The organism is Gaoshiqia sp. US2 (assembly GCF_059705485.1).
Genome location: NZ_AP048550.1, coordinates 1,383,683 through 1,499,025 on the forward strand (window position 1 = coordinate 1,383,683; position 115,343 = coordinate 1,499,025).

The 115,343-nt window shown below is 46.8% G+C and carries 103 protein-coding genes and 1 tRNA gene (1 of these 104 cut by a window edge); 57 read left to right on the top strand and 47 right to left on the bottom strand.

What is annotated here, in order from left to right; all coding sequences use genetic code 11:
- On the top strand, positions 1-1,467 hold the 3' portion of the coding sequence (locus AC6H3C_RS05340) for an efflux RND transporter permease subunit (RefSeq protein ID WP_497519644.1). Its footprint begins 1,758 nt before the window's first position; only the last 1,467 of its 3,225 coding nucleotides appear in the window; its start codon lies beyond the left edge, outside the window; its stop codon occupies positions 1,465-1,467.
- On the top strand, positions 1,454-2,746 hold the full coding sequence (locus tag AC6H3C_RS05345; protein ID WP_497519645.1) for a TolC family protein: 1,293 nt from the start codon (positions 1,454-1,456) through the stop codon (positions 2,744-2,746). Before AC6H3C_RS05340 ends, AC6H3C_RS05345 begins: the two co-directional genes overlap by 14 nt.
- Positions 2,747-2,764: 18 nt before the next feature.
- Here the strand turns inward: AC6H3C_RS05345 and yiaK are convergent, their stop codons facing one another.
- Together yiaK and AC6H3C_RS05355 are read right to left on the bottom strand one after the other, a co-directional pair.
- A complete protein-coding gene (gene yiaK / locus AC6H3C_RS05350; protein WP_497519646.1) occupies positions 2,765-3,784 on the bottom strand; it encodes a 3-dehydro-L-gulonate 2-dehydrogenase in 1,020 nt (339 codons plus the stop codon).
- A gap of 130 nt (positions 3,785-3,914) precedes the next feature.
- The gene (locus AC6H3C_RS05355) at positions 3,915-4,706 is read right to left on the bottom strand and encodes a 3-keto-disaccharide hydrolase (protein ID WP_497519647.1); all 792 of its coding nucleotides are present in this window, start codon (positions 4,704-4,706) and stop codon (positions 3,915-3,917) included.
- A 326-nt stretch (positions 4,707-5,032) separates the two neighbouring features.
- Between AC6H3C_RS05355 and AC6H3C_RS05360 the strand changes: the two genes are divergently transcribed.
- A complete protein-coding gene (locus AC6H3C_RS05360) occupies positions 5,033-6,070 on the top strand; it encodes an ATP-dependent 6-phosphofructokinase (RefSeq protein WP_497519648.1) in 1,038 nt (345 codons plus the stop codon).
- A gap of 10 nt (positions 6,071-6,080) precedes the next feature.
- On the opposite strand, the gene AC6H3C_RS05365 is transcribed toward AC6H3C_RS05360, so the two are convergent.
- Both AC6H3C_RS05365 and AC6H3C_RS05370 read right to left on the bottom strand, forming a co-directional pair.
- A complete protein-coding gene (locus AC6H3C_RS05365; RefSeq protein ID WP_497519649.1) occupies positions 6,081-6,794 on the bottom strand; it encodes a response regulator transcription factor in 714 nt (237 codons plus the stop codon).
- Between the two features lie 2 nt (positions 6,795-6,796).
- Entirely contained in the window at positions 6,797-8,164 is a 1,368-nt protein-coding gene (locus AC6H3C_RS05370; RefSeq protein WP_497519650.1) for a sensor histidine kinase, read from the bottom strand.
- A 293-nt stretch (positions 8,165-8,457) separates the two neighbouring features.
- Here AC6H3C_RS05370 and AC6H3C_RS05375 point away from each other — a divergent pair, with 293 nt between their 5' ends.
- The 5 genes from AC6H3C_RS05375 (at position 8,458) to AC6H3C_RS05395 (ending at position 15,205) form a co-directional block, all read left to right on the top strand.
- The gene (locus AC6H3C_RS05375; RefSeq protein ID WP_497519651.1) at positions 8,458-9,549 is read left to right on the top strand and encodes a DUF1573 domain-containing protein; all 1,092 of its coding nucleotides are present in this window, start codon (positions 8,458-8,460) and stop codon (positions 9,547-9,549) included.
- Between the two features lie 92 nt (positions 9,550-9,641).
- The gene (meaB, locus tag AC6H3C_RS05380) at positions 9,642-10,766 is read left to right on the top strand and encodes a methylmalonyl Co-A mutase-associated GTPase MeaB (protein WP_497519652.1); all 1,125 of its coding nucleotides are present in this window, start codon (positions 9,642-9,644) and stop codon (positions 10,764-10,766) included.
- A gap of 129 nt (positions 10,767-10,895) precedes the next feature.
- The gene (locus AC6H3C_RS05385) at positions 10,896-11,993 is read left to right on the top strand and encodes a redoxin domain-containing protein (RefSeq protein ID WP_497519653.1); all 1,098 of its coding nucleotides are present in this window, start codon (positions 10,896-10,898) and stop codon (positions 11,991-11,993) included.
- A 159-nt stretch (positions 11,994-12,152) separates the two neighbouring features.
- Positions 12,153-13,544: a dihydrolipoyl dehydrogenase gene (lpdA, locus tag AC6H3C_RS05390; protein WP_497519654.1), complete on the top strand. Its 1,392-nt coding sequence runs from the start codon at positions 12,153-12,155 to the stop codon at positions 13,542-13,544.
- A 314-nt stretch (positions 13,545-13,858) separates the two neighbouring features.
- Positions 13,859-15,205, top strand: a complete 1,347-nt coding sequence (locus tag AC6H3C_RS05395) for an OmpP1/FadL family transporter (RefSeq protein ID WP_497519655.1) — start codon at positions 13,859-13,861, stop codon at positions 15,203-15,205.
- Positions 15,206-15,305: 100 nt separating this feature from the next.
- Here AC6H3C_RS05395 and AC6H3C_RS05400 read toward each other — a convergent pair whose 3' ends face one another.
- On the bottom strand, positions 15,306-16,541 hold the full coding sequence (locus tag AC6H3C_RS05400; RefSeq protein WP_497519656.1) for a serpin family protein: 1,236 nt from the start codon (positions 16,539-16,541) through the stop codon (positions 15,306-15,308).
- A gap of 134 nt (positions 16,542-16,675) precedes the next feature.
- Here AC6H3C_RS05400 and tnpA point away from each other — a divergent pair, with 134 nt between their 5' ends.
- From tnpA to AC6H3C_RS05415, 3 genes are all read left to right on the top strand, one after another.
- Entirely contained in the window at positions 16,676-17,098 is a 423-nt protein-coding gene (tnpA, locus tag AC6H3C_RS05405; protein ID WP_497516157.1) for an IS200/IS605 family transposase, read from the top strand.
- 392 nt (positions 17,099-17,490) lie between these two features.
- Positions 17,491-18,045, top strand: coding sequence for an RNA polymerase sigma factor (locus AC6H3C_RS05410; RefSeq protein WP_497519657.1), 555 nt, complete (start codon positions 17,491-17,493; stop codon positions 18,043-18,045).
- Positions 18,042-19,433, top strand: coding sequence for an outer membrane beta-barrel protein (locus AC6H3C_RS05415; protein WP_497519658.1), 1,392 nt, complete (start codon positions 18,042-18,044; stop codon positions 19,431-19,433). The genes AC6H3C_RS05410 and AC6H3C_RS05415 overlap by 4 nt, the downstream gene beginning before the upstream one ends.
- A 75-nt stretch (positions 19,434-19,508) precedes the next feature.
- On the opposite strand, the gene AC6H3C_RS05420 is transcribed toward AC6H3C_RS05415, so the two are convergent.
- The 16 genes from AC6H3C_RS05420 to AC6H3C_RS05495 all read right to left on the bottom strand — a co-directional run bounded on the left by AC6H3C_RS05420 (position 19,509) and on the right by AC6H3C_RS05495 (position 34,139).
- Entirely contained in the window at positions 19,509-19,823 is a 315-nt protein-coding gene (locus AC6H3C_RS05420; RefSeq protein ID WP_497519659.1) for a heavy-metal-associated domain-containing protein, read from the bottom strand.
- Positions 19,824-19,826: 3 nt separating this feature from the next.
- Positions 19,827-20,306 carry a DUF302 domain-containing protein gene (locus tag AC6H3C_RS05425; RefSeq protein ID WP_497519660.1) on the bottom strand — a complete coding sequence of 160 codons (480 nt, stop codon included), beginning with the start codon at positions 20,304-20,306 and terminating at the stop codon, positions 19,827-19,829.
- Between the two features lie 65 nt (positions 20,307-20,371).
- On the bottom strand, positions 20,372-21,250 hold the full coding sequence (locus tag AC6H3C_RS05430; RefSeq protein ID WP_497519661.1) for a protoheme IX farnesyltransferase: 879 nt from the start codon (positions 21,248-21,250) through the stop codon (positions 20,372-20,374).
- Positions 21,247-22,185: a cytochrome c oxidase subunit II gene (coxB, locus tag AC6H3C_RS05435; protein ID WP_497519662.1), complete on the bottom strand. Its 939-nt coding sequence runs from the start codon at positions 22,183-22,185 to the stop codon at positions 21,247-21,249. The genes AC6H3C_RS05430 and coxB overlap by 4 nt, the downstream gene beginning before the upstream one ends.
- A 5-nt stretch (positions 22,186-22,190) precedes the next feature.
- The gene (locus AC6H3C_RS05440; RefSeq protein WP_497519663.1) at positions 22,191-22,475 is read right to left on the bottom strand and encodes a cytochrome C oxidase subunit IV family protein; all 285 of its coding nucleotides are present in this window, start codon (positions 22,473-22,475) and stop codon (positions 22,191-22,193) included.
- A gap of 14 nt (positions 22,476-22,489) precedes the next feature.
- Positions 22,490-23,107 carry a cytochrome c oxidase subunit 3 family protein gene (locus AC6H3C_RS05445; protein WP_497519664.1) on the bottom strand — a complete coding sequence of 206 codons (618 nt, stop codon included), beginning with the start codon at positions 23,105-23,107 and terminating at the stop codon, positions 22,490-22,492.
- Positions 23,108-23,119: 12 nt separating this feature from the next.
- Positions 23,120-24,733 carry a cytochrome c oxidase subunit I gene (locus tag AC6H3C_RS05450; RefSeq protein ID WP_497519665.1) on the bottom strand — a complete coding sequence of 538 codons (1,614 nt, stop codon included), beginning with the start codon at positions 24,731-24,733 and terminating at the stop codon, positions 23,120-23,122.
- 8 nt (positions 24,734-24,741) lie between these two features.
- Positions 24,742-25,551, bottom strand: coding sequence for an SCO family protein (locus AC6H3C_RS05455; RefSeq protein ID WP_497519666.1), 810 nt, complete (start codon positions 25,549-25,551; stop codon positions 24,742-24,744).
- A 180-nt stretch (positions 25,552-25,731) separates the two neighbouring features.
- Positions 25,732-26,454 (bottom strand): sulfite exporter TauE/SafE family protein, encoded by a 723-nt coding sequence (locus AC6H3C_RS05460; RefSeq protein WP_497519667.1) that lies wholly within the window; start codon positions 26,452-26,454, stop codon positions 25,732-25,734.
- Between the two features lie 11 nt (positions 26,455-26,465).
- Positions 26,466-26,915: a FixH family protein gene (locus AC6H3C_RS05465; protein ID WP_497519668.1), complete on the bottom strand. Its 450-nt coding sequence runs from the start codon at positions 26,913-26,915 to the stop codon at positions 26,466-26,468.
- Positions 26,905-28,332 carry a cytochrome c oxidase accessory protein CcoG gene (gene ccoG / locus AC6H3C_RS05470; protein WP_497519669.1) on the bottom strand — a complete coding sequence of 476 codons (1,428 nt, stop codon included), beginning with the start codon at positions 28,330-28,332 and terminating at the stop codon, positions 26,905-26,907. The genes AC6H3C_RS05465 and ccoG overlap by 11 nt, the downstream gene beginning before the upstream one ends.
- A gap of 49 nt (positions 28,333-28,381) precedes the next feature.
- Positions 28,382-29,008, bottom strand: coding sequence for a cbb3-type cytochrome c oxidase N-terminal domain-containing protein (locus AC6H3C_RS05475; RefSeq protein WP_497519670.1), 627 nt, complete (start codon positions 29,006-29,008; stop codon positions 28,382-28,384).
- 18 nt (positions 29,009-29,026) lie between these two features.
- Entirely contained in the window at positions 29,027-29,203 is a 177-nt protein-coding gene (locus AC6H3C_RS05480; protein WP_497519671.1) for a cbb3-type cytochrome c oxidase subunit 3, read from the bottom strand.
- A 3-nt stretch (positions 29,204-29,206) separates the two neighbouring features.
- Positions 29,207-31,348, bottom strand: coding sequence for a cytochrome-c oxidase, cbb3-type subunit I (ccoN, locus tag AC6H3C_RS05485; RefSeq protein ID WP_497519672.1), 2,142 nt, complete (start codon positions 31,346-31,348; stop codon positions 29,207-29,209).
- Positions 31,349-31,358: 10 nt separating this feature from the next.
- Positions 31,359-31,571: a cbb3-type cytochrome oxidase assembly protein CcoS gene (gene ccoS, locus AC6H3C_RS05490; RefSeq protein WP_497519673.1), complete on the bottom strand. Its 213-nt coding sequence runs from the start codon at positions 31,569-31,571 to the stop codon at positions 31,359-31,361.
- 153 nt (positions 31,572-31,724) lie between these two features.
- Entirely contained in the window at positions 31,725-34,139 is a 2,415-nt protein-coding gene (locus tag AC6H3C_RS05495) for a heavy metal translocating P-type ATPase (RefSeq protein ID WP_497519674.1), read from the bottom strand.
- 177 nt (positions 34,140-34,316) lie between these two features.
- Between AC6H3C_RS05495 and AC6H3C_RS05500 the strand changes: the two genes are divergently transcribed.
- The 15 genes from AC6H3C_RS05500 (at position 34,317) to AC6H3C_RS05570 (ending at position 49,255) form a co-directional block, all read left to right on the top strand.
- Complete coding sequence (locus AC6H3C_RS05500) at positions 34,317-34,538, top strand: DUF4492 domain-containing protein (protein WP_497519675.1); 222 nt, start codon at positions 34,317-34,319, stop codon at positions 34,536-34,538.
- A gap of 7 nt (positions 34,539-34,545) precedes the next feature.
- Positions 34,546-36,120, top strand: coding sequence for a cytochrome ubiquinol oxidase subunit I (locus AC6H3C_RS05505; RefSeq protein WP_497519676.1), 1,575 nt, complete (start codon positions 34,546-34,548; stop codon positions 36,118-36,120).
- On the top strand, positions 36,120-37,250 hold the full coding sequence (locus AC6H3C_RS05510; RefSeq protein WP_497519677.1) for a cytochrome d ubiquinol oxidase subunit II: 1,131 nt from the start codon (positions 36,120-36,122) through the stop codon (positions 37,248-37,250). The genes AC6H3C_RS05505 and AC6H3C_RS05510 overlap by 1 nt, the downstream gene beginning before the upstream one ends.
- Positions 37,251-37,721: 471 nt before the next feature.
- Entirely contained in the window at positions 37,722-37,919 is a 198-nt protein-coding gene (locus tag AC6H3C_RS05515; RefSeq protein WP_497519678.1) for a transposase, read from the top strand.
- A 76-nt stretch (positions 37,920-37,995) separates the two neighbouring features.
- Positions 37,996-38,955 carry a sensor histidine kinase gene (locus AC6H3C_RS05520; RefSeq protein ID WP_497519679.1) on the top strand — a complete coding sequence of 320 codons (960 nt, stop codon included), beginning with the start codon at positions 37,996-37,998 and terminating at the stop codon, positions 38,953-38,955.
- A 39-nt stretch (positions 38,956-38,994) separates the two neighbouring features.
- Positions 38,995-39,639 (top strand): response regulator, encoded by a 645-nt coding sequence (locus AC6H3C_RS05525; protein ID WP_497519680.1) that lies wholly within the window; start codon positions 38,995-38,997, stop codon positions 39,637-39,639.
- A 115-nt stretch (positions 39,640-39,754) separates the two neighbouring features.
- Positions 39,755-41,086: an alginate export family protein gene (locus AC6H3C_RS05530; RefSeq protein ID WP_497519681.1), complete on the top strand. Its 1,332-nt coding sequence runs from the start codon at positions 39,755-39,757 to the stop codon at positions 41,084-41,086.
- Between the two features lie 21 nt (positions 41,087-41,107).
- Positions 41,108-42,049 carry a PstS family phosphate ABC transporter substrate-binding protein gene (locus AC6H3C_RS05535; RefSeq protein WP_497519682.1) on the top strand — a complete coding sequence of 314 codons (942 nt, stop codon included), beginning with the start codon at positions 41,108-41,110 and terminating at the stop codon, positions 42,047-42,049.
- 12 nt (positions 42,050-42,061) lie between these two features.
- A complete protein-coding gene (gene pstC, locus AC6H3C_RS05540) occupies positions 42,062-42,949 on the top strand; it encodes a phosphate ABC transporter permease subunit PstC (RefSeq protein WP_497519683.1) in 888 nt (295 codons plus the stop codon).
- The gene (locus AC6H3C_RS05545) at positions 42,946-43,800 is read left to right on the top strand and encodes a PstA family ABC transporter permease (protein ID WP_497519684.1); all 855 of its coding nucleotides are present in this window, start codon (positions 42,946-42,948) and stop codon (positions 43,798-43,800) included. Before pstC ends, AC6H3C_RS05545 begins: the two co-directional genes overlap by 4 nt.
- Positions 43,801-43,804: 4 nt before the next feature.
- Complete coding sequence (locus AC6H3C_RS05550) at positions 43,805-44,638, top strand: phosphate ABC transporter ATP-binding protein (RefSeq protein ID WP_497519685.1); 834 nt, start codon at positions 43,805-43,807, stop codon at positions 44,636-44,638.
- Entirely contained in the window at positions 44,628-45,359 is a 732-nt protein-coding gene (locus AC6H3C_RS05555; protein WP_497519686.1) for a LuxR C-terminal-related transcriptional regulator, read from the top strand. The genes AC6H3C_RS05550 and AC6H3C_RS05555 overlap by 11 nt, the downstream gene beginning before the upstream one ends.
- 142 nt (positions 45,360-45,501) lie before the next feature.
- Entirely contained in the window at positions 45,502-46,461 is a 960-nt protein-coding gene (gene cysK / locus AC6H3C_RS05560) for a cysteine synthase A (RefSeq protein ID WP_497519687.1), read from the top strand.
- A 324-nt stretch (positions 46,462-46,785) separates the two neighbouring features.
- Positions 46,786-48,225, top strand: a complete 1,440-nt coding sequence (locus tag AC6H3C_RS05565; protein WP_497519688.1) for a TrkH family potassium uptake protein — start codon at positions 46,786-46,788, stop codon at positions 48,223-48,225.
- Between the two features lie 70 nt (positions 48,226-48,295).
- Positions 48,296-49,255 carry a calcium/sodium antiporter gene (locus tag AC6H3C_RS05570; RefSeq protein ID WP_497519689.1) on the top strand — a complete coding sequence of 320 codons (960 nt, stop codon included), beginning with the start codon at positions 48,296-48,298 and terminating at the stop codon, positions 49,253-49,255.
- Positions 49,256-49,280: 25 nt separating this feature from the next.
- On the opposite strand, the gene AC6H3C_RS05575 is transcribed toward AC6H3C_RS05570, so the two are convergent.
- The 6 genes from AC6H3C_RS05575 to rsfS form a co-directional block, all read right to left on the bottom strand.
- Positions 49,281-50,027, bottom strand: a complete 747-nt coding sequence (locus AC6H3C_RS05575) for a CDP-alcohol phosphatidyltransferase family protein (RefSeq protein WP_497519690.1) — start codon at positions 50,025-50,027, stop codon at positions 49,281-49,283.
- Positions 50,024-50,683 carry a phosphatidylserine decarboxylase family protein gene (locus AC6H3C_RS05580; RefSeq protein ID WP_497519691.1) on the bottom strand — a complete coding sequence of 220 codons (660 nt, stop codon included), beginning with the start codon at positions 50,681-50,683 and terminating at the stop codon, positions 50,024-50,026. Before AC6H3C_RS05580 ends, AC6H3C_RS05575 begins: the two co-directional genes overlap by 4 nt.
- A gap of 98 nt (positions 50,684-50,781) precedes the next feature.
- Positions 50,782-51,591: a phosphatidate cytidylyltransferase gene (locus AC6H3C_RS05585; RefSeq protein ID WP_497519692.1), complete on the bottom strand. Its 810-nt coding sequence runs from the start codon at positions 51,589-51,591 to the stop codon at positions 50,782-50,784.
- A gap of 36 nt (positions 51,592-51,627) precedes the next feature.
- On the bottom strand, positions 51,628-52,260 hold the full coding sequence (locus tag AC6H3C_RS05590) for a LutC/YkgG family protein (protein WP_497519693.1): 633 nt from the start codon (positions 52,258-52,260) through the stop codon (positions 51,628-51,630).
- Positions 52,261-52,267: 7 nt separating this feature from the next.
- Positions 52,268-54,289 carry an ATP-dependent zinc metalloprotease FtsH gene (gene ftsH / locus AC6H3C_RS05595; protein ID WP_497519694.1) on the bottom strand — a complete coding sequence of 674 codons (2,022 nt, stop codon included), beginning with the start codon at positions 54,287-54,289 and terminating at the stop codon, positions 52,268-52,270.
- Complete coding sequence (rsfS, locus tag AC6H3C_RS05600; protein WP_497519695.1) at positions 54,290-54,673, bottom strand: ribosome silencing factor; 384 nt, start codon at positions 54,671-54,673, stop codon at positions 54,290-54,292.
- A gap of 124 nt (positions 54,674-54,797) precedes the next feature.
- On the opposite strand from rsfS, the gene AC6H3C_RS05605 reads away from it, so the two are divergent.
- The 5 genes from AC6H3C_RS05605 (at position 54,798) to AC6H3C_RS05625 (ending at position 60,692) form a co-directional block, all read left to right on the top strand.
- Positions 54,798-55,541 carry a biotin--[acetyl-CoA-carboxylase] ligase gene (locus AC6H3C_RS05605; protein WP_497519696.1) on the top strand — a complete coding sequence of 248 codons (744 nt, stop codon included), beginning with the start codon at positions 54,798-54,800 and terminating at the stop codon, positions 55,539-55,541.
- Between the two features lie 55 nt (positions 55,542-55,596).
- The gene (locus AC6H3C_RS05610; protein WP_497519697.1) at positions 55,597-56,628 is read left to right on the top strand and encodes a galactitol-1-phosphate 5-dehydrogenase; all 1,032 of its coding nucleotides are present in this window, start codon (positions 55,597-55,599) and stop codon (positions 56,626-56,628) included.
- A 30-nt stretch (positions 56,629-56,658) separates the two neighbouring features.
- Positions 56,659-57,783: a Gfo/Idh/MocA family protein gene (locus AC6H3C_RS05615; protein ID WP_497519698.1), complete on the top strand. Its 1,125-nt coding sequence runs from the start codon at positions 56,659-56,661 to the stop codon at positions 57,781-57,783.
- A gap of 35 nt (positions 57,784-57,818) precedes the next feature.
- Positions 57,819-59,183 (top strand): GntT/GntP/DsdX family permease, encoded by a 1,365-nt coding sequence (locus AC6H3C_RS05620; protein WP_497519699.1) that lies wholly within the window; start codon positions 57,819-57,821, stop codon positions 59,181-59,183.
- A gap of 120 nt (positions 59,184-59,303) precedes the next feature.
- Entirely contained in the window at positions 59,304-60,692 is a 1,389-nt protein-coding gene (locus AC6H3C_RS05625) for a S41 family peptidase (protein ID WP_497519700.1), read from the top strand.
- Positions 60,693-60,710: 18 nt separating this feature from the next.
- On the opposite strand, the gene AC6H3C_RS05630 is transcribed toward AC6H3C_RS05625, so the two are convergent.
- The 6 genes from AC6H3C_RS05630 to pyrE all read right to left on the bottom strand — a co-directional run bounded on the left by AC6H3C_RS05630 (position 60,711) and on the right by pyrE (position 65,523).
- On the bottom strand, positions 60,711-61,307 hold the full coding sequence (locus AC6H3C_RS05630) for a response regulator transcription factor (protein WP_497519701.1): 597 nt from the start codon (positions 61,305-61,307) through the stop codon (positions 60,711-60,713).
- A gap of 3 nt (positions 61,308-61,310) precedes the next feature.
- Positions 61,311-62,021 (bottom strand): hemerythrin domain-containing protein, encoded by a 711-nt coding sequence (locus AC6H3C_RS05635; RefSeq protein ID WP_497519702.1) that lies wholly within the window; start codon positions 62,019-62,021, stop codon positions 61,311-61,313.
- Positions 62,022-62,195: 174 nt separating this feature from the next.
- Complete coding sequence (gene selD / locus AC6H3C_RS05640; protein ID WP_497519703.1) at positions 62,196-63,227, bottom strand: selenide, water dikinase SelD; 1,032 nt, start codon at positions 63,225-63,227, stop codon at positions 62,196-62,198.
- On the bottom strand, positions 63,220-64,251 hold the full coding sequence (gene mnmH / locus AC6H3C_RS05645) for a tRNA 2-selenouridine(34) synthase MnmH (RefSeq protein WP_497519704.1): 1,032 nt from the start codon (positions 64,249-64,251) through the stop codon (positions 63,220-63,222). Before mnmH ends, selD begins: the two co-directional genes overlap by 8 nt.
- A gap of 36 nt (positions 64,252-64,287) precedes the next feature.
- Positions 64,288-64,737 carry a hypothetical protein gene (locus AC6H3C_RS05650; RefSeq protein ID WP_497519705.1) on the bottom strand — a complete coding sequence of 150 codons (450 nt, stop codon included), beginning with the start codon at positions 64,735-64,737 and terminating at the stop codon, positions 64,288-64,290.
- A 153-nt stretch (positions 64,738-64,890) separates the two neighbouring features.
- The gene (pyrE, locus tag AC6H3C_RS05655) at positions 64,891-65,523 is read right to left on the bottom strand and encodes an orotate phosphoribosyltransferase (protein ID WP_497519706.1); all 633 of its coding nucleotides are present in this window, start codon (positions 65,521-65,523) and stop codon (positions 64,891-64,893) included.
- 33 nt (positions 65,524-65,556) lie between these two features.
- Here pyrE and AC6H3C_RS05660 point away from each other — a divergent pair, with 33 nt between their 5' ends.
- From AC6H3C_RS05660 to AC6H3C_RS05670, 3 genes are read left to right on the top strand one after another with little or no spacing between them, the layout of a single operon-like run.
- A complete protein-coding gene (locus AC6H3C_RS05660; RefSeq protein ID WP_497519707.1) occupies positions 65,557-65,838 on the top strand; it encodes a hypothetical protein in 282 nt (93 codons plus the stop codon).
- A 2-nt stretch (positions 65,839-65,840) separates the two neighbouring features.
- Positions 65,841-67,202, top strand: a complete 1,362-nt coding sequence (locus tag AC6H3C_RS05665; RefSeq protein WP_497518526.1) for an IS5 family transposase — start codon at positions 65,841-65,843, stop codon at positions 67,200-67,202.
- A 26-nt stretch (positions 67,203-67,228) separates the two neighbouring features.
- Complete coding sequence (locus tag AC6H3C_RS05670; protein ID WP_497519708.1) at positions 67,229-67,681, top strand: NUDIX hydrolase; 453 nt, start codon at positions 67,229-67,231, stop codon at positions 67,679-67,681.
- Here the strand turns inward: AC6H3C_RS05670 and AC6H3C_RS05675 are convergent.
- The 9 genes from AC6H3C_RS05675 to AC6H3C_RS05715 all read right to left on the bottom strand — a co-directional run bounded on the left by AC6H3C_RS05675 (position 67,669) and on the right by AC6H3C_RS05715 (position 76,671).
- Positions 67,669-69,084: a peroxiredoxin family protein gene (locus tag AC6H3C_RS05675; RefSeq protein WP_497519709.1), complete on the bottom strand. Its 1,416-nt coding sequence runs from the start codon at positions 69,082-69,084 to the stop codon at positions 67,669-67,671. The genes AC6H3C_RS05670 and AC6H3C_RS05675 overlap by 13 nt on opposite strands.
- Entirely contained in the window at positions 69,077-69,559 is a 483-nt protein-coding gene (coaD, locus tag AC6H3C_RS05680; protein ID WP_497519710.1) for a pantetheine-phosphate adenylyltransferase, read from the bottom strand. The genes AC6H3C_RS05675 and coaD overlap by 8 nt, the downstream gene beginning before the upstream one ends.
- A gap of 382 nt (positions 69,560-69,941) precedes the next feature.
- Complete coding sequence (locus tag AC6H3C_RS05685; protein WP_497519711.1) at positions 69,942-71,105, bottom strand: sigma-54-dependent transcriptional regulator; 1,164 nt, start codon at positions 71,103-71,105, stop codon at positions 69,942-69,944.
- A 33-nt stretch (positions 71,106-71,138) separates the two neighbouring features.
- The gene (locus AC6H3C_RS05690; RefSeq protein ID WP_497519712.1) at positions 71,139-72,053 is read right to left on the bottom strand and encodes a Ppx/GppA phosphatase family protein; all 915 of its coding nucleotides are present in this window, start codon (positions 72,051-72,053) and stop codon (positions 71,139-71,141) included.
- 217 nt (positions 72,054-72,270) lie between these two features.
- Positions 72,271-73,614 (bottom strand): ABC transporter permease, encoded by a 1,344-nt coding sequence (locus AC6H3C_RS05695; protein ID WP_497519713.1) that lies wholly within the window; start codon positions 73,612-73,614, stop codon positions 72,271-72,273.
- Between the two features lie 4 nt (positions 73,615-73,618).
- On the bottom strand, positions 73,619-74,545 hold the full coding sequence (locus tag AC6H3C_RS05700; protein ID WP_497519714.1) for an ABC transporter ATP-binding protein: 927 nt from the start codon (positions 74,543-74,545) through the stop codon (positions 73,619-73,621).
- Between the two features lie 172 nt (positions 74,546-74,717).
- Positions 74,718-75,179 (bottom strand): META domain-containing protein, encoded by a 462-nt coding sequence (locus AC6H3C_RS05705; protein ID WP_497519715.1) that lies wholly within the window; start codon positions 75,177-75,179, stop codon positions 74,718-74,720.
- A 48-nt stretch (positions 75,180-75,227) separates the two neighbouring features.
- A complete protein-coding gene (locus AC6H3C_RS05710; protein WP_497519716.1) occupies positions 75,228-75,743 on the bottom strand; it encodes a hypothetical protein in 516 nt (171 codons plus the stop codon).
- 16 nt (positions 75,744-75,759) lie between these two features.
- Positions 75,760-76,671: a lysophospholipid acyltransferase family protein gene (locus tag AC6H3C_RS05715; protein ID WP_497519717.1), complete on the bottom strand. Its 912-nt coding sequence runs from the start codon at positions 76,669-76,671 to the stop codon at positions 75,760-75,762.
- A 108-nt stretch (positions 76,672-76,779) separates the two neighbouring features.
- On the opposite strand from AC6H3C_RS05715, the gene AC6H3C_RS05720 reads away from it, so the two are divergent.
- The gene (locus tag AC6H3C_RS05720; RefSeq protein ID WP_497519718.1) at positions 76,780-77,544 is read left to right on the top strand and encodes a glycerophosphodiester phosphodiesterase; all 765 of its coding nucleotides are present in this window, start codon (positions 76,780-76,782) and stop codon (positions 77,542-77,544) included.
- A gap of 43 nt (positions 77,545-77,587) precedes the next feature.
- Here AC6H3C_RS05720 and AC6H3C_RS05725 read toward each other — a convergent pair whose 3' ends face one another.
- Positions 77,588-78,454: an N-acetylmuramoyl-L-alanine amidase-like domain-containing protein gene (locus AC6H3C_RS05725; protein WP_497519719.1), complete on the bottom strand. Its 867-nt coding sequence runs from the start codon at positions 78,452-78,454 to the stop codon at positions 77,588-77,590.
- 117 nt (positions 78,455-78,571) lie between these two features.
- Between AC6H3C_RS05725 and AC6H3C_RS05730 the strand changes: the two genes are divergently transcribed.
- The gene (locus AC6H3C_RS05730; RefSeq protein ID WP_497519720.1) at positions 78,572-80,269 is read left to right on the top strand and encodes an arylsulfatase; all 1,698 of its coding nucleotides are present in this window, start codon (positions 78,572-78,574) and stop codon (positions 80,267-80,269) included.
- 126 nt (positions 80,270-80,395) lie between these two features.
- Here the strand turns inward: AC6H3C_RS05730 and AC6H3C_RS05735 are convergent, their stop codons facing one another.
- Together AC6H3C_RS05735 and thiL are read right to left on the bottom strand one after the other, a co-directional pair.
- Positions 80,396-81,931, bottom strand: coding sequence for a mucin-associated surface protein (locus AC6H3C_RS05735; RefSeq protein ID WP_497519721.1), 1,536 nt, complete (start codon positions 81,929-81,931; stop codon positions 80,396-80,398).
- A gap of 66 nt (positions 81,932-81,997) precedes the next feature.
- Complete coding sequence (gene thiL, locus AC6H3C_RS05740; RefSeq protein ID WP_497519722.1) at positions 81,998-83,041, bottom strand: thiamine-phosphate kinase; 1,044 nt, start codon at positions 83,039-83,041, stop codon at positions 81,998-82,000.
- A 144-nt stretch (positions 83,042-83,185) separates the two neighbouring features.
- Between thiL and sufB the strand changes: the two genes are divergently transcribed.
- From sufB to AC6H3C_RS05765, 5 genes are all read left to right on the top strand, one after another.
- Positions 83,186-84,631 carry a Fe-S cluster assembly protein SufB gene (sufB, locus tag AC6H3C_RS05745; RefSeq protein ID WP_497519723.1) on the top strand — a complete coding sequence of 482 codons (1,446 nt, stop codon included), beginning with the start codon at positions 83,186-83,188 and terminating at the stop codon, positions 84,629-84,631.
- 67 nt (positions 84,632-84,698) lie between these two features.
- Positions 84,699-85,448: a Fe-S cluster assembly ATPase SufC gene (gene sufC / locus AC6H3C_RS05750; RefSeq protein WP_497519724.1), complete on the top strand. Its 750-nt coding sequence runs from the start codon at positions 84,699-84,701 to the stop codon at positions 85,446-85,448.
- The gene (sufD, locus tag AC6H3C_RS05755) at positions 85,448-86,815 is read left to right on the top strand and encodes a Fe-S cluster assembly protein SufD (protein ID WP_497519725.1); all 1,368 of its coding nucleotides are present in this window, start codon (positions 85,448-85,450) and stop codon (positions 86,813-86,815) included. Before sufC ends, sufD begins: the two co-directional genes overlap by 1 nt.
- 330 nt (positions 86,816-87,145) lie before the next feature.
- On the top strand, positions 87,146-88,822 hold the full coding sequence (locus AC6H3C_RS05760; RefSeq protein ID WP_497519726.1) for an LVIVD repeat-containing protein: 1,677 nt from the start codon (positions 87,146-87,148) through the stop codon (positions 88,820-88,822).
- Positions 88,823-88,983: 161 nt separating this feature from the next.
- Complete coding sequence (locus AC6H3C_RS05765) at positions 88,984-90,204, top strand: aminotransferase class V-fold PLP-dependent enzyme (RefSeq protein ID WP_497519727.1); 1,221 nt, start codon at positions 88,984-88,986, stop codon at positions 90,202-90,204.
- 41 nt (positions 90,205-90,245) lie between these two features.
- Here AC6H3C_RS05765 and AC6H3C_RS05770 read toward each other — a convergent pair whose 3' ends face one another.
- On the bottom strand, positions 90,246-90,461 hold the full coding sequence (locus tag AC6H3C_RS05770; protein ID WP_497519728.1) for a DUF6132 family protein: 216 nt from the start codon (positions 90,459-90,461) through the stop codon (positions 90,246-90,248).
- Between the two features lie 102 nt (positions 90,462-90,563).
- A complete protein-coding gene (rbr, locus tag AC6H3C_RS05775; protein WP_497519729.1) occupies positions 90,564-91,139 on the bottom strand; it encodes a rubrerythrin in 576 nt (191 codons plus the stop codon).
- 211 nt (positions 91,140-91,350) lie between these two features.
- Between rbr and AC6H3C_RS05780 the strand changes: the two genes are divergently transcribed.
- The 16 genes from AC6H3C_RS05780 to AC6H3C_RS05855 all read left to right on the top strand — a co-directional run bounded on the left by AC6H3C_RS05780 (position 91,351) and on the right by AC6H3C_RS05855 (position 115,180).
- On the top strand, positions 91,351-91,773 hold the full coding sequence (locus tag AC6H3C_RS05780) for a SufE family protein (protein WP_497519730.1): 423 nt from the start codon (positions 91,351-91,353) through the stop codon (positions 91,771-91,773).
- Positions 91,774-91,784: 11 nt separating this feature from the next.
- Positions 91,785-92,090, top strand: a complete 306-nt coding sequence (locus AC6H3C_RS05785) for a metal-sulfur cluster assembly factor (RefSeq protein WP_497519731.1) — start codon at positions 91,785-91,787, stop codon at positions 92,088-92,090.
- A 98-nt stretch (positions 92,091-92,188) separates the two neighbouring features.
- Positions 92,189-93,154, top strand: coding sequence for a tRNA epoxyqueuosine(34) reductase QueG (queG, locus tag AC6H3C_RS05790; RefSeq protein WP_497519732.1), 966 nt, complete (start codon positions 92,189-92,191; stop codon positions 93,152-93,154).
- Between the two features lie 52 nt (positions 93,155-93,206).
- A tRNA-Gly gene (locus AC6H3C_RS05795) sits at positions 93,207-93,278 on the top strand.
- A 749-nt stretch (positions 93,279-94,027) separates the two neighbouring features.
- Positions 94,028-94,441, top strand: coding sequence for a DUF4469 domain-containing protein (locus AC6H3C_RS05800; RefSeq protein ID WP_497519733.1), 414 nt, complete (start codon positions 94,028-94,030; stop codon positions 94,439-94,441).
- Positions 94,442-94,545: 104 nt separating this feature from the next.
- Entirely contained in the window at positions 94,546-95,562 is a 1,017-nt protein-coding gene (locus AC6H3C_RS05805; protein WP_497519734.1) for a tail fiber domain-containing protein, read from the top strand.
- Positions 95,563-95,572: 10 nt separating this feature from the next.
- Complete coding sequence (locus tag AC6H3C_RS05810; protein ID WP_497519735.1) at positions 95,573-96,013, top strand: T9SS type A sorting domain-containing protein; 441 nt, start codon at positions 95,573-95,575, stop codon at positions 96,011-96,013.
- Positions 96,014-96,017: 4 nt separating this feature from the next.
- Positions 96,018-102,455, top strand: a complete 6,438-nt coding sequence (locus tag AC6H3C_RS05815; RefSeq protein ID WP_497519736.1) for an FG-GAP-like repeat-containing protein — start codon at positions 96,018-96,020, stop codon at positions 102,453-102,455.
- 56 nt (positions 102,456-102,511) lie between these two features.
- A complete protein-coding gene (locus AC6H3C_RS05820; RefSeq protein WP_497519737.1) occupies positions 102,512-103,522 on the top strand; it encodes a DUF4240 domain-containing protein in 1,011 nt (336 codons plus the stop codon).
- A 9-nt stretch (positions 103,523-103,531) separates the two neighbouring features.
- On the top strand, positions 103,532-105,478 hold the full coding sequence (locus AC6H3C_RS05825; RefSeq protein WP_497519738.1) for an RHS repeat-associated core domain-containing protein: 1,947 nt from the start codon (positions 103,532-103,534) through the stop codon (positions 105,476-105,478).
- Positions 105,479-106,265: 787 nt separating this feature from the next.
- Positions 106,266-108,269: an RHS repeat-associated core domain-containing protein gene (locus AC6H3C_RS05830; protein WP_497519740.1), complete on the top strand. Its 2,004-nt coding sequence runs from the start codon at positions 106,266-106,268 to the stop codon at positions 108,267-108,269.
- Entirely contained in the window at positions 108,235-108,864 is a 630-nt protein-coding gene (locus tag AC6H3C_RS05835) for a hypothetical protein (protein ID WP_497519741.1), read from the top strand. Before AC6H3C_RS05830 ends, AC6H3C_RS05835 begins: the two co-directional genes overlap by 35 nt.
- A gap of 233 nt (positions 108,865-109,097) precedes the next feature.
- Positions 109,098-110,138 (top strand): putative sugar O-methyltransferase, encoded by a 1,041-nt coding sequence (locus AC6H3C_RS05840; RefSeq protein WP_497519742.1) that lies wholly within the window; start codon positions 109,098-109,100, stop codon positions 110,136-110,138.
- Positions 110,139-110,588: 450 nt separating this feature from the next.
- Positions 110,589-112,601 carry an alpha amylase C-terminal domain-containing protein gene (locus tag AC6H3C_RS05845; RefSeq protein ID WP_497519743.1) on the top strand — a complete coding sequence of 671 codons (2,013 nt, stop codon included), beginning with the start codon at positions 110,589-110,591 and terminating at the stop codon, positions 112,599-112,601.
- Complete coding sequence (locus AC6H3C_RS05850) at positions 112,598-113,602, top strand: GSCFA domain-containing protein (RefSeq protein ID WP_497519744.1); 1,005 nt, start codon at positions 112,598-112,600, stop codon at positions 113,600-113,602. Before AC6H3C_RS05845 ends, AC6H3C_RS05850 begins: the two co-directional genes overlap by 4 nt.
- A 180-nt stretch (positions 113,603-113,782) precedes the next feature.
- Complete coding sequence (locus tag AC6H3C_RS05855) at positions 113,783-115,180, top strand: IS1380 family transposase (RefSeq protein WP_497515887.1); 1,398 nt, start codon at positions 113,783-113,785, stop codon at positions 115,178-115,180.
- Positions 115,181-115,343: the final 163 nt, after the last annotated feature.

Consider the following 115,343-nt stretch of genomic DNA (forward strand, 5'->3'; position numbering starts at 1 on the left):
GTGGTTTGGGAAGTGAACGAAGACCTGAAAAAGGATTATAACGATACGGTTGATATCATCGAGTATTGCATCTTGAACCTGGGATCCGGGTTCGACGGGAAGGAAAGTGGCGCTCATACCGGAAATTTATTTGTGTCTCCGCGAAGTTCTGAAGAAACGGGAATCAGTTCTTACGAGATCATTCAACGGGTGAGGACAAAAATCGGTCCGGTTCTCGAGGCGGTGAAATACGCGATTGGTTCCCGCAGCCGTTTCGGTGATCCGGTATCTATCGGGCTTCAGTCGCGGAATGTCGAAGAGCTGGATCATGCGCAGACTTACCTGCTCGAACGCCTTCAGGATTTCCCCCAGCTCAAAGATGTGGTAAATAATAATGCTCTTGGCAAGCAGGAAATCCTGCTGACCCTGAAGCCGAAAGCCTATATGCTTGGCTTCAACGAGCAAACGATTGCCGAACAGGTGAGGCAGGGATTTTATGGAGGACAGGCGCAACGCTTGCAGGTGGGCCGCGACGAACTCCGGGTTTGGGTGCGTTACCCTGCACACGACCGGGAACGGTTGGGACAGCTCGAACAAATGAAAATCAAAACGCCATCGGGCGAATATCCCCTGATTGAACTGGTGGACTACGAGATGAAACGCGGACCTGTAAATATTCAGCGCTTTAACGGCCGCCGCGAAATCCGCATCAACGCCGACCTGGTTGATCCGGATGCATCGGTGACCGAAATCCTGGAACAAATCAGGGCCGAGGTCGTCCCCGAGCTGCTGAATCTGTACCCGGGAATTCACATCGAATACCAGGGACAACAAAAAGAAAGTCAGCGAAATATGAAAGATTTGCTGATTTATTTTCCGCTGGCGTTTTTGACGATGATTTTCATCCTCATGATCAACTTCCGGTCGTTCGAACAGCCCATGATCATCTTAATTATGATCCCGATATCCATTTTAGGCGCCATTTGGGGGCACGGTATACACGGTAAGCCCGTTTCAATCCTCAGTTTGTGGGGAATCGTTGCCTTATCGGGCGTGGTCATCAATGATTCGGTGGTGTTCCTTTCTAAATTTAATCTGCTGATCGAAGAAGGGGAAAAAGTAAGAGAGGCTGTTATAAGAGCAGGAAAAGCGCGTTTGCGACCGATCATTTTAACAACGCTGACCACTTCGGCCGGTCTGTTCCCGATCGTTTTGGAGAAAAGTTTCCAGGCACAGTTCCTCATTCCGATGGCCATATCGCTGGTTTACGGTGTCGCATTTGGCACCTTCTTTATCTTGCTGTTTTTCCCGGCATTAATTATCGTTCTGAACGATATCCGGAGGTTATTACGGCAATGGTGGACAGGAAAAGAGATACAACCCGAAGAAGTTGAAATTGCCTATATCAATGCGCAACGGAGATACAAAGGCAAAACACAGGAAGAAATTAATGCGGACAAAAAAGACAGATATTATGACAAGATATAGCGTCCTTTTCATCGTGATGTGCCTGGCCTTGTCCGGTTTCGGGCAGCGGGACCTGAGTTTGACCGATGCGGTAAAGATTGCCCTGGAAAATAACTACGATTTGAAAATGGTCCGTCAGGATCAGCGTATGGCCGAAATCAGGAACAACTGGGGGACCGCCGGGCGTTATCCTTACATCAATCTTTCGGCTGAATCCAGGAACAGCATCAACGATAATGATACCGACGACTTTATTCAAAACCAATATATTGGAACGGCCGGTATTAACTGGACGCTGTTTGATGGTTTTTCGGTAAGGATTAGTAAACAACGCCTGGACGAACTGGAGGAATTGTCGAAGCAAAATACGGGGATCATGATCGAAGGAACCGTTCAGGCAGTCATCCTGGCCTATTATACCGTTTTGCTCGAACAGGAGAAACTTGAGGTTTATCGCGGGGTGATGGAGCTCTCCGAAGATTTGTATAAACGCGCCGAGTTGAAAAAAGATTTTGGCACGGCGGTTACCTACGAAGTGCTTCAGGCAAAAAATGCTTTTCTGACGGATAAATCTTCATGGCTGATCCAGGAGGTAGCGTGTAAAAATGCGCTTCGCAATCTGAATTATTTACTTGCGGTTCCGGAGAATCAAACCTATCAGCTGACCAGTGATTTCTCGGCCATACCGGTAGAGTATGCCCTGACTGACCTGAAAGAACAAATGTTGACGAATAATAAGAGCCTTAAAAATCAGTATATTAATCAAAGTTTATTGAAGAATGCAGTGGCTCTGGCAAAAAGCGATTATTACCCGACCTTGTCGTTTAACGGAGGAGTAAGCGGCAGCCGGACCGGGGTGGATTACGACAGCCGGGGGATAAGCTGGAATACGGCAGTGAATTATTACGGGAACTTCACCCTCAGTTTTAACCTGTACAGCGGGGGAAACCGCAAGCGGGCCAGCCAAATTGCCGGGATAGAGCAAGAAGTGGGCCTGGTGGAGCTGGAACAAATGAAACACGAGCTAAGTAATCAACTCAGCAATCTGTTTGAATTTTATCTGGTGCGGAAGGAATTATTGAAAGTAGCAGCTGAAAACCTGTCTACCGCCGGATTAAACCTGCAAATTAGCCGCGAGAAATATGAGAGCGGGGCCATCAATTCGTTTAATTTCCGCGATGTTCAAAATATATACCTGAATGCGGCCTTACGCGAACTGGAGGCTGTCTATGATTTTATTGATGTTCATAGCTCGCTTCTCCGGATGACCGGGACCATCATCCAGCAGTACAGTTTTTAAAACAAACCTTTTTTTTCGTTACAGGTTGTTTATTTTTTTCCAGACCTCAGGATGAACCGGAATTCCTTTTTCCAGGTTTTCCTTTCTGGTTTTAACAACTTGCTGACCGGGATAACGAACTTCCGTTTGTTCGTCAACGGTGAGCGACGACAGCAAATCGTTGATCATGTGTTGCAGGCTTTGCTGAATGAGGGGATAATTTTGCAGTTTCTTCAAGTCAATCGTCAGGTAAACCTGTGAAACCCCGTATTCAACCGGACCCTGCCTGCTGATTTCGCTCGTTGAAAGACCTGCCGACAGAATGGTTGCCAGCAGATCGAGCATAAAGGATAAGGCAGATCCTTTCCAAAAACCGATGGGCAAAGTCCGCCCGGTTTCCAGTATTTCTGCCGGATCAGTCGTTAGCTCCCCGTTTTTGTTAAATCCTCCCGGGAAAGCTAACTGCTCTCCCTTGCCGGCGAGTACTTCCAGCTTTCCGTATGAATATTGAGACATGGCCATATCGAGTACAATGGCCTCGTCGCCATATGGCAGGGCAATTACCAGCGGATTATTGCCTAGGCGGCTTTCCCGGGCTCCCCAGGCCGGCAGGTTGGCGATGGTGTTGGTCCAGCCAATAAACACGAAACCTTGTTTGGCACAATGCCAGCCGTAAGTTCCGCCGCGCATCCAATGGTTGGTGTTTTCCAGGGCGACCAGTCCCATGCCATGCTTTCGGGCCAGTTCCATGCTGCGTTCGGCAGCCAGCATCGCGTTGATCGGACCCGGGCCCAGCTGCCCGTTCCATTGTTCAATGTTGCCGGCTTCGGCGATTTTTACCGGAACGGCGTTCGGATTGATGTAGCCATCGCGGATATTTTCAATAAATCGCGCAAAACGGTTTACCCCATGCGAATAAATCCCGTCAATACTGTTTTCGGTGAAAATTTGGGCACACTGCGATGCTCGTTCCGAATTAAATCCAAGCGTGAGCAGGATTTGATTAAACCGATCCTGCATGTCGGAAGCGCAAATCCGTATCGTTGGTGGTCGGCTCATTGTTGTGTTCGTGTTTGATGTTTAAAATTACACCGGTTTGCCGGCGTCCCTGGTTTTTAACTGATGGTTTTCGAAGATAAAAAAAGGGCTGCTTATGCAACCCTTTTGTCGTTGAGCTATAGATAGTCTCTTATAATTCTCTGATTTTGATGTTTTTGAACCAAACATCATCGCCATGATCCTGCAGGGCGATGAAGCCTTCTTCGGCAACATTGGCCCAGTTTTCGTTCAAGCCGGGGAATTTACTGTCGGCAACCAGGGTATTCCAGTCATCGGTCCATAAATGATATTCCACCACCGTTTCACCGTTTTGTTTGTGAATCACGGTGCCTTTGTAGCAGATAATTTCAACCGAGTTCCATTCTCCTGCGGGTTTGGTATTTTGTGGTTTTGCAGGAATCAGGTCATAAAGCGAACCTGCCTGGCGGTTACCGTCTTTCCCTAAGAATGAATCCGGGTGACGTTCGTTGTCGAGGATTTGCATTTCAGGGGCCGTTTTCCAAATGGGCCATTCGGGAACTTCCTGACCTAGATAGAAGATACCGGAGTTACCTCCTTCTGAAATCTTCCACTCCAGCTTCAGGTTAAAGTTTTTGAATTTTTTGTCAAAAAGGATGTCGCCGCCATCAGTTGCGCCGGCCTCGCCTTTACCCGAGCCCTGGCAGTACAGGGTACCGTCAACGACTTCCCATGCGCCGGGCATAGCAGTTTTGTTCACACCGCGCCAGCCGTCTGTGCTTTCTCCGTCAAATAACAGAATCCAGCCGGCTTCTTTTTCAGTAGTTGTTAACGCGTTATCAGCAGCAATTTCTTCAGTGGCTGATTTTTCATCAGTGGCAGATTCAGCTTTTTTTTGTCCGCTGTTGCAGGCCACAGATAAAAACAAAATTCCGGTCAATAGGAGCGAAAAAAATTTTCTCATTGGTAATTAATTTTAGGTTATCACTTTAGATTAACTGAAAATCTAATTTTCATACGAAATTATAAAAAACTTCTGAAGATCGGTATAAAAACCGTTCCGGGACGCAATTCCTACTGTAATTTTACATTGCAGCTCTCCCGATGACACTTGGAACAGATTTTTCCCGAATGATGCTGCTAACGTACATGCAGTAAGCCGGTTTGAAATGACTGACCGTGGATTTGCGTTCTGAAATGGATGAAAAGTATGAAAAAGAGAATTTGTTTTATTAATTTCGGTGAGAATTAGCCTGACTTGAACGTATAAATCTCCAAAATGACAGAATTATGAAAGCAGGAAAACCAAGGCGAATAGGAATATTAACCGCGGGAGGTGATTGTCCCGGGCTGAACGCTGCAATCAGAGGGGTTGGAAAGACAGCTATTGTTCAGTATGGAATGGAAGTGATTGGCTTTACTGCCGGTTATTCCGGACTGATTGAAAAGGAGTATGTCGAATTGAAAGAGTCAAACCTGTCGGGCATCCTGACGTTGGGGGGGACCATCCTGGGAACCTCGCGTGAGAAGCCTTACAAGTTTGTCAAAGAAGGAGACAATGAAAAGCCTGCCCTGATCAGGCAAAATTACCACGAACTGGGACTGGATGCTTTAGTGTGCATTGGCGGAAACGGAACCATGAAAACAGCGGATTGTCTGCGCGAAGAAGGGCTGAACGTGATTGGCATTCCCAAAACAATTGATAATGACGTTTGGGGAACCGATGTGACATTTGGCTTCGACTCGGCCCTGCTGATAGCCACTGAGGCGATTGACCGGCTGCACACAACTGCCAACTCGCATCAGCGGGTCATGATTATTGAGGTGATGGGGCATCATGCCGGATGGATTGCCTTATACGCGGGAATGGCCGGTGGGGGAGATATTATCCTGTTACCCGAACTGGAATACAACATCCGTTCTGTTTGTAAAAAGATAGAGGAACGGTATGAAAACCGGAAAACGTATTCGATCGTTGTGGTGGCCGAAGGAATTGACCATCCGAAAAACACCTCTGCTGCCAGTTATTTATCCGAGGCGATTGAAACCTATACCGGCATCGAGACCCGGGAAACCGTGCTGGGGTACATTCAGCGAGGGGGAAGCCCCAGCCCGATGGACCGGATTTTAGCTACCCGTTACGGCGCTTTTGCCGCTCAATGTATTGCTGAGGGCAATTTTGGGACCATGGTTGCTGTGAGAAATAATGAACTGACGACGGTCCCCCTCGCTGAGATCAGCGACCGGTTGAGGCTTGTTGAAAAAGATCACCCGCTGATCCAAAAAGCCCGGAAAATGGGCGTTTCGTTTGGCGACGAATATTTGTAGAAATATGCGATTACCTTTTCTCAATGGATGCATTAAACCTGAAGCCGATGCCGTGCAGGTTTATGATCTTAATATTCGGATCGTTTTTTAAATATTTACGAAGCCGGGAGATGAATACATCCAGGCTTCTTCCCAGGTAATAATCGTCAGATCCCCAGACGTTTTTCAGAATATCCGATCTGCTGAGTACCGAATTTGAATTCTCACAAAAGTACCTGAGCAGTTCGGCTTCTTTATAAGTCAATGTTCGTTTTTCGTTGGCCGACTGGAGACTCAGGTTGTCAAACAGAAAATTGAAATGGCCAACTTTGTATATTTTGGTTTCTTCAGTTCCTGAAGTGTCGGCGGGGAGACTGCGTTTCATGAAAACCCGGATACGCATCAGCAATTCTTCCATGCTGAAGGGTTTGGTAATGTAATCATCACCGCCAAGCGCGAAACCGTTAATTTTGTCCTCCGTCAGCGATTTGGCCGTCAGAAATAAAATCGGGATCCGCTGATCCTGTTCGCGCACTTTTTTTGCCAGCGAGAAACCATCCAGTTTGGGCAGCATCACGTCGAACAGGCAAAGGTCGAAGGCTACTTGTTTAAACATGGTAAGCGCCTTTTCTCCGTCTTCAACCGCCGTAACTACGTAGCCTGCCTCTTCCAGGTTGTCGCGGATGATGAAGTTCAGGGTTTTGTCATCTTCGACAAAAAGAATTTTTTTTCCGGTAAAATCCATATTTATACAGGTATAGATAGTGTAAAAATACTGCCTTTGGGCGAATTATCCGATACATTTATTTTCCACCCGTGCCGGTCGGTGATTTTTCTGACGTAGTCGAGTCCGAGACCAAAGCCTTTTACATTGTGAACGTCTCCGGTCGGGATGCGGAAAAAGCGTCCGAAGATTTTTTTGCGGTATTCTTTGGGAATGCCCAGGCCATTGTCGGCAAAGCTTATCTTAATGTGGTTTTTCTCAACGGTTTGGATGATGACGACGCGGGGAACTTCGTCGCAGTACTTGAACGCATTATCGAGAATATTAAAAATAACATTGGCAAAATGCAGCCTGTCTGCCTGGATTACCGCATCCCGGTCGTTGGCATCAAATTCAATTTCGTATTGGTGCCCGTTCTGACTGGTTTTAAACTCCTCAATGGTTCTTTCGATGAACTCTGCCAGCTTGATTTCCCGTAAATCCAGTTGTATCCTTTTCTTCTCGATGGTCGCCATTTGCAACACTCTTTCTACCTGCGATGAAAGGCGTTGGGTTTGTTCCCCGATTATTTTTGAATATTCTTCGAGCCGCCGGGGATGATTGATAATCTTAGGGTCGGCCAGCACTTTGGCCGACAGGTCGATGGAGGCAATTGGCGTTTTGAATTCGTGGGTCAGGTTGTTGATGAAATTTTTCTGGATTTCGCTCAACCGGCGCTGTTTGAAAATCACATAAATGGTATAGCCGAAAAACAGAATGACAATGAGCAGAAAACCGTTTACCACATACCAGGTGTGGATTTGACTGCTGTAATATTTTGACCGGTTTGGGAAATAAACGCCGAAATAATAGGTATATTTTTCGCAGGTTGGAAGACTGCAATTGGATTTTTTGATCGATTTCAGTTGATAATGGTTCTCAAAAATTTCCTCATCTGCGGTACACCCGTTGCTTTGTTCCGAATGAATATTTTGCCGGTTCAGGCTGTCGTTCTTCTCGGTAAGCGAAATTCCGTAAACCATTTGATTATTTTCGCAATCGTAAATGGCGTATTCGAATTCAAGTTCAATGTTGTTGTTCTTAAATTCTTTGATCAGAAAATGCTCGAGCAGGCCCGGGTTAATCACATCGTTTACATTCACCACGTAATAGTTGTTCGAAATTTGGTCGACGGCCGCAGAAATATCATGGTTGTTGGGGTAACCTAATGTTTTTGCATTGTATTCATGCAGATGCCGGGCAACATTTTTAAGCGCCAGCGTGGCTGAATCGTGGAATTTCTTTTCGTTAATATTAACCGTGTTCTTAAAGAAAAAGAACTGGATCAATAATATTCCAAGCATCGAAAAAGTTGCCAGAACAATGACGACCCTGATTGTATTTCTTCCCATATTTATCGCGATACGCTTACTTGAGCAGTACGAAACTAATCATTTTTTTAAAGATAAGTGTGTGTTAACAAGTCGTTAACAAAAGTTTATTGCAATTAACAACACAAAATATTCAGCTTTTTTAGCTTTGTATAAATGTTCGGTTATTTGAATCAAGAGTTTTATCTTTGACAAAAATAAATTACAACAAAGACCAGGGGCAATCATTCAAAAAAAAGCTGGAAAATTGGTTGTTAGGAAAAAGCACAAGCCAAAATTTGACATAACTTATCAAACTGAAAAAATATATTACTATGAAAGTGAGATTTATTTTTTTCGTTCTGCTGGCATTCCTGATTTCAGGAAATGTGAGCGGACAATCGGCTCAGGCCAAGATTGTATTTGAGAAAATTGAGCATGATTTTGGCACCTTTAAGGAAGATGCCGGTCCTCAGTCCTACAGTTTTAGTTTTTTAAACAACGGGGCGACTCCGCTGATCCTGAATAATGTTCAGGCATCGTGTGGTTGCACGACTCCGGAGTGGACCAAAAAGCCGGTTGCACCCGGAGAGAAGGGACTGATTAAGGTGAGTTATAATCCCCAGAATCGTCCCGGCCCGTTTAATAAAACCATCACCGTTTCTGCCAACGGCGATATTCCCAGAACGATTCTCCGGATCAAAGGAAATGTGGAAGCCCGTCAAAAAACGCTTGCCGAGGTCTATCCGCGCGAAATCGGTCCGGTCAGGGCGAAGTCCAACCACATCGCCTTTGTTAAAATCAATGAAAATCAGGTGTTGACTGATACCCTGGAAATCGTCAATGATTCACAAGCTCCCGTGACACTCGATTTTAAATCGCCCCCGGAGCATTTGAACGTAAAGGTGGTTCCGGCTGTTTTGAAACCGAACGAAAAAGGTCATATCGTGGTTGCCTACGATGCCTCTAAGGTGGGCTCTTATGGTTTTGTGATGCACCGCATTTATTTAAATGTTGACGGTAAATCCGATTACCGGAATTCGATTGGCGTTTCAGCGACCATTGAGGAAGATTTTACCTCCTTATCGCCGGAAGAACTGGCCAGTGCCCCGGTTGTTTCGTTTAACGAGGATGCGCACGATTTTGGCGACATCAAAGAAGGCGACAAGGTTGAATATGTGTTCACCATTAAAAACCTGGGGAAACGAGATTTGATTATCCGAAATGTAAAAACATCGTGCGGCTGTACAGCGGTAACTCCCGAAAAGAAAGTCATCACAGCAAATGAATCGGTGCCGTTGAAAGTTGTTTTTGACTCGAGCGGGAAGCGCGGACGACAAAATAAAGCCATTACCGTCATTACAAACGACCCCAAAAACCCTACCAGTATATTACGGGTATCAACCAACATTCAAAGCGCAGGATAAATTAATTTACGTATACCTACCTGAGCCGCTTCAAATTTTGGAGCGGCTTATTTTTTTATCATGCCTGATGTTTTACCTTCGTAAAAATTTTTATGATGATTGGTGATAAAGAGCACGACCATATTGAAAATGATGAGCAATACAAAGGCCTCACCGTTAATCCGGGTATCGATCGGCCCGAACCATTTAATGAAGATTCGATTCAGCGCTTTCTTAAAAACAGACGTAAACCAACCTTGGCGGCAGATGCTTACGTTACCGGTATTCTCGAAGGAAACATAAGCCTGCTTAGCCAGGCGGTTACCCTGGTCGAAAGTTCAAAAAAAGAACATCAGCAAATTGCCCAGGAAATCATACTGAAATGTTTGCCGTACAGTGGTAAGTCTGTTCGTATTGGTATTACCGGTGTTCCGGGTGTGGGGAAAAGTACATTTATTGAATCGATGGGAAAATACATTACCTCGCGGGAGCACAAGCTGGCCGTTTTAGCGATCGATCCGAGCAGTGAACGGTCGAAGGGCAGTATTTTGGGCGATAAAACGCGCATGGAGGAACTATCTTCCGATCCGAATGCTTACATCCGCCCCTCTCCTTCAGCCGGATCGCTGGGTGGCGTTGCCCGGAAAACACGCGAAACCATCATCCTTTGCGAGGCAGCCGGGTATGATGTTATTTTTATCGAAACGGTAGGCGTGGGTCAAAGTGAAACCGCGGTACATTCCATGGTCGACTTTTTCCTTTTACTGATGCTGTCGGGGGCCGGCGACGAGTTACAGGGGATCAAACGCGGAATTATGGAAATGGCCGATGCCATTACCATTAACAAGGCCGATGGCGATAATCTGGAACGCGCGGAGATGGCCCGGGTCCAGTACATGAATGCCCTGCATTTGTTTCCTCCAACCGATTCGGGTTGGAAACCCCGGGTACTTACCTGCTCGGCCATAAAAAAACTGGGCATCGATGAAATCTGGAAAACAATCAATGATTATCTTAGTCTCGCGAATGCCAACGGTTATTTTCAGTACAAACGTAATGAGCAGTCAAAATTCTGGATGTACGAAACGATCAATGAAGAACTGAAAATAAACTTTTACCGGAATCAGGATATCAAAAAGGTCATCCCTGAATTGGAACAACAGGTATTGAATGAGGAATTAAGTTCTTTTGTGGCAGCAAAACAATTGTTGGAGACCTATTTCCGTTCTGTAAAATAATTGGGGTGAACTCTGTACCGCCTTATCGTGCTGTTGAACGGGGATGAGTTCGTGTTTAGGACGGTGGAAGTTTGTTCCATGCTATTAATTTCGGGTTTCTGGAATACTTTAAAATTAAAATTTATACGGATGAAAAATTTAGGTTTGCTGTTTGTCGTGATGATTTTCCTGGCGGCCTGCCAGAGTAATTCTGCCAAATACCGGATTACCGGAACCATTGCCGGTCTGGATTCCGGGATCGTTTACCTGGTGAAAGCCGAAGCCGGTCAGGCAGTGACGCTTGATACCGTTAAACTCGTGAATGGAACATTCAAACTGGAGGGCGAAGCAGGCGTTACGGAGTTACACTATTTGCGTTTAAACGAACGCGATTATTTTGCACAATTCTTCCTCGAAAATGCAAAAATTAAGGTTGAAAGTTATAAGGACAGCCTTCGGGCAACCAAAGTCACGGGTTCGCCCACAACCGATGTCTTCAATAGCTATCTCGACGAGTTGAATGTGATGAATGAAAAGATGAACGAATACCAGCAGCAATTTGCCAGCGCTGCGGCATCGGGTAATCAGCAGGAAATGGATCGGATCCGTATTGATGTGGAAGCCGCATCGGATAATATGACCGTTTTTGCCAAGAATTTTGTTCGCGAAAACAGCAATTCGGTGGTAGCTCCGTTTATTACGCTTACCCAGTTGGCCAGCCAACTTGAGTACAACGACCTGAAATCATTGGTTGACGGATTTTCAGCCGAGTTGGGCGAATCGGTTTATCTCAAACAATTGAACGAGATATTGAGTGTGCAATCAAAAACGGCTATTGGTGTTGAAGCTCCCGATTTTACCATGAACGACCCGGATGGAAATCCGGTTAGCCTGACATCGTTACGAGGAAAATATTTATTAGTCGACTTTTGGGCGTCGTGGTGTGGCCCGTGCCGGCAGGAGAATCCAAATATTGTGGCTGCCTATAAGAAATATAAAGACAAAGGTTTCGATATCCTCGGGGTGTCACTCGACCGCGACAAGGATGCCTGGCTTAAAGGAATTGCCGACGACCAGCTGACCTGGCACCACGTGTCGGACCTGAAATACTGGCAAAACGAAGTTGCCCAGTTGTATGGGGTGAATTCAATCCCTCATTCCGTTTTGCTTGATAAGGATGGTGTTATCATTGCAAAAAATCTGCGAGGGCCTGCATTGGAAGAAAAGCTAAAAGAATTGATGCCATAAAACAGAGAGCCGGTTGATCACCGGCTTTTTTGTTTAAATAGGGTTGATTTGATGACTTTTATTCTTTTAAAACCGGTCAGGCTTTGCGTTTTTGCAAAACATTTTAGGTGCTGGCGTGTTTTGTTTTAAATCGCATAAAAAAATAAAGATCCAAAAATTATGAATTACGATGTATTAGTCATAGGGAGTGGTCCGGGCGGATATGTTGCCGCCATCAGGGCCGCCCAACTTGGCATGAAAGTAGGGGTCATAGAAAAAGAAAACCTGGGTGGCATTTGCCTCAACTGGGGCTGTATCCCTACCAAATCGTTGCTCAAAAGCGCCCAGGTATACGAGTATGCCAAACACGCCGCTGATTACGGCGTTTCTGTTTCAGGTGAAATAAAACCTGATTTTGGAAGCATGATTGGCCGCAGCCGTGGCGTTGCCGATGGAATGAGTAAAGGAATTCAGTTTCTTTTGAAAAAGAATAAGATTGATGTGATCAATGGGTTTGGCCGTTTAGCAGGGAAAGGCCAGGTAGAGGTAACTGCCGGCGACGGGACGAAAACCAGTTATCAGGCCAAACACATTATTTTGGCAACCGGGGCGCGTTCGCGCGAATTGCCCAACCTGAAACAGGATGGTAAAAAAATTATTGGTTACCGCCAGGCGATGAACCTGCCCAAACAGCCCAAATCAATGGTGGTGGTTGGTTCGGGTGCTATTGGCAGCGAATTTGCCTATTTCTACCAGTCGATCGGAACAGAGGTTACCCTGGTTGAGTTTTTACCCAATGTGGTGCCCAATGAAGATGAAGAAGTATCGAAAACGCTGGAACGTTCATTCAAAAAAATGAAGATGAAAGTGATGACTGATGCTTCGGTCGAATCGGTCGATACTTCAGGCAAGTTGTGCAAAGTGACCATCAAAACGAAAAAAGGCGAAGAACTGGTTGAAGCCGAAATCGTGCTGTCGGCCGTTGGTATTGATGCGAATATCGAAAATATTGGTTTGGAAGATTTTGGTGTTGTGGTGGAGAAAGGCAAAATCAAAGTTGATGACTTTTATCGCACCAATGTGGAGGGGATTTATGCTATTGGCGATATTGTTCACGGGCCGGCATTAGCACATGTGGCTTCGGCCGAAGGTATTACCTGCGTTGAGAAAATCGCCGGGCTAAACCCGCATCCGGTTGATTACGGCAATATTCCGGGCTGTACGTATACCATACCTGAAGTCTCGTCGGTTGGTTTGACGGAGAAGAAAGCAAAAGAAGCCGGTTATGAAATCAAAGTGGGTAAGTTCCCGTATTCGGCCAGCGGTAAAGCAAGCGCTGCCGGTCAGAAAGATGGTTTTGTCAAGTTGATCTTTGATGCAAAATACGGCGAACTTCTAGGAGCGCATATGATCGGAGGGAATGTCACCGAAATGATTGCCGAGCTGGTTGTGGCTAAGCGACTTGAGATAACCGGGCATGAACTGATCAAATCGATTCACCCGCATCCAACCATGAGCGAAGCGATTATGGAAGCAGCCGCTGCCGCTTACGACGAAGTGATTCATATCTAAGAATATCATTTTGGCAAGAGGTTGTCCGGTAGGTTCATGTTAATGTGCTTACCGGCAACCTTTTTTTATTCAAATCTTCCTGCTCTTTCTTTTCATCGAAATCACCTTACGGTCTCTTTGTCATTAGACGGGAGAAATCAGCATAATGATCTTTCGCTCAAAAAACATCGGTATAGGCAGCCGGTTTTTAAGGTGCAAAAATAGAAAAAACGAATACATTGTTTGAAAAGTCATAATTAGTTGATTTTCAGCATAAAAGTTTTGGTCAATAGTAAAAAAAGTTACTTTTGCCAAACAACTAATCTTGCGACCTTATGAAGAAAATTAAATTAGCGCTTTTTTTAGGCTTATTGAGTGTTACTTTTAGTTACGCCGGCGGTATTTTAACAAATGCCAATCAAAGTGCGCAGTACGTGCGTATGTTATCGCGCAATGCCTCCACGCAGCCGGATGCCGTTTATTACAACCCGGCAGGTTTGGTAAAGCTGGAAAACGGATTCCATTTTTCGTTAAACAATCAAAGTATTTTTCAAACAAGAACGATTGAAAATAGCTTTCCGCTGTTAAATCAGTCGACTTACGACGGAGGTCTCACTGTTCCGGTGTTTCCTTCAGCTTTTGCTGTTTATAAAAAAGACAAATTAGCATTGTCGTTTGGTTTTGGAGTTAACGGAGGCGGGGGTACGGCCGAGTACAAAACCGGTTTGCCTTCATTTGAAATTCCGTTTTCGACCTTGCCAACGGTGATTTCGGGTTTCGGCATCCCAACAAGTAATTACTCAGCTGATCTTTTTTTTAAAGGATCGTCGGTGTTTCTTGGTTTTCAGTTAGGGGCATCGTATGAGATCAATGAAATTCTCAGTGGATCAATAGGCATCCGTTACCTTAATGCCGTGAATACCTATGATGGCCATATTCATAACATCCTGATTAATCCACAACATCCGCAAATTAACCCGAACGGGAGTTTTATGCCTGCGACTGATTTTTTCACGGCTATCGGTCAACCGGGCTATGCCGCCTTAACGGCTGATAAAGATGTTGATGTAAAACAGACCGGGAAGGGATTGATCCCAATTTTGGGATTGAATATTAAACCCGGTGAGAAACTTAACATCGGTATGAGGTATGAGTTTCGGACGAAACTGGAAATGACGAACGAAACAAAAGTTGACGGAACCGGTCAATTTCCGGATGGGGCTAAGTTCAGAAACGATATTCCGGCGATTCTGGCCGCAGGGGTTGATTATCAGTTGTTCAGCAATATGAAGATCTCTGCGTCATACTCCAATTATTTCGATAAAAATGCCGATTGGGAAGGAAAAGAAGAAAACGTTGACAAAAACCTTTACGAACTGGCGCTGGGAATGGAGTACCGGATTTCTGAGATCACAACCATCAGCGCCGGTTATATGTATACCAAAACCGGTGTGGGACGTGGTTTTCAATCGGACATTAGTTTTAGCCTGACCGGCAATTCGGTGGGGATGGGATTGATGTTCAAGGTGAATGAACGAACAGATCTGGATTTGGGCATGCTTTATACAGCCTATGCCAGTAACTATAAAGAAAGTAATAACCAGGGAGTTCCTTTCAAAGAATCGTACGATAAAACAAACCTGGTTTTTTCAATTGGTTTGACCTATCATCTGTTTATATAGAAATAAGCTTTGAGCCCATATCGGGAAGAGGCCGTCTGAAAATTTAGAACTTTTCAGACGGCCTCTTCCTTTTTATACCGGATGATTGAGATCAGTTTATTTATTCCAACGGATTGGTTACTTTCCCGATAAACAGGATGGCATTGGTGTCTTTTTCGCGGATAGCAAAAACAAAGGGGTGATCAACGGCAAACACGGGGTCGGGTCCGGCCGAGGTGGTTCCGACGATCACGGCGGTGACGGCTGCTGCCTCAGTTCCTTGTTCATCAACTTTCAGATAGGTTTTATGAAGCACATCAGAAACGAATAAGTCGTTTGCATCGGAAATCCCGGTAAAATTTGCGAGCGACGGAGAGAAAGCATCAGTCATACCCAATGTTTTCAGTGTCTCTGCCAGACTTTTCTTATACGAGAATTCAAATTTGGGAAGAAAAATCTTCTTGTTGTACCCGTGCATATTGCTTAACCAGAAGGACAGGTCTTCCTGGTTCAGCAACCTGGCGACATCGTCGGCCGAATAGCCTGATTTTGGAAGGAAAATAAGCATGGAGTATTTTTCGCCGCCATACGGAAGTTCAATCAGCTCAAATTGAGATTGATCGGTGTATCTGAATGTTTCTTCGGCCACCATGGTCGGAACAGATAATTCCCGGCCATCTTCGAGAAAAAAGACCCGGTTTCTGGTTTCCTTCTTATCAAATTGATAGGTCCAGATGCCTTTAAAATAGATGGCATTTAGCAGGTACAGCACATCATAAGGCGAAACCTGGTCGAGGATGCTCTCAATTTTATTGTTGGTGTTAAGTTTCACCCAATCGTTTACTGTTTTTAAAGTCGCCGCCGCGTTCGAAAAATCCAGGTCCTTGACTTCGGCCTGGTAATAAACCTTGTTGGTTTGCAGGAAGCTTGATTTGACCGAAAAGTTTTGGTTGTAAAAAATCGCATTGGCAATTTCAAGATTCACCCGGGGATCATGTGAAACCAGCGCATCAACCAGGTTCTGATAGGCTTTGTTGATCTCATCAGGAGTAAATCCGTTTTTGTGTAATAAGGCTTCCATCTGGGCTTTTGTTTCTCCTTCGGCGCCGTTATAAGCCATGGCTAAGGCCAGGGAAACGCTCAGTGGCGAAATCATCAGGTTCGAATTAGCGGCTTCTTCATCAAGCAGCTGTTGAAAAAGCCCAAGACCAAATTGATTATCGGCATCAATGATTTGCGCGGATTTCAGGTCAAGCTGAATAGTGGTTGGCGGTTGGTCGACCGGTTCATCATCATGGCAGGAAATAGCCAAAAATAGCATCAAAAGGGTCAGTAAGCTGCCAAAAATCTTTTTCATCCGTAAAGTTTTTAGTTCAAGTTAAAAACCCACGTTCTCTGAACGTGGTCAGAGACGTTCCACGGGTTTGCCTGTAAAACGACTCATATTTACCTTTAGAAGGTTGTCCCCACAACCAAAGAAAGGAAAAAACAATGAGTCGTTTTAAGAAGTTGTCGCATGCGATCTGGCATTGCATGTACCATATCGTATGGACCCCTAAATATAGGTATAGAATATTGAAGGGAGAAATCAAAATTGAAGTGGAACACTGCATCAAGGCTTTCTCGGAGCAGAAAGGCTGTATTATTGAGGAGTTGAACGTACAGGAAGATCACGTACATCTGGTTTTGATGGTTCCGCCGAAAGTCTCTATTTCTGACATGGTTGGGATTTTTAAAGGACGAACAGCAATTCGGCTGTTCAACAAATATAAGAGCTTGAAGAGCCGCCCCTATTGGGGCAATCATTTCTGGTCAAAAGGCTACTGTGTGGATACAGTAGGACTGGATGCGGAGATGATCAAGAGGTACGTCAAGTATCAGGAAAAGAAAGATAAACGAGAAGAAGAAAAGTAGTCATTAACCTGTGGGGACAACAACTTTTACCTTCTTTGAGGGTAAAAGCAAATTACCCCTTCCAGGGGTTATCCCAAAGCCACATCCTTTGGGTGTGGATTTTTACTTCTGTGTTTCTGTTCTGTCGTTTATCTGCAAAAATACTGCCATGATTTTCAAATTCTCAGGCTACGGGATTCGATTCATCATGGCATTTCATCGGAATCCGGTTCTCGTGACTTTTTACATATAGATGATCAGAGAGTTCCATTGTTGCGTTACCGGTTAATTTTTTTTAATTGTTTACGCAACCATTGCGCACAGGTTCGCATCTTCGCTTGAGAAGAGATGTACAAGTTAAACCGTGAATTGCCGAAATAAGGTAATTTTACACTTAGCTAATTGATTTAACCTTGGAAGACCTCAGTCAACTCATAAAAGATTGTGCTGCTGGAAAACCGAAGGCTCAGGCCCGTTTATACCAGTTATTTGCACCAAAGATGTATGGGGTTTGTATGCGCTATTGTAAAGATCAGACCGAAGCTGAGGATAACTTACAGGACGGATTTATGAAGGTCTTTGAAAAAATTGGAACATTTCGGCATGAGGGCTCATTCGAGGGCTGGATCAGGCGGATTATGGTGAATGTCTCCCTCGAAAAATACCGGAAGCAACATTTGTTATACCCGGTGGAAGATATGGCTGTTTATGATACCCCGGATTTTAAAGATGAAATTATTTCGGAGATATCGGCCAACGACCTGATGAAACTGATTCAGGAGCTTCCTCCCAGATACCGAATGGTTTTTAACCTGTTCATTTTTGAAGGGATGAATCATAAAGAAATAGCGGATGAGCTGAAAATATCGGAAGGAACGTCTAAATCTAATCTGTCCCGTGCCCGGATAATTCTGAAAAAAAAAGTCGTGATGAATTTTGAAAAGCTGGAAAATAATTATTCTGCATGATAAACAACGATAACATATTGGATGAGCTAATCCGTTCAAAATTAGACCAATTTGAACAGAGTCCGCCGGCATATGTTTGGGACCGGATCCGCGAGAAGCAGAACATGCAACGGAAGAAACGGCTGTTTATGGTTATTCGGATCAGTGGGGTTGCGGCTGCTGTGTTGTTAGCCTTTGTACTTGGCTGGCGACTGCAAAATAACCGGCATGAGGAATTTCCAGATACGGTCGTTGAACAAATAAGCAATCAATTGCCTGATCAGGCGACGCCCGGGGTCATTGAAAAACCAGGCGGGATATCCGGGCCTTCAGCCGGGCAAGGTTCGGTAACTGAAATTCAGGAACAGAGACAACCGGTGTTGTTAGGACAACTAAAATCAGAAAATGAGACTTCGCCGTTAACGGTGCAAGCGATAACTGAAAGTCGCGAGTCGTACCGGGCATTGGTTCCGCGCGATGCCAGGCTTGAATCACAAAGCAGCATTCAACGGGTCAGCTTGGCAGAAATGAACAGCGATAAAGAGGATGAAACCGACCGCTTGTCGGCATCCGATTTGGCCATGATCGAACTAAATCAGAAACAGCTGACCACACTGAAAGTGGAAAAAACCGCCAAATCCTGGGATGTGGGGGCTATGGTTTCGCCGGTTTATGCGGTTAATCAGAGCTCATACGATGCAGTTTATGCCAGCAATATGACGCATCCGGGCTCGACTAAAAACATGCAGTTGGGAGGGGGCGTTTCCGTTGGTTATTCTACCGGCAAGCGGTGGAGCATCCAGAGCGGTTTGTACTATAATCAATTGGGGCAATCTTCTTCGAACAGCCCTTCGCGCGAAAGTATGAATTTCGTGTCTGATGCCCTGGATAAAAGCTATTTAAATACAGGTGTACAGGTTGAAAAAGGAATCATGCAGATTAATGCGTCAGCGGGAGTGGTTGAACTGGATAATTTGCCGGACGGCACCAGTTTGTCTGTTTCGCCCGAATCGAGCTTTTCCTCCGGTCGGGAAGTAATGCTGACCAGCGCCAGTTTCGACCAGCAATTTGAGTACATGGAGATTCCGCTCCTGGTTCGTTACCTGGTGATCGACAAAACCATCGATGTTCAGCTCTTAGGCGGGCTAAATACCGGTTTCCTGATCGGCAACAATACTTATATGGAAGACGGAAGCGGGCAAAACCGTATTGGCAGTACGAAAGATATGAACAAGATCAACTATTCCACCAGTTTCGGTTTTGGATTGGCTTACGGGTTTACCGAGAAGCTTCAGTTGCGTATTGAACCGCAGCTGAAATATTACCTGGGCTCCCTGTCCGATAACCCGTCGGTTAATTTTAAACCCTATACCATTGGGGTTCACACCGGTTTGAGTTACCGTTTTTAAAGAACAGACTGTACGGGACTGATCGGAACCAGATCACCGGATAGTTTGGTTGATGAATGCATTTACCCGGAAAGCTTACTTATGCCCGGTTACCGTATAACCTCGTTTTTCGATGGCTGAAATAATCTCTTTTTCGGTCGTTTTTTCCGGATCAAATGAAACAAGGGTTGTCGAATCTTCGTGGTTCGCTTCCACCAGGCTGACGCCTTTCAGTTCGCTGACACTTTTCTGGACCGACATCTCGCAGTGGTCGCAGGTCATTCCTTCTACATGAAATACGATTTCAACCTGCACTGTTGCAGTAAGGGTTTCAGCTTCCTTTACCGTTTTTTGTCCGCAGGACAGGAGCAACACGACTGCCGATAGCAGAATCACCGTTTTTATGGTCATTGCTTATTTTTTAATGACTTGTTCAAGAATTTTTTCACTTCCGGCGCCGGCTTCGTTCATCACGGCTCTCGCTTCGCTTCCGAGTAGTTTGGCCATGAAGTTGGCGTTCATCCGGGCAATGTAGGTTTTGCCGTCGGCTTTTTCATAAATCGCGATACGGCAAGGCATCATCGACGAAATATGCCGGTTGGCGTCGTCGTCCAAAATCCTTACGGCAAGATCCGGTTTGCAAACAGAAAAAACAGTTACCGGCTTCACGGCAAACCCGTTTTTCGACATGGTAGCCTGTAAATCGTACTGATGAGGCATGCTCCAGTTATTTTCTTTACTGGCCTGTTCAATCAGTTCCTTCGTTTTTTCAAAGTCGAATTGACTTTCGCTCACGGTAAACATCATCTTTGGCGCCATCAGTAAAATGAAGACCAAGCTGATGATCAGACCGGTAATTATTCCTGTTAAAAACATAGGTGTACCTTTTTTCATGATTAAAACGATTGAATATCCAACCATATAGATATTTCAATGAAACATTCGTAGCAGGCAAATGTTCACGAGCGAAACAACAAGCTGTCGACAATCAGGGCGATCATCATGAAGAGGTAGAGGAAGTTCAGCTTGAAAAATGCCGGACGAACACGCAGGTTCTTTTTTACCAGGATCTCGGTGCTTAAGGTAAATGTCAGGTAAAAAATATAAAAAATAAGAATGAATATGGCTACGTGGCCAATCATGATTTTTACGGCAATGATTAAAGCAGAAGCTATGGTTGCCAATACCCAGGTAAAACTCAATCGCTTAATCTGGTTTTCGGTAAAATGATCATGCAGGCTGGGATACCCTGCCAGTTTGTATTCTTTGCCGAACATAAGTAAAAGCAGCCAGAAATGAGGAATTTGTCCAATAAAAAAGAAGGTGGCTACCCAAAAGATAACCGGGTCGGTAAGCGAACCTCCGGCAGCCAGCCAGCCGACATAGGGTGGAAGTGCCCCAACCAGCGAACCGGGCACCACGGCAAAGGCGGTGATTTTTTTTAACGGCGTATAAAACGCATTGTACGAAACGAGGGTGATCAGGCTGGCGATCCATGCAATAACCGGCTGATGAGTCAGTAAAACCAGGCTACCTAACAGCAAATACATCAGGGCGGTGACGACTGCGAAACCGGTGCTGACCTTTCCCGATGGGATCGGACGCATCCGGGTGCGGGGCATCAGGGCATCCGTTTTGTACTCCTGCCAATGGTTGATGGCGCTTGAGCTGCATGAAATCAGAAATACCCCCAGGGCCAGCCATAAACCGGATGGACCGATTTTGCCCGTCTGCAGGGCGAAGCCGGTTAGGGCAGATAAGGCGACGGGTAACGAAATCCGCACTTTGCCCAGTTCCAGTATAATTTTGACATAAGCGTGGATACTCAGTTTCGTCATTGTAATGTTTTCAGGTACTCAATGATTAATGCCACATCCTCTTCCGATAACTGCCCCTGGTACGATTGCATCAAACCCTTGTTGAAGCCGGCGGCTATGTCGGCCCCCGGATCGAAAACCGAATGTTTGATGTATTCGTCATCGGCCACTACTTCCCGTTTCTCCCGGCCGGTTGTTACCGACCTGGTGCTTCCGTATAAACCTTTAAAGGAAGGACCGATCAGTTTTGATCCGTCGAGTGTATGACAGGCCAGACAGCCAATGTTGGTCATAATCCTTTTTCCGGCAGCCGAAGGCGAATCAACTGCTGCAACCTTGATGGTGGTATCAACATACCATTTTTCAAAGTCTTCTTCAGGCATCACTTTCACCCAATTGTACATATACGAATGTTGTAAGCCGCAATATTCGGTGCAGAACAATTCATAGGTACCTTCTTTTTGTGGGATAAACCACATGAATTTGTCTTTCCCCGGAACCACATCTTCTTTTACCCTGAAAGCCGGGATATAAACCGAATGTAATACATCCAGGGCGACCAGGTTTAGTTTTACCGGCCTGTCTTTAGGAATAAATAAGGTATCTGTTTTTTTCCCGTTTTCATATTCAAAGGTGAAGTTCCACATCCGGGCAATCACGTCGATCTCAAAACTGTCTTCCGGAGCTTTGGTCATAGGTTTCCAACCCGCCCATCCGTAGTAAAACATAATCAGAACCAGGATAGTAGGGATGACCGTCCAAACGATTTCGAGCGTGTTGCTTCCTTTGATTTGGGTGGCTTGCGGGTTCCGTTTCTTATTGTAACGGTAAATAAACCAGATCATCGTTGCCGTTAAGCCGATCAGGAAAAAAAATGAAACGGCCAGGATAATTATAAATGCCCGGTCGACACCGGAAACAAAATTGGAAGCTTGTGTGGATGCTAATATATACATAGTCATTATCTGAATGAGTAGTCGAAAAAGGTGATGATGATTACAGCCAGAAAAAGCATAAATACAAATCCTACCATCAGGCGGATGTACGGTTTGTCATACTTCAGGTGCATAAAATATGTCAGTACCAGGTATGATTTTACCGAAGCAAAAACCAGCGCTGCTGCAACGGTTAATTCTCCCAATTCAATTCCTGTGATCATAACCGACAGGAAGGTGAAGACTAACAAGGCCAGCAGAATAAAAAAGTATGTCCGGTATGAGATGATGTGATGTTTTTCGTTTTCCATACTTCAACCAGGTATTAATGGATTAGATAAAATAAGGGGAACAGGAAAATCCAGATCAGGTCGACCAGGTGCCAGTAAAGTCCCGAGTTCTCGAGCAGGGCCGATCGTTCGGCATGTACGGTTCCTTTCGATACTTTGGCCAGCGTAACGCCGATCAGGATTAAGCCGATGATGATGTGAAGGGCGTGCAGGCCGGTCATGACAAAGTACAAGCCAAAGAACAGGATCTCGCCCTGGCTGAGGTTTTCCAGCATCTGTTCCGATCCGGGGAAAATGCCGTGGTCAAATTTGATTCCCCATTCAAAATACTTGTTGATTAAAAAAACCAGGCCGAGGATGAAGGTAATTTCGAGCAACAAAATAGTTGTTCCTTTATGCCCCTTTTGAATGGCAGAAGTCGACATGGCAATGGTCATACTGCTGATGAGCAGGATCACGGTGTTGATTGCCCCGATCGAAGTATTTAATTCTTCGGCTGCCAAATGAAAGGCTTCCTGGTTCATGAAGCGGTAAACGGAATAAACGATGAATAATCCGCCGAAAAGGAGCAGTTCTGTAAAAATAAACAGCCACATCCCTATTTTTGAACCTTCGGCATCGTAATGTTCATCGTGATGGATAACTTGTGACATAGGTATTCGTTTTTAGTATTCGTAAGGTCCGTCTTTTTCCCGGTAAACAGGGATGGTCTCAAAATTTTCTACCGGAGGGGGCGAAGGAACGGTCCACTCCAGGGTTTTTCCTCCCCAGGGGTTCTCAGGCGCCGGCGCCCCGTGTTTTGCCGACCGGAACAGGTTGATGATGATGATCACTAAACCAAAAGTCATCACCCATGAACCTAAAGTGGATAAAATGTTGGCCGAGTGGAATTGTTCCAGATAATCGTAATACCGCCGGGGCATCCCCAGGAAGCCGAGATAAAACATGGGCGAATACAGGGCCAGAAAACCGACAAAGAATGTGATCCAACCGGCATTGGCCCAGGATTTATCATACATGCGTCCGAAGATTTTTGGGAACCAGTAGTGAATAGCGCCGAAAAAGGAGAAGCCTACGCCGCCAAAAACGATAAAATGGAAATGGGCAACAACAAATGCCGTGTCGTGCAGGTAAACATCGGTGGCCAAAGCGCCAAGAACCAGGCCGGACAAACCGCCGATCATGAATACAAAAATAAAGGAGGCTGCCCAGAAAAACGGTGTTTGCACATTGATAGACCCTTTATACATGGTGGAGATCCAGTTGAACACTTTAATCGCGCTTGGAATGGCCACTAAAAAAGTTAATAACGAGAATGTATACTGGGCGGTCCCGCTCATGCCCGAAGTGAACATGTGGTGCCCCCATACAAAGTAGCCTACAAAAGCAATGGCCAGTGTTGAGCCGACGATGGCTTTGTACCCAAAAATATGTTTTTGTGCAAAGGTCGGGATGATCTCGGAAATGGCGCCCATGGCCGGTAAAATCATAATATACACGGCGGGATGCGAGTAAATCCAGAATAAATGCTGGTACAGGATCGGGTCGCCACCCAATACCGGGTCAAAAATCCCGATCCCGAAGATTCGTTCCAGGGAAACCAATACCAGCGTGATGCCAATCACCGGTGTGGCCAGCAGTTGTATCCAGGCTGTTCCGTAAAGCGTCCAGGGGAAAAGCGGCATCTTGGTCCAGGTCATTCCGGGCGCCCGCATCCGGTGGATGGTCACAATGAAATTCAAGCCCGTGAGGATGGATGAAAAGCCCAAAACAAAGGCGCCAAATATGGCCGGCAGGAGGTTCGAACCGGTTTTGAAACTGTAGGGCGCGTAAAAGGTCCAGCCCGTATCAGGTGATCCGTCGCCAAAAATCAGGGAGGAAATCACCAAAAATGCTCCGGCAATATACACGTACCACGAAAGAAGGTTCAACTTGGGAAAGGCTACGTCTTTGGCGCCGATCATGATCGGCAGTAAAAAATTACCAAACACGGCCGGAAGCCCGGGAACAACAATCATGAAAATCATAATCACCCCGTGAACCGTAAATACGGCATTGTAATCTTTGGCTTCCATGATGGTCTTTCCCGGAGCGATCAGCTCCAGCTTCATGGCGAGACCCAAAGCCACACCAACCAGAAAAAGCGTCATCATGGAATACATGTACAGCAGGCCGATCCGTTTGTGGTCGGTCGACAAAATCCAACCCAGTATGCCTTTGTACTTCCCTTGGTAATCGAGATAACTTACATCATGGGGTATTTGAGAACTTGCTTGCATAAAAATAGTTAGTTTGTTATTTTCTTCTTGGGTTTCAAAATCAGGTACAGGAAAATAAGCGCTGCAAAAAACAGGATCAGCGTGCCGGATATTTTGGTGACATTCAATACGTATGTCTGGCCAACCGGATCGTAGGAGTAACAATATTGCAGCAGTTTATTGATGGTTGGCCCCGATTGTCCTTTGCCGGCTTCAACGATGGCCATTTTAAATTCGAAGGGTAAAAAATAAAGTCCGTTGAGGTAACGGGTAATCTTCCCGTCGGGGCTGATCACCATCACCGACGCGGCGTGTTGAAAATCGTTGCCGGTGCGTTTATACCTGAAACCAACGGTTTGGGTCAGTTTGGCAATGCTGGCACTGTCGGATATGAAATATTTCCACCCCCCTGCAATTTCTTCTTTTTTATCTGTCAGGTTGAGGTAGTTCGTTTTTTTCCGCAAGGCCAGATCAAGGGTTTCGGTCGGATCGAAACTGATGGTGAGCACCTGATAATCCACTCCGGCTTTCAGGTCCGATTTATTCATCACATCAGCCAGGCCTTCCATCAGCGGGCTGCAAATTCCCGGACAACGGTAATACACCAGGTTCAGGATGGTGGGCCTGTCAATCAGGCTGGTCAGAGTTACTTTCTGTGAATCTTCTCCAACAATATAAATGTCATCAGGCAAATAGTCGTCCAGGTGTTCAATCACGCCAATCTCCGGCTCCCTGCTGCGGTCGTCAATCAGCGATGACTGTCCTGCTGCTCCCGAAAACAGGAAAAGCAAGATACCGATGATTAAGAATTTGGGGTTTTGCCTTTGAATTTTAGCCATTTTGATTTTTGATTTTATTCAAAATAAATTGACCCGTTTCAATTTCATGATAAGAAACCCTTAAGCACTGTTGAATGTTTAATGAAAATGAATAAAAACCGAAAATTTTCAGTTTTAATCGGCTTACATTCCCCGCTTCTTCGTGATAAATCAATTTAGGCGAAATGAAGAACGGTTTGGCTAATGACAACAACTTTCCTCGTGAACGACTTCGGTTTTTGGGGCTAACTTTTCACTTTTGGGACTCACGTAAGGGATACCCAGCGAAAGGCCGCGCAGCACGAACAGGATTCCCAGTAAGACCACAAAGTAGGGCACAAGCTTACGCATCTTTGATCTTAAGCCGGCGCTGATGGCGCTTCCGGTTAGCGAAACCGCCAGCAACATCGGGATGGTACCCAATCCGAACAAGGCCATAAACAAGGCGCCGCCAATCACCTGGTTGGTGTTGATGGCTCCGGCAACAGCCACGTAAACCAACCCGCAGGGAAGCAGGCCGTTCAGTAAACCGATCAGAAACAGCGACGACCAGTTGTGGCTCCTGAAAAGTTGTTGCAGGTTGCTGATCAGCCGGGCGGCATAACCTGTGAATAAGTTGCCGATGCTGATCTTCTGCCTGAAAAAATAAGGAAACAGAACGCTCAGGATCATGAGGATACCTAACAGGATCGAAGTCCATTGCTGAAATCCGGCCACTTGAATACCCCTTCCCAGCAGGCCAAACAGGATGCCTAACAGGGCGTAGGTGAGGGTTCGCCCGAGGTTGTAAAGTATTCCGCCACTGATTTTCGACAGCCAGCTGTGGCTTCTAAGTGGAAGCGCCACCGCGATGGGGCCGCACATGCCAATGCAATGAAAACTGCCAAGCAATCCTAAGGTTAAAGGTGTGATTAAATCAGCCATCTTATTTGATTTTATTCGTTATGGAAACTTTGCTCGAAGTAATAAGCCTTTTCTCCTGCTGTCCAGTCCAGTTTCAGGGTATAGCGGCCCTTGGGTAATTGTTCCAGTCGCATATGTTGCCTCAGGGCCGTATCGGGATTCAGGGGAAAGTTGAGATCGTAAGCTTCGTTCGCCGGGCTGTAGATGCGCAATTGGCCGGTAATCGTTTTTCCTTTAAACTCGTCGGGTAGTTGCAGGGTCAGCCGGTGGTCGCCATAGCTGAAGCCAGGTTTCACCAAAAGTTGATTGGCATTCCTGATCCGGTCAATTTGTTCCTGGTAATTGACTGATTTTTGGTAATAATCTTTTTCTACCAGGTAATCGTCCTGCCGGGTGGCCAGGTACACCAGAAACAGCATGCCCGAAATCATCAGGATGATGGCGATGACAATTCCTGTTCCCCAATTGATACTAATCTTCATAGGTTTGTTTTTTATCCAATGAATTTGGTCCCACAAAGCCTGAACTGATCTTATCCGTCAGCACACCTTCCTTGTACACCCCAATGATGATCCGGGTGCTGGAACTTTTCAGGATCGGTTTATTTAAGATGATGAGCAGGTTTCGTGAAATCAATTCTCCCGGCTTAACCACAAGTGGGTTGCCCAGAACCCTGATTTCGCCTTCCGGTTCCAGCAACTGCAAGTCGAGCGTCGCGGCCGTATTGGTTTTATTGATCATTTGGAGGTTGTACAAATTGCTGTATGCCTCTTGCCCGTGTTCCTGAAACAGGGTTCCCTGCATGCGGATAATGGTGGTTTCCACTTCGCTGCGGTCGATAAATGCAAAACCGGCGACGCCAACTAAAATGAAAAGGACTACCGAATAGGCCAGCGAACGGGCATTCATCAGTTTGCCGGTTCCTTCCCGGATTGAGCGTTCGGATGCGTAACGGATGAGGCCGGCGGGTTTGTTGATGGTGTACATCACGGCATTGCAGGCATCCATGCAGGCCGTGCAATGAATGCACTCCAGTTGGGTGCCGTTCCGGATGTCGATGCCGGTGGGGCAAACATCCACACAACGTTTACAATCAATGCAGTCGCCTTTTTCCTCGTGTTTTCCCCGTCCGCGAGGTTCACCGCGTTTGTAATCGTAGGCTACCACGATGGAATTCTGATCGAGCATCACTCCCTGCAGCCGTCCGTAGGGGCACACCAGGGTGCAAACCTGTTCGCGAAACCAGGCGAAGATGAAATAATGGGCTCCGGTGAATGCCAGAACAGCCAGAAAACTTCCCGTGTTGGGAAACGGCCAGCCTTGCAGAAGTAAGCTCACTTCCCGGAAGCTGATGATGTATGCTAAAAAGGTGAGTGTGCTGAAAAATGAGATCATCAGGAAAATACCGTGCTTCAGGATCCGTTTGAATGCCTTCGCCGGGTTCATTTCCTGCCGGGCCAATTCGCGTTGTTTGTTCCGGTTACCGTCAATCAGGTATTCAACCGGACGGTATAAAAACTCCATGAAGATGGTTTGCGGGCAGGCCCATCCGCAGAAAACACGTCCGTAAATGACGGTAAAAAGAATGATGAAAACCAAAAAAGTAAGCAGGATCAATACGAGCAAGTGAGCGTCCTGCGGATAGAAGGTCTGGCCAAACAAGGTAAGATGCCTGTTGGCAAAGTCGAGCAGGACCAAGGGCTGGTGGTTCATTTTCAGGTGGGGGGCGAGGTAGAAAAACAGTAACAGCAGGTAAGCTACCACGCGGCGGTAGTTATAAAGTTTTCCCTTGGGCATTTGCGGAAATACCCATACCCGCTTCCCGTCGTTGCCTACCGTCGAAATACGGTCGCGAAAGGTGACTTTCCTGAATTCTTCGGGTTTTTCCATGTGCTCCATACCGGCTTGTTTTTTGATTATATCTGTATTTGGCTAACCGGACTGTAAGCTATTCGGTTGTTTCGGGATTGTATTTTTCACCTTCGGGCGCTTTCGGGTTAGGTGGATTGCTGCCTTGCAGCGACCGGATATACGTAATAACATTGTGAATTTGGTCACGCGACAGCTGATCTTTATAGGGGATCATCCCTTTTTCGATCACCCCGTTTAGCACCACCTCTTTCATATTTTCATAACTTCCTCCATGAATCCAGTATTCATCCGTCATGTTGGGGCCAACCAAACCTTGTCCGAACTTGCCGTGACAAACCGAGCAAATCCGGTCGAAGGTCAGTTTTCCGTCGGCCATTATTTCGGCTTCCGACTTTGGTTTGACTTCGGCCACCGCGCTGGTTTCGATTGCGAGTTGTCCTTTGTCCCTGCGGGCCGCAGCCATTTCTTCGCGGTATTCTTTTTCCTGGATAATGCTTTCATCTTTAAACACAAACACCAGCATCAGGTAGGAGAAGGCGAAAACAATGGTCGCGTAAAACAAATATTTGAACCAGGCCGGGATGCCATTGTCGAGCTCCCGGATCCCGTCGTATTCGTGTCCCCCGATGAACTTTATTTTGGATAAATCGTCGTATTCTGCTGGTTTATTGGCGTGTTGCTGTTGATTCTTTTCTGTTGTCATAAGGCTGATTTTTTCAGTTCAACTTGTTTGCTCCTTGTTGTCATCCAAAGGTAAATGACTGAATCGTCGGGTCTTTTCTTTGTCCATCTTTACCGTGTGTATGGCTACCAGGATAAAGAAGATAAAGAAGATAAAAAAGCCAATAATCGCATATATACCGACATGCTCAATACTTCTGAGTGTTTCTCCGATCATGGCTTATTTGTTTTCGGGTTTAACCATAATGTCGGTGCCCAGCCGTTGGATATAGGCGATCAGCGCGATGATTTCCTTCGTGCTTTCCGTTTCAATACCGGCTTCGCGCAGGTTTTGTGCAATTTCTTCGGCCTGGGCTTTCAGGTCGTCGTTGGCCTGCATTTCGTAGTTGTCGGGGTAGGGGACGCCCAGCTTTTTCATGACCCTGATTTTGGCAGGAGTTGAACTTAGGTCGATTTCCTTTTTGGCTAACCAGGGATATTTGGGCATGATGGATGCTTCGTTCATCTTTTGCGGGTCGATGAAATGGTTGTAATGCCAGGCATTGGGTTTGTAAATCCGGCCGGTTTTTACCCCTTCGCGCGCCAGATCGGGGCCGGTACGTTTGGAGCCAAACTGGAACGGACGATCGTAGATGAACTCGCCGGCCTTTGAATATTCGCCGTATCGTTCGGTTTCGGAGCGGAAGGGCCTGATCATTTGCGAGTGACAGGTGTAACAACCTTCCCGGATATAAATGTCGCGCCCCTGTAACTCGAGCGGCGTATAGGGCTGCACCGTCGCGATGACCGGCACATTGGACTTGATCAGGTACGAAGGCACAATTTCAAAAATACTGCCGATCAGGATGGCGATGGTTGCAAAGATCAGGAAACGAATCGGTTTGCGTTCCAGAAATCCATGCCAGCTTTCGTTGGTTGTTTTTGGCCCTTCCGGGTTGACCAGCGCCGGGGCCTGTGCTTCTTCTTCGGCCAGGAACTTACCTGATTGCGCCGTTTTTACCAGGTTGAAAACCAACAGCAGGAAGCCGCTCAGGTACAGGATGCCTCCAAAAGCGCGGATGGCGTACATGGGGACCAGCTGGGTGACGGTTTCCAGGAAGTTTGGATACATCAGGTAACCCTCGGGCGTAAACTGTTTCCACATCAGGGCCTGGGTGATTCCGCCAATATACAGCGGGACGGCATAAAAGATAATAGCCAGGGTTGCCAGCCAGAAATGCACGTTGGCCAGCCTCACCGAGTATAGTTTGGTGTTAAAGAGCCGGGGAAACAGCCAGTACAGCATGCCGAAGGTGAGCAGACCGTTCCAGCCCAGGGCGCCGATATGGACGTGCCCGATGGTCCAGTCGGTGAAATGGCTGATGGCATTTACCGATTTGAGCGACAACAGCGGCCCTTCAAACGTGGCCATACCGTAGGCTGTAAGCCCAACTACGAACATCTTCAGGATCGGGTCCCTGCGAACTTTGTCCCAGGCGCCTCTTAAGGTAAGCAAGCCGTTAATCATGCCTCCCCAGCTGGGGGCGATCAGCATCACCGAGAAGGTGGTTCCGAGGGCCTGAAGCCAGTCGGGAAGCGAGCTGTAAAGCAAGTGGTGCGGGCCTGCCCAAATGTAAATGAAGATGAGCGACCAGAAATGGATAATCGATAATTTATAGGAGTAAACCGGGCGGTTCGCGGCTTTCGGTACAAAATAATACATCAGTCCCAGGAAGGGGGTGGTCAGGAAAAAGGCCACGGCATTGTGGCCGTACCACCATTGCACCAGCGCATCCTGAATTCCTGCGTAAACCGGGTAACTCTTAAAGGCGCTGACCGGAATTTCAATCGAATTGACCACATGCAGCACGGCAACGGTCGCCCAGGTAGCGATGTAAAACCAGATGGCTACATAAATGTGACTTGTCCGGCGTTGCAGCAAGGTGCCAAACATGTTGATGCCAAAAACAAGCCAAACCAGGGTGATGGCAATGTCGATGGGCCATTCCAGTTCGGCATATTCTTTTCCGGTGGTGAACCCGGCCAGCAGGGTAATGGCGGCGGCCACAATAATCAGCTGCCATCCCCAAAAGTGAATTTTTCCCAGTAAATCGCTGTACATCCGGGTTTTAAGCAGGCGTTGCATGGAGTAATACACGGCCGTGAAGATGGCATTTCCCACGAAGGCGAAAATGGCGGCGTTCGTGTGAACCGGGCGGGTCCGGCCAAAGGTGGTAAACTCCAGGCTGAAATTCATTTCAGGGATAAAAATCTGAAGGGCAACAATGACTCCCATCAACAGGCCAACCACCCCCCATACAATGGTTGCGATGGCAAAATTGCGGGAAATTTTGTTGTCGTAACTAAATTTTTCCAATTCCATATCAGTTGATTTATTTTATATCATCGGTTTTTTCGTTTGTTTTTTGTTGTGCTTCCCCCGGGGAGGAACCCTCTTCGCTTGTTGGCATATCGTCAAAAAGCATACGCACGGAAGGCGTATACGAATCATCAAACTGCCCCGAACGCACAGCCCAGATAAAGGCTGCAAGAAAGGCTGCTGCCACCAGGATACCGATAATCACCAGGAAGTATAAAACAGACATAAGGCGTTTTCCGTTTAGGGTTCAGTTTAAAGGGTTTTTATAACTTGTTTTGGTAATTGATCCGTAAAACAAGCCAATGTCCAAATAACAAGCTTCGTTAAACATTGTTTTTTCATCACAATTCTTTTTTTTCACAAAAAACAAACAATCGGTTTACAGTTTGGCCCGCCTGGCGGTAAATCGTACTGAGAATGTGGCAAATGCAACCACCGATACGGAGCTGAGCGGCATCAGGATGGCCGCGATGACAGGCGATAAATTTCCCTGTACCGCAAACGAAATCCCGATGAGGTTATACAGAAACGAAATCAGGAAGCTCAGCTTCACAATTTTCATGCTGGTACGGGTAAACCGGATGAACTTGTTGAGTCCGGCAAACTTGCCGGCCTGTAAAATGGCATCGCATGCCGGTGTGAAATGGTAGATGTTATCGGCAATGACCAGCCCTACTTGACTTTCGTTCAGGGCGCCGGCATCGTTCAGCCCGTCGCCGATCATCAGCACATTTTTGCCATTGGTCTGCAAATTACGGACATAGTTGAGCTTATCGGTCGGCGACTGGTTGAAGTTCAGCCGGGCATGATCTTTAAAAAGCGGCAGCAGGTTGTCGCGTTCCGACTCATTGTCGCCGCTGATCAGGTGCAACTCAGCCTGTTTGCCTAATTGCTCAATGGTTTCGGACAAACCTTCCCGGTATTTGTTTTCAAACTGAAAATGGCCCAATACCCGGTTCTTGATATAAACCCAAACCTGTGTTTTTAATTCTTCGCCGTCGGTTTTTTCGCCGGTTACGAAATACCTGGAACCGATGTTGACCTTTTCACCCCGAATGGTTCCGCTGATGCCCAGGGAGGGCAGTTCGGTATAATTTTCAACTTCAAAAAGCTCATCCTCCTGAAGGCGCTGATAGATGGTCTTACTCAGCGGGTGTGTGGAATGGTAAGCCAGCGAGCGGATCATCTGCTGTTGTTCCCGGCTTAATTTTTCGCCCCTAAACTGAACCTTTGCCTGTTGGGAGTGGGTGATGGTTCCGGTTTTATCGAAGACCACCGTATCGGTTCGATAAAGTTTTTCAATGACGTCGGCGTTTTTCAGGTAAAACCCTTTCCTTCCGAAATAGCGCATGGTGCTCCCGAAGGTAAACGGCACCGTGAGGGCCAATGCGCAGGGGCAGGCAATGATCAGCACCGACGTAAAGGCAAATACCGCCTTGCCGTGGTCGGTCGGAAACCAATAGATGGCCGCCGCCAGGGCAATAGAAATCACAATCAGGGTAAAATACTGACTGACCCGGTTGATGATGCTGGTCATCGAAGTTTTACGGGCCGTTTCGTCCTGTTCGCTTTGGTTCCAGAGTTGGGTGAGGTAGCTTTGTTCCACTTCTTTTTGCACCAGGAGCTCAATGCCGATGCCGGTTTGCCTGCCGCCGGCAAATACAAATTCTCCTTCATTTTTCGAAACCGGGATCGACTCGCCGGTAACAAAACTGTAGTCGATGCTTCCTTTTCCCTTAAAAATAACCGAGTCGGCCGGGATCAGCTCCTGGTTACGCACCAGGATCCGGTCGCCTGCACGGAGCTCTTCCAGCGGGATGGTTTCCCGTCCTGCATCGGTGAGTTTGGTTACGGCTACAGGAAAATAGGTTTTGTAATCGCGTTCAAAGGTTAGGGCTTCGTAGGTAATTCCCTGGTACCATTTTCCGCTGAGCATAAAGAACACCAGGCCAGTGAGTGAATCGAAATAACCAATCCCGCTTTGCGTGATCACTTCGAAGCTGCTTTGAATAAACAGCATCAGCAGGCCGAGGGCAATGGGCGTATCGATACTGATGACTTTGTTTTTCAGTCCTTTCCAGGCTGTCAGGAAATAGTCGCTGGCACAGTAGAATAAAACCGGCAGGCTTAAGGCAAAGCTGAGCCAGCCAAAAAACAGTTGAAAATGACTTTCCAGCTGTTCTTTACCGGGCAAATATTGCGGAAAATGGTACAGCATGGTGTTGAGGAAGGCGAAGCCGGCAATCCCGATCTTTGTGAGCAGGACGCGGTTGGTTCGGGTAGCGCGCGATTGCTCCCGGTCTTTCCGGCTGATTTCGGGAACGTAGTGGATGGAAACCAGCAATTCGACCAGTTTTCGCAGGGAGATCGTATCTTCCTTATAGGTGATGCTCACTTCTTTCTTCGGAAAGTTGACCGACGACTGAATGACTCCCTTGTGGAGGGTATGCAGGTTTTCGAGCAGCCAGATACAGGAAGCACAGTGTATGCCGGGGATAAAAAAGCGGATTTTCGCGATGCCCGAATCCCTGAAGTCGAGCAGTTTCCGGCCGATTTCAGGCAGATCAAGAAAAGCGTACTTGTCGTCGGTAACATGTTCCGTGGTATCCAGTTTAATGCCCGGTAACTGCGCGATTTCGTAATATTTGCCCAGTTTACTGGTATTTAACAACTGATATACCGTTTGGCAACCGGTGCAGCAAAAGGCTTTATCGTCCCGGATCACCGGGTGTTTGCCGCAGTCGTCGCCACAATGGATGCAGACGGTTTGTGTCGGGTTGATTTTTTCGGGCATGAATTTTTTTTTGACCATTAACAGTTGATCATTCCAAAGGTTGTAAAAAATGATGAGGAATCCGGTTTATTTTCAGCCTCCTTTTGTCTATCTTCAGTCATTCTAAAAATGAATGATATTCAACAATGTGTTGTCAGGATTGTTTTTTTTGATTTAACATGATCATAAATGATAGATATGAAACAAAATATTTTCCGGAGGGTTGGGCGTTTTTATATGGATGGATTCAGGAATATGAGCGGTTGGGGAAAGCAGGTGTGGCTGGTGATTCTGATCAAACTGTTTATCATGTTTGTTATTCTGAAATTGTTTTTCTTTCCTAATTTTCTGAAAACCAATTTTGATACCGACGAACAGCGCAGCGAACACGTATTGGACAACTTGACAAATACAAAATAAAAAACACATGTTAGAAGCAATCGACTTATCCTTAGTTAACTGGTCGAGGGCACAGTTTGCCCTTACCGCCATGTATCACTGGGTTTTTGTGCCGCTTACCCTGGGCCTTACCGTCATCATTGCGATGATGGAAACCTTGTATGTAAAAACAGGAGACCCTGAATGGAAAAAGATTACCAAGTTTTGGATGACCCTTTTCGGCATTAATTTCGCGATTGGGGTGGCTACGGGGATTATCCTCGAGTTTGAGTTTGGCACCAACTGGTCGAACTATTCCTGGTTTGTGGGCGACATTTTTGGCGCGCCGCTGGCCATCGAGGGTATTTTGGCCTTTTTCATGGAATCGACCTTTATTGCCATCATGTTTTTTGGCTGGAACAAGGTGAGCAAGAAGGTTCACCTGGCAGCTACCTGGCTCACGGCCATTGGCGCCAACCTGTCGGCCTTGTGGATTCTGGTGGCCAATGCCTGGATGCAAAGCCCGGTTGGCATGCAGTTTAACCCCGAAACAGCCCGTAACGAAATGGTTAATTTCTGGGAGGTTTTGTTTTCGCCGGTTGCGGTCGATAAGTTTTTGCACACGACTTCCTCTGGTTTTGTGCTGGCGGCTATTTTCGTGATTGGCATCTCGGCCTGGTTTTTACTGAAAAAGCGCGAACTGGTGTTTGCCCGGAAGAGCATCGCCATTGCCGCGGTTTTTGGGTTAGTTTCGTCGGTTTACCTGGCTTTTACCGGCGATAGTTCAGCCAGGCACATCGCTCAAAACCAGCCGATGAAGTTTGCGGCTTTCGAGGGATTGTACAACGGGAGCGAGGGAGCCGGGCTGATTGCCCTCGGTTTTATGTCGACCACCGATACCGACCCTTCCAACGAAAACCTGATGGACTTCAATTTTAAAGTGGAGATACCGAACATCCTTTCGTACATGGCTTATATGGACTGGAATGCGTTTGTTCCGGGGGTGAACGACCTGATTGACGGGAATGAAAAGCAGGGAATCATGTCGGCAGAAGAAAAAATTGAACGTGGCAAAACAGCCATTCTGAAACTAAAGGAATTTAAAGAAGCGAAAAAGGCAGGCAACGAAGAGCAAGCCCAACGGCTTAAAGCCGAGTTTATGGACGAAGATTTCCAGAAAAACTATTTCAACTATTTTGGATACGGTTACATTACCGATCCGAATATGCTGATTCCCAATGTGGCGCTTTCGTTTTACAGTTTCCACATCATGGTGGGGCTGGGTTTCTATTTTATCCTCTTCTTCGCCTTATCGCTGCTTTATGTGGTGAAGGGCACTTTAGACCGGCGGCGCGGCTTTTTACGCCTGGCCATCTGGACGATCCCACTGGCTTACATAGCCTCTCAGGCCGGCTGGATTGTGGCCGAAGCGGGCCGCCAGCCCTGGGTAATCCAGGACCTGATGCCTACCGTGGCAGCCGTTACCCAAATCAGCGTCAGCGCCGTGCAGGTGACCTTCTGGCTGTTTGCAGCCATTTTTACCATTTTGCTGATCGCCGAAATTAAGATCATGCTTCGTCAAATTAAAATCGGACCAAAAATCACTGAAGGAGGGAACAAATAATGTTTGAAAGTTTATCACATCTGGCATTACAACAATACTGGTGGATCATCGTGTCGCTGCTGGGGGCCCTGTTTGTTTTCCTGACTTTTGTGCAGGGCGGGCAAACACTGATTTACACCATCGGCAAAAACGAAAATGAACGGACGCTTTTGGTGAATACGCTGGGCCGGAAATGGGAATTTACCTTTACCACCCTGGTGACCTTTGGAGGCGCTTTTTTTGCGTCCTTCCCCCTGTTTTACGCTACCTCGTTCGGAGGAGCCTACTGGGTTTGGATGGCCATCCTGTTTTTCTTTGTCATCCAGGCGGTGTCGTACGAGTACCGCAAAAAGCCCGGTAACCTGCTGGGCGCCAAAACCTACGAAATCTTCCTGATCCTGAACGGCGCTTTCGGGACCATCCTGGTTGGAACGGCTGTGGGTACTTTTTTCAACGGCGCCATGTTCAGCCTCAATGATATGAATAATGTGCTCTGGCAAACCCCTTACCGCGGACTCGAAGCCGTGCTTACCTTTCACAACGTGGCCCTGGGCCTGTCTGTTTTTTTCCTGGCAAGGGTGTTGGGCGCGCTTTATTTCATCAATTCGGTGGATGACGGGCAGATTTATGCACGGGCAAAAAAACAGGTGCTTTACAATGGGCTTCCGTTTTTGGTGTTTTTCCTGTATTTTCTGGTCTGGTTGCTGTTAAAGGACGGTTATGCTTACCATGCGGCTACCGGCGAGGTGTTTATTGAAAAATTCAAGTACCTGCACAACCTGCTGCAAATGCCCCTGGTTGCTTTCATCCTGCTGGTTGGCGTGGCGGGTGTTTTGTGGGGAATGGCTGATGCCGTTTTCAAAAACGGTTCAAAAGGTATTTGGTTTGCAGGCGGCGGCACGGTGCTGGTGGTTTGGATGTTGTTCCTGACGGCCGGCTTCAATCAAACGGCTTTTTACCCCTCGTTGTACGATCTGCAATCGTCGCTGACCATCGAAACGGCCTCGTCGAGCCATTTTACCCTGACGGTCATGAGTTACGTGTCGCTGTTTGTGCCCTTTGTGGCAGCCTATATCTGGTGGTTCTGGCGGGCCATGAACAGCAAAAAGATTGATGCGAAAGAAATCAGTGAAGAATCACATTCCTATTAACATTAAACCACTTCGTATATGTACTGGAGTTCTATCTTATTATTTCTCACCTGGCCGGCTCTGATCGTCTTATCCTGGTTCCTGGTGAAACTGGTGATCAGAAAATACAGCCAGGTATTTGAAAAGATCGAAGAGTAAGTTTCGGTTTTTATTAACAATTTCACTTTTTTTGTACGATTTGGATTTAAGCCGAATGTATCAAAACCGGTGGTGAACAAATGTTTTTTACCAACGAACGAAACCCCTGTTGTGATGAATTAAAAGTCAAGTAGTGGTGAATAACTTACCAGATATTTAACAACATCTTCTTTTATAGTCAGTTTTTGTTTATTTGATCTACGAAACAATAAGCTTGTTTTCAGTTTAAATTAACATGATGAGGCAACGTAAACGCAACAGAAAAAGGGGATTCGATTATTCGTCGGCCGGAATTTATTTTCTGACGGTTTGTTGCAAAAATCGCATTCATTGATGGGGGCATTTAAAACCACATCGTCCAAACAAATTCATTTGGCCGGAAATGTCGTGTTCGGATGGCAACGGTCGTTTCACGACCACATAGTCCGGTCGTCCGAATCGTACGAACGTATTGATGCTTATATTACCCAGAATCCCGCCAAATGGGACGATGACCAATTGAATAAACCCGAAAACCAGAATTCTGGTTAGTATCGACTGTTCTTTTAACTTCGCTAAATTTGCTTGTTTTTCCATAGCTTTGCTATTCATTAACCAACCCGCCGTTATGATTCTGAAAATCGCCTTGTTGCTGTCGGTGTTGTTCCAGTTGGGGGCAACCATCATCGCGGTCAGCCTGATTCGCCGTACCCGCTACAATATCTCCTGGATCCTGATTTCGGCCAGTCTGGTGCTGATGGCCGTGCGCCGTTTTATCGATTTCTCGGCGCTTTTTATGGCGGTCAATCTGTTTCCCAAGGAAGAATTTAATGTGTGGATCGGGGTGGTGATCTCGCTGTTGCTGTTTATTGGCGTCATTTTTATCCGGAAGATATTCAACCTGCAGGACCGGATTGACCAGCTGAAAGCGGAAAACGAATCGCGGGTACTGTCGGCGGTCATCCAGGCCGAAGAAAAAGCGCGGCGTAGTTTTGCCCGCGACCTGCACGACGGGCTGGGACCGGTGCTGTCGGCAATCAAAATGAACCTGAGCGCTGTTGATCCCGACAAGCTCGACCAACCCAACAAAGCCATCGTGCAGCGTTCGTGCCTGGCCACCGACGAGGCCATTGTTTCGTTAAAAGAAATTTCGGATAACCTGAGCCCGCACCTGCTCACCAATTACGGCCTGATAAAAGCGGTGGAAACCTTTGCCGACCACTTGCTGGAAGGAACCGGCATTCAATTCGATCTGCAACCGGAACTAAGCGAGTCCCGGTATACCTACGAGTTGGAAATCAGTCTATACCGGATTATTTCCGAATTGTGCAACAACAGTGTGAAACATGCTTCGCCCAAACAGATACGGATTTACATTGGCGACGACGAGCAGCAGATCTGTCTTTCGTATGCCGACGACGGTTGTGGTTTCGATGCCGGGAAATACATCGAAGGAACCGGGCAACCCGGCATGGGGCTCGAAAATATTTTCTCGCGCACCAAGTCGCTGAAAGGGCGCTATCAGTTAGACACGGCCCCGGGAAAAGGTTTTTCAATCGATATCATGATTCCTGTACTGAAAAATTAAGGGCATCGCTTCGTATGCCAATTCGTAAAAAAATAAACGATGAAGAAACTAAACATCTATCTGGTCGACGATCATTCTCTTTTTCGGGAAGGGCTGAGCTTTTTGCTTTCCAGTTCAGATTTTGTTGATCAGATTTACGAAGCTGAAAACGGGAAGAACTTCATTGAAAAGCTGAAGGCAAATCCTGCCGATCTGGCTTTGCTCGATATCGAGATGCCCGTGATGAACGGAATTGAAGCGGCAAAACAAGCCAGGGAAATTTGTCCTGATCTGAAGATCATTGCCCTGTCGATGTATTCGGACGAGAATTATTACACCAGCATGATCGAGTCGGGGGTGAATGGTTTTTTGCTGAAAAACTCAAATTTTTCGGTCGTAAAAAAAGCCATTGAAGAGGTCATGCAGGGAAAGAGTTATTTCTCGTACGAGATCATTCAACTGTTGGTAAAACGGATGGGCCGAAACCCCGAAGAGCAGAAGCTACCGGAAATAACTGACCGCGAGGCCGAGGTGTTGGTCGAGATCTGTCACGGCCTATCGAATAGCGAGATCGCCGACAAGCTGCAAATCAGCAAACGCACGATAGACAAGCACCGGGAAAACCTGCTCGACAAAACCAAATCGAAAAACACCGTATCGCTGGTCCTTTACGCAATTAAGAACGGGTACTTTCAGATACAATAATAACTTTTACTGACCGGCATACGCTTAATAACGTAGATCGAATTTAGGTTTTAAGGCTGTTTCTGCTCTTGCAGTGTTCAGATAGTTTTGTCGTGGAACAAACAATAAATTGACCATGACAACAACGAAAACAAAACGAACGATAACCAAGATCACTTCGCATTACCGGAACAAATACGTATTATCAGGTATTCTGCTCCTGTTGTTTTTAGCGGGTTCACCCGCTCTTTTTGCCCAGTTCAAAATAGATGCGCAATACCGTAACCGGTTTGAATTGCGCGATGGATATCAAAAACTGGCTGTCGATGGGGCTACGCCTGCCGCCTTTATCTCGCAACGGACACGCTTGTCGTTTAGTTATGAAACAGAAGAGCTGAAAGTGCGATTTACCCCTCAGGATGTCCGGGTATGGGGTGATGAACAACTGGCCAGCTCTACCGGAGTGTTTGGCGATTATTCGTCGCTTGACCTGTTTGAAGCGTTTGTGGAAATTAAAACCGGCGATGCGGGTTGGCTTTCGGTTGGCCGGCAGCAGCTGGTTTACGACAATCAGCGTATTCTTGGCGCACGAAACTGGAACCAGAACGGAATTGCTTATGATGCTGTTGTGTATAAATGGCATCCGCAAAACTGGGATGTCCATTTTGGAGGCAGTTGGAACTCCACGGGCGAAAACTCCTCCGATAATTATTATGATCCTGCGCGTATCAAGGCGCTCAGCTATGTCTGGGCCAAACACAGCCTGGCCGAAAACTGGGACCTGTCATTATCACATGTGGCTTCGGGGGCAACCAGGTCGGAAACAGAGAACAAGCTTTATTTTCGGCAGACGACCGGTTTGTATTCCACGTATAAAAACGGCGACCTGAACTTGTGGGGGAATGTGTATTATCAGTTCGGAAAAAGTCAGGTCGGGGAAAAAGTGAACACCGTATTGGTTGATGCCGAAGCCAGTTACAAACTGGGTAAATTAACGCCTGGTATTGGACTAAGTTACCTTTCGGGCAATCGTAAAACAGGAGCAGAACAAGGCACAGATCATTTGTTTAACATCCTGTACGGGGCGCGCCACCGGTTTTTCGGAGGGATGGACTATTTCCGTAGCTTCGATTCGCATACCAAACAAGGAGGTCTGGCCGATTACTACTTATTTCTGGACTATAAATTATCGAAAAAGACCAGCCTGAAAAATACCGGGCATTATTTCTGTCTGGCACAAACCAACCCCACAACTTCTGATCGCAAAAAACTGGGTTACGAAAACGATTTAACACTGAAACACAAGTTTGCCGGCTGGGGAGAATTGGAAAGCGGTTATTTCTTCTATCTGCCCACGGGCTCGCTAAAAACCATACAGGGAGTTGACAACGACAAATTTTCGCAGTTCATCTACCTGCAACTAACGGTTACTCCCTTGCTTTTCATAAGCGAACGAAACCAATTGTAATTACTAAAAAAAATCAATCATATGAAGACGGGAAGTTTATCATTGTTACTGGCATTGGCCATCATCTTTTCAGCTTGCTCCACGGGCGGAAAGAAAGCACAAACCATTAGTCTTTCGGGGGCATTTGCGCTGTACCCGCTGGTAATCAAATGGACTGAAGAATACCAAAAGGAAAATCCGGCTATCCGCTTTAATGTTTCGGCGGGCGGGGCAGGTAAAGGAATGGCCGACGCTCTGTCGGGTACGGTTGACCTGGGGATGTTCTCCCGTGAAATTTCACAGGAAGAAATAAATAAAGGTGTTTGGTGGGTTGCCGTGACTAAAGACGCGGTGATCCCTACCATGAACGCGAACAGCCCCGTACTGGAAGCAGTTCAGCAACGCGGGCTTACCCGTGATGAGTTCCGTAAAATTTTCATCACCGGTGAAGTTACTAACTGGAGCCAGTTGCCCGGTATTGAAACCGATCTGGCTATCAATGTGTTTACCCGTTCGGATGCCTGCGGTGCCGCCGAAACCTGGGCCGCTTACCTGGGTGCAAACCAGGAAAACCTTCAGGGAATTGGTATTTTTGGCGACCCCGGCCTGGCCGATGCCGTAGTAAAAGACGGAAAGGGGGTAGGTTTTAATAACACAATCTACCTGTACGACCTGAGAACAGGAGGGAAAAATCAGGGCATCGAAGTCATCCCGATCGATGTAAATGAAAACGGTGTCATCGATGCCGATGAGGCATTCTATGACAAATTTGACCAGGTACTGGCAGCCATTGCCGGGGGGAAATATCCTTCGCCGCCGGCACGGGAACTTTACCTGGTTTCGAAAGGTAAACCGGAGAACCAGGTTACCATTGATTTTTTGAACTGGGTGGTGACCAAAGGGCAGGCGTTTATTCCCGAATCGGGTTATGTGCCGCTGTCCAGGTCAATCCTGGATGAGCAGATTTCAAAACTCAATCATTAAACCGGTGTTTTCATGAATCGAAACAGGAGACTGACAGATTTGATTGTCAACATCTGGATGCGGGGTGGGCTGTATTTATTACTGGCCATCCCTGTTCTTATTACAGCCGGCTTGTATTGGAAAGCGGCTCCCTTGTTGGGCAGTCATTCGCTGACCGGCTTGATTTTTTCGGGTAAATGGTTCCCGATGAAAGGCGAGTTCGGGTTTATGCCTTTTATTTACAGTTCGGTTTATGTTACCGTGCTGTCGTTTATACTGTCGGCCCCCTTGTGCCTGTTTGCCGCCGTGTACCTGACCCAATTCGGGAAAAGGCGTTTGCTGAACATCATGCTCCCGGTGATTGATATTCTGGGAGGCATCCCGTCGGTTGTTTACGGGGTGTGGGGCGTACTGGTGATTGTCCCGGCTGTTTCGGCTTACGTAGCTCCGTTTTTTGGCGCTGCCAGTTCCGGGTACAGCCTGCTGGCCGGAGGTATTGTGCTGGCGGTCATGTGTATTCCGTATATGCTGAACATGCTCATCGAAGTGTTTCATACCATTCCGGTAGGGATGAAAGAAGCCTCGTTGTCGCTGGGGGCCACGCATTGGGAAATGGTAAAACATGTGATCATCAGGAAAGGTTTTCCGGGCATTATTTCCGCCTTTGGCCTGGGTATTGCCAAAGCATTTGGCGAAACCATCGCGGTGTTGATGGTAGTCGGCAATACGTTCGGCGCTTCTCTTTCCCCTTTCAGCCCGGGCTATCCGTTACCGGCCTTAATTGCCAACAATTACGGCGAAATGATGTCGATCCCCGATTACGATTCGGCGCTGATGTTTGCGGCCCTGCTGTTGTTTGTGATTATCCTGATCATTAACCTGTTTTTCAGGTATTTTATTCATAAAACAGAGAAGTCATGAGAAAGTGGAGATTGATAGAAGAATGGATATTTAAGGCGGTTTCCTTTCTGGCGGCCTACTCCGTTATTTTTATCCTGTTGTTCCTCCTGTTTGTTGTTTTCAATAAAGGAGTTGGCGCCCTGTCGTGGGATACAATCACCAAACTGCCCAGGGGAGGATATTACTTTGGAGGCGAAGGAGGAATTTTGAATGCCATCGTCGGCTCGTTTTACCTTTCGGTTGGCGCTACGGCGATGGCTGTTTTTATTGGCTTACCGGCGGCCTTATTTATCAATGTGCAACTGATCAGGTTCAAGCGGACACAAAACACCATTCGCTATTTACTCGACGCGCTCTGGGGCATCCCTTCCATTGTTTACGGGGCTTTTGGTTTTGCCGTGATGTTGTTTTTCGGGCTGAATGCCTCGCTGCTGGCCGGCACCATTACGGTGGCTTTGCTCATCACTCCGATTCTGGTGCGGGCTTTCGACGAAGTGCTGAAAACCATTCCGGTCGAGCTGCAGGAGGCATCCTTCTCGCTGGGCTCAACCCGCACCGAAACTGCTATGAAAGTGTTGTTCAAACAAGGCTTTGCCGGATTTATTACGGCCCTGTTGCTGGCTTTTGGCCGCGGGATTGGCGATGCCGCCTCGGTCCTTTTTACTGCAGGTTACACCGACAATATCCCGGTAACACTGGACGAACCGGTAGCAACCTTGCCCCTGGCTATCTTCTTTCAGCTTGGTTCACCCATCGAGGAAGTCCGTCAACGGGCCTACGCGGCTGCGGTAGTCCTGACTTTTTTTATTTTGGTGATCAGTGTTTCGGCACGATTGCTATCCAAACGGTATTCAAAAAATATAATAAAATAGCGTAATGATGTTTACAGAACAGGTATCCGATTATACAGAAACCAATATCGCTAAAACAAAATCAGACATGGGAAAAACGGGGACTGAAAAACCAATTATTGAAATCAAAGGGTTAAATGTAAAAACCAGGCAAGGCGAAATCCTGAAAAACATCTATCTGGATATTCCCCGGAATAAGATTGTTGTTTTGCTCGGGCCTTCGGGTTGCGGAAAAACTACCCTGCTTAAAAGCCTGAACCGGCTGACCGACCTTCACAAGGAACTGGAGGTTAGCGGCGAGGTGTTCATCGACGGGAAGGATATTCTGAAAGCCAGCCAGGACCTTCCGGTGATGAGACAAAAGATGGGTTTGTTGTCCCAGCGGCCATTCCCTCTACCGGTTTCCATCTATAAAAATGTGGCATACGGATTAAAGCTGAAAGGCATCCGCGACAAGAAACTGATTGCTCATGCCGTGGAAGCCAACCTGAAACGGGTGGGTTTGTGGGAAGAGGTAAAAGACCGGCTAAACAGCCCGGCCACCAGCCTCTCAATCGGGCAGCAACAACGCTTGTGCCTGGCCCGCGGCCTGGCCGTTAAGCCAACAATTATCCTGGCCGACGAGCCTACATCGGCGCTTGACCCGATCTCGACCAGAACCATTGAGAACCTTTTTAAAGAACTCAAAAAACATTACACGATTATTCTGGTTACCCATGTGCTTCGCCAGGCTGTCCGTTTAGCCGACCACGTTGTATTTATGTATTATGGCGATATTATCGAACAAGGTCATCCGGATGATATTCTGAAAAACCCGAAAACAGATATCCTGAAGAGGTATCTGACGGATGGAAACTAAAAAAACAGTTACATTTGGTTATCCGTTTAAACTGTTTGCGCGTACATCCGGAGAAATTATGGAAGATTTTAAAACACACATCGTGATCGCCGATACCCAGTTTCTGGTGGTTGAGGCCTTAAAAACCGTGTTGGGCGAAGATGAACGTCTGGCGATTTCGGGAGTGGCCCATAACCGGTACGAATTGAATAAGTTGTTCGAGAAAGTGGTGGCCGACCTGTTGATTACCGATACAAACCTGTTCGGTTATTCCGGCATCGACGAACTCAGGTCCATCAAACATTTCAACCCCGGATTGAATATCCTGGTTCTTACCAATCACCTGACCAAAGATGAATTCCAGACGCTTACCCGTGTTGGGGTGAACAACATCATTTATAAAACAGCCGGGCGCGAAGAGATTTTAACGGCTGTAGAGTTCTCGGTCAGGGGTAAAAAATTCTACGGCAGCGAAATCCTCGATATGATTACGGCCGAAAAGGAAAACCGGCAGGAACCGGAGGCGCCTGTTCACTTAACGCAATCGGAGTTGGACATTGTACGCCTGATTGCTACCGGCTTGACCACCAAAGAAATTGCTTCGCAAAAATCAATCAGTATTCATACCGCCAATACCCACCGGAAAAATATTTTCAGAAAACTGAACGTGAACAATGTTTCTGAATTAATCATGTACGCCATCAAAGCGGGTTGGATCGACTCCATCGAATATTACATCTAAGTTTTTTGCGGGATCTTATCGCCTAAACAGGGTAGACGATATACCTAAAACATGGTATTTACATAGACGAAAGTTCTGTGCAATTTTGTAAGATGAAAATCAATATCGTGTCAGGTCAATCGTAAATTAAGAAAACAGATATATGGCAAAGATTGCAAAAACATTAACCGATTTAATTGGAAAAACGCCCTTGCTGGAGTTGTCCAATTTTAATGCAGAACATCAGCTCGAATCGCAGTTGATTGCAAAACTTGAATCATTTAATCCCGGCGGAAGCGTGAAAGACCGTATTGGTTACGCGATGATTGCCGATGCCGAAGAACGGGGAATCCTGAAACAAGGCTCGGTTATTATTGAGCCCACCAGCGGGAATACCGGTATTGCGCTGGCATTTGTAGCCGCGGCCAAAGGCTATCGGCTGATCCTGACCATGCCCGAAACCATGAGCCTGGAGCGCCGGAGTTTACTCAAAGCGCTGGGCGCCGAACTGGTGCTTACCCCGGGCAAAGAGGGGATGAAAGGAGCCATCGCCAAAGCGGTGGAGATTTCCGGATTGACCCCGAATTCGTTTATCCCGCAGCAATTTAAAAACCTGGCCAACCCCGAAATTCACCGCCGTACCACGGCGATCGAAATCTGGGACGATACGGATGGCGAGGTCGATATTTTTGTTTCGGGAATCGGTACCGGAGGCACCATTACAGGGGTGGGCGAAGTGCTGAAACAACGAAAACCATCGGTGCAGGTCGTTGCCGTTGAACCGGTTGATTCGCCTGTCCTTTCGGGCGGAAGCCCGGGGCCGCACAAAATACAGGGTATTGGGGCCGGTTTTGTGCCCGATGTGTTGAACACCGCCCTGTTTGATGAGGTTATCACGGTATCGAATGAAGATGCGTTTAAAACAAGCCGCCAGTTAGCCCGTTCCGAAGGTTTGCTGGTGGGGATTTCTTCCGGCGCCGCGGCCTGGGCAGCCTTGCAGGTTGCCAAACGCCCGGAGAATAAAGGCAAAAAAATCGTGGTTGTACTTCCCGATACCGGCGAACGATACCTGTCGACTGTTCTTTACCAGGTTGAAGAAGCAACGGCAGAAGCAAGTCATTAATTCAAAGCGTATAGATAGTTTGGTGATTTGAAATACAATTTGAACAATTTGATCCCGGCAGGCAATTGGTTGCTTCCGGGATTTTTTTATGGACTGAGTTTTATTTCGTCTTCGGGTTGCTGAACAGGACAGCCGGAAAACAAGCGGTTTCCTGCGGGCTGACGGGCAGGAAATTTTGCCGGTTGATTTGTTTTTTGACAGATTTAAAATAAAAGTTGTGTTATATTTGATCGGTTTTGTTTTTTACGGGACTTAATGAGAAGAGATTATTCTACCGGTAGCTGTTTTGCGTGGATAAACCGGTAATTTGGTTTAATTAATAACATGAACTTTAAAGCTGTTTCCCATATTCTCATGCGGATCATGGTTATTTCAACCATTTCGCTGTTGGCCTGCGTGCCGGTGGCGATTCTGTACCGCGAACCTGTTTTCCCTTTTATCTATTCGGCAATGACGGCTTCAGCCCTGGCGGGCCTTCTGTTTCTTTTCGGAGGAAAATTACCGGGGCTCGACTCCTTTACCCGGCGCGAAGCTTATTTATCGGTTTCATTTTCCTGGATGGTAATCTCCCTGATCGGGGCCATACCCTATCTTATCAGCGGGGCAATTCCCAACCTGACCGACGCCATTTTTGAGTCGGTTTCCGGCTTCACAACCACCGGTTCTTCGATACTGACAGATATTGAAAACTTGCCAAAATCCGTTTTGTTTTGGCGAAGTACCACTCACTGGATCGGCGGACTGGGCATTATCGTGCTGGTGATTGTGATTATGCCTTCGCTCAATATTGGCGGGTATAACCTGTTTACCCTGGAATCGTCTTTTCAGGAAAAGATTCAGCCAAAAATAAAATCGGTGGGCCGCCGGCTGTTATACATTTACCTGGTGCTATCGTTAAGCGAAACGCTTCTGCTGCTGGCTGGCGGTATGAACCTGTTCGAGAGCGTGTGTCATACCTTCGGAACGGTGGCCACCGGGGGATTTTCGCCAAAGAATACCAGTATTGGGGGTTATTCGCCTTACATTCAGTATGTCGTGATGATTTTTATGATGCTTTCGGGGATGAACTTTGTCATTCATTATTACCTTGTAAAACGGGAATTTAAGAAGATCAGGCAAAACGAAGAACTGAAGTTTTACCTGATGGTCATTCTGCTTTCAGGCTTTATTATTACCGGGATTTTATATTTCCAAACCGACCGGTCATTCGAGCCGGCATTCCGGGAGTCGTTCTTCCAGGTTATTTCCATCATCACCTGCACCGGCTATGCATCGGCCGATTATTTGCTTTGGCCGGCTTTGGGAGGCGTTCTGATTTTCGGGTTGATGTTTTTTGGCGGCAGCACCGGTTCAACTGCAGGTGGAATAAAAATGGCCCGCCACCTGGTTTCAATAAAAAATGCATACCGGAGTTTCCGCATGATGATTTCGCCCAATGCCGTCATTCCATTGAGGATTAACAGCCGGTCGATGAGTACGGATGAAAACAACGGAATCTTAACCTTTATTCTTTGGTATTTTTTTATTTTCGTCATGGGAAGTATGCTGCTGATTTTTTTTGGGAACGACCTGGCCACGGCGGGCAGTTCGGTGGCAACAGCCATGGGAGGCATTGGCCCGGGTTTCGGGACTGTTGGTCCGGCCAGTAACTTTGCCCACCTGTCGGAGGCTTCGAAAGTAACGATGGGATTTTTAATGATTATTGGACGCCTGGAGATTTACACGGTCATCATGTTGTTTACGCCCTGGTTTTGGAAAAACTAACCGGAGTAAACAGCGAATTTGCCTCCGCAAAAAGAGAAGTGTTGATTGGTCATATTTAAAATGAAATAGCATGTTGATACAGGTATTGCTCTTGGTGGTTGGATTTGCCTTGTTGATTAAAGGAGCTGATTGGTTGGTATCGGGCGCTTCGGCGCTGGGAAAGAAATTTAATATTTCCGATCTGGCGATTGGCTTAACGATTGTTGCTTTCGGGACCTCGGCACCCGAGTTGGTAGTGAATGCCATCGCTGCATTCGAAAATAAACCCGAACTGATTTTTGGAAACGTGATTGGCAGCAACAATATTAACCTGTTTGTTATTCTGGGCCTTACCGGGCTGATTACCCCGCTGGTCGTTAAATCGAGTACGGCCTGGCGCGAAATTCCCTTGTCGTTTGGCGCAATTGTGATCCTTTTCCTGCTGGCCAATAACTTGTTCCTGTACGGTTCGCCCTGGCTTTCGCGGATCGACGGGCTGATCCTGATGTTGTTCTTCTTCTTGTTCCTGTTTTATGTGTACCGGCAATTGAAATCGGATAGCATTCAGCCGGAAGATGGCGTAAAAGACCTTACGAACCTGAAGATTGTATTTTTTGTACTGATCGGGATCGCCGGTCTGGTGGGTGGAGGAAAGATGGTGATGAACAGCGCCGTGGCCATTGCCCAAAGCCTGGGGGTCAGCGAGAAGATTATTGGCTTAACCATTGTGGCACTGGGAACTTCGCTGCCTGAATTATCCACCTCGGTAGTGGCTGCCCTGAAAAAGAATGTCGACATTGCCGTGGGCAACATTATTGGCTCCAATATCTTCAATATATTTCTGATCCTGTCGGTCAGCTCGCTCATCCGGCCCATAACGTATAACCAGTCGTTTAATACCGACCTGTATTTATTGGCCGGAGGAACCTTGTTTTTGTATGTGGCTATGTTTACCGGCGGACGAAAAAAACTGGACCGTTGGGAAGCAGCGTTTTTATTAATTGCTTACCTGGTATACACCTGGCTGTTAATCCGGCAGGAGATTCATTAGCCGGATTTTTTAACCATGTTGTTTGTTACGCGGTCAGCTTTTGGACTAAGGCGATCAGGATGTAACTGATGATCATTAATGGTAAAGCATACAGTTGCAGGGTCGCCAACAGGAGCACGCACAATCCGGCAAACAAAAAACGGACCTGATTCCCCTGCCATTTCAGGTGTTTGAATTTCATGGAAAACATCGGGATCTCTGAAATCATCAGGGCCGAAAGTGCCACCATCACCGTTAATAAGTTAAACCGGTTCAGGATGAGTTGGCTGACAAGGGTATTTGTCCCGAGGTCGAGCACTAGGGCCAGCGCGGCATAAAGCAGGGCATTTGCCGGGATGGGAAGTCCCAGAAAGTTTTCACTTTGCCGGGTGTCGAGGTTGAACTTAGCCAGGCGGAATGCGCCCGATACGGGGACAAGTACCACGGAAAACAGGAAAATCCATTGCAATGTATTGGCCTGGATTTCTGCGATTGGCCGGTTCACCTGGAACATGGCCAGTTCGAGCATGGTCATCAGAATGGCGGCAGGCGCCAGCCCGAACGAGATCAGGTCGGCCAGTGAGTCCAGTTGCTTGCCGATTTCGGAATAACTTCCCAGCAAACGGGCTGCCAGTCCATCGAGAAAGTCAAATACAGCGGCGGCTCCGATACAAATAGCGGCCCAACCCAATTGTCCTTCAATTCCTAAAAATACGGCAACACAACCGGCTGCCAGGTTTAATGCCGTAATAAAATTCGGCACCCAATAAAACAGATTTCGTGCGTTATTCATTCGCTTAATTCTCCAATGATCGTTTGTGATCCGGTAACTTTGTCTCCCAGTTTAACCTTCAGCTTGGTATCGGTGGGCAGGTATAAATCCACCCGCGATCCAAAACGGATAAAACCCATTTCAACCTCCTGGGTTACTTGTTGTCCTTCGTGCAGAAAGTTTAAGATTCGACGGGCCATGGCGCCGGCAACCTGGTTTGCCATGATTTCCCGGCCGTCGGTTAGTTGAATGGCTGTGCAAAACCGTTCGTTTTCATCGGCCGATTTATCTTTAAATGCAGCATAAAACTCACCTTCCTTATGTTTCAGATAAGTCACTTTCCCCGGAACCGGAGCCCAGTTAATGTGAACATTCAGCGGCGACATGAAGATTGATACTTTTAAACAGGTCTTTTTCAGGTATTCTTTTTCTTCACATTCCTCAATGATACAAATTTTACCGTCGGCGGGCGACAACACGAGCTTGTCGTTAAGCGTCACTTTCCTGCTTGGATAACGGAAAAACTGAAGCACCAGCGCTAACATGACCAAAGTGGCCAATAAAAGTAAGGTATGGAATACCTGTATGGAAATGAACAACCAACCGATAAAGTTAAGGGCAACGACCAAAAAGATGGTGTTACGAATAATTTTTTTTCCCGCCGGATGAAATCTCATGATGTAATTTGTTTCGTTGGCGCAAAAATAAGGAAATAAGGATTAAACACGAAGCCGGGACGAATAATGTGGCAATTTAATTTCGAGGATGAATCTAATCAGATGATCCGGATGTAGAGAACCAACACCGGGATGGCAAAAAGCAGCGAGTCGAACCGGTCGAGAATGCCGCCATGCCCGGGAAAAAAGCGGCTGCTGTCTTTCACTCCAAACTGCCGTTTTAACATGGATTCGGACAAGTCGCCAAAGGTTGCGGCAATCACGGTGAGCAACGCAATGATCAACCAGTGGACTATTGCGATTTCAGGGATAAAGCCCGAAATCAGCCAGCCGGCTGCCATCGCCGCCAAAGCGCCGCCAATAGCGCCTTCCCATGACTTTTTAGGAGAAATACGCTCGAATAAACGGTGTTTCCCGAAACTAACGCCAAATAAGTATGCGCCCGAATCGTAAACCCAGATGATCACCAGTAAGGCAACCATCAGCCGGGGTGAATAGCTTCCGTCGCCGGAGAACACCAGAAAGTTGCTCAGGCCCAGGGGGACTGCCGTGTAAAAAAATCCGCAAATCGTCGCCGAAATATTCTGAAGGGATGATTCGTGGGCCTGGTATAATTCAAAGACAAAGGTCAGGAGGAGAACGGGGATCAAGGTCAGGTAAAATATAGGCGAAATCAGTTGCGAGGCGATCAGGAACGAAAGAACAAAAAATAAAATTCCCGATACGAAGCCAATAAATTTATTTGGTTTGAGCGGGCTGTTTTTCAGCAGACCGTAGTATTCAACCAGACAACCGGCAAGAATAAGTAAGAAAAGCCCGGCAAAGGAATATTTATGGAGGAACAAACTTGCAAGGATAACTGTAACGACAACAATGCCGGTCAGGGAGCGGATGATGAGGTTTTTCAATTTCTTAGTTTTTTGAAGATATCAAGAGCCAATTCCTTAAAAGGGTTCGTCGCACAAAAGTACAAATAAATTCCGGGGGCCGTGCATTCCCATCACCAGCGTTTTTTCAATATCGGCGGTCCGGCTGGGGCCGGTAATGTTTGTGATCATCGACGGAAGATCATTCCTGTATTTCTCCTGCAACTGTTCGAGCGCGTTGTCCAGGTACTTGACCAGTTGTTTTTGATGGGCAATCACGATATGTGTTTCAGGGAAAACGTGTAACCTTCGTCCTGAATAACCGGCAGAACTGACCAAAACCGAACCCAGGTGCGCCACTAAAAACTCGCAGGGGGTAATTCCAACCTGCACGTTTTCGAATTCTTCTGTGGCATCCTGGTAAGCCAGTTTCCCATGTAAAGCTTGTTTCAGTGTCGGGTCGAGGCAGAAAACAGCATCACGGTTTTCCTGTTTGACCAGGGCTTCAACCTGCGAAACGGCTTCGTTCAGGTCTTTGGTTCGGACAACCTTTCCGCCAACCAGTTCCAGGTTTTCCTGAAACCAGTCGGCCAGGCTTTTATCCGTATCCAGGTAAATCGGCGATTCAAAATCAGGCCTGGCCGGTTGATCTGTTTTTCGTTGATCTCCGGCTTTTTTCAGCCTGTTCAGTATGTTTTCCCGCGATGACATAGGTGTTTTATTCGATTTCTTTTGGTTCGGTGACTTCGGTTTTTTGTGTATCGCCGCTTCCGTTGTCGCCCAATTGTTCTTCTTTGGCCCAGGGGCGTTTCCCAAAGATCTCTTCCAGGTCTTCGCCAAAAATAACTTCTTTTTCAAGTAGTTTTTCCGCCAGCCGTTGATGTCCTTCCCGGTGGTCTCTCAAAACCTGAAGTGCTCGGTCGTATTGTCTGTCAATCAATTCTTTTGCTTCGGCGTCAATTAACTCAGCCGTCTTTTCGCTGTAGGGTTTGGTAAAGCCAAAATCGCTTTGCCCGGTCGAGTCGTAAAAACTCACATTGCCTACTTTATCGCTCATACCAAAAATACTGATCATGGCATAGGCTTGTTTGGTTACCTTTTCGAGGTCGTTTTGGGCGCCCGATGAAATGCTTTCAAAGACCAGTTGTTCTGCAGCGCGACCGCCAAGGGCCGAGCACATCTCGTCCAGGAGCTGCTCTTTGGTGGTCAGCGACCGTTCTTCGGGCAGATACCAGGCAGCCCCCAGCGCTTTTCCGCGGGGTACAATGGTTACTTTTACCAGCGGGTGGGCATGTTCGAGCAGCCAGCTGATGGTGGCATGTCCGGCTTCGTGGTATGCAATCCGTCGTTTTTCGTCTTTCGAAATGATTTTATTTTTCTTCTCAAGTCCGCCGATGATCCGGTCAACGGCATCCAGAAAATCCTGTTTGGTGACATGCTCGCGGCTTCTGCGGGCCGCAATCAGAGCGGCCTCGTTACAAACATTGGCAATGTCGGCCCCGGAGAAGCCCGGCGTTTGTTTGGCCAGAAAATTAACCTCCACTTCGCTTGCCAGTTTGATGGGGCGAAGATGTACCTGGAAGATTTCGCGGCGTTCGTTCAGGTCGGGCAGTTCCACATGGATTTGCCGGTCGAAACGTCCGGCGCGCATCAGTGCCCGGTCGAGGATATCGGCCCGGTTGGTGGCAGCCAGGATGATGACCCCGGAATTTGTATCGAACCCGTCCATTTCGGTTAACAGCTGGTTGAGTGTATTTTCACGTTCGTCGTTTGACCCCATATTCGGGTTTTTGCCACGGGCGCGGCCAATCGCATCAATTTCATCGATAAAGACAATACAGGGCGCTTTTTCTTTGGCTTGTTTAAACAGGTCGCGTACGCGCGAAGCTCCCACGCCGACAAACATTTCCACGAAGTCGGAGCCCGACATGGAGAAAAACGGGACATTGGCTTCGCCGGCAACTGCCTTGGCAAGCAGGGTTTTACCTGTTCCCGGAGGGCCAACCAACAAGGCTCCTTTCGGAATTTTACCGCCCAACTTGGTGTACTTGGCCGGGTTTTTCAAAAATTCAACAATTTCTTCGACTTCCTGCTTGGCTTCGGCCAATCCGGCGACATCTTTAAAAGTGGTATTCACTCTGGAGTCTTTGTCGAATACCTTTGCCTGCGATTTGCCCACGCTGAAAATATTCCCCGCGCCGCCTGCGCCGCCGCCGCCTTTGCTCATCCGGCGAAAGATCCACCACCAAATCCCGATAATCAGCAGGAAAGGCAGGATCCATCCGATCACTTCACTAAAATAATTGTGGACGGTTTTATATTCAACGGTAATGCGGTCGGTATCCTTAAAGTCTTCCTGGGCCGAACGCAGGTTATCTTCAAACGTTTCGACCGACCCGATGGTGAAAAAGTAGTGCGGCCCGAATTTGGACGGAGTATTGAACCCCTGGTTCAGCTTGTCGGCGTAATCGGGATAGCTGTCATCTTTCAGATAAATTTGAGCTTCTTCCCGGTTAATCACCACGATTTTGGCAATATCGTGGTTTTTGAGCATCGTATTTTTTACTTCCTGCCAGTTTGTCTCAACGGGTCCGCCTCCAAAGCTGAAATACCGAATTGCCAGGAAAACGATGATCACGATCCCGTAAATCCAGTATGGATTAAATTTTGGCGGTTTATTTCCGGGTTTAAAGTTCCCCATATTTGGTCGTTGATTAGTATGATTTGTTTTTTTTGCCATCTATTTCAAGTTTTCGATATTAATTTCTTCAACTGCTGCGTCGGCCCAAAGGGTTTCGAGGTCGTAAAAACTTCGTGCTTCGCGCTGGAACACATGAACCATGACATCTGCATAGTCAAGTAAAATCCAGATCGCGTTTTTGTATCCGTCTTTGTGCCAGGCTTTTTCTCCGGTCATTTCGGCAACGGTGTCTTCAACCGATTGTGCAATGGCATCCACGTGTGTATTGGAATTTCCATGACAAATGATGAAATAATTGCATTCGGAGTGGTTTATCTTTGTTAAATCAATTTTGACGATATCTAATCCTTTTTTTCGATCAATGCCTTCGATAATGGCATTCACTAACTCTTCCGCATCCTTCTCTTTTTGTGTTTTACTCATAAAATCTATTTAGAAATACAAAGATAAATTTTTTCATTTATTTTGGTGTTCAAAACTATCACGGGTAATAACCTGAGGATTAAAAAAATAGTTTAGTCTGGATTGTTAAAAAACTTAAATAGTTATGTCTCCCGAAATCGGTCATACCATTGTGCGTATTGAAAGTACCCCAAGTACCAATAACTATGCCACCAGTCAAGTGCGTGATAATGAAGTGGAAGCAGGTACTGTCTTTTTGGCATACCGCCAAACAGCCGGTCGCGGGCAACTGTCGAATGTTTGGGAAAGCGAGGCCGGGAAGAACCTGACTTTTTCTGTTTTTCTTCGTCCCGGCTTCCTGGATATCCGCCGGCAATTTATGCTGGCCAAGGTGGTGTGCCTTGGTCTGGAGGCTTTTTTGAGTGAATTTACCGGCCAGGTGACGATTAAATGGCCGAATGATATTTATGCCGGCGACCGGAAAATTTGCGGGGTTCTGATCGAGAATGCGATCATGCACGGGCAGATCAGTCAGTCCATTGTAGGGATTGGGGTAAATATCAATCAAACCCGATTCCTGACGGATGCACCCAACCCGGTTTCGTTGAAAATGCTGACCGGACAGACTTATGACACGGATGAACTGCTTACCGGCTTGCTACAGAAGATCAGCTGCTTCTACCGGAAACTGGAGAATGGCTGTTACCGGGAGTTGGATGAGGCCTTTCTTCAAAAGCTTTACCGGCTGAATGAATGGCACACATACCGGGACGAGACGCATGAGTATACCGGGAGAATTATTGGACTTAATGAAATCGGCCAGTTAAAAATTGAAGAAAAAGGCGGCCTGGTGCGCGAGTATCACTTTAAGGAAGTGGCGTATCTGTAAGTTCGGATTCAGGCTTTGATTTTGTACATTTAAAACCGAAACATTTAATCATTATATGAAAGCGCTGGTTCTTAAAGCATATCATTGTTTTGAATTTAAGGAAGTTGAAAAGCCGGTTATTGCCGGCGACGAGGTGTTGTTGAGGGTGAAAGCAGCCGGCATTTGCGGCAGCGACGTGCATGGCATGGATGGCAGCACAGGCCGGCGGATTCCTCCGGTAATCATGGGGCACGAGGCGTCGGGCCAGATCGTCGAAGCAGGGAAAAACGTCTCCGGCTGGTCGGTTGGCGACAGGGTTACCTTTGATTCGACCATTTACCGGCTGGATGACTGGTACACGCGGAAAGGTTTGTACAACTTGAGCGACAACCGGGTGGTTCTGGGCGTTTCGTGTGCCGATTATCGCAGGCACGGCGCTTTTGCCGAGTTTGTTGCGGTGCCGCAACATATTCTGTACCGCTTACCCGATGAGGTGACCTACACACAGGCCGCTATGGTGGAACCGGTTGCCGTGGCCATGCACGCCCTGTCGCTGGCAAAGCCCGAGCTAAACGACACCGTGGTGGTTGTAGGCGCAGGGATGATCGGATTATTTCTGATCCAGTTGCTGAAAGTGGCCGGTTGCGGAAAAATCATCGCTGTAGATCTGGATGACGATAAGCTGAGACTGGCGGCTCAACTGGGAGCAACACACTGTTTTAACAGCAGGCAGGTGAATGTACCTGCTGAATTACTGGACCTGACAAACGGACGCGGAGCCGATCAGGCCTTTGAGGCCGTGGGAATCGCGCCGACGGTGCAACTGGCCCTGGCAAGTGTCAGGAAAGGCGGAACGGTTACTTTGCTGGGAAATCTGACTCCGGACATTGAATTCCCGCTTCAGACCGTGGTGACCCGGCAATTGAAAGTGCAGGGCAGCTGCGCCATTTGCGGCGAATATCCGGTAGCGCTCGATTTAATTGCCGCCGGAAAAGTGAATGTGGATGCCTTGGTCAGCGCCGAAGCGCCGCTGAGCGAGGGGGCAGACTGGTTTAAACGTCTGTATGAGAAAGAAAAAGGACTTGTTAAAGTGATACTGAAACCTTGATTGACAGAATACCCTAATTGAAGTTAACTGATGACTAAAATACGAACCGCCATTATCGGCCCGGGCAAGGTAGCCCATTTACACGCCGTAAACCTGGTAAAATCGCCGAATGCCGATTTGGTTGCTGTTTGCGGAAGAAACCTTTCCAAGGCGCAGGCCTTTGCCGGTGTTTACAACATCAGGGCCTACGACGATCTGGAAACGATGATCCGAGAGGAAAAAGCAGAGGTTTTGATCGTTTGTACGCCGCATCCGTATCATCGCGATCCGGTGGTGAAAGCCGCAGAGATGGGCGTGCATTGCCTGATTGAAAAACCAATGGCCAGCTCCCTGCAGGATTGTGATGCCATGCTGGAGGCAGCGGAACAACACCGGGTAAGCCTGGGTGTAATCAGCCAAAGGCGTTTTTATGAGCCGGTAAGACGCATGAAAAAAGCCATCGATGAAGGCAAAATAGGCACCCCTGCCCTGGGAAGCATCCTCCTCCTGGGTTGGCGCGATGAGGCTTATTACAACAGCGATCCCTGGCGCGGTAAATGGGACACCGAAGGCGGAGGCGTGCTGGTGAATCAGGCGCCTCACCAACTCGACCTGTTTCAGTGGCTGATGGGCCCGGTTGAGCAGGTTTATGCGGTTACCCGGAATCTCAATCACCCTTATATTGAAGTGGAAGATACCGCGCTTGCAGTCGTTCAGTTTAAAGGAGGCGCAGTTGGCAGCATCCTGTTAAGTAATTCGCAAAAACCCGGCATTTACGGAAAAATTCATATCCACGGGAGCAACGGGGCTTCGGTTGGCGCACAAACCGAAGGCGGAGCGATGTTTATCGCGGGGCAATCGTCGGTGCTGGAACCTCCGGTAAATGATCTTTGGACGGTCGCCGGAGAAGAAAATTTACTTGAACAATGGAAGCAGGAAGACCGTGATTTTTTTAACCGGATTGATGCGGCAGCATATTACATCGGCTTGCAGATTGAAGATTTTCTGGACGCGGTGAAAACGAAACGCCAGCCCCTGGTAACCGGCGAAGAAGGACGGAAAACCGTTGAGCTGTTTACCGCCATTTACCGCTCTAACCGCGACCAGGCGCCGGTCAGGTTTCCGCTTTCGCGCGAATCGGGGCCAGATTTTGACGGGCGGATGAAACGAGAATAACAGGAGGAACTTTCTAACGAGCTAAACCAACCAACATGAACGAAATCTTATTAATTGCCGGAATCGTTTTTGCTATACTGCTTTTGTTATTTCTTGTATTGAAGCTGAAAATCCACGCATTCATTTCGTTATTGATTGTCAGCATTGCTGTCGGGCTTATGGCCGGGATGGACTTCAACCTGATTATTCAGAGTATGAAAGACGGGATGGGCAATACCCTGGGTTTCGTTGCCACGGTTGTTGGCTTGGGCGCAATTTTCGGACAGATGCTGGAGTCATCGGGCGGAGCAGAGGCCATTGCTCAAAATTTGATCAAACATTTTGGCGATAAGAGGGCCTCGTGGGCCCTGGTACTTACCGGCTTCATTGTCGCCATCCCGGTGTTTCTGGATGTGGGCTTCATCATTCTTATTCCCATTGTTTACGAGTTGACAAAACAATCGAAACGATCAATTTTGTATTATGCCATTCCGCTTTTAGCCGGTCTGGCAGTCACCCATGCCTTTATCCCCCCAACACCGGGGCCGGTTGCTGTGGCCGAAATTCTGGATGCTCAATTGGGCTGGATTATCATCATGGGATTTGTTATTGGTTTACCGACAGCCATTATTGCCGGTCCGGTTTTCGGGAAATACATCAGCAAAAGGATTCACGTAGCGGTTCCGGACTATTTTTCGGAAAAAGAACCGGCGACCCGGCAAAAAAACTTGCCTTCATTTCGAACCATCATATTGATCATTGCCTTGCCCTTACTCCTGATTGTCGCCAATTCAGTGGCCGAAGTGCTCTTCAGTAAAGGGATTCTGCAAAACCGGACGGTTTATCAGACCATCGGTTTACTGGGGCACCCGTTTACAGCGCTGATTATTTCAACCTTACTGGCCATGTACGTTCTCGGCATCAAGCGCGGCTTTAACAAAGACCAACTGATGAAACTTTCCAATAAAGCGCTTGGACCGGCCGGTCTGATTATTCTGGTGACCGGAGCAGGAGGCGTATTTAAGCAAATTCTGATCGACAGCGGAGTGGGGGCCATGTTAGCTGAAAAGCTGGCCGGTTCGGCCATGCCGCCGCTGGTGCTGGCTTACCTGATTGCCGCGCTTGTGCGGATTATACAGGGATCGGCAACGGTTTCCATGATTACAGCTGCCGGGATGATGGCCCCCATGATCGGTCTGTTCGATCTCAGCCAAATTGATAAGGCGCTGATTGTGATTGCGATTGCTGCCGGCTCAACCATCCTTTCACACGTAAACGACAGCGGTTTTTGGCTGGTTGGAAAATACCTCGGCATGAATGAAAAAGAAACCTTACGATCCTGGACGATCATGGAAACCCTGATTTCTGTTGTAGGCTTTCTGATGGTTCTGCTGATGAGTTTCCTGCTGCGGGGGGCCTGATTCTGCTGTTCCCAAAGATGAGGAATAAAGAACAAGTATAATTTTATCAGTTAAAGTTACGTTTCTTTATTGCGCGTATCTATTGAAATCATAACTTTACAGTACACTAATTTTTTTGTCATGAAGAAGTTTTCGTATCGGTTATTATTGGTTTTTCTCGCACTGCCCCTGGCATATTCCTGCAAGGATGATGATAATGATATCGAAGAAGAACCCATCCCGGCGGAGGTGCTTGTACGCAATACCTGGATCAAAGAAAACATGGAGGATCTTTATTTCTGGAATAATAAAATTCCGAATATTGATGAGAAGAAAGAGGCCGATTCGGAGGAATACTTCTATAAACTGGTGTATGATGCAGAAGACGATTGGTCGTGGATTACGGATGATTACCCTTCTCTGGCGGCCGAATACAGCGGCGTTCCGGTCACGATGGGCTATGCCCCGGCTTTTTCCCTGCTTCAGGATAATACCAGTGTTGTGATCGTTGTGAAGTATGTTTACCCGGGATCGGATGCTGCCGGTGCCGGATTGAAACGGGGCGACCTGATTATTTCAATCAACAATACCAATCTGAATATCAGTAACTATTACAGCTTGTACTCGGGCAAGAGCTACTCGGTACAACTTGGCGCGATAAGTAATGGTATCATCAGCCCAACGGGAACCTCGTTGAGTATGACAGCCCGTGTTACCACGACAAACCCTTCCATTCATCATGAAGTGATCACGGTAAACAGTCACAAAATAGGTTATTTAGCTTATGTGGAGTTTGTTTCAGGTGATCAGAATATGTTTCTAAACTCGCTGGATAATATTTTCACCGAGTTTAATACAAGCGGGATTACCGACCTGGTGGTGGATTTACGGTATAACCCCGGGGGAGAAATTGATGCCGCGGCTTACCTGGCGTCTGCTATTGCCCCTGCCAGCGTGGTGGCTGCCAAAGACGTGCTGGTCAATATGAGATATAATAATGATTTGCAGGCTTATCTCGAATATTACAGTACAAAATATGCTCATTATTTAGCCTACCGGTTTACCGAGGTCGGGGCCAATGCAAACCTGCAACGGGTTTATTTTCTGGCAACCGATCGCACCGCATCGGCCAGCGAATTACTGATGACCGGTTTGGAGCCTTATATGGAGGTGATTCATATTGGTGAAGCGACCTACGGAAAATATGCCGGCGCATGGGTGATGGCGGACGACGATGAACAGTGGGCGATGATCCCCATCGTGATGAAATATGCCAATAAAAACGGCTATACCGACTTTGTAAACGGCTTACAGCCGGATTATGCCATGGAAGACTTCCTTGTCGGGGCTGTTCCCTTTGGCGATCCGTCAGACCCGATGCTGGCCAAAGCCATTCAACTGATCACGGGCGAAACGGCGGTTGCCTCGGTGAAGTCGGCAAAAATGGAGATGCCGCTGCAACCAATCTTTCCGAAAGAAGAACTGCTGAAACAAAACCTGATTGTTCCCCGCATCGGGTTCGAAAAGTAAAATTCCGTTTTCAGGCAATCAGATCAATTCTTCCGGGTTGATATCGGTCATATCAATCAGGTTGTTCATAATGGCATACATGGTGAGGCCGGAGATTGATTTGATGTTGAGTTTTTCGGTAATATTTTTCCGGTGCGAAATGACCGTATGGATACTGATATTCAGTCGGTCGGCAATTTCTTTATTGGAAAAACCCAGCGCGATATGCCTGATCACATCCTTTTCGCGGATCGTCAAATCGCCGTTTTCGGGCGGACTGATTTTTTGTTTACTGGCTGATTTTCGGATCACCTGGATTAGTTTCTGAATCTGCAGGGCCGATGAAAGTTCGTTTAACTCATATTCGTGTTGTAAATCAGGCTGATTGGTTTTCCCGGTAAAACCGACGAGAAAGACCTGGTTGTGTTTCCGGAGTTTTTCTTCCACCTCCGCCGGAATCTTCTGTCCGGTTTCGTGGATGACAATGATGAGGTTATTACTGATCGCTAAAAACGAAGACAGATCATGCACCGAGCCCAATTGGGTAATCTCCATGTTAAAATATTCCTGAAGGATCAAGGCCAGGCCTTTCCGGATTATTTCAGAGGGATGAATAATAAATACGTTCTCTTCCATGCTTTAGCGATATGACTCATCTTTTAGTTCTTCTTCAAGCTTGATCACCTGCACGATCAAAATGTTGTCCTCGATCCGGGCGTGGTCGTACAAATCTTTTTCGAACTGGAATAAGGCAAATAAAAACTCATTCATGTCGTTGGAATTGTATCCGGGTTCCAGGTATTTGATAACCAGATTTTTCAGGTCGCTCAGCTTTTCCTCCACATTGGTGTGTTGTTCTTCATAGTCGTGAATGGAGGTATGATTGTCTTTCAACTTTCTGTTCCCGAACAAATCGATGATATACGGAAAAACCTTTTCATCCTCAAGCTGAAGGTGGGCGAGCAACTCGGTTTTGTATTTCTGGTAAAACGAGCTGATCATTTTCAGGCTCGAACAGTTTTTTTTGCAACTGAGTAATACCTGATTCAGAAGTCGTTCGATTTTTGGCAACACATAACTGATGTAATATGCATGAGTATTCTTCAGGTAATCAATGATTAAAACAGGCGGGAACGACAGCAGTTCGCTTTCAGGGAAGTAATTCTCGTCGTTGTAAGTGTTTACTATGGCCAGAAAAAAATCGGTATTAATTTCCTGGTTATGACATACTTCGGCTATTGTTTTTTCCTTGAAGCCCAACCGGATGCCGAACCGGTTTATAACCGGAAGCAAGTTGTAGTTGCCGGCAACCAGCGAACTCATTTTATCGTCTCTTTTAAAAATCTTCATGGTTGTTTTTCAGTTTGATTTTTCATGCGCCACCTGCGGCGCTGAAACGGATGATTAACCTTTTTAATAACAGTTAAACTGCTTATTGGTTGAATAACCCCTGACATGACGGATTCTTTTTCGGGCATATAGCCGCCGGTAAATGCCTTTATCTTTTTATCATTCAGGATAAGGCTAAATTAAGATAATCAGTTTGTCGGTTTGCGGCGTAAGGTACCCAAAGGCGACAGCCTGAATCTGATGCCTGGTCAGCAATTGCTCTACCTGGTTAACCGCGCCGGGATCAACCGCGATCAGGAGGCCGCCGCTGGTCTGCGGGTCGCAAAGAATTAATTTTTCGTGTTCGCTGCGCAGTTGAATGTGGTGTCCGTAACTGTCCCAGTTGCGGTGGGTGCCGCCGGGGATGCAGTTTTGCGCGATATAGTCGTCCAGTTCCGGGAAACGCGGGATCTTGTCAAACTCAATCAAAGCCGAAAGTTTGCTCCCTTCACACATCTCGGTTAAGTGCCCCAGTAAACCAAAGCCGGTAACATCGGTCATGGCTTTAATACCGTTTATTTCGGCCAGTTCTTCTCCGATGCGGTTTAGCTCCGACATCGAGTTGGGCGCAATGCAGGCATGTTCGGGTTTCAGTTTTCCTTGCTTTTGGGCTGTTGTGAAGATGCCTACGCCAAGCGGTTTGGTCAGGTAAAGTTTACAACCTGCCGTGGCTGTGTTGTTTTGTTTCAGGTTTTTGAGCGACACCTGCCCGGTAACAGCCAAGCCGAAAATAGGCTCGGGACTGTCGATGCTGTGTCCTCCGGCCAGGCAAATTCCGGCCTCTTTGCAGGCCTGCCGTCCGCCGTCCATCACTTGCTGCGCTATTTCGGGAGCCAGCTTGTTAACCGGCCATCCCAGAATGGCAATGGCCAGCAGGGGTTTTCCGCCCATGGCGTAGACATCGCTTATCGCGTTGGTGGCCGCAATTTTTCCAAAGGTAAACGGATCGTCGACGATGGGCATAAAAAAGTCGGTTGTGCTGATGATGGCAGTTCCGTCGCCCATATCATAAACTGCCGCATCATCGCGGCTTTCGTTGCCAACCAGCAAACGGGAGTCGTGGACAGGCTCAATCGTTTGATGCAGGATGGCGCTTAATACCCGTGGCGATATTTTGCAGCCGCAGCCTGCGCCATGACTGTATTGGGTGAGTTTAATGTCATTCATTGCCGTAAAAAAAGTTTAGAATTAGGTCTGCATTTTCGTGTGGGTTGGTGCTTTCGAGAGCGATGTAGCTCACTTTTGACGGGTTGCGCAAACCAATCCCCTTCAGATAAGATTTGTCGTAGTAATGGAGGGTTCGTTGAACCACTTCGCGATAATTTCCGTCTTCCAAAAACCGGATAGCTTCTTTCGTCGCGAGACCTCCCAGCCGCTTCGAAATCCGTTCAACGGAGCAGGCCAGCTGTGCCGTCGGGCAATTTCCGTATTCTTCAACTAACAGATCGATACGCTTCGCTCTGGGAATATCCAGAAAACAGACCGTTTGTTCCCGCATTTGATTAAACAGAGTGATCGGAATTTTCACACACCCGATGTTGTGGCTTTCATCTTCCAGCCAAATTGGTTTTTCGGGATCTAACCGTCGGAACTCATCATGCAGATTATTCTCGAACTGCTCGGTTGTGGGTTGTGCCGGTTGATTGATTCCGCCAAAAGCCGAACCTTTGTGACTCGCCAATCCTTCCAGGTCGATCACCTGCAGGCCTCTTGCTTTGAACTCTTTCAGCAGGTTGGTTTTTCCGCTTCCGGTATATCCGCCCAGAATCCGAAGTTTAAACGGCCGGGCAAAAAAGTCGAGTACGTAGTTGCGATAGGCCTTGTAACCGCCTTCAAGCACATAAACCTGCCCGAACCCGTTATCTGCCAGATGTTGCGTAAAAGAAGAGCTGCGCATGCCACCCCGCCAGCAATGAACAACAAGGGTTTTGCCGGGCGCGGCTTGCGCCGACTGACGGATGAACTGATCCAGCTTCGGGGTCACCAGACGATAGGCCAATTCAATCGCCTGATTAGGTGATTGCTGAACGTAAACGGTTCCCACCTCGGCCCGTTCATTGTCCGAAAACAGCGGAATATTCACCGCGCCGGGGATATGTCCTTTCTGATGTTCACCGGGTGAACGCACATCAACCAGAGGCAGATGCCGGAACTGCTCGTAGTATTGATGAATGGTCAGTCGTTGGATCATATTGGAGGCAGATGTTTGGCGTTTATCATTTCAGGTTTAGCGGTAGGGGAGTTTGGTCAGCATGTCGGCCAGTTGGTTGATCCCGTCTTCGAGCTTTTTATTCACCATCATTTTGATCATCATGCTCATCTCGGCATGCAAGGTCAATCTCATTTTCGACTGGGAGGGCGATTCGGGCAACAGCTGGATCCAGAATGTGATGCCGATGGGTAGTCCGCCCGAACTCGAAATCTTAATCGTGTTTGTAGGTTCTCTTTCGATGATCCGGATCTCGGCCTGTCCCAGTCCCGAAATATTGAACCGGCAGGAATCGGCGTCTGATTCGAAATTGCTGATCGTAATTTGTGGTACCGACTCGTTTATTTTTGACAGCAGGCCCTCGTTTACGTATTGCGACAGGTTTTCGAAGTTTGACAGGTAGTTGAACACCACCTCCTGGTTTTGCTCAACGAGTTTAATATCACTTACGTATTTTTGAATGCTCATGGTGTTTAAAATTAAATGATGCAAAGGTTTGAAAAAAGCCTTAAAGCAGCTAACCCGGCCTGTGATTTTCTTTCTGTTTTAGCTGGTATAAACAAAAAAATCCCCGACAGGGCCGGGGATGTCTGTATCGAATAAAAAAATCATTCTTCGGAATTATTTCCCCCAGTTGGCCGGATCTTCCCGCCATTTGTTCAACGACTCTACCTGGGATTCTTTGATCTCACCCGACTCCAGGGCCACTTCAATTAATGTTTTGTAACGGCTCAACGTTGTCAGTTCGATGCCGGCTTTGGCAAAGTTTTCTTTGGCAACCGGGAAATTGTAGGTGAAAATCGCCAGCATACCCAATACATCGCCGCCAAAGTTAGCAATTGCTTCCGCTGCTTTCAGGCTGCTTACGCCGGTTGATACCAGGTCTTCAATGACTACGACTTTTTGCCCTACTTTCAGGTCTCCTTCAATCAGGTTTTCCAGACCGTGGTCCTTCGGTTTCGCGCGCACATAGATAAATGGCAGGCCAAGTTCCTGAGCCACCAGCATCCCGTGGGCGATGGCGCCGGTTGCTACCCCGGCAATGACTTCGGTTTCAGGATATTTCTCACGGATCAGTTTTACAAACTGATCGCGCACGAACGTACGTGCTTCGGGGTAGGACAACAATTTCCGGTTGTCGCAGTAAATCGGAGCTTTCCAGCCTGAAGCCCAGGTAAAAGGATTTGAAGGTTGGATTTTTATTGTGTTAATTTGTACGAGCTTTTTCGTTACTTCCAGGTGGATGTCTTGCATAATGTTAAATGTTTAATACTGAATTCATCGCAAATGTACAAAGTTTTTTTTAATGAGTATCTGCTGTTGCTGAGGTCTGAAATTAATAATTCATTTAAAGATAACATTTATCAAAATATTGATATTGAGGATTTTGAAGATTTTTTCAGGCTGATTTCGGATTTAGATCGGCAGGAATATGCTAAAGAGTCAAACGTGAAAAATCAAAATAATGCTTCCACATTGTTGATAATCAATACAATATTGTTGATTAAATTTGATTTTGGGGGAGTAAAATCTACCGGATTTTTGCCAAATTTGAGAAAAAGCTGGTAGAAATGATAGGTCAAAAAGAAAAAAATCCGCAATTAAGTATGTTCCGGGTCCCGTTGAAACAATTTATTGATGAAAGCCATGAACTGGTTCAACTTTCCGGGAAAATAGACTGGAAAAGTCTGGAGAATGATTTGAGTGTTTATTATTGTGCCGACAACGGGCGTCCATCTGTCCCGATCCGGTTGATCGTTGGGGTTGTCATGTTGCGCAGGATGTATAACCAGAGCGATGAAAGCGTGCTTGACCGTTGGATCGAAAACCCGTACTGGCAATATTTCTGCGGAGAAGTTTATTTCCGTCACGATTTTCCGTTCGACCGGACCGAGTTGATCAAGTTTCGCAGGCGTATCGGGGAAAATGGAGCCGAACAGATTTTGAAGGCAACAGTGGATTTGTTTGGGAGCAAAGAAATCCGGGAAAAAGAAGTTTTAATCGATACCACGGTACAGGAGAAAAACATCACCTTCCCCACCGATGTAAAACTTCAGAAGAAAATCATCGAAAAGTGCCGGAAAATCTCAAAGAAAGAAGGCATCCACCTGAGGCAGACCTACCAACGCGAATTAAAGCAACTGCTGATCGACCAGCGCTTCCATGACCATCCCCGGAGAAAGAAGAAGGCGTTGGCCGCCAGGCGAAGGATAAAAGTGATTGCGGGAAAGATTTTTCGTGACCTGGAACGCAAGATGGGAGAAGCCCAAAAAATGAAATACCAAAACCAGTTCTGTATTTTTAAACGGGTACTGACCCAAACCCGGGGTTCGAAGAACAAGGTTTACAGCATTCATCAACCACAGGTCAGTTGCATTGCCAAAGGCAAAGAACACAAGAAATACGAATTTGGGAACAAAGTATCAATCGTAAAGACCCGTCAATCGGGAATCATTATCGGGATCATAAGCTTTTGCGGAAACCCCTTCGATGGAGATACCCTCTCTCCCCAACTGACGCAAGTGGAAAGGATCACCGGTCACAAGCCCGAAACAGGAATTGTTGACAGGGGATACCGGGGCCGCAAACAAGTAAATGGCACACAAATTATTTGCCCGGGGAAACCACTTGAAAGCCACAACAAATACCAACGACAAAAAACAAGGCAACGCTTCAGGGCCAGGGCCGGGATAGAACCCGTCATTGGCCACGTGAAACACGACCACCGGATGCTTCGGAATTATCTGCTCGACCAGATTGGGGACAATATGAACTCAATCCTGGCAGCAGTCGGTTTTAACCTGAGAAAAATGCTCCGGAGGTTAAAATCCGAAGCAAAAAATATTTTTGAGCTATTTGAAAACTTAGTTTTTCTCTTCAACAGAAACCTGATTTTTACGCTTTTTGAAAAAATGAGGGTTTTTCACGTTTGACTAAAGAACTTATTTTTAGCTGTTTAATGGATGAAAACTTATTGAATGAATTGCCTCAAAAGATGTCGTATATCCGGGCTGCCGGCGGTTTGGTTAAAAACGATAGCGGGAATATGTTATTCATTAAGCGGTTTGGTCGATGGGACCTGCCTAAAGGGAAAGTTGAAAAAAATGAATCGCTTCAGCAGGCGGCTATCCGCGAAGTAAAAGAAGAATGCGGTTTGGATCAGGTACAGATTCTTCGTCAATTGCAAAACACCTATCATATTTATCAGTCGCCTTACATTAAAGGTACGAACAAGCTGGTTTGGAAAGAAACAAGCTGGTTCGAAATGCTTCATGCCGGAAACGGGCGTACTTCGCCGCAGGTGGAGGAAGATATCGAAGAAGTTCGCTGGTTCAGGCAGGATGAACTGGGCGAAGTGTATGCGTCGACTTACGGCAACCTGAAAGAATTACTTTGTTCTTACCTGGCCTGATTCCGGAATTCTTCCCTTTGTTTTTGTTTCAGCAAGCCTGAGAATTGCCGGTCGAATCCGTCAAGCGGGTTAAGGGCCGGCGCCAGTTCCAGTTTTCCGCCCGGCGTAAGCAGGTAGGCGGCAGGGAAGGTGCGTACCCGGTATTTGTCGGCCTCCGCTTTTGAACAGCTGAAAAATTGCCCCGGCCAGTTTTGTTGCAGGATCAGGTCCTTTTTACTCAGTTCGGTTTCGGGAATCAGGTGTAAGATCTGGATCTGCCCCGCCAGCGCTTCCGGAAAACTTTTAAGATGATCGAGATGTTGCCTGCAAATCGGATTGGTAACGCTGGTAAAATGCAGGTAAATATACTTTCCGCGGTATTCCGAAAGCCGGTGTCCCTTGCCGTCAAGTTCGGTGAAGCTGATTTCGGGCCCTTCCGTTCCGGGGAGCAGGTAGGTTAGTTTTGATTTCAGCAAACGGGCCGTTTGTTTGTGCGATGCAGGCCAGTTGCTTTGAGCGATTTTATCCAGTAAAGCAATCAGGCTTTTTTGCGGAAACTGGCCTTGGTAAAAGGCATCATGAATGGATTTCAGAATAACCAGCCGCGACAGGTTTTGGTCCCAGCCCTTTTGGGTGAGCATAAAGTTTTCGATGCCGTTTAAATCGGCCCTTCCAACCAGATTTCTGAACTCGTCGCCGCCGATGGTATTGGACAGTATGGCAAAATAATTGGTGAACAACTGCTCAAACAGCCGGTAACAGGTCGGAATTTGCAGATTGGGCCTGTGTTTTACAAAACAAGCTGCTGCAAACGACTCATTTCGTCCCTGGTGAAGCGCGTATTCGGCCGAGGCTATGCGGTAAAACGTATAGTCTTCGAAATAGGCATGGCCCGAATCGGGAAATTGTTGGCGCAGTTTGGTTTTCAGCGAATCGACTGCAGCCGGTGATTGATCGCGGAATATCCGGTTGAAATGGATATTTTCCTGGGTCGAATAAGCCTGTTCAAACGACTGGACCATCCGGTTCAAATCATTTGATCCGGCATGTTGCAAACCAAAAGGAACGATGTTGGCCCGGAAAAAGGGGTTGCGCCTCTCTGCTTCGCTCACTGGCTGTAACGGCGGAAAAACCAGTTGGTAGCTTTTTCCCGGTTCCAGGTAAATTTGTGCCTGCCAGCTGTCAAAGTCGGCCATGCACAAGCTTGTTTCATCCAGTTGGAACGTTGTATCAAACGAGCCATCGGGTTTAAGGTTTAGCTTGACCAGAGACTTAATCGTTCCCGATATCGGATCTTCGCTCCGGTAAATTTCGATGGTTCGTCTCTGGTAATCCGGGGCATTCCCCAAAAGGCGGACCGTGTTCTGACTATAAGCCGGGAAGGCAAAAAAAATGAGCAGGTAAAACAGAAACAGCTTATTCATCTTCTTTAAAAAATTCATCCATATTCAACCCTTTGGGTAAAAACATGCTGGCATCGCCGCCATGCAGGATGATATCGCGGACGATGGTCGAGTTTACCGGCGTATGTTCGGGCATCGTTAGTAAAAAAACGGTTTCGATTTGCGGGTGCATTTTTTTGTTGACCTGCGCGATGGCCCGTTCATATTCAAAATCGGCCGAAGTACGTAAGCCCCTTAAAATGTAAGCGGCCCCTACCTTCTTGCAAAAATCAACGGTGAGGCCCTCGTGCGGCATCACTTCAATCTTGGGTTCATCGGCAAAAACCTGGCGGACCCATTTCAGCCGCTTTTCGAGTTTAAAAAATGATTGTTTGTTGGAGTTGTAGCCAATCATGATCACAATCTTGTCGAACATGGGAATGGCCCGGCGGACAACGCTTTCATGTCCAATGGTAAAAGGGTCGAATGAGCCCGGGAATATGGCAATTTTATCCATGTGTTCTGTTTTTGTTCAATCACCAAATATAAATGATAATATTCGGAAATTTCCGAATATCCTTGATTTAATTGGACCAGCAGTCGGATTATACAGGCGTGTTGAATCGGATTGACGAAACCGGGAAAATAGGGAAACCTCTGAATAACGGTTAGTGATCCGGTAATCGACCGGAATTAGATGTTAAAAAATACGCCATGACAACAACATATAACTTTCCGTACTCAGAGGTTTGCTTTTCAATGTTTTTTGCAGAACCGGCGTTTTCTGCTTTGTTGACTTATAACAATAAATCTTCGAAGTTGTTTTTCGTTTTTTGGAAAATTCCCTGATTTTTCCGGTTTATTTCAATGAATATCCTGCTTTTGTACACAACAGCCAATTATTGGAGGGGCGCGGCAAAAGCCAAAACATCGTCGCCCGTGATTATTTTATCACAAAGGATGATTAAACGCTCAATCACATTTCTGAATTCGCGGATGTTCCCGGTCCAGGTTATACTTTGCAACCTGCTGATGGCATCGGGAGTGATCTTTTTAACAGGCATACCGTATTCCCCGCAGATTTGGGTAATAAAATAGTTGGCCAGTTCCGGAATATCTTCTGCCCGCTCGTTTAACGAAGGCACCTGGATCAGGATCACGCTCAAACGGTGGTACAAGTCTTCGCGGAAATGTCCTTTGTTGATTTCCTCGCTGATATTTTTGTTGGTTGCCGCTACCACGCGAACATTCACCGCAATTGGCTGGTCGCCTCCAACCCGGGTGATGATGTTTTCCTGAAGCGCCCGCAGCACTTTGGCCTGCGCCGAAAGGCTCATGTCGCCAATTTCATCGAGAAACAGCGTACCGCCGTTGGCTTGTTCAAATTTTCCTTTACGTTGTTTTACGGCGGAGGTAAAAGCTCCTTTTTCGTGGCCAAACAGCTCGCTCTCTATCAATTCGGAGGGAATGGCGGCACAGTTTACCTCGATAAAAGGTCCGGCAGAGCGGTTGCTTTTTTCGTGCAAGCGCCTGGCAACAAGTTCCTTGCCGGTTCCGTTGGCGCCGGTAATCAGCACGCGGGCATCGGTTGGGGCCACACGGTCGGCCATATCGGTAATCTTTTTGATAGCAGGCGAACTCCCGACCATCTCGTACTTTTTGCTGACTTTCTTTTTCAATACTTTGGTTTCGGTCAGCAGGTTCGACTTGTCCATGGCATTACGGATGGTAATCAGCAGGCGGTTCAGGTCGAGGGGTTTCTCAATAAAATCAAAAGCTCCCTTTTTGATCGATTCTACGGCCGTGTCGATATTGCCATGTCCGGAGATCATGACTACCGGGGCGTCCAGCGATAATTCCTGTACTTTGCCAAGTACCTCCAATCCGTCCATTCCCGGCATTTTGATGTCGCATAATACTATATCGTACTCGTTTTTGCGAATAAGCTCGAGTCCCTGGTTCCCGTCTTCGGCCAAATCAACCTGGTACTGTTCGTATTCAAGGATGTCTTTCAGTGTATTGCGGATACTCCGTTCATCGTCGATCACTAATATTTTTGACATGTGCGTGCTTTTTATTGAATTATTTGTTCAAAATTAATGATTAATCCATTCGTACAAAACGCCTTCCCGGAGGGCAAAGTCGGTTTGTATCATTTCGGTCGGTTTTAAGCGGGTAAGAACAAGCCAGATAAAAAGGAACGACGGTACAATCATTTCTACCCTCAGTGGTTCCATCCCGGTCATTTTATCGCGTTGGGCTTTGGTGGAGTGAATGATTTGTTTGGCAATATATTGAAAGTCAGCCGGGCTGATAGGTTGCTTTACCCGTTGTTTGCTTCCCGGCGGCGTTTGGTCAATCAGGTCGGCCAGCGTGTCAAATGCTCCGGAGCAACCGATCAAGCGGGCAACTTCGGTTCCGGCAAGTTGTTTCCAAAGTTTGCTCAGGCCATTTTCAAAATAGGTTTCAATGGCGGCAATCTCATTTTCACTGATCGGATCGGAAATAGAAAACTGTTCCACCACGCGGGCCATGCCCAGCGGAAAGCTTTCTTTCCAGTAGATCTCGTTGTTTTTGGTTTGAATAAATTCGTTGCTCCCCCCGCCAATATCCAGGATGAGCGTATGATCGGGGATGGAACCGAAGGCGAGTTTTACGCCCTGGAAAATGAGTCGCGCTTCTTCTTCACCCGAAATGACGGAAAGCGGCATCCCCGTTTCTTTTTCTATATGTGCGGAAAACGCTTCCTGGTTGGCGGCATCGCGAACCGCCGAGGTGGCAATCGTCACCACCCGGTCGGCGCCAAATGTAGCGATGGTTTCCCGGTGTTGGTTCAGCGCGGCTGTTGCCCGCGAAAATGCCTCCCGGCTTAACAAGTTCTTGTCAATTCCGTCTTTGCCCAGTTTTACGCCCAGCTTTCCCTGGTATAAAATCCGGTAGTTCTTTCCGTTAACCCCGGCAATCAGCAAATTGCAGGTATTTGTTCCCAAGTCGATGACGGCCAGTTTCATGTTATTTGAAATTCATATTGGTGCAAAGATACAGTTTGACGGCACAGTCCATCTGTTTTTGCATTTTTTGTATCCTGACCTGAGAAAATGAAAAAAAGAAAGCCTTCCGTCATCAGAAGGCCCTCAGAACTATGTCAATGTAAAATGAAGATTTCTTGTTCGTTAATCTTCAACAAGATAAATAAAAGATTTCAAATAAATACTTTTTTATCCGATTTTAATTCCGATAAAATAACCATTTAACAATTTCTTTAAGATTGACTTTCTTTCCGTACATTAAAATGCCGGTTCGGTAAATTTTACCGGCCATCCAGATTGTTCCCCAGATCGATACCAGTAAAATGCTCATCGACAGCAGCAATTCCCAGGCGGGTACACCAAAAGGCACACGAACGGTCATGATAACCGGGGAGGTGAGCGGGATCATAGAAGCCCAGAAGGCCAGTGTTCCTTCCGGATTTTTGATCACGGGAAACAGGATGATGATCGAAAAGATCAAGGGGATGGTGACGGGCATCATGAGCTGCTGCGCATCTTCTTCGTGATCGACAGCCGAGCCGACAGCTCCCAGTAACGATGCATACATCAGAAAGCCTCCCAGAAAAAAGAACAGAAAGCATCCCAGAATCAGCGGCAGGTTTAAGCTGCTGATCATGTCGACAATTTCAATCACCATATTTTCCTGCGTAGCGCCGGCCTCTTGCAGGGCCACGCCCGATGTATCCATCAGGTTCTGTGATTGCCGGATTGCCTGGGTTTCATCTATCCCCGCAAAGGTCTGTACCCCGGTGATAATTGCCGCAAAAATAAGGATCCAGAACAACAACTGAGTTAAGCCAACCAGTCCTATACCGATAATCTTTCCAAACATCAGTTGGGTGGGTTTTACCGATGAAATGATCACCTCGACAATCCGGTTGGTTTTTTCTTCCATCACCCCGCGCATCACCATAGCGCCGTAAATAAATACAAACATGTAAATGATGAAACCGGCGGCGTAACCAACCGCCATGGCAATTTCGGTCGAACTTTTCACCTGGGCGCCCTGGTCGTCCACCTTGATGGTCTCGAGGTTAATGTTGGTTTTGGTGGCTGCCAGTTTATGATCCAGGTCGGGAATGCCCGATTGTTCGATCACTTGTTGCCTTTTGTCGTTTTCGATGATGCTGCTGAGTTTCTTCCCGATCATGTTTTTAACATCAATGGTCACCTGTTTGTCTGAAAACAGCTGCGCCCGGTTGATGGTCAGAATGTTGGGCGGGACAAACAACACGGCATAGAATCCATTTTGTTTAATGTTTTCTTTTAGTTTGAGGTATTCCTGTTCCGGCACAAAATGAAACCGGGTATAATCGGTGTTGTCCAAACGTCCCAGGAAAATGCCTGTTGCGTCGTAAACCGCGATGGTCCGTTCTTCTTTGTCGTCCTGCATGGCCAGCCAGGCCGGAAGCACCGTGAAGGCGGCGAAAAGAAAAGGAACCAGCAGGGTTAAAATAATGAATGATTTTTTCCGGACGCGGGTCAGGTATTCGCGTTTTAAAATGATCAGTCCTTTGTTCATGGCCTTAATTTTTTTGATTAGCTTGTTCGACAACCTGGATAAATACCTCGTTCATACTGGGGATTACCTCGCGGAAGGCGCTTATCTCCATTATCTTCATCAGTTTTTGCAACAACTCGTTATTTGTTTCACCCCGGGTCTCCTGAAATTTTACGTGCTGGCGGATTCCCCGTCTTTCATGTTCAATCAGTTTAAATCCGTTGGAGGAAAAGAGGAGGGAAACATCTTCGGTTTCGGCGGTCTCAATCTCGAAAATGCCCTGTTTGTAACGTTCTTTGATGTCGAAAATGTTGCCGTCCAGTATTTTTTGTGATTTGTTGATCAGGGCGATGTGGTCGCAAACTTCCTCAACCGAGGCCATGTTGTGGGTTGAGAAGATGATGGTCGCGCCATTTTCTTTCAGATGGAGGATTTCATTTTTCAACAGGTTGGTGTTGATGGGGTCGAAGCCGCTGAAAGGCTCATCAAAAATCAGTAATTGCGGTTTGTGGATGACGGTGGTCACAAACTGAACCTTTTGCTGCATTCCTTTCGAAAGTTCTTCTACTTTTTTGTTCCACCAGGGTTGAATTTCGAATTTTTCAAACCAAACCTTCAGACTTTTCAGGGCATCGTGCCGCGACATGCCTTTCAGCTGAGCCAGGTACAAGGCTTGTTCGCCTACTTTCATCTTTTTATAGAGCCCGCGTTCTTCGGGCAGGTAACCAATCGATTCGATATCGGTTGATTTGAACCTGCGCCCTTTGAAATACAATTCGCCCGAGTCGGGGGCGGTAATTTGGTTGATAATCCGGATTAGGGTCGTTTTGCCGGCTCCGTTGGGACCCAGCAGCCCAAAAACAGACTGCTCTTCCACCGAAATACTGACCTGGTCGAGCGCCCGGTGCCCGGCATAATCTTTTACAACTTCAGTCGCTTTAAATAGTTCCATACATGAGGTTTTTATTTTTCCGGTTTCGATTCAGTTCAAAATTAAGTAAAATACCTGTCGGGTTGATTTGTTTTTTCGGCAAACAATCGTTTTTTTCGGATGAATAGTTCCCACCGGAAATTTCTTCATTCTGAAAAGATCAAATTGAATTATACGGTGGAGTGCTGATGAATCATTCTGATGCGCGAAAAATTAATTTGTTACGGGCGTTCTCCAAAAAGAGCAATTTGTTTTCTGTCCGAAATTGCCAGTTCTTCTCCCGGAGCATCGTTAGAAACCGGTTTTCCAGGTCGAGGTTCAGGCAGGCTTTCTTCGTAGAGATAATCCGGCTGATATAAAGTGAATCACCGGCGATTTCAAGCTGCCCGTTAAATTGATTACAACCGGCAAATCCTCCCAGACGGTTTTGTTCAGGCTGAAATTCGACATAGGGTTTCCGGATATCATCGGGAAGCAGCTGTCCATTGATTTGTTCCAATTCCCAGCGAGTGTTTTCGAGCGCCCCCTGCGACTGAGCGTCGGGATCTTTTTCCCGCAGATCGGTTTCAGCTGTTTTCTTCAGATGAAAAAGTTGTTTTCCTCCCGCGCAGCACTGGATGGCCAAAAACACGAAGAATAAATAAGTGAGCCGCATGGTGTTTTGTCGTTTGGGATAGCCTAACGCAAAATGTGAGCCAAATGATCAGTCTCCGATCGATTTGATGGCCAGTTTTAATTCACGTTCGGCCAGTTTAATCTGTTTCCGGGTATCGCTGAACAAGTCGAGTGTTTGATTGATTTGTATAGCCACGGATGAAAAGACTGTTTCATCAAAAATCAGATTGAGCTTGTTTTGTGTTTCGAGCAATGACTGACTGGCCAGACGGAGGTACCTGGCAGCTTGTTCAGCTTGCCGGGACGTTGCCGGCTGATTAAACTCTTTGGCCGAGTAGGAGGCGTCGGTAGCCTGAAATTCGGCCTTTTTTGCGTAAACATATAAACTGTCCATTCCGGTGAGCGCATCAAAACTATGGTATTTGATTTCTTCCAGATCGGCGGCCCCGTTGTACAAGGAAAAATAATCGGCAACCTGTTGACTGTAATTCCAGGCTTGATGGGTTAAGTTTAACGATTTTTGCAACTCGGTTGCCAACCGATTCTGGGCATAGCTTCCGAATCCAAGCAAAAAAAAGACCAATATGCTTACAAGTTGTTTCATATTTAAAGAAATGGTTCTAATCAGTCTGTTTCTTCCGGTCGATTAACGGGATATGTTCCGGCCGCTTGTGTTTCCATCTCCGGTGCGACCACAGCCAGAATTCAGGGGCCTCCCGGATGTATTTTTCCATCATATCCACATAAGCCAGTAATATGGTTTCTTCACTCACTTTCGCCGGTTCGGGGATTAGTTCAATCAGTTCGACCTGGTATTTACCACGGGCAAGTTTTCTGGTATGGTGAAAGAACACCGGCTGGTTGGTCTTAATGGCTATTTTCACCGGGCCGGCAAAGAAGGGGGTTTCCTGGTTCAGAAAGGTTGTCCAGAACTGCGCGTTTTGAGGCGGAGTTTGGTCGGCGGCCAGAACCAGTGCACCAGGTCGTTTGGCGCTGTTAAATTGCAGCGCCTTTCGTGCCGCTTGCTGCATCGGGATGGTCTGACTGCCAAAACGTTCGCGTACGTTCCGTAAATAATCATCCATTTCCGGATTGTTGCGTAACGGATTGAAGACCACCACCACCTGGTGACTTACTTTCCGTTGCATGCTGCAGCTCCACTCCCAGTTATTGTAATGCATACCCAGCGCAATGAAACTCTTGCCTTGTTTGTAATAGGTTTCTGTTTGATCAGGCGGTAGTAAAACGATTCGTTCATCCAATTGTTTTTCCGTCATATACCCGAGTTTCAGCGATTCCAGAAAAAGGTCGCAAAAATGGCGATAATAGTTTCGGGCGATTTGTTTAATCTCCGTTTCTTCTTTTTCCGGAAATGAATTATGCAGGTTGGCGTAAACCACTTTCCTGCGATAACCGATCAGTTGGTAGATCACGACAAACAGAAAATCCGACAGGATATAAATCGCTGAAAAGGGTAACCGCCCCAAAGCTTTTAGAAAAAGAACAACAGAAAGGTTCAGTACTTTTTTCATACAAATTTTATGTTGTCTGCAAAAATAGGTTTTTTTCAGGTAGGGTCTGATTTTTGTTTTCAATGAAAAAGTGCATCTTTAACCATCAATATCAATAAATCGAAACGTATGAAACGAATATTTTTTTTAGCCTTCATGTTGACAGGTTTTATCAGTTTTTCGCAAGTCGCCTATATTGCCCACCGCGGAGCCTCGTACCTGGCGCCTGAAAATACGGTGGCTTCGGCCAATCTTGCCTGGGAACTCGACGCCGATGCTGTTGAGATTGACATCTATCTGACGAAAGATAACCGGGTGATGGTTTGTCACGACCGTTCGACGAAACGGACTGCCGGGGTCGATCTGAAAATCAGCGAAACGAATTCGGACGAATTACGAAAACTTGATGTGGGGAGTTGGAAAGACGCGCGCTTTGCCGGCGAAAAAATTCCTTATATAGAAGAGATTCTCGAGACAGTTCCCGCCGGAAAAAAATTGGTTGTCGAAATTAAAGGCGGCAGTGAAGTGTTGCCGGCGCTCAAAAAAGCGATTGATGAAAGCGGTAAACTTGAGCAGATCATTTTTATTGGCTTCGGTTGGGAAACCATTATTGACACGAAAAAGACTTTCCCCGGAAATGCCTGTTACTGGTTGAGTTCGGTTGAGGAGGATGTGCTGAAACGACTTGGGCAGGTGGCCGAATTTGGGCTGGACGGACTGAACCTGAGTTACAAAATCATTCATCCGGATTTAGCGCGGCAGGTGAATGAATCGGGCATCGACTTGCTGATCTGGACGGTAGACGATCCGGAAGAAGCAAAACGGCTGGTTGGCTTAGGTGTGAAAGCGATCACGACCAACCGCCCCGGCTGGCTGAGAGAGCAGATACAGTAGGGCGTTGCTGAAACGGGTTCCCCAAACGGGTAGCTAAGTTGGCTTACTCAGGTCTTGCAATCATTATTCCGGAGTACGATTTTTTATTCAGAAGCAAGTCGGAAAGCGGTTCTTCAGAAATAACCACTTTTTCGAGTGCAGATGAGGCATGTAATAAGTGAATGCGTCCGTTCACTTCGGTCAAAATACCGGTGTGCGAAATATCGAGTCCGGCAATCGTGGTTGCAAGACCTACCAAATCGCCTTCTTTTAAATCTGCTTCACGACCGGTTACTTCTTCTTTTTTCAGGAAAAAATATTTTCGGGACGAAATCCCGGCTTCCTGGTCGGCAATCAACGGAATAAATTCAGGGTTCTCCTTCAATACTTCATAACTGTTCGGGTGTGTCGACATGAAATTGACATGAAGGTCAACCGGCGATCCAATTTTCACCGCAGGTTCCGAAACCAACCCTTTCATCCGGTTGTCGTAAATCCAGTCGCTGAAATAATGCAGGCGCGAACAATATCCTTCCCGTTTCCCGCCCCGGTAACGGATTTTTTCAAGCTCTCGGGCAAAACTGTCAAAATCCGCTTTTCCGGCTTTAATGGTCCGGGCCAGGGCCAGGCAGGTTTCGACAAAGGTCGTACAATCCAACTCTCTCAGGTTGATCACCAGTTTTTCATCCGGTCCGTTTTCCAGCGTGTGGGCGACATAGGGCGTCTCCAAAAAAGTTTTTCCGATTTCAGAAATCAGCTCGCCCACCGGTTTATTCTGGTCGGCCGAAAAGCGGCTGAGTATTTCCTTCACCAGAAGGCTGTCTTTTGCTGTTGCGATCAGTTCTTCAGGTGGATTAGTTGTTTCCTTCAGTTTGCTTTGGCAGGCTAAACCTGCTGCAACCAGGCAGAAAAGGAAAATGGTGATTTTCATATGATTAAATTTTTGATGAAAATACGAAATAAAACAGATTGTTTTTTAAACCGAATTTTCCCGATACATTTATGGTTACGATTTTTTGAACGTCACTTTATTAACATATAACCAAACATGAACGTCTGTAATCATCATTTTAAACGTCGTCGGGGGCATCTTTGGGCCTCCCTGCTTGTTGGAAGCTTGTCTCCGGCGATGGCGCCGGCAGCGTCCGGTGAAAAACCGAATATGATAATTATTCTTGCCGATGACATGGGCTGGTCGAACCCCGGTTGCTTTGGTGGGGTGATCGAAACGCCGAACCTCGATCGTTTAGCTGCAGCCGGTGTACGTTTCAACCAGTTTTACAGTGCCGCCCGGTGCTGTCCTTCCCGTGCAAGTTTGTTGACCGGCCTTTCTCCCCATGAATCCGGCATCGGGCATATGACCTTTAAGCGAACCGGCAATAAAACATCGGTGATTGCCGAGCGGTTGGAATTTCCGTATGCTTACCGCGGCTGGCTGGGCGAGAACATTCCTACCCTGCCCGAAATGCTGAAAACAGCAGGTTACAGCACCTATATGACCGGAAAATGGCACCTGGGCTCCGGCGATCCCGCTACCTGGCCCAAGCAGCGCGGGTTTGACTATTTCTATGGTTTTCTTGAAGGCACTTCGGATTATTTTAAGCCCTCGGACCTTCAGCGCGACAACCGGTTTATTAAGCCGGAAGGTGAGAATTATTATACGACCGATGCGTTTACCGACGAGGCCATAGCGTATTTGAAAGAACACGAAATGAATAGAGAAGAGGAGCCGTTTTTCCTCTATCTGGCCTACAATGCCCCTCATTTTCCGATGCAGGCCATGCCCGAAGATTTTCAAAAATACCGTGGACGTTTTAAAAAAGGCTGGGATCGTTTACGTGAAGAAATTATTGCCCGGCAAAAAGAAATGGGATTAATTCCGGAAAACACGGCATTGGCGCCCCGGCCCGATGCCAGCGGCAGGCTTGGCAGCAAAGGAGGCCCGGTTCCGGCATGGGAATCGTTAAGCCCGGCCCAACAGGATTCGATGGACGCGATTATGGCTACTTACGCCGGCATGGTTGACCGCGTTGACCAGAATATCGGGAAACTGATTGCCTTTTTGGAAGAAACGGGCGAGTTGGACAACACGCTCATCTTTTTTCTTTCCGACAATGGCGCTGAAGCAGAAAGCCCTGTATTTGGAGATTTTAAAATGAATGATCTCGGACAATACGGAACAGGAGGGAAAAACTACGGCCGCGCCTGGGCCACTTTTTCAAACACGCCGTTCCGCGAGTACAAACACTTTACCCATCAGGGAGGAATCCAATCGCCGCTGATTGTGCACTGGCTGGCCGGCATAAATGTTGAGCTGCAGCGTGGAGTCATGAACCAGTACGGGTTTCTGCCCGATATCATTGAGACTTGCCTGGATGTCGCTTCAGCAACACGCCCTGCCATGATGAATGGCCAACCGGTACCTGTAAGCGACGGCAGAAGTTTAAGAGGAGTATTGCAGGGAAACGACTCGCCCATACACACCCAGCCGATATGCTGTGAACACGAAGGCAATATTATGGTCAGGGATGGCGAATGGAAACTGGTCCGGTTCTTTTCTGAGCCGTGGGAATTGTATCAGGTGGAAACCGATCGCAGCGAGGCAAATAACCTGGCCGGGCAACATCCGGAAGTCGTTGAACGGCTTAGTGAGGCATTTGACGAGTGGGCAGGGCGGGTAGGCGCACTTCCGTGGACTGAAGCCAAAAATTATTCGGTATATCCTCCGGGGAAATATAATTTTTAACCGGGAATGAACTTAAAAGTCGATGAAAGTATGAAATAAAACAGCCTTCTCTGTCAATCGGCAGAGAAGGCTGTTAAAAAAATATTCTGATTTTATATGCGATCAATAGTCTGTAATAGATGTCATCTATCGGCGGGTCGATCTTCCGTTTGACGAATTTTTGGTATTACTGCTTTTTGTTGTATCCGAGCTGCTTCTGCTGGTTGAATTGCCCGAACTGCTTCTGCTGCTTGAACTACCGGTATTGACGGTGCTTCTTTTTTGGCTCGAAGAACTTGGCGTGCTTACCGCTTTTTGTGTTGCCTGTGGTTTGGAAACTGAACTTGTCGACCGTTGAGTGTTACCGGGTTGGGTGTTTTGTCTGGTCGACGAGCTGTTTACAGCCCGGTTTTGGTTGCTTGTGGCAGCCTTTTGTGAAACATCAGTCTTTTTACCGGCAGGTGACGTTGTAACATTTCTGTTTGTTGTACCTGTGGCTGGCTTGCGGGAAGCATTTGTCCCCTGGCTGGCGGCCGGGTTGCTGCCGGTCCGGGCAGGAGCCGTCGATGTTTTGCGCGAAACATCTGTACTTTTTGCAGCAGGGGTGTTTGTACTGTTCCTGTTGCTTACACCCGTAGTTGTTTTGTGGGAATCACCGGTTCTCTGATTTCCAGATGGGCTTGTCGTTGTTCGCCCGTTTACAGAGGTTGCCGACCGTCTTTCGGCGCCGGAACCGCTGTTGACAACTGACCTGCTGTTTCCTGATTGTGAATTATTTGTCCGGCTGTTGTTTACCGATGTCGTTGTCCTCCTGCTGTTTTGTTCCGAAGCGGTTCTGGCATACAGCGCTTCTCCTTTTCTTCTCAGGTCGGGGCGGGAATAGGTATTCCGGTAGTGTCCTTCCCTTATGTTGGTCGTTACTCTTGGCGAATAGGTCCGTACGTTGCGGTAATAATGGTCGTTATACCGGTGATATCGATGATAGTTACAGGTACGGTAATGCCCGTAGTAATGATGGTGCCAATTATAGTGGTAGCCGTAATAGTAGTGCCAGTAATACGGGCGCCATGGGCTCCAGTAGGTCGGGTAATAGCCCCAGTACCAGGAAGAATGCCAGCGAACATAACCGGGGAGAAAAATAAACCTGACTACCGGCCAGGCGGCAACTTCGTAGGTTGTGGTCCTTACAACGGTCGTATTTCTGTTGTTATACGAATTTCCGGCATAACCTGGATTTGGCGTTTCCTCAACGTTATCAGCGTAGTAGGGCTCAATGATGTAGTTCCTGCCGTAAAGGGCTTCATCTCCGACAAGCTGTATTTGTACCGATCCGTCTCTGAAACGCTGAACCGTGAAAACGGCCACATCCTGAGTTTCGTTCCTGCTCAATGCTGTCCGTAAAACGATGGTGTGAACATCGCCGTCAACATAGTCGAACACCATCAGGTAATCAACCTGATGATCTCCGTTCAGGTCGAGATTGTTAATTCTTGAATTCTCGTCATTCAGGCTTCTTTCAAAAGCTTCGAGGGTCTCTGACTCCTGGAACAGTTTCATCACTGCATACAGGTTGAGGTTATCGCCCGGCAAACCCAGATATTCATCGGGGTAGTTTTGCGCATCGGATGTGCTCCAGAATGCGACCAGCAGGCTAAGGATGGATGTTATTACAAACTTTTTCATGACTTTGAGTTTTAAAAGAGTTGTTTCTTGATAAGGGTCATGACAAAACTCATACCAGTATTGAATTTATCCTTTCTTTAGCGGGTTCCACCCCTGTGCCTGCAACGGAATTTCGCTGCCAAGCCCGATAACCAGCCTGGCTCCTTCGCTTTCAGCGGTGATGTGCCCGATAACCGTGATGTCGGGGTCGTTCTTGATTTTGTCGTGGTCGGCTAAGGGAATGGTAAATAATAATTCGTAATCTTCGCCGCCGTTCATGGCTGCAACCAACGGGTTGATACTCAGTTCTTCGGCAAAACGTTTGGTTTGGAAATCAAGCGGGATTTTTTCTTCGTAAATCCTGCAGCCGGCCTTCGATTCTTTACAAATATGTAATAAGTCAGACGAAAGTCCGTCGGAAATATCGATCATGGCAGTGGGAACAATACCCAGTGTTTTCAGCGCGTTAATCACATCTCCCCGGGCTTCCGGTTTAAGCTGCCGCTCCAGGATATAATCATACCCTTCCAATTGGGGTTGTACGTTCGGACTAACTTTAAATACTTCATTTTCACGCTCAAGCAATTGCAGCCCCATATAAGCGCCGCCCAGGTCGCCCGAAACGCAGATCAGGTCATTCGGTTTTGCCCCGCTCCGGTAAACCGCTTCACCTTTACCGATCTCGCCCAGGGCCGTAATACTGATCACCAAACCGGTCAGTGAACTGGTGGTGTCGCCGCCAATCAGATCGATCCCGTATTTTTCACAGGCCATATAAATACCGGCATACAGATCGTCCAGGGCCTCCACCGAAAATTTACTGGAGATGGCCAGCGAAACCGTAATTTGCCGTGGTTGGGCATTCATGGCAAACACGTCTGATAAATTGGACATAACGGCTTTGTACCCCAAATGTTTCATTGGTACATACATCAGGTTGAAATGGATGCCCTCCACCAGCAGGTCGGTGGTAACAACTACCTGTTTGTCGCGATAGTCCAGTACGGCAGCATCGTCGCCTATTCCCTTAATTGTTTCAGGATTCTTTATTTTTATGGATCTGGTCAGGTGGTCAATCAGCCCAAATTCGCCGAGGCTTGAGATTGGAGTTGCTTTTTTATTATTATCCATTTTTTAAATATCAGACTTGTAGGTGTGAATTAATCATTTGCAGCCGCAAAAATAGCTTTACTTCATTATCTTTGCAATTATTTTTAAACAGACTGTATTCATGTTTGTTATAGGATGCGGAGAGAAAACAGAAAATAGAGCGATATGGAAGAACAAAATAAAATATTGGAAGATGTCACTTCCGGCGAATATAAATACGGATTTGTTTCCGACCTGGAAATGGATACCATTCCCAAGGGACTGAGTGAAGATGTCATCCGGATTATTTCAGCAAAAAAGGAAGAACCGGAGTTTATGCTTCAGTTTCGCCTGGAAGCTTTTCGGAAATGGCAAAAAATGAACATGCCGGATTGGGCTTATTTGAAAATACCACCCATCGATTTTCAGGAAATTATTTATTATGCCGCCCCAAAAAAGAAGTCGGAATATGAAAGTTTAGATGAAGTAGACCCCGAGTTGATTGAAACGTTCAACAAACTGGGAATTCCGCTGGAAGAGCAAAAAATACTGGCAGGCGTGGCAGTTGACGCGGTGATTGACAGTGTTTCGGTGAAAACCACCTTTAAAGAAACCCTGGCCGAGAAAGGCATCATTTTCTGTTCGTTCAGCGAGGCCGTCAAAGAACATCCCGACCTGGTGCAAAAATACCTGGGGATGTCGGTTCCCGTAACCGATAACTTTTTTGCAGCTTTGAATTCGGCCGTTTTTTCCGACGGTTCATTCTGCTATATTCCCAAAGGGGTAAGATGCCCGATGGAGCTGTCTACCTATTTCCGGATTAATGCCGCGGGAACCGGGCAATTTGAGCGAACCCTGATTATTGCCGACGACGACAGTTACGTGAGTTACCTCGAAGGCTGTACGGCTCCGATGCGCGACGAAAACCAGCTGCATGCAGCTGTTGTCGAAATCATTACCCTCGACCGTGCCGAGGTGAAATATTCAACCGTGCAGAACTGGTATCCGGGAGATAAAAACGGGAAAGGCGGGGTGTATAATTTTGTGACCAAACGAGGCGTTTGCCGTGGTCATTCTTCAAAGATCAGCTGGACCCAGGTGGAAACCGGTTCGGCCATCACCTGGAAATATCCGAGTTGTATCTTAATGGGCGATTATTCAGTGGGAGAGTTTAACTCGGTGGCCGTTACCAATAATTACCAACAGGCCGATACGGGAACAAAGATGATCCATATTGGGAAAAATACCAGGAGTACGATTATTTCCAAAGGTATTTCGGCCGGGAAGAGCGACAACTCTTATCGCGGATTGGTAAAAGTATTGCCCGGGGCCATTCATGCCCGTAATTTTTCGCAATGCGACTCCCTGTTGCTGGGGTCGACCTGCGGGGCGCATACCTTCCCCTATATCGAGGTCGGAAATAAAACATCCATTGTCGAGCACGAAGCGACCACCTCAAAAATCGGTGAAGATCAAATCTTCTACTGTAACCAGCGGGGAATCTCCACCGAAGATGCCATCGGAATGATCGTAAACGGGTATGCCAAAGAGGTGTTGAATAAATTGCCGATGGAATTTGCTGTGGAAGCGCAGAAGTTGCTCCAAATCAGCCTGGAAGGAAGTGTTGGTTAAACCGTTTAAAATAGAATACCGGGTGTCGATACGGTCGAAACCCGCCATATGAAATAATATAATAAACATGCTTACAATAAAGAATCTGAAAGTTGCCGTTGAAGGGCAGGAAATTTTGAAAGGAATCAACCTCGACATCAAACCGGGCGAGGTACATGCCATCATGGGGCCAAATGGTTCCGGCAAAAGTACGTTGGCCAATGTGTTGGCCGGCAGAGAAGATTATGATATTTTGGAAGGTGAAATCACATTCATGGGTGAAAACCTGTTGGAACTGGCGGTCGAAGAAAGAGCTAAAAAAGGCTTGTTCCTCAGCTTTCAGTATCCGGTGGAAATTCCCGGTGTGCCGATGGTTAATTTTCTGAAGACCTCTGTAAACGAACATCGTAAATATAACGGGCTGGAACCTTTAAGCGCGGGCGAGTTTTTAAAATTAATGCGCGAAAAAAAGGAAATGCTCCACCTGAATTCGAACCTGACAAACCGTTCGGTAAACGAAGGTTTTTCAGGTGGCGAGAAAAAGAAAAATGAGATTTTCCAGATGGCGATGCTCGAGCCCAAACTGGCCATCCTTGATGAAACAGATTCCGGTTTGGATATTGATGCCATGAAAATTGTGGCCGAGGGGGTAAATGTCTTAAAAAGCCCCGAACGTTCAGCGATTATCATTACGCATTATCAGCGTTTGCTCGACTATATTGTCCCTGATTTTGTCCATGTGCTGTATGGAGGGCGTATCGTTAAATCAGCCGGGAAAGAGCTGGCCCTGGAGTTGGAAGAGAAAGGATATGACTGGATTAAAAAAGAACATGTTTAATGATGACCCAATCCGTAGCAAATAAACTAACCGTTAGCGGGAAATATACAGAACTGTTTCACGCCAGCCGTAGCATGTTGGATGAAGGCTCGTCTCCCTTGTTCAACCGGATGCGCGATGTGGCGATCAAACGTTTTGAGAAAACCGGTATTCCGGGCTTCAAAAACGAAAATTACAAATACACCAACCTCGAACGCGTATTCGACAAAGAATACCGCCACCTGTTTACCTGCGAAGAAGTTGATGTCGATCTCAATGAGGTATTTCGATGCGATGTGCCTCAACTGGATACACACACCATTTTGCTGATTAACGGCTGGTATTACGCAGGTAACCAAAAACCCGAAGGTTTGCCCGAAGGCGTTGTGGTTGGAAGCATTCAGCAAACTGCCCTTGAACGTCCTGAACTGGTAAAGGATTACCTGAACCGCCAGGCCGGACCTTCGGACGATCCGCTCGTGGCGTTGAATACCGCTTTTGCAAAAGATGGATTCTTTTTATACGTACCCGATCAGGTGGCGCTCGAAAAACCAATTCAGGTCATTAACCTGCTTCGTACGCAGGATGCCTTGTTCTCCACACAACGAAACCTGATTATTGCCGGGACAAACAGCCAGGTGAAAGTGGTTTTTTGCGATCATACCCTCAATGCCGTTGATGTTTTGGCAAATAATGTCACCGAAGTTTTTGTCGGACGCGATGCCGTGGTTGATGTGTACACCATTCAAAACCAAAATAATCAGGCTAATTCGGTCAATTCATCCTTTTTCAAACAGGAAGAAAATTCAAATCTGTTGACCAGTCTGGCTACGCTGCATGGCGGACTTGTCCGGAACAACCTGAAAATAAGTTTGGATGGAGAACATGCCGAAGCGAATGTGTTTGGCATGTCGTTTACCGACAAACGGCAGCATGTCGATAATTTTACCAACATCGAGCACAACAAGGCACATTGCATGAGTAACCAGCTTTATAAAAATGTGTTGGATGAAGACTCCGTTGGCGCGTTTACCGGCCGGATTCATGTGGCGCGTGATGCTCAGAAAACCAATGCATTTCAGCGAAACAACAATGTTCTGCTGACTGACTCGGCCAAAATGAATACCAAGCCGCAGTTAATCATTGACGCCGATGATGTGAAGTGCAGTCATGGTGCAACCGTCGGACAAATAGATGAAGATGCGTTGTTTTTCCTTCGTGCCCGTGGAATTAATGAGTTTGATGCCCGTTTGATGCTGATGAACGCCTTTGCACACGAGGTGGTCCAGGAAATACGGATTGACCCCTTGCGCGACCGGATTGACGAATTGGTTGAAAAACGACTGCGCGGCGAGTTGGCCCGTTGCCATTCGTGCGATAAATATTGAACGAAACTTCAGAATACAGACCGTGAGCCTCCAGTGATTGAGGCTTTTTTTTACTCTAACAGGAACCGGGGCGGCTTTCATTTTTCAGGAAGCGCCCAAAGCCGTATTTGTGCGCTTTCATTATCTGGTTTTAAGGGGGTTACCTTTTTTGCACCCGAAGAATAAAAGATGTGTAAAATGCAGATAGTTGCCGGCGGTTCTTTTTATTTTGACGGAAAGAACCGGCTGTTGTTGATTCGGAAATAAAAGTTTAATTTTATTGGCGAATTGTAATTTATGGTTATTTTACAATAAAGGGGCTTTCAATACTTTCATCTAAAACTTGATCTTGTGAAAAGATTTACCTTGATTGGTCTGGTGTTTTCCCTGCTCGTCTTATTCAGTTGCGAACGTGACGATGTGAAGGGTGATAAAATCCGGGAAGGGAAGGATGCGGTTATTATTCTTCGTGAAAACCTGGGTGACCGGGTTAGCAAAGAGAATGCCGGTGTTGTTTCCCTGATTGGTCCGAATACCGTGATTTCTTATGGCGAATTAAAATCTGCCACGATCGGTTCGGAAGAGGTGGATGATCCGGCCAGCGATTTGCCGTTGGTTCTGGTGGCCGAAGTAGCTGCTCCTGAATATCAGGGCACAACCTTACGGGCGACCCATGTTGTGTTGAATGGTAACTATGCGTATGTTTCGTATAACCTCGAAGGTGACAATTATCTTGGAGCGATTGACCTGATAGATATCAGCGATCCGGATAATCCTCAGTTGGTTGAAAGCGCAATCCTTCCGAAAACAGATATCAGCTCAATTGCTTATGCTGATAATACGCTTTATCTGGCAACGGCCAGTCTCGAATTTGTGGAGGAAAGAGATGACCGGGCGCTGCTGATTCAAATGAAACTGGATGGCGGATTCTTCACCGACGATCTGGAGTTTATGGAAATGACCGGTTATGTTGCTACCGATGTAACGGTGGGCAACAATACTTTATATGGTGTTTCGGGCGATAACGGACTGCTTGGGGCGTATAGCCTGACGGACCATAAGCTAAAATCAAGCGTAAGTCTTGCCGACCTGAGGGCCGTTGGTTTGGTTGACGGGCAGGTGGTTGCCTTGAGCGGGGCCGCGGGGATCCGGGTGTACGACGCCTCGTTGAATGAAACGAAACAGATTGCAACCAGTTTGGATGTGCCTCATGCCAAACGGACTGTCGACTTTTACAGCGGAAATGTACTGGCCGCAGAAGGCTTCCACGGAGTGGGTGTATACGACCTGACAAGCGGAGCGAAACGAAATACCGTACCCATAGCCCGACCGAATGGGCTGGAGGCCAGCGAAGATGAAATTGTCAGTAATGCCGTATCAGTGAACAACAACCACATTTTTATGGCAAACGGCGCTGCCGGCGTTGCCGTGATTTCGATGGTTTCGGGCGATATCGAACAGGTAGTCGACTTTGGAAGTATTGCGCTGCCCGGCTCGGCAAACTATGTGAAAAGCGAGGGCATCTATGTTTTTGTCGCCGATGGTTTCGGGGGGCTCCAGATCTTAAAAATGTTAGCCGGCGATACCGGCGATGAAGACGATGAGCCGGCCGTTGCCTGCGACTCCTACCCGCTTTATGAAGGGAACAAGAACCTGATGGTAAATACCGACTTGAGTTACCAGGGAACTGCCGCCCTGAATCATGTGGAGATCAATTCAAATGCAAGCCTGACCTGGTGCGGAACATTGGGCGTTGGGCAACACATCGTGATTAACAGTTACGCAGTTTTGCACGTCATTGGCGAACTCGCGCAAGGTGAGAAAAACCAAAATTTCTACATCAATCAAAATGGTACGCTGAGGGTGGAAGGAGATGTCACCATTTACGGTAACCTGGTCTTACACAGTTATTCAACGGTCGAATTTATTGGCCCGAATTCATCAATTACCATTCACGGTACGGTTACGAAATCAGACAATGTCTCCATTATTGGCGATTTTACCGATCACAGCAATAAATTGAAATAGAACTTCTGCCTTTTTAGGAGGAAAAGATCCATCCGTGAAGGTGGATCTTTTTTTTGTGGCTGAACAGGGATGGTTGAATAATTGCAAAAAACATTAGTTTTGTGGTGCTGTTATTAGGTTTAGGGGGAACATTCCCTTTAAACCTGTTAAAATGAAACACGATGACACTCGATATTTCTGCAATACGTAAAGATTTCCCGATCTTGGATCAACTGGTTTACAATAAACCGCTCATCTACCTTGATAGCGCCGCTTCGTCACAGAAACCGGTTCAGGTTTTAAAAAAAGAAGAGGAGCTGCACCTGAAGTATTACGGGAATATTCATCGCGGCGCCCATTTTCTGGCAGAACGGGCCACGGTGGATTATGAGGATGTTCGCGATCAGGTGACCGACTTTATTCATGCTTCTTCGCGTGAAGAAATCATTTTTACCAAGGGAACAACCGAAAGTATTAACCTGGTTGCTTTTTCCTTTGGCGAGGCGTTTATCGGACCGGGCGACGAAATCATCATCTCGGAGATGGAGCACCACGCCAACATTGTGCCCTGGCAGTTAATGGCCGAACGAAAAAGAGCAAAAATAAAGGTATTGCCCTTTTCGGATGAAGGCCGGCTGAAGATTGAGTTGCTGGATAAACTGATCACCCGCCGGACCAAACTGATTGCTGTTGCCCAGGTGTCAAACACGCTGGGAACCGTTAACCCGGTAAAAGCAATCATCGAAAAGGCGCATAAAAAAGGGATCAACGTATTGGTCGATGGCGCTCAGGCGGTAAAACACATGGCTGTTGATGTGCAGGATATGGATGCTGATTTTTATGTGTTCTCGGCGCATAAAATGTATGGTCCAAATGGCGTAGGCATTCTGTACGGTAAAAAAGATCTGCTCAATCAGATGCCTCCTTACCAGGGTGGAGGTGAAATGATCTCGGAGGTTAGTTTTGAAAAAACCACCTTTAACGAACTGCCCTATAAGTTTGAAGCAGGTACGCCGCATATCACGGGGGTGATTGCTTTTGGCGAGGCGATCAGGTATTTGCAGCAACTCGGTATTGACGAGATCGCCAGGTACGAACAAAGCTTGCTGGAGTACACCACGCGCAGGCTGCTCGAAATTCCCGGAATGATTATTTACGGTACGCAAAAAGAAAAGTCGGGCGTGATTACCTTTAATATCGAAGGTATCCATTCCTTCGATTTGGGAACGATGCTCGATAAAATGGGAATCGCCGTGCGTACCGGTAGGCTCTGTGCCGATACGGTTATGCAGCATTATCAGGTAAGCGGAACGGTCAGGGTGTCGTTTGCCGTGTATAATACTTTCGACGAGGTTGACCAGTTAATCATGGCATTAAATAAGCTGGTACCCATGCTGAAATAAAACAACAGAAATTTTTTTGTCCCTGCTGCTTCATCTGTTTCCTAAACGGTCGGGTCTTCTTTCTTTTCTTTTTTACGGAAGATGTCGCTGATTAAAAAACCAAGCACACCGCCGTACAGCGAGCTGGTGTGCCAATTCGACCGGATCGGGCAGGTCCCCGAATTGCAACCAATGTAATACCAGTAAAGGAAACCGGCCAGTGCGCCAACGGCCATGCCAAGCAAGCTCCATTTGTATTTCAACAAAAACTTCTTCATTGTAGTCAATATTTGGTACAAAGAAAACCGATTTTTTTATATAGCCGTCATGTGGCATACGAATGAAAAAAAAGCGGATGTTTTGGCTCATCCGCTTTTTTATTAGTAGTTGGTTGCTTCTATCTCAAAGAAAGCCTGTTCGTGGTCGCAGGCCGGGCATTTCTTTGGCGGCTTGGCCGATTCGTGCAGGAACCCGCAAACGCGGCATTTCCAGGTTACTTTGCCCTCGCGTTCAAACACTTTTCCCTGCTCCAGGTTGTTGAAAAGTTTCAGGTAACGTTGTTCGTGGTGCTGTTCAATTTTGGCGATGGTTTTAAATACCACGGCAATTTGTTTAAAGCCTTCTTCTTCGGCAACACGGGCAAATTCAGGATAAAGCTCCGACCATTCTTCATTTTCACCGGCAGCGGCAGCTTGCAGGTTTTCCAGGGTGCTGCCCACTTTTCCTGCCGGGTAACTGGCTGTAATTTCAACCACACCGCCTTCCAGAAAACTGAAAAAACGGTTGGCGTGGGCTTGTTCATTTAACGCGGTTTCCTCAAAAAGAGCAGCAATTTGTTCCAAACCTTCGCCGCGGGCTTGTCGGGCAAAAAACTCGTAACGGTTTTTCGCCTGAGATTCACCTGCAAAAGCTTTCAGCAGGTTCTTTTCGGTTTGTGTTCCAACTAATGAACTCATAATTATTTGCATTTAAGGTTAAATTTCCGTCGATTTCCGGAATATGAAAATAGTGAAATAGGAGCAACAAAGTACGGCTAAAGCGGTATTTAGAATCATTCAACGATCGTCCTTAGTTTGTATTTTTCTTAATTTCTCATGATCACCGGCCTGCACATAGGAGGTGTTTCCTAAAAAATTACGACATTTGTGTCCTTTAAATTATTTAGACATGACCATTGAAGAAATTCAGGAAGAGATTAATGAAGAGTTTTCAGCTTTTGAGGACTGGATGGATAAATACAGCTACCTGATTGAGTTGGGAAACGACCTGAACGAATTGGACCCGAAACTAAAAAACGATCAACACCTCATCAAAGGATGCCAGTCGCGGGTGTGGCTGGTGCCCGAGTTTAAGGATGGGAAAATTTATTTCCAGGGGGAGAGCGATGCCGTGATTGTAAAAGGACTGGTTGCGTTATTGCTGCGTGTGGTGTCGGGACATACCCCTGCCGAAATCATGGCGAGTGAATTTCATTTTGTGGATGACATCGGTCTGAAACAACATTTATCTCCGACACGGTCGAACGGCCTGGTGGCCATGATCAAACAAATTAAATTGTACGCTGTTGCATATAACAGGATTTCAGAGTAGGAGAATTTGATATGGATAACAGAATTGATCAGATTATTGAACAACTAAAAGACGTCTATGACCCGGAGATTCCGGTGAATATATATGATTTGGGCTTAATTTACAATGTCGATATCGACGAAAACAACAAAGCAAATATCATCATGACGTTAACAGCTCCGGGCTGTCCGGTGGCCGATATGTTGGTAGAAGATACCCGTCAGGCAGCTCTGGCTGTCGAGGGGGTTGAAGATGCCGATGTTGAACTGACTTTCGACCCTCCCTGGGATAAATCGATGATGAGCGAAGAAGCCCGGCTGGAACTGGGGTTCTTTTAAAACGAGTCTGACTTTTTGCCCGGGATCGTAAGGTTTTGGGTAGCTATAAAAAACTGGAACCCGGTGAACCCGGGTTTTTTTATATCTTGTAGAAAAAAATGGTGGACATTCGGGAAAAATCCATTCTGATAAAACAAAAGGCGCTGGAATCGGGCTTTCTGGCCTGCGGCATTTCACGTGCCGGGTATCTGGAAAAGGAAAAAACTCCCCTGGAACGATGGTTGAGCCAAGGCATGAACGGCGAAATGGGCTACATGGCCCGGAACCTGGACAAACGGCTCGACCCGCGCCTGATTTTCGAAGGAGCCAGGTCGGTGATCTCTGTGTTGCTGAATTATTATCCGCGGGAAAAACAGGGCGGCGCCGACGTTCCAATCCTTTCGAAATATGCCTACGGGAAAGATTATCACTTCGTGTTGAAGGACAAGTTGAATGCTTTGCTTGCGTACATTCAGCGCGAGATTCAGCCATGCCGCGGCAGGGCTTTTGTCGATTCGGCTCCGGCGCTCGATAAAGCCTGGGCAGCCAAAGCCGGCCTCGGTTGGATTGGCAAAAACACCAACCTGATTTCGGTGGAACACGGGAGCTTCTTCTTTATTGGCGAACTGATAACCGATTTGGAACTGGAACCCGATGAAAAAACCGTCGCCAATCATTGCGGCTCCTGCACCCGTTGTTTGGATGCCTGCCCGACCGGGGCCATTGTGGCGCCTTACGTGGTTGATGCCCGCAAGTGCATCTCCTATCAAACCATCGAACTGAAAGGCGAATTGGATGAAGCGCTGAAAGGAAAGTTCGAAAATCGGGTGTTTGGTTGCGATATCTGCCAGGATGTTTGCCCCTGGAACCTCAAGGCCGAACCCCACAGCGAACCGGATTTTGAGCCGCACACGGAATTGTTGAAACTTTCAAAAGATGAATGGCTGAATATGGACGAACCGGCCTTTAACGAGTTGTTCCGGAAGTCGGCAGTAAAACGGACAAAATACAGCGGCTTGAAACGGAATTTGCAGTTTCTGTATGGGAAAAACGACGACCGGGATATTTCATCAGGTAATTTTTAAAAAAACAGTTCAACGAATTTGAAAATATATTACATTTGGGCCTGAAAATATTGCGGGAGTAGCTCAGTGGTAGAGCATCAGCTTCCCAAGCTGAGGGTCGCGGGTTCGACCCCCGTTTCCCGCTCTCGAAATCAGCCAGTTGCATAAAACGTAACTGGCTGATTTTATTTTTACCGATTATTACTGTGATTTTCATCGCGATGTAAACACAAAAAGTCTGGTTTTACTTTGTCGTACAGGTGTTTTTTTAGCTGCAAGCTGCAAGTCGCAATGACCGATTAACGGAGACGGAAGACCGGAGACCGGCATACAGTCGCAGTTTCACTTTGGCACTTTGGCACTTTGACACTTTGTCACGTAGGTACTCAGGTACTTTTTTAACGCAGAGAACGCCATGAAACGCAAAGTTCCGCAGAGAACAAGCCCCAATGACCAAACAAATCCTCAGTTGTACAACACTTAATAATTGATTACTGATTACCGATTATCGATCACTCCATTTTCACTTTTTTTCGGCTCATTTATACTGTTCAGTTAGCCATAACACATGAAAAAACTTTACGAACGAATGCAAATTTTTGACGAAGCAACCCCCTGTAAACAACGAACAAAATCCAAATTTTCTTGAACAAAATATTTCTGTTTAACAACACATTCCGGGGGGGGTACTTCTGTTTGCATCAGTGAATTAACCCATGAAGCCGGTTAAATTGATTCGATCTTTATTATTCCGGCCTGTCAATTAACCTTAGTCCAAACGGCAGTCATGCCCAACGGACAGCCCTGTTTTTTCGTGTTCCGGGTAATTTTACATCAGCTTTTGCCCGGCGCATGTTCGCGAGATAATCGTTTTCAGATAAAAAACCAATGATTATGGCATTAAACTATGCCCTGTTTGAAAACCACCTGACCACCGATCCGACCGACTACATGGCGGTGGTGCAAAACCAACAAAGCAAAACACAGGACGATGTAATCGACCTGTACATGGACGACCTGGCCAGCGGCGCCCGCAACGAGACGCTTACCCCCGGCAACATTGCCCAGCTGAAAGGCAGCCGCCTGAAGTTCGACCCGGCCGATGCCGCCCAGGGCATTTTCCTGGTCGCGCCCAATGGCAGCGAAACCCGCGTGACCACCGTTTCGTGCAACAAACCGGGCCAGATCGATTTCCTGGTACCGGCCTTAGCGGCGGGAACCTACCACTTGGAGGTAAGGGCCTCTGTTTATCACAATAGCGCAGCCCGTACCGGAACATTGCCGGCAGAACTAAATGTTATTGCTTAACATTTAACCTTGCTTGCCAGGGTGTTTAGCCTTATATGGCTAAACACTTTGGCAAAGAAAACCAATAATTAACCGGGGTAGCTCCCCATTAAACTTTTACCATTATGAAAAAGTATTTACTTGTTATTCCTTCATCAAATCAGGTTCGTTTTTTAACCCTGAGATTTGGTTTACTCATAGCCTTGTTGTGTTTTAACGCCGGGTTTGCATTCTCTCAAATGAAAATCAGTTCAACCGGCAATATGGCTATTGATGCCGATAACCCGGTAAGCCGTTTCTGCATAGGCGGACCCGGCGAATCGATCAGTAAAGTCTATATTCTGAACACAAATACCGGCACCGACCAACGGGCGCTGGATGTTCATCAAACCCTGACTACCGGGGGTTGGGCCATTGGTACCTCCACCCGGGTCGATACCGGCACATCGTCGGCAAAGGCTACCGGTGTGTACGCGAGCGGGTATAAATCAACTGCATCATCCTCGGGCCGGTCATTTGGGGTTTATGGTTTATGCGGAAACGCGACAAGCGGATATAATTACGGTGTATATGGTCAAATAAACGGATCAAATAACGGAGCGGCTATTTTTGGGGCAACACCGGGAAAAATAGAAATAGGTGTGAATAGTATTTATGCCGGGTATTTTCGCGGGAAGGTATTTATTGAAGAGAACGTAGGCATTAATACCACTTCGCCTTCCTATATGCTGGACGTAAATGGCACTGTTCGTTGTGTTAGCCTGACCCAAACATCTGACCTGGGCGTAAAAAAGGATGTCAGGAACCTGGACAAAACCAGCCTCGAAAACCTGAAACAGCTTCAGGGCGTGACATACAAGTTAAAAACCCCTGAAGAGATGGGCCTGCGAAGCATCACTTCCTTAGCTTCCGATACAGGTATAGTTAACCTCCCGGCAAACAGGCTGTCTCCGGAACTTTACGAGAAAGAATTCAACGGCTTTATTGCCCAGGATGTGGCCAAAATATACCCTGACCTGGTTTCAGAAGACAGCGAAGGGAAACTGAGCATAAACTACATCGGGCTGATACCTGTTTTGGTTGAAGCAATCAAAGAGCAGCAGGCCGAAATCGAAGGGTTGAAAAAATTGCTCAACAACTAACAACACGGCCATGAAACAGCTCTGTATCCTGGCAATTTTGTTATTGCCGGTTTTCCTGTCCCTGCCGGGACAGGCACAAAACACCATCCGCTTTACTTACGATGAAAGCGGTAACCGCGAAACCCGTTCGGTGATTAGTTTAAAACGCGCGCTTGCTCCAAACGATGCCTTGGCCGAACAGCAGGAAGAAACGCCCCTCGAAGACTTCGTCGGTTTGCAGGAAACCCGTATTTACCCGAACCCCACCAAAGGCCTGTTACGGGTCGAGTTCCCTTCGCTGGCCGACCGGGAGGCGACCATACAGGTGTACGATACCAACGGGAGGATACGAATCAGCCAAAAGGCGGCAAACACCAACCAGCTCGATCTGTCGGGTTATTCGCCCGGTCTTTACATCCTGATCATCCGCTCGGGACAAGAAAAGAAGGAATGGAAGATCATTAAAGAATAAGCACATGAAAAAATTATATTTGATTATGATATTGGGATGGTTGTGCGTATTGTACGGCCAGGCCCAACCGGCCGACCTGGTACTCAGCAGCGCCGAGTCGGGCACCAAACTGCACCAGGCCACCAACAGCATTACCTTTGCCCCGGGCTACTCTTATACCCCGAACGGGGGTACCTTAACCGCAGTGATTGTACAAAACCTGTTGCCGGGCGATACCCGGACCAACCCGATTGTCGCGGGAGAGTTCGGTCCCGACTTTCAGTACACCGATACCCAAAACACGACCGGTTTTACCAACCAGTACACGGGACGTACTACCAACGATGTGTTTTACCGGTTCACACTCACCAGAGAAATGACGGTGACCATAACCCACTGCGGCTCGGCCCTGGCAGACACCTACATGCACCTGTTGGATGCCTCGGGTAACCTGATTGTGAGCAACGACGATTATTCAGGCGAGGGAAAATGCAGTTCGTCGTTGCATTCCTATATCCAACGTGAACTGGGTGCGGGCGTCTATTACGTGGTATCGGAGGGTTACAGTGCGAACGGTGAATTACAGACCAATATCGCCGGGCAGGCAACCTACGAAGGTACTATTTCGGGCAACATAGTATTCTCCCCTCCCGTCGCCCCGGCCGTTTATACCATTAATACCAACCTGGCGGTTGGGAAAACACCGGGAGGGTTAAGCGCGGGAGGTTCAGCCGGTTATACGATACCCATTGATATTCCGGTGGGGACAAACGGGCTGCAGCCTGCTGTCAGCCTGAATTACACCAGTAACTACACCGATGGCATGCTGGGGATTGGCTGGAACCTGGCAGGGATACCGGCCATTGCCCGCGTAAACGAAACCATTTACCACGACGGGATATCGGACCCGGTAAGGGGCGATTTGACCGATAAATATGCCCTGGACGGGAACCGGCTGATCGTGGTTGGCGGCACCTACGGGGCGCCCGACAGCGAATACCGGACCGAGATCGAGGAGTTTGCCAAAGTTATCGCCTACGGAAGTACCGGGCATGGCCCCGAATGGTTTAAAGTGTATGCCAAATCGGGGCTGATCTACGAATTTGGCAACACCACCGATTCGAAAGTAAAAAAAAGCAACGGGTGCATCCTCTCGTGGAAAGTCAATAAAATAACCGACCGTTACAACAACTACATTACTTTCAATTACCTGGCAACCGACGACGAACACCCGGTGGGTATGATCCATTACACCGGAAACAGTACACTTTCGAAGCAGCCCTTTGCCCATATCCTGTTTAACTACAAGACCAGGGACGATGTGAGCGCGTACTGTTACGGAGGAAAAGAGTTTACCCGCGACATTTTGTTAGACAACATCGAGATCAAACACGAGGGGCAAACCTTTAAAAAGTACGTGATCGATTATATGAAAGACACCCACGCCCAGCTCCAGAAAGTGACCGAAAGCAGCAGCCAGGGAGTAGCATTTAACCCAACAGTCTTTGCCTGGACCAAACAAACCGAACAATTTACCCAAACCACACATTACTCAAGTACAGAAGACGAACTGTATTACGTGGGCGATTTTAACGGCGACGGGCGTGATGATATGGTAATTATTCCGTATAAGACAGACAGGTACCTGAGCAGTGATAAATGGAAGTTGTATATCGGTGATGCCAATGGAAATATGGAATACATAAATGAAGGAAATCTGACAAGTAATTTCAAATCCTTTTGGGTAGGCGATTTTGATGGCGATGGCCTAATGGATCTGGTAATGGTAGAAACCAGCCGGGTTGAGAGTTATTCCTTTTATAAATCTTCGGGAGACAACTTCACAAGACTTACTTCTTTTGATTCATATTCAGATGCTACCATCACTAATGTAGTAGATCACGATGGCGACGGGAAATTAGAATTGTTCTTCCATGATGATTCAAATGCCTGGAGGGTTTACAGTTATTCGGGTTCTTTGCTTGCAAGTGGCTCTATTCCTTCATTCGGTCAATATTATATTGAGGATAACGGGATGCAGACACGTATTCTTGACTTTAACGGTGACGGATGTTCCGATCTGCTAGTGCTGTTTAGCGGAAGCTACAAGGTTTATGAGTTTAAGGGCGCCAACAAAACCCTGATCGAGACCTTCTCGGGTACGAATATGAAAAGCAGCGATTTTTTGTTATTCGGCGATTTTAACGGCGACGGGACGATCGATATCATCCGCAGGCTTGGCGCCACGCAGGGATCGTCTTGTTACCTGATGACTTTAACGGAGAGTGGTTTTCAATCCAAAGTGTTAAACGACTTTAATAATTTTGATATTTATCTTTGGAATAACCGGATGTATGCCCGCGATATGAATGGCGACGGCCGCACCGATGTCGTGCTGGTTGGAAGGGGAACCAATACCGGGAACAGTTATAACCGGATCAACGTGGCCATCAGTTCAGGCAATGGGTTCTCAATAACAGAACATGTTTCTTCAACCACCATGCAAAACGGCTACGACCGCTATTTCAATTTTGCCGATTACAACGGCGACGGCCGTTACCAATTGTTTTACAAGTATTACAGTACGTCCAAACTGTTCTCCTTTGCCAACGGCACACCCAGTCATTTGCTCAGCACGGTGATTGACGGATTGGGCGCTAAAAGCGCCATCAGCTACCAGCCTATGTCCGGCAGTTCGGTTTATACCCGTGGTTCCGGGGCTGTTTACCCGGTCAACGATTTCTCTTCGGCCTTCCAACTCGTTTCGCAGGTAAGCAGCGACAACGGCATTGGAGGGACTACTTCGGTCAGCTATCAGTATGCCGGAGCCAAAGTGCACCGCCAGGGCAAAGGGTTTATGGGTTTTTCGGAGGTAACGGCCACCAACAGTGTCACCGGCATTTCCACCGAAAGCCATTTCGAGTTTGACGGTACTTATTATTACCCTCAGTTGCGCTATATTTATACCAAACACGGAAGCATTACCTTGTCGACCACCAATAATACCTGGAATACAGCAAATTTCGGTGACAAGCGAATATTTCCGTATGTTTCGTCAAGCGTGCAAACCGATAACCTGAGCGGGCGGAGCATGAGCGCCACGGCCACCTACGATTCATATGGTAACCCCGAAACGGTAACAAAAGACTATGGAGGCGGGCATACGCGAACCACCGGTTACCAATATAACGACGAAAGGGTAAACGACTGGCTGATCGGCCGCCCGACCACCATTACTGAAACAACGGAGCGGGATTCGGAAACCAAAACCTTTACCACTGTCCGCAGCTACTTTGCCACCAGTAACTTGCCTGATGTCGACCAGTACAACACCGGGGATGCCGCCTGGTGGAAACTGGACCGGGATTACGACAGTTTCGGGAACCTCTGGAAGCTGCATAAAGAAACAACGGGGCTAAGCGTTCAGACCACCATTTATGATTACGATACCAGTACCGGAGCCAGGCTGTTAAAAGTGACCGAACCTGCCGGATACGAAACAGGGTACGGTTATTATCCCGTAACCGGCTTGCTTCATACGGTAACCGACCCGTTTGATCGTGTGACCACTTACACGTATAACAGTGCTGATCAATTAAGTAATGCAGCTCCTTCGGCCGGGGTTATAACCACACTGACCAGCAGCCTGAACGCTTCGGGCGGCCCGGCCAATGCCCGTTATTACATCCAAAAAAGCGCCAATGACGGCTCGCTTGTCAAAACCTGGTACGATAAACTGGGGCGCGAACTGCGAACCGAAACCAAAAACTTCGGTGGAGCGATGGTTAAAGTGGATAAACAATATAACGCCAAGGGGCAACTATACCAGGTTTCGGAGCCAACAACCGGAACGCCTTCCAACTGGAATATCATCGGTTATGATGATTACGGGCGTGTAACGTCACAGGACCCGCATTTTGGCGCTACGGCCAGTTTCTCGTACTCCGGAGCCACCACAACCCGTACGGTTAACGGGCGCAGTTATACGTCAACGATTGATGCAACCGGGCTGACCACCCAGCGGACCGATCCCGGGGGCGCGATCAGCTACGCGTACCGGCCCGATGGCGCCCTCAAATCAACAACGGTGAACAATGTGATCACCTCGATGACTTACGATAAAAACGGGAACCGGCTAACCATTACCGACCCCAGCGCCGGCCTCATTACCAACACGTATTATGGTACCGGTCAACCATTAACCGTGAGCAACAATGCGAACGAAATAACTACTTATTATTACCAAACCAACGGGCTGCCGGATTATTATACAACGCCGGAAGGGACCACTGATTACAGTTACAATTCCGATAATTTAATAAGCAATATCACTTCGCCGGGCGGGGTATCCCGATCTTATACTTACGAAAACGGGAAAGTAAAAACGGTGACCGAATCGATTGGCGGGATCAGTAATTTGCTTACTTTTGAATACGACAGCAAAGGACGCCTGTCGCGTAAATATTTTAACGGGACTACAGAGTACGAACAATATGATTATGACACCAACAGCGGTTATCTGTACCGGATCCAGTTTACTGCGGGCGGGACTACAAGCACGGTTTGGCAACTGACGGTTATGGACGACTACGGGCACATCAGGCAGGCAACAATCGGAAGCGCTTCCGCATCGTGGGGCTACGACGGCAACAACATGCTGTCGCAAATTGCAGCCAGCGGGGTACAGCAGTACAACTATTCGTTTGATGTGAACACCGGAAACCTGAACTGGCGTACCAACTTTTTGAAAAATAAAACCGAAAGTTTCGGGTACGATTCCGATAAGCTGGACCGGTTGGCTTCGGTAACAGGGCCGGAAGACCTGGACATAAGCTACACAACCAACAACAACGGTAATATTTATTCAAAAAGCGATGCCGGCAATTATACCTTGTACGACGGCTACGCGGTAAAAGAAATATCCGACGCGCAAAACATACCGGAAACTTACCAGGAGATTGAATATTACTCGTTCGAAAAAGTAAAAAAGATTACCGAAGGCGATAAAACCGCCGATTTTGAGTACAATGCCGACCGCCAGCGCATCCGCATGACCTTGAAAACAAGCGGTGTTACCACTAAAACCCGCTGGTACTTTGGCAGCAGTTGCGAACGCGAAGATGTTGGGGGAACCATTACCAATTACATCTGGATTGGCGGCGACGCCTACACGGCCATTGCGGTGGCCAAAAAAACGGGAACCGGTAGCTGGACGGTGTACAACATTTTCCGCGACCATTTAGGTACCATTACACACCTGAAGAACGTAAGCACCGGCGTGGTTGATGAATACAGCTTTGATGCCTGGGGCCGGCGCAGGGATAAAGACGACTGGACCTATACCCTCACCGGCGAACCGGCCCTGTTTGCCGACCGTGGTTTTACGGCGCATGAATACCTGGCTGACTTTAACCTGTACAACATGAACGGGCGAATGTATGACCCGGTGGTTGGAAGATTCCTGAGTCCTGACCCGTTTGTCGGCGGAGGGGACTACACCCAAGGGTTCAACCGATACTCTTATGCCCTAAATAATCCATTGATATATACTGATCCAAATGGTGAAAACCCACTGTTTTTTATTATAGGCGCAGTCATTGGTGCCTATGTTGGAGGCTCAGCCAGCAACGGCTGGCAATGGAATCCCGGAAAGTGGGATTACGGAGATCCTGGGACATACTTCGGGATTATTGGCGGCGGTTTGGCTGGTGGTCTTGGTGCGCAATGGATGTTTGGCCCGGGCGGTGTATTGTCCGGGGGGACGCAGGTTGGTATAAATATCGGGGTATCGTTTGACAAAATAGGCGTTGCTTTTGCCAATTTTAGTTTTGGCGAAGGGGCCGGACTTACTTTTGAAGGATTGGGTTATGTCACGATTGCCGGGGGCGGAGCTTATATTACGGCCAACGCTTTAAACAGTTGGCTTAATGGTAATGGCACTCCCCCCTTGTCTCCCGAACAGAAGGTGAATAAAGCTATTGCTGAAGCTGCGGGTGGTGGTGGCAGTAGTCAATGGGCATGGGCACTTGGCGCAACAGCAGTACTGGCCGGAGACGATGTTACCGGAGTTGGTGTAGTAGATGATATCGCTATTCCTGCCGTTTGGGCAAGTGTGGGTGCTGTTGCTGCATATGAATATATGAACAAAGAAGGAGTACAATACTCTTTAAGGGCTACAACCTCCGGAATGTATCCCGTTTATAGCTGGGGAAATGTTACACCGACCGGTTATGAATGGCTGGATACAGGGGACATCTGGAAAATAGGACAGACCACCCGGTACAATGCAGTAACCAATACCCAATGGAGGTACCCGGATGCTCAATTAAGAAACTGGAGGATTGAATTCTTGCCTGAATTTCCAGGGACGAGAACCGAAATCCTGATGGTTGAAAAAATGAAGATCTGGAATTACATCCATACTTACGGCAGGTTGCCTTATGGGAACAAAGTGCCATGGTAAGGAACAATGTACCTGTCCTGCAATGTCGCAGGACAGGTATTTTAACAACAAATAATATGGAAATACATTTCACAAGGGAAATTACGACTGATCTGCAAAAAAAATTAAGCTTTCTGCTGGATCTGTCCGATCTTTTTCCTGAAGATTCTTTGGGGAAAAGCCTTAATACCATTTTTGTATGTTTAAACAGCGTGGATCCCGAAATTGGGAACTGGAAGGATTTTGAGACAGGCTTGGTAGTTAAGAAAGTCTTTATGAAATCTAAAAAGAACCTGGAATTCAGTTATAAACTCAACCATAAACAAATGACTGAAGCCCAAACAAGGGAAGAAGTGCTTTCCATTATCCTGGAAGGGTTTAAAAAGACATACAGCGAAATAAAGGCAATGAACATCAAAGATTTTGACGTTGACAAATTCTATTCCGTTGTAATTTCAACGATCGAAGAATTTGCCAAAAACGAATATGTACCCAAAGAAAGGATTTTTATTTATCAGCCGGAAAGACATCAAATTGAAGTTTCCAGGGATGACAAAATGGGCGAAAGGGTTTTTTGGGAACTCATTGAGCAAGCTAAAGAAGAAAACAGGAATTTTAATGACAGGATAGAAGCTTTGGTGACCAAATTAAGCAAACTTAGTGAAAAGCAAATAATAGGTTTTGAATACACCTTTCGGGAAATGCTCGCAAAATCTGCCCACTATAATATACTGGCTGCGGCAAAAATTATTAGCGGGCATGTTAGTGATGACAGCTTTCTTTATTTTAGGTGCCGATTAATGGCTGAAGGTAATTATTTATACTTTAAAGCAATTGAAATCCCTGATTATATAGCCGAAGCTAATGTCAGAGAAATAGAATTTGGTGGAGAAGAAATGTTATCAGTTGCGGATCAGGCTTTCATTTTAAAGAACGGGGACGATACAGATAAAGAATTGCCGACAGACATTGCGTATGACTATTACAATTATGACGAGGGAGAAGAAATAATAGGTAAAGAATGGAAAGACGAGGATTTACCGAAAAGATATCCTTTATTGTGGAATAAATACAGAAGAAAAAAATGAAAAGTGTCAGTGTGTAAAAATGGATATGATGATGCCAAAAACAACAGTGGTTATCTTTCCCGAATCCAGTTTGACGGGACAACGGTTTGGCAGTTAACCAATATGGACGATTACGGGCGCATCAGGCAGGCAAGCATTGGCGCAGCCGCGGGAACGTGGACCTATGACGCTAATAATATGCTCTCTCAGATCGCGGCAACGGGAGTGCAGCAGTACGATTATTCGTTCAATGTGAATACGGGAAATCTGAACTCACGGACCAACTTTTTGAAAAATAAAACCGAAAGTTTCGGGTACGATTCCGATAAGCTGGACCGGTTGGCTTCGGTAACAGGGCCGGAAGACCTGGACATAAGCTACACAACCAACAACAACGGTAATATTTATTCAAAAAGCGATGCCGGCAATTATACCTTGTACGACGGCTACGCGGTAAAAGAAATATCCGACGCGCAAAACATACCGGAAACTTACCAGGAGATTGAATATTACTCGTTCGAAAAAGTAAAAAAGATTACCGAAGGCGATAAAACCGCCGATTTTGAGTACAATGCCGACCGGCAGCGCATCCGCATGACCTTGAAAACAAGCGGTGTTACCACTAAAACCCGCTGGTACTTTGGCAGCAGTTGCGAACGCGAAGATGTTGGGGGAACCATTACCAATTACATCTGGATTGGCGGCGATGCCTACACGGCCATTGCGGTGGCCAAAAAAACGGGAACCGGTAGCTGGACGGTGTACAACATTTTCCGCGACCATTTAGGTACCATTACACACCTGAAGAACGTAAGCACCGGCGTGGTTGATGAATACAGCTTTGATGCCTGGGGCCGGCGCAGGGATAAAGACGACTGGACCTATACCCTCACCGGCGAACCGGCCCTGTTTGCCGACCGTGGTTTTACGGCGCATGAATACCTGGCTGACTTTAACCTGTACAACATGAACGGGCGAATGTATGACCCGGTGGTTGGAAGATTCCTGAGTCCTGACCCGTTTGTCGGCGGAGGGGACTACACCCAAGGGTTCAACCGATACTCTTATGCCCTAAATAATCCATTGATATATACTGATCCAAATGGTGAAAACCCACTGTTTTTTATTATAGGCGCAGTCATTGGTGCCTATGTTGGAGGCTCAGCCAGCAACGGCTGGCAATGGAATCCCGGAAAGTGGGATTACGGAGATCCTGGGACATACTTCGGGATTATTGGCGGCGGTTTGGCTGGTGGTCTTGGTGCGCAATGGATGTTTGGCCCGGGCGGTGTATTGTCCGGGGGGACGCAGGTTGGTATAAATATCGGGGTATCGTTTGACAAAATAGGCGTTGCTTTTGCCAATTTTAGTTTTGGCGAAGGCGCCGGACTTGCCTTTGAAGGATTGGGTTATGCCACCATTGCCGGAGGTGGAGTCTATATCACAGCAAATGCTTTAGATGGTTGGTTAAGCGGTGATGGCAATCCCCCTGTAACACCGGAACAAAAAGTGGATTTGGCAATTGCTCAGGCGGCTTCAAGTGGGGGTAACTCTTTTAACGAAAGAGTATTTAACGAGTTCATCAATTATTCTGAATCCACAATTGATGGTTTGACATATACTGTGACGGGTTTAGGTGCAGCCTTATCTGGAGGTTTTCGAAATATGAAACTTGACTGGAAATACAATGGAGCTGCACACGTAGGAGAAGGAAGATGGTTTCCTGGCAAGCATGATCCGGCATATGCTTATGGCTTTACATTTGAAAATGGATTTACCCGAGAAGCGATAGAACAAAGCAATGTAAGCTGGAGTAATGGCAAGAGAATAGTGAATGGCACATTAGGGATATTACTTTTCCCAATGGAGTTTTCAAAAACAGGCTATAAAGCATTAGATTTTCTAATTGACCAAGCAATTACCGGAGGAATTGGTTATGGAGTAGGAAAAGGTCTGGATAAGATACCAAATTATTAGCTTAATATGTCATCATTGGAAGTTATATGCATATTTTTAGCAGGATTTGCAGGAGTATTTATTGTTCGCGTTATTGTAAAGTTTTCTGGGGTTTTGATAATAAAATTTTTCACAAAAATATATCATTCCCTAAGTAAGATGCAAAATAAACATACGAAACAAAAAGAGAAAAAATGAATGCTGTAATCCCAATTCTTATGGACAACTCCTTCTTGAATGGTTTTTTCTTAAAGATTAAGTATACAAACCACAAGATTTGAATAATAAGTAGTGTAAGTAAAGGCTTTATTGATTCAATCCAGTTGTTTAGAAATAATAATAACGATATAACGGAAATGAAAAGAATAATGCTGGAAATTAGAGTTATGCCTACATTGAATTCTTTATTTCTAAAAATATGGAATTTAGATGTTAAGTAGAACAAAGCTAAAAGTCCTGCTAATAAGCTAAATCCTATTCCTGCAAAGGAGAAAGTTATTTCTTTTAAGACGAACATTAAAAAGAATAAAGCAATTAGTGTAGTCTCAATGTAACGCATAAATATTATTAATAAGCTAACAAAGCCTGGAAAACATCTGCTGCCCATCGTCTTAGAGCTATTGGTGACGAAGGGTAGGTGGTTATTTATAGCAACAAATATGAGAAATTAATTTAATAACCAAAGAAGCTACCCGACAAAAAAAACGCGGGTGGCTTCTTTTAGACTTTCAAAGGCCGCCTGTCGCGGAAATATTTTAACGGGACTACGGAATATGAACAGTACAATTATGACACCAACAGCGGTTATTTGTACCGGATACAATTTACAGCGGGCGGGGTTACCACAACTGTCTGGCAATTAACGAACATGGATGCATACGGACATATCACCAACGCGAATGTCGGCGCCACAGCTACCAGTTGGGGCTACGACAGCAACAACATGCTCTCGCAAATTGCGGCCACGGGAGTACAACGTTACGACTATTCGTTTGATGTGAACACCGGGAACCTGAACTGGCGTACCAACTTTTTGAAAAATAAAACCGAAAGTTTCGGGTACGATTCCAATAAGCTGGACCGGTTGGCTTCGGTAACAGGGCCGGAAGACCTGGACATAAGCTACACAACCAACAACAACGGTAATATTTATTCAAAAAGCGATGCCGGCAATTATACGTTGTACGACGGCTACGCGGTAAAAGAAATATCCGGTGCGCAAAACATACCTGAAACCTACCAGGAGATTGAATATTACTCGTTCGAAAAAGTAAAAAAGATTACCGAAGGCGACAAAACCGCCGAATTTGAGTACAATGCCGACCGCCAGCGCATCCGCATGACCTTGAAAACAAGCGGTGTTACCACTAAAACCCGCTGGTACTTTGGCAGCAGTTGCGAACGCGAAGATGTTGGGGGAACCATTACCAATTACATCTGGATTGGCGGCGACGCCTACACGGCCATTGCGGTGGCCAAAAAAACGGGAACCGGTAGCTGGACGGTGTACAACATTTTCCGCGACCATTTGGGAACGATTACCCACCTGAAAACAGGCAGCGCTATAACCGAGTACAGCTTCGATGCCTGGGGACGCCGTCGCGACCCCAACACCTGGCAACCATTGGCCCAGGCTGGCACTTATCAAACACTCAGGGGCTTTACCGGGCATGAGCATATTGATATTGCCGCCCTGGTGAATATGAACGGACGCATCTACGATCCTTTGGTGGGGCGCTTTCTCAGCCCCGACCCCTTTATGCAGGCGCCGGATTACACGCAGGGCTTAAACCGGTATAGCTATTGTATGAATAATCCGCTATCTTTGATCGACCCAAGCGGGTACTCTTGGTTTAGCCGGAACTGGAAATCGCTGGTAGCCGGGTTGGTAGCCATCACGGTAACAGTTGTTACCGCCGGAACAGGAACCATTGCCCTGGGACATGCCATCCTGAGCGGCGCGGCCGGCGGTTTTGCCGGTGGTTTTACAGGCACCTTACTGAATGGAGGTAATGTGGGCGACGCGTTTAAAGCGGGAGTGATTGGAGGCGTGATTGGAGGTATCGCCGCAGGCGGGGCCCACCTGATTGGCACGGCAGCCCAGGGATTGGGTACTTTCCAGAAAGAACTGGCCCGAAGCCTGGCACATGGTTCGCTTGGCGGACTGACCAGCGTGGCGCAGGGTGGTCAGTTTAAACACGGGTTCTTTGCTGGGGCGTTTGCCTCGATGGCCGGTTCGGGGATGCAGGCCGCCAAATGGGGCGTGTTCCAAACCAATGCCGGGCAGTTGGTTACGGCAGCTGTAGTTGGAGGTACAGCCTCCCAACTCGGCGGCGGCAAATTTGCTAATGGCGCGGTAACGGGGGCGTATACGATGTTGTTTAATCATATGGTACACAAACCAAAAAAAGTAGATGTTCATAGCGCTGATGCCTTAGATAAATTAGTAGAATGGTTCAAATTTATCAATGAAGAGTTAGAAGACCCAAATTCTAGTAATTATTATACAATCTATGATGTAGTAGATGTAAATACTATAAAACCTGGAGATAAATCCACTTCATTTGGGAAATATAAAATTGATTTTGGCAATGGAGTACTATTTAGTATGTCTGATCCATATAAAATTCTTCAGAACGAAGCTTTTATTAATTATGTATGGGATTATCCTCAGCCAGCAATTGAACGGTACTCCATATTTTTAGGTGGTAACATGTATGGTAATGCTAATTATCCAAAAAGTTTAATTTCAATAGAAACATATAATAAAAACACATATGATATTTATCGTAAGAAAATATTTGGGAAATAAAAGCATAGCTTTTACGTTTTTAGTGTATTTAGCCATAAATGCATGTTCTCAGGAAAGATATTCAGAATTAAAACCTGAACTTGAATTTCATTTGGGTAAAATTGGAACATTTTGCCCGGCTATTCATGTTGGTGATTGGAATATTGTTGATTATGATAAAAATAATAATTCAACAACTTTCCATATCTTAAGAAGTGAAAAAGATACAATCATGGAATTAAGCTTTATTTATTTTCATAAAGGGAATAGGTGTTTTTTTTCTGATAAATATTATTTCAACTTCTTTTCGAAAAACTATTCAATTGGAGATACAATTTATTCAATTGGCTTTGAAAATTGTGCGGACACTTTATATTACTGTAAATGGAATAAAGAAAAAGCTCGAGAAAAAGAATTTACAGTTGGTAAATATTATTGGCAAAGTTTACAAGGTCAATATAGCGTAGAACAATCAAATTACTATTTTCTCAAAAGAGATTCTTTGGATAAGGTACGTGGTAACAATTTACCAGATCTTCCTGAATTGAAATCAATTTCCAAGTCTGATTCTTTACGAATAGATAGTATAGCAAAAAGAATACATTTTTGGCAATAACCACCTCCCCCTTCTCGTCTTAGCATCAGCGGTGACGAGGGGTTAGCTGGTGGCTCCCGATTGCTATCGGGACAAGCTGTTTGTAACGACAATATGTGAGAAATTAATTTAACAAGCCGAAGAAGTTGTCCGGCAACTGCCGGATGGCTTCTTTAGAAATCGGCAGTAGGGCACAAATAAGAAATGAAAAAATACGACTGAAATAAAACTTAGAACCTAAACAGAAAAAGAGCATGCAATCATTAAGAACACTTTTAGATGAGTACGATAAATCTCCTGCCATATTTCAGGCCGGGCGGTACTGGAAAGCATACGAAGAAAAAATCATACATCAAATTGAGGTCGCCGATTTTAGCCGGTTAAGAAGCGGCGATTACCCGATTTTTGGCACATTTGGCTTCAGCGAGTCGGTTTATACCTATCATCCGAATATGCCTTTTCATGTAAAGTTTTTAAAAAAGCTGATTCGCAGGCTTTTTATTACGAACCGGGCAACTTTGCCCTATTCGATGTCGTTAAGCGATATCCGGGAGATGGCCTATCAGAACTGTTTAATCCAGGGTGAACTTGCCAATCTGAAATCTATTTCAGAAATAGAGGCCAGCGTTTTTGGAAATCCATCGGATCTGTTTGAAATAAAGGATAAGAAATACACGATGCAGTTCCTGAATTTTTACATCAGGCTCTGTTTTGCCCAAAGGTATCTGAAGATGACCGGTACAGAAACAATCGTGGAGTTAGGTTCGGGTTCCGGCTTTCAGGTTGAGGTGCTGAAAAAAGTTTTTCCCGATTTGACCATTGTCTGTTTTGATTTGCCCTATACCCTCTTTCTGTGCGAGCGATACCTTTCGGAAGCCCTGGGAGAAGAGGCCGTGGTAAAATCGTCGGAGACCTTAGGCTGGACAGATCTGGGCAAACTGGAAAAAGGGAAAGTACATATGCTGGGCAACTGGAAATTTCCGCTGCTCAAAAAAACCAGGTTCGATATTTTCTGGAACGCGGCAAGCTTTGGTGAAATGGAACCGGATCTGGTAAAAAACTACCTGAGTTATGTGTTGGGCTCCTGCCATTTTATTTACCTCTTACAAGCCCGAAACGGCAAGGAGAGTTCGAAAACAAAAGGCGTTGTAACTCCAATTAGTTTTAATGATTATGATACAATGTTGAACGGTTACAAGTTGGTAAACGTATCTGATGCTTTTGATGCACATCGCAGGATGTCTCATAGCGGCGGGTATTTTCAGGCGGTCTGGAAAAAAATGAACGAAGGGTAACCTGCCCGACTCATATTTCAGCCCGGGGTGGGACAATCGGTGAACAGTGATCTGTAACAGGGGTCAGTATTCACTGAAGATTTGTTTGGTCTTTGGTCATTAGTCATTGGATAATTGGTCATTGCAGCTTGGGGCGTGGGGCATGGAGCATTGACTACTTGGAACTTGAATCCGTCTGCGCCGGAGTAAACACTTGGGGCTTGGAGCTTGTGGCTCGTTACTCGCAAGTAAAGCCGCGACTGAATACTGCTACTTTCTCCGGTCTCCGGTCTCCCGTCTTCGTTAACCGGTAATTCCCCTTTGCTCTCTGCCCATGCTCCGAGTCCCATCCCAGCTTTGAAAAAGCAAAAGTTTGCAATGTTAAACGACATTGAATCGTAACCTGTAAATATTGTTTCGTTCATGGGAAACATAAGGGGAAATCCCTATCTTTAGGGAAAAGCTTTCGCTATGGAAATCCCGAAACTTGTTCAGAACGATCCCTGGCTCGAACCCTTTGCCCTGGTGATTATTGCCCGGAATGAAACGGCCCGAAGCAAAGAACATGAATTGACCGGGGGAGGCAGTTTGTCCGGTTTTGCCGGCGGTCACCTGTGGTTTGGTTTACACGAAACCGAAAATGGCTGGGTGATTCGCGACTGGGCGCCAAATGCCGATGCAATCTACCTTATTGGCGATTTTAACGGGTGGGAAGAACAGTACGCTTATCGTCTGAATCAGCTCGGAAACGGGAGCTGGGAGTTGCACCTCGGCTACGATCAGTTGAAACACGGCGATTTATATGCGTTTTCGATGCACTGGCCCGGTGGCAGTGGAAAACGGATCCCCGCCTGGGCCAACCGGGTGGTACAGGACAGCGAAACCTTGATTTTCAATGCCCAGGTTTGGGCTCCTTCCGACGCGTATCAATGGCAATATCCTGCTTTTAACCGCCGCGATGAGGCCCCCCTGGTCTACGAAAGTCATGTCGGGATGGCCGGCGAAGACGAACGCGTTCATACCTATAACGAATTCAGGGAACATATTTTACCCCGGATCAAAGCCGCCGGTTATAATACCGTACAGATCATGGCTATCCCGGAACATCCGTACTACGGAAGTTTTGGTTACCATGTGTCCGGCTTTTTTGCACCATCATCCCGTTTTGGGACACCCGATGAATTGAAAGCGCTGATCGATACCGCGCATCAGCTGGGATTGGCTGTCATTATGGATCTGGTGCATTCGCACGCCGTGAAGAACGAAACTGAAGGACTCGGCAACTACGATGGCACCCGTTACCAGTTTTTCCACGAAGGGGCAAAGGGTGAACATCCCGCGTGGGATTCCTATTGTTTTAACTACGGTAAAAACGAAGTGCTGCACTTCCTGTTGTCCAATATCCGTTACTGGCTCGAAGAATTTAAATTCGACGGCTTCCGCTTCGACGGGGTAACCAGTATGTTGTATTTTGATCATGGTCTGGGAAAAGCATTCACCGCCTACGAAGATTATTTCACCCCCAACGTGGATGCGGATGCGGTGGCTTATTTGTACCTGGCCAATAAACTCATTCACGAAATTAATCCGAATGCGCTTTCGATTGCCGAAGAAGTGAGCGGAATGCCCGGACTGGCCACTTCGCAGGGCGAAGGCGGGCTGGGCTTTGATTACCGTATGGCGATGGGAGTTCCGGATTTCTGGATCAAACTGATCAAGGAATTGCCTGACGAACAATGGGATGTTGGGCACATCTTTTACGAACTCACATCCAAACGGATGGATGAAAAGGTTGTCAGCTATGCCGAGTCGCACGATCAGGCGCTGGTCGGAGATAAAACCATTATTTTCAGGCTGATTGATAAGGAAATGTATTTCAGCATGAGGAAAGACCAGCCGAACCTGCTTGTCGACCGGGGCATCGCCCTGCATAAAATGATCAGGCTGGCAACAGCCGCAAGCGCCGGCGGAGCTTACCTCAATTTTATGGGAAACGAGTTTGGGCATCCCGAATGGATCGATTTCCCGAGGCTGGGAAACAACTGGTCGTATAAACATGCGCGGCGTATCTGGAGCCTTGCCGACAATCCGGAGCTGCGGTTTCACTGGCTTGCCGACTTTGACCGGGAGATGATGCAGTGGATTCGTCAAACCCGCCTGCTCGACATACCGGACGTGTACCGTTATTTCGATAATAAAGAAGACCAGATTCTGGCTTTCAGCCGGGGCGATTACCTGCTGGTATTTAATTTTAATCCGGTACAATCGTTTACCGGTTACGGCATTCCGATGGAACCGTCAAAGTACCGGGTTTTATTTGATACGGATGAAAGCCGCTTTGGCGGACAAGACCGCATTGCCCGGGATATGACCTATTATACCCGCCCCGCGGCAGGTTTAAGCAGTCAGCATTACCTGAACCTGTATTTGCCTGCCCGGACTGCTATGGTGTTGAAAAGAGAACCGTTTAAACGTGTGAGATGATGGACCGGTATTTCACGGAAGTACACATTGACGATTTTGGCTGGCGTATGAGTTACCGCGATAAACTGATGCTGATCGGATCGTGTTTTGCCGAGAACATCGGCGAAAAATTGCAGCGGCTCAGGTTTCAGGTCGGCCTGAACCCCTTTGGCATCGTGTACAATCCGCTGTCGGTGAGCAAAAGTATCCGCCGGCTGTTGGAAGGAAAAGTTTACCGGGAGGAAGATTTATTTGAGCACAACGGCATTTGGGGAAGCTTTGACCATCACGGGCGTTTTTCGTCGGTATCGTCGGGCGAAACGCTCGATAAAATCAACCGGCAGATGCAGGTTTCCCGTGAGTTCTTACACGAAGCCGCGTATTTAATCATCACCTTTGGTACAGCCTGGGTCTATGAGTTGAAGGAAACCGGCGAGGTGGTGTCCAACTGCCATAAGTTCCCTGCTTCCGATTTTAAACGATTTCGCCTCTCTCCCGGAGAGATTGTCGATGAATTTCGCGATTTACTTTCAGATCTTTGGAAATTTAACAGTGATTTAAAAATCCTGTTCTCGGTGAGCCCGGTTCGTCATTGGAAGGATGGGGCAGTTGGTAATCAATTAAGTAAAGCAAGTCTTTTGCTGGCGGTCGACAGGCTGGTTATCGGCTTCGGGCCAGACCGCTGCGCGTATTTCCCCTCGTATGAAATTATGATGGACGAGTTGCGCGATTACCGCTTCTATGCCCCGGATTTAGTGCATATCAGTCAGGTGGCAGTCGATCACATTTGGGACAAATTCAGCCGGGTGATGATCTCCGATGAGAGTCTCAGACTGGCAAAAGATGTCCTGAAAATTGTCAAGGCATCTGAACACAAAGTATTCAATCCGCGTTCCGAAGAGTACAGGAAGTTTCTGTTGTATAACTTAGAGGAAATCGGGAAATTAACAATTAATTTCCCTTATCTTAACTTAGAAAATGAAAAAAGACACTTTGAAAAGGAATTGGATGGGAGTCAATAAGAAGGGCGAAAACAAATGAGAATAGTTTCATTATTTTTGTTGGAATAAAACCTATCTTAAATCAATCCTGATCCTTTTTTTCAAAGTTGATTTTAGCCTGAATAATTCACAAAAACGAAGAAAAGCTCACGAAAATTAAAGATAAATTACTATCTTACAGCGTCTTACAACCGTATTTCCATGAGCTCTTCAGAAAATAAAATTACCGAAAAAACTCTGGACAAGCAAACAGACGTTGCAATTTGCCAGGGAAAACTCTTCGATTTACAACCAATTGACAATAAGCGTATTGAGGTAAGTTTTACTGCATCTGAGATTTCTTCAGATGGTGGTTTGCTGTTGGTCAAAGATATCGAGAGCCGGATTGGCATCATCAAGTCGCTGGTTACTTGTATTGAGGACACCCGGCATCAAAGCTATGTTGACCACTCTTTGGAAGAGATTGCTGCACAGCGGGTATATCAGATTGTTGCTGGATATGAAGATGCCAATGATTGCAATACCTTGCGCGATGACACGATCCTGAAAATGAGTGTTGGACGTTTGCCCATGACAGGGAATGCCTTGGCATCTCAATCAACTATGACCCGTTTTGAGAACACCCCAAGAGCCAGTGAACTGTACAACATCGCGTATGCCTTTGCCAATAAGTTTATTGAATCCTACCCTTCGGAACCTCCTGTGATTATTATCGATTGCGATGACACCAACATTGATACCCACGGGGGGCAGCAGTTAACCCTGTTCAATAACTATTACGGAGAGTATTGCTACATGCCCCTTCACATTTATGAAGGCTTGTCGGGAAAACTGATTACCACCATACTCAAACCAGGCAGGCGCAGCAAAAGTGCCAATGTTTTTGGGATACTCAAAAGGCTTGTTGCCCATTTGCGCAAATCGTGGAAAAATACGGTGATCATTGTTCGGGGCGACAGCCACTTTTGCAGCAAAGAGTTGATGGACTGGTGCGTTGGACAACCCAATATCCATTTTATAACTGGCTTGACCGGAAACAGCGTATTGAATTCGAGTGTTGAAACTCTTGTAAAGAGTTGCGAAAATGAATTTGCCAGATATGCCAAACCCATAAAGCGTTATCACTCATTTGGCTACAAAGCGGGTAGTTGGGAAAACCAGCAACGCGTGATTGTTAAAATCGAAGTGACAAGCAAAGGATCCAATATTCGTTTTATTGTAACCGACCTTTGGGAATACCGGACAAAGGCACTTTACGAACAAGGGTACTGCGGACGGGGCAGGATGGAACTCAATATCAAAGACCACAAAAACTACCTGCAATCAGGCCGGATGTCGTGCAATAGCTTTTATGCCAATCAGTTCAGGTTATTCTTGCATTCAGCCGCTTATGTGCTGATGCACTCGTTGCAGGAGAACATGCTAAAAACAAAGGGGTTGGCAGCTGTTACGATGAAGACATTACGTGAAAGGTTCATTAAAATTGCTGCCCAGGTTAGACAAATGAAGACAAAAATAAAAGTGGAATTTCCAGCTTCATGCCCGCAAGCCAAACTGCTTGAGAATTACTTCCTCGAAATCGGACAGTTGCGCCGTTAGCAACAACCCAACTATATTCAAAAATACATATTAATCAGGCACTTGCAAAGCACAAGATAAAATACCTATGTTCTGTGAAGAAAATACACACAATTTTTGGTCTAAAACTAAACAGGCCAACCTCTAAAATGACCAATCGAAAACAATCGCAGACAACAAATTT

Bases quoted from the DNA above. Each gene is read 5' to 3' on its own strand.
- AC6H3C_RS05345 (WP_497519645.1), top strand. From the start codon at position 1,454: ATGACAAGATATAGCGTCCTTTTCATCGTGATGTGCCTGGCCTTGTCC.
- yiaK (WP_497519646.1), bottom strand. From the start codon at position 3,784: ATGAGCCGACCACCAACGATACGGATTTGCGCTTCCGACATGCAGGAT.
- AC6H3C_RS05355 (WP_497519647.1), bottom strand. From the start codon at position 4,706: ATGAGAAAATTTTTTTCGCTCCTATTGACCGGAATTTTGTTTTTATCT.
- AC6H3C_RS05360 (WP_497519648.1), top strand. From the start codon at position 5,033: ATGAAAGCAGGAAAACCAAGGCGAATAGGAATATTAACCGCGGGAGGT.
- AC6H3C_RS05365 (WP_497519649.1), bottom strand. From the start codon at position 6,794: ATGGATTTTACCGGAAAAAAAATTCTTTTTGTCGAAGATGACAAAACC.
- AC6H3C_RS05370 (WP_497519650.1), bottom strand. From the start codon at position 8,164: ATGGGAAGAAATACAATCAGGGTCGTCATTGTTCTGGCAACTTTTTCG.
- AC6H3C_RS05375 (WP_497519651.1), top strand. From the start codon at position 8,458: ATGAAAGTGAGATTTATTTTTTTCGTTCTGCTGGCATTCCTGATTTCA.
- meaB (WP_497519652.1), top strand. From the start codon at position 9,642: ATGATGATTGGTGATAAAGAGCACGACCATATTGAAAATGATGAGCAA.
- AC6H3C_RS05385 (WP_497519653.1), top strand. From the start codon at position 10,896: ATGAAAAATTTAGGTTTGCTGTTTGTCGTGATGATTTTCCTGGCGGCC.
- lpdA (WP_497519654.1), top strand. From the start codon at position 12,153: ATGAATTACGATGTATTAGTCATAGGGAGTGGTCCGGGCGGATATGTT.
- AC6H3C_RS05395 (WP_497519655.1), top strand. From the start codon at position 13,859: ATGAAGAAAATTAAATTAGCGCTTTTTTTAGGCTTATTGAGTGTTACT.
- AC6H3C_RS05400 (WP_497519656.1), bottom strand. From the start codon at position 16,541: ATGAAAAAGATTTTTGGCAGCTTACTGACCCTTTTGATGCTATTTTTG.
- tnpA (WP_497516157.1), top strand. From the start codon at position 16,676: ATGAGTCGTTTTAAGAAGTTGTCGCATGCGATCTGGCATTGCATGTAC.
- AC6H3C_RS05415 (WP_497519658.1), top strand. From the start codon at position 18,042: ATGATAAACAACGATAACATATTGGATGAGCTAATCCGTTCAAAATTA.
- AC6H3C_RS05420 (WP_497519659.1), bottom strand. From the start codon at position 19,823: ATGACCATAAAAACGGTGATTCTGCTATCGGCAGTCGTGTTGCTCCTG.
- AC6H3C_RS05425 (WP_497519660.1), bottom strand. From the start codon at position 20,306: ATGAAAAAAGGTACACCTATGTTTTTAACAGGAATAATTACCGGTCTG.
- AC6H3C_RS05430 (WP_497519661.1), bottom strand. From the start codon at position 21,250: ATGACGAAACTGAGTATCCACGCTTATGTCAAAATTATACTGGAACTG.
- coxB (WP_497519662.1), bottom strand. From the start codon at position 22,185: ATGTATATATTAGCATCCACACAAGCTTCCAATTTTGTTTCCGGTGTC.
- AC6H3C_RS05440 (WP_497519663.1), bottom strand. From the start codon at position 22,475: ATGGAAAACGAAAAACATCACATCATCTCATACCGGACATACTTTTTT.
- AC6H3C_RS05445 (WP_497519664.1), bottom strand. From the start codon at position 23,107: ATGTCACAAGTTATCCATCACGATGAACATTACGATGCCGAAGGTTCA.
- AC6H3C_RS05450 (WP_497519665.1), bottom strand. From the start codon at position 24,733: ATGCAAGCAAGTTCTCAAATACCCCATGATGTAAGTTATCTCGATTAC.
- AC6H3C_RS05455 (WP_497519666.1), bottom strand. From the start codon at position 25,551: ATGGCTAAAATTCAAAGGCAAAACCCCAAATTCTTAATCATCGGTATC.
- AC6H3C_RS05460 (WP_497519667.1), bottom strand. From the start codon at position 26,454: ATGGCTGATTTAATCACACCTTTAACCTTAGGATTGCTTGGCAGTTTT.
- AC6H3C_RS05465 (WP_497519668.1), bottom strand. From the start codon at position 26,915: ATGAAGATTAGTATCAATTGGGGAACAGGAATTGTCATCGCCATCATC.
- ccoG (WP_497519669.1), bottom strand. From the start codon at position 28,332: ATGGAGCACATGGAAAAACCCGAAGAATTCAGGAAAGTCACCTTTCGC.
- AC6H3C_RS05475 (WP_497519670.1), bottom strand. From the start codon at position 29,008: ATGACAACAGAAAAGAATCAACAGCAACACGCCAATAAACCAGCAGAA.
- AC6H3C_RS05480 (WP_497519671.1), bottom strand. From the start codon at position 29,203: ATGATCGGAGAAACACTCAGAAGTATTGAGCATGTCGGTATATATGCG.
- ccoN (WP_497519672.1), bottom strand. From the start codon at position 31,348: ATGGAATTGGAAAAATTTAGTTACGACAACAAAATTTCCCGCAATTTT.
- ccoS (WP_497519673.1), bottom strand. From the start codon at position 31,571: ATGTCTGTTTTATACTTCCTGGTGATTATCGGTATCCTGGTGGCAGCA.
- AC6H3C_RS05495 (WP_497519674.1), bottom strand. From the start codon at position 34,139: ATGCCCGAAAAAATCAACCCGACACAAACCGTCTGCATCCATTGTGGC.
- AC6H3C_RS05500 (WP_497519675.1), top strand. From the start codon at position 34,317: ATGAAACAAAATATTTTCCGGAGGGTTGGGCGTTTTTATATGGATGGA.
- AC6H3C_RS05505 (WP_497519676.1), top strand. From the start codon at position 34,546: ATGTTAGAAGCAATCGACTTATCCTTAGTTAACTGGTCGAGGGCACAG.
- AC6H3C_RS05510 (WP_497519677.1), top strand. From the start codon at position 36,120: ATGTTTGAAAGTTTATCACATCTGGCATTACAACAATACTGGTGGATC.
- AC6H3C_RS05515 (WP_497519678.1), top strand. From the start codon at position 37,722: ATGGGGGCATTTAAAACCACATCGTCCAAACAAATTCATTTGGCCGGA.
- AC6H3C_RS05520 (WP_497519679.1), top strand. From the start codon at position 37,996: ATGATTCTGAAAATCGCCTTGTTGCTGTCGGTGTTGTTCCAGTTGGGG.
- AC6H3C_RS05525 (WP_497519680.1), top strand. From the start codon at position 38,995: ATGAAGAAACTAAACATCTATCTGGTCGACGATCATTCTCTTTTTCGG.
- AC6H3C_RS05530 (WP_497519681.1), top strand. From the start codon at position 39,755: ATGACAACAACGAAAACAAAACGAACGATAACCAAGATCACTTCGCAT.
- AC6H3C_RS05535 (WP_497519682.1), top strand. From the start codon at position 41,108: ATGAAGACGGGAAGTTTATCATTGTTACTGGCATTGGCCATCATCTTT.
- pstC (WP_497519683.1), top strand. From the start codon at position 42,062: ATGAATCGAAACAGGAGACTGACAGATTTGATTGTCAACATCTGGATG.
- AC6H3C_RS05545 (WP_497519684.1), top strand. From the start codon at position 42,946: ATGAGAAAGTGGAGATTGATAGAAGAATGGATATTTAAGGCGGTTTCC.
- AC6H3C_RS05550 (WP_497519685.1), top strand. From the start codon at position 43,805: ATGATGTTTACAGAACAGGTATCCGATTATACAGAAACCAATATCGCT.
- AC6H3C_RS05555 (WP_497519686.1), top strand. From the start codon at position 44,628: ATGGAAACTAAAAAAACAGTTACATTTGGTTATCCGTTTAAACTGTTT.
- cysK (WP_497519687.1), top strand. From the start codon at position 45,502: ATGGCAAAGATTGCAAAAACATTAACCGATTTAATTGGAAAAACGCCC.
- AC6H3C_RS05565 (WP_497519688.1), top strand. From the start codon at position 46,786: ATGAACTTTAAAGCTGTTTCCCATATTCTCATGCGGATCATGGTTATT.
- AC6H3C_RS05570 (WP_497519689.1), top strand. From the start codon at position 48,296: ATGTTGATACAGGTATTGCTCTTGGTGGTTGGATTTGCCTTGTTGATT.
- AC6H3C_RS05575 (WP_497519690.1), bottom strand. From the start codon at position 50,027: ATGAATAACGCACGAAATCTGTTTTATTGGGTGCCGAATTTTATTACG.
- AC6H3C_RS05580 (WP_497519691.1), bottom strand. From the start codon at position 50,683: ATGAGATTTCATCCGGCGGGAAAAAAAATTATTCGTAACACCATCTTT.
- AC6H3C_RS05590 (WP_497519693.1), bottom strand. From the start codon at position 52,260: ATGTCATCGCGGGAAAACATACTGAACAGGCTGAAAAAAGCCGGAGAT.
- ftsH (WP_497519694.1), bottom strand. From the start codon at position 54,289: ATGGCAAAAAAAACAAATCATACTAATCAACGACCAAATATGGGGAAC.
- rsfS (WP_497519695.1), bottom strand. From the start codon at position 54,673: ATGAGTAAAACACAAAAAGAGAAGGATGCGGAAGAGTTAGTGAATGCC.
- AC6H3C_RS05605 (WP_497519696.1), top strand. From the start codon at position 54,798: ATGTCTCCCGAAATCGGTCATACCATTGTGCGTATTGAAAGTACCCCA.
- AC6H3C_RS05610 (WP_497519697.1), top strand. From the start codon at position 55,597: ATGAAAGCGCTGGTTCTTAAAGCATATCATTGTTTTGAATTTAAGGAA.
- AC6H3C_RS05615 (WP_497519698.1), top strand. From the start codon at position 56,659: ATGACTAAAATACGAACCGCCATTATCGGCCCGGGCAAGGTAGCCCAT.
- AC6H3C_RS05620 (WP_497519699.1), top strand. From the start codon at position 57,819: ATGAACGAAATCTTATTAATTGCCGGAATCGTTTTTGCTATACTGCTT.
- AC6H3C_RS05625 (WP_497519700.1), top strand. From the start codon at position 59,304: ATGAAGAAGTTTTCGTATCGGTTATTATTGGTTTTTCTCGCACTGCCC.
- AC6H3C_RS05630 (WP_497519701.1), bottom strand. From the start codon at position 61,307: ATGGAAGAGAACGTATTTATTATTCATCCCTCTGAAATAATCCGGAAA.
- AC6H3C_RS05635 (WP_497519702.1), bottom strand. From the start codon at position 62,021: ATGAAGATTTTTAAAAGAGACGATAAAATGAGTTCGCTGGTTGCCGGC.
- selD (WP_497519703.1), bottom strand. From the start codon at position 63,227: ATGAATGACATTAAACTCACCCAATACAGTCATGGCGCAGGCTGCGGC.
- mnmH (WP_497519704.1), bottom strand. From the start codon at position 64,251: ATGATCCAACGACTGACCATTCATCAATACTACGAGCAGTTCCGGCAT.
- AC6H3C_RS05650 (WP_497519705.1), bottom strand. From the start codon at position 64,737: ATGAGCATTCAAAAATACGTAAGTGATATTAAACTCGTTGAGCAAAAC.
- pyrE (WP_497519706.1), bottom strand. From the start codon at position 65,523: ATGCAAGACATCCACCTGGAAGTAACGAAAAAGCTCGTACAAATTAAC.
- AC6H3C_RS05660 (WP_497519707.1), top strand. From the start codon at position 65,557: ATGTACAAAGTTTTTTTTAATGAGTATCTGCTGTTGCTGAGGTCTGAA.
- AC6H3C_RS05665 (WP_497518526.1), top strand. From the start codon at position 65,841: ATGATAGGTCAAAAAGAAAAAAATCCGCAATTAAGTATGTTCCGGGTC.
- AC6H3C_RS05670 (WP_497519708.1), top strand. From the start codon at position 67,229: ATGGATGAAAACTTATTGAATGAATTGCCTCAAAAGATGTCGTATATC.
- AC6H3C_RS05675 (WP_497519709.1), bottom strand. From the start codon at position 69,084: ATGAATAAGCTGTTTCTGTTTTACCTGCTCATTTTTTTTGCCTTCCCG.
- coaD (WP_497519710.1), bottom strand. From the start codon at position 69,559: ATGGATAAAATTGCCATATTCCCGGGCTCATTCGACCCTTTTACCATT.
- AC6H3C_RS05685 (WP_497519711.1), bottom strand. From the start codon at position 71,105: ATGTCAAAAATATTAGTGATCGACGATGAACGGAGTATCCGCAATACA.
- AC6H3C_RS05690 (WP_497519712.1), bottom strand. From the start codon at position 72,053: ATGAAACTGGCCGTCATCGACTTGGGAACAAATACCTGCAATTTGCTG.
- AC6H3C_RS05695 (WP_497519713.1), bottom strand. From the start codon at position 73,614: ATGAACAAAGGACTGATCATTTTAAAACGCGAATACCTGACCCGCGTC.
- AC6H3C_RS05700 (WP_497519714.1), bottom strand. From the start codon at position 74,545: ATGGAACTATTTAAAGCGACTGAAGTTGTAAAAGATTATGCCGGGCAC.
- AC6H3C_RS05705 (WP_497519715.1), bottom strand. From the start codon at position 75,179: ATGCGGCTCACTTATTTATTCTTCGTGTTTTTGGCCATCCAGTGCTGC.
- AC6H3C_RS05710 (WP_497519716.1), bottom strand. From the start codon at position 75,743: ATGAAACAACTTGTAAGCATATTGGTCTTTTTTTTGCTTGGATTCGGA.
- AC6H3C_RS05715 (WP_497519717.1), bottom strand. From the start codon at position 76,671: ATGAAAAAAGTACTGAACCTTTCTGTTGTTCTTTTTCTAAAAGCTTTG.
- AC6H3C_RS05720 (WP_497519718.1), top strand. From the start codon at position 76,780: ATGAAACGAATATTTTTTTTAGCCTTCATGTTGACAGGTTTTATCAGT.
- AC6H3C_RS05725 (WP_497519719.1), bottom strand. From the start codon at position 78,454: ATGAAAATCACCATTTTCCTTTTCTGCCTGGTTGCAGCAGGTTTAGCC.
- AC6H3C_RS05730 (WP_497519720.1), top strand. From the start codon at position 78,572: ATGAACGTCTGTAATCATCATTTTAAACGTCGTCGGGGGCATCTTTGG.
- AC6H3C_RS05735 (WP_497519721.1), bottom strand. From the start codon at position 81,931: ATGAAAAAGTTTGTAATAACATCCATCCTTAGCCTGCTGGTCGCATTC.
- thiL (WP_497519722.1), bottom strand. From the start codon at position 83,041: ATGGATAATAATAAAAAAGCAACTCCAATCTCAAGCCTCGGCGAATTT.
- sufB (WP_497519723.1), top strand. From the start codon at position 83,186: ATGGAAGAACAAAATAAAATATTGGAAGATGTCACTTCCGGCGAATAT.
- sufC (WP_497519724.1), top strand. From the start codon at position 84,699: ATGCTTACAATAAAGAATCTGAAAGTTGCCGTTGAAGGGCAGGAAATT.
- sufD (WP_497519725.1), top strand. From the start codon at position 85,448: ATGATGACCCAATCCGTAGCAAATAAACTAACCGTTAGCGGGAAATAT.
- AC6H3C_RS05765 (WP_497519727.1), top strand. From the start codon at position 88,984: ATGACACTCGATATTTCTGCAATACGTAAAGATTTCCCGATCTTGGAT.
- AC6H3C_RS05770 (WP_497519728.1), bottom strand. From the start codon at position 90,461: ATGAAGAAGTTTTTGTTGAAATACAAATGGAGCTTGCTTGGCATGGCC.
- rbr (WP_497519729.1), bottom strand. From the start codon at position 91,139: ATGAGTTCATTAGTTGGAACACAAACCGAAAAGAACCTGCTGAAAGCT.
- AC6H3C_RS05780 (WP_497519730.1), top strand. From the start codon at position 91,351: ATGACCATTGAAGAAATTCAGGAAGAGATTAATGAAGAGTTTTCAGCT.
- AC6H3C_RS05785 (WP_497519731.1), top strand. From the start codon at position 91,785: ATGGATAACAGAATTGATCAGATTATTGAACAACTAAAAGACGTCTAT.
- queG (WP_497519732.1), top strand. From the start codon at position 92,189: ATGGTGGACATTCGGGAAAAATCCATTCTGATAAAACAAAAGGCGCTG.
- AC6H3C_RS05800 (WP_497519733.1), top strand. From the start codon at position 94,028: ATGGCATTAAACTATGCCCTGTTTGAAAACCACCTGACCACCGATCCG.
- AC6H3C_RS05805 (WP_497519734.1), top strand. From the start codon at position 94,546: ATGAAAAAGTATTTACTTGTTATTCCTTCATCAAATCAGGTTCGTTTT.
- AC6H3C_RS05810 (WP_497519735.1), top strand. From the start codon at position 95,573: ATGAAACAGCTCTGTATCCTGGCAATTTTGTTATTGCCGGTTTTCCTG.
- AC6H3C_RS05815 (WP_497519736.1), top strand. From the start codon at position 96,018: ATGAAAAAATTATATTTGATTATGATATTGGGATGGTTGTGCGTATTG.
- AC6H3C_RS05820 (WP_497519737.1), top strand. From the start codon at position 102,512: ATGGAAATACATTTCACAAGGGAAATTACGACTGATCTGCAAAAAAAA.
- AC6H3C_RS05835 (WP_497519741.1), top strand. From the start codon at position 108,235: ATGATATTTATCGTAAGAAAATATTTGGGAAATAAAAGCATAGCTTTT.
- AC6H3C_RS05840 (WP_497519742.1), top strand. From the start codon at position 109,098: ATGCAATCATTAAGAACACTTTTAGATGAGTACGATAAATCTCCTGCC.
- AC6H3C_RS05845 (WP_497519743.1), top strand. From the start codon at position 110,589: ATGGAAATCCCGAAACTTGTTCAGAACGATCCCTGGCTCGAACCCTTT.
- AC6H3C_RS05850 (WP_497519744.1), top strand. From the start codon at position 112,598: ATGATGGACCGGTATTTCACGGAAGTACACATTGACGATTTTGGCTGG.
- AC6H3C_RS05855 (WP_497515887.1), top strand. From the start codon at position 113,783: ATGAGCTCTTCAGAAAATAAAATTACCGAAAAAACTCTGGACAAGCAA.